The sequence below is a fragment of the Dyella lutea genome (assembly GCF_024158035.1).
Classification (GTDB): domain Bacteria; phylum Pseudomonadota; class Gammaproteobacteria; order Xanthomonadales; family Rhodanobacteraceae; genus Dyella_A; species Dyella_A lutea.
In genome coordinates this window covers 787,964-899,930 of sequence record NZ_JAMZEK010000003.1, presented here as the reverse complement: position 1 = coordinate 899,930, position 111,967 = coordinate 787,964, and the positions used below count along the sequence as shown (strand labels likewise).

At 68.1% G+C, this 111,967-nt stretch carries 107 protein-coding genes, 1 tRNA gene and 1 riboswitch (2 of these 109 cut by a window edge); of the genes, 56 read left to right on the top strand and 52 right to left on the bottom strand.

Annotation, left to right across the window (positions count from 1 at the left end; all coding sequences use genetic code 11):
* Positions 1-339 carry the end of a PA4780 family RIO1-like protein kinase gene (locus tag NC595_RS16475; protein WP_253568267.1) on the top strand. The gene continues 516 nt to the left of window position 1, outside the view, so the window shows 339 of its 855 coding nt (coding positions 517-855); its start codon lies beyond the left edge, outside the window; its stop codon occupies positions 337-339.
* 468 nt (positions 340-807) lie between these two features.
* Here the strand turns inward: NC595_RS16475 and NC595_RS16470 are convergent, their stop codons facing one another.
* From NC595_RS16470 to NC595_RS16460, 3 genes are all read right to left on the bottom strand, one after another.
* The gene (locus NC595_RS16470) at positions 808-2,793 is read right to left on the bottom strand and encodes a CocE/NonD family hydrolase (protein WP_253568264.1); all 1,986 of its coding nucleotides are present in this window, start codon (positions 2,791-2,793) and stop codon (positions 808-810) included.
* Positions 2,794-2,878: 85 nt separating this feature from the next.
* Positions 2,879-5,338, bottom strand: coding sequence for a sensor domain-containing protein (locus NC595_RS16465; RefSeq protein WP_256489455.1), 2,460 nt, complete (start codon positions 5,336-5,338; stop codon positions 2,879-2,881).
* Positions 5,339-5,541: 203 nt separating this feature from the next.
* Entirely contained in the window at positions 5,542-6,087 is a 546-nt protein-coding gene (locus tag NC595_RS16460; RefSeq protein WP_253568260.1) for a YaeQ family protein, read from the bottom strand.
* Positions 6,088-6,220: 133 nt separating this feature from the next.
* Between NC595_RS16460 and NC595_RS16455 the strand changes: the two genes are divergently transcribed.
* The 12 genes from NC595_RS16455 (at position 6,221) to NC595_RS16400 (ending at position 15,923) form a co-directional block, all read left to right on the top strand.
* The gene (locus tag NC595_RS16455) at positions 6,221-7,087 is read left to right on the top strand and encodes a pseudouridine synthase (protein WP_253568259.1); all 867 of its coding nucleotides are present in this window, start codon (positions 6,221-6,223) and stop codon (positions 7,085-7,087) included.
* 31 nt (positions 7,088-7,118) lie between these two features.
* Positions 7,119-8,093 (top strand): alpha/beta hydrolase, encoded by a 975-nt coding sequence (locus NC595_RS16450; RefSeq protein WP_253568258.1) that lies wholly within the window; start codon positions 7,119-7,121, stop codon positions 8,091-8,093.
* Between the two features lie 87 nt (positions 8,094-8,180).
* The gene (locus tag NC595_RS16445; RefSeq protein WP_253568256.1) at positions 8,181-10,187 is read left to right on the top strand and encodes an OPT family oligopeptide transporter; all 2,007 of its coding nucleotides are present in this window, start codon (positions 8,181-8,183) and stop codon (positions 10,185-10,187) included.
* Positions 10,188-10,381: 194 nt separating this feature from the next.
* Positions 10,382-10,747, top strand: a complete 366-nt coding sequence (locus NC595_RS16440; RefSeq protein ID WP_253568254.1) for a YajD family HNH nuclease — start codon at positions 10,382-10,384, stop codon at positions 10,745-10,747.
* Positions 10,748-11,015: 268 nt separating this feature from the next.
* The gene (locus NC595_RS16435; protein WP_253568252.1) at positions 11,016-12,080 is read left to right on the top strand and encodes a methyltransferase; all 1,065 of its coding nucleotides are present in this window, start codon (positions 11,016-11,018) and stop codon (positions 12,078-12,080) included.
* On the top strand, positions 12,077-12,775 hold the full coding sequence (locus NC595_RS16430; protein WP_253568250.1) for a pseudouridine synthase: 699 nt from the start codon (positions 12,077-12,079) through the stop codon (positions 12,773-12,775). Before NC595_RS16435 ends, NC595_RS16430 begins: the two co-directional genes overlap by 4 nt.
* 205 nt (positions 12,776-12,980) lie before the next feature.
* A complete protein-coding gene (locus NC595_RS16425) occupies positions 12,981-13,631 on the top strand; it encodes a hypothetical protein (RefSeq protein WP_253568248.1) in 651 nt (216 codons plus the stop codon).
* Between the two features lie 68 nt (positions 13,632-13,699).
* Entirely contained in the window at positions 13,700-13,921 is a 222-nt protein-coding gene (locus NC595_RS16420) for a hypothetical protein (RefSeq protein ID WP_253568246.1), read from the top strand.
* Between the two features lie 67 nt (positions 13,922-13,988).
* Positions 13,989-14,204 carry a glycine zipper domain-containing protein gene (locus NC595_RS16415; RefSeq protein WP_253568244.1) on the top strand — a complete coding sequence of 72 codons (216 nt, stop codon included), beginning with the start codon at positions 13,989-13,991 and terminating at the stop codon, positions 14,202-14,204.
* Between the two features lie 55 nt (positions 14,205-14,259).
* Positions 14,260-14,691 carry a hypothetical protein gene (locus NC595_RS16410; RefSeq protein WP_253568242.1) on the top strand — a complete coding sequence of 144 codons (432 nt, stop codon included), beginning with the start codon at positions 14,260-14,262 and terminating at the stop codon, positions 14,689-14,691.
* 486 nt (positions 14,692-15,177) lie between these two features.
* Positions 15,178-15,444, top strand: coding sequence for a hypothetical protein (locus tag NC595_RS16405; RefSeq protein WP_253568240.1), 267 nt, complete (start codon positions 15,178-15,180; stop codon positions 15,442-15,444).
* 143 nt (positions 15,445-15,587) lie between these two features.
* The gene (locus NC595_RS16400) at positions 15,588-15,923 is read left to right on the top strand and encodes a DUF7684 family protein (RefSeq protein ID WP_425493167.1); all 336 of its coding nucleotides are present in this window, start codon (positions 15,588-15,590) and stop codon (positions 15,921-15,923) included.
* Positions 15,924-16,012: 89 nt separating this feature from the next.
* On the opposite strand, the gene NC595_RS16395 is transcribed toward NC595_RS16400, so the two are convergent.
* Entirely contained in the window at positions 16,013-16,825 is an 813-nt protein-coding gene (locus NC595_RS16395) for an SDR family NAD(P)-dependent oxidoreductase (RefSeq protein WP_253568236.1), read from the bottom strand.
* A gap of 118 nt (positions 16,826-16,943) precedes the next feature.
* Between NC595_RS16395 and NC595_RS16390 the strand changes: the two genes are divergently transcribed.
* Complete coding sequence (locus tag NC595_RS16390) at positions 16,944-17,891, top strand: GlxA family transcriptional regulator (protein ID WP_253568234.1); 948 nt, start codon at positions 16,944-16,946, stop codon at positions 17,889-17,891.
* Positions 17,892-18,021: 130 nt separating this feature from the next.
* Here the strand turns inward: NC595_RS16390 and NC595_RS16385 are convergent, their stop codons facing one another.
* The 3 genes from NC595_RS16385 to NC595_RS16375 all read right to left on the bottom strand — a co-directional run bounded on the left by NC595_RS16385 (position 18,022) and on the right by NC595_RS16375 (position 19,594).
* Positions 18,022-18,609 carry a DUF1415 domain-containing protein gene (locus tag NC595_RS16385; RefSeq protein ID WP_253568232.1) on the bottom strand — a complete coding sequence of 196 codons (588 nt, stop codon included), beginning with the start codon at positions 18,607-18,609 and terminating at the stop codon, positions 18,022-18,024.
* A gap of 98 nt (positions 18,610-18,707) precedes the next feature.
* Entirely contained in the window at positions 18,708-19,109 is a 402-nt protein-coding gene (locus tag NC595_RS16380) for an OsmC family protein (protein ID WP_253568231.1), read from the bottom strand.
* A 104-nt stretch (positions 19,110-19,213) separates the two neighbouring features.
* A complete protein-coding gene (locus NC595_RS16375) occupies positions 19,214-19,594 on the bottom strand; it encodes a VOC family protein (RefSeq protein ID WP_253568229.1) in 381 nt (126 codons plus the stop codon).
* Positions 19,595-19,703: 109 nt separating this feature from the next.
* On the opposite strand from NC595_RS16375, the gene NC595_RS16370 reads away from it, so the two are divergent.
* The 3 genes from NC595_RS16370 to NC595_RS16360 all read left to right on the top strand — a co-directional run bounded on the left by NC595_RS16370 (position 19,704) and on the right by NC595_RS16360 (position 26,035).
* The gene (locus NC595_RS16370; RefSeq protein ID WP_253568227.1) at positions 19,704-21,266 is read left to right on the top strand and encodes a protein adenylyltransferase SelO; all 1,563 of its coding nucleotides are present in this window, start codon (positions 19,704-19,706) and stop codon (positions 21,264-21,266) included.
* 655 nt (positions 21,267-21,921) lie between these two features.
* A complete protein-coding gene (locus NC595_RS16365) occupies positions 21,922-22,905 on the top strand; it encodes an efflux RND transporter periplasmic adaptor subunit (RefSeq protein WP_253568225.1) in 984 nt (327 codons plus the stop codon).
* On the top strand, positions 22,898-26,035 hold the full coding sequence (locus NC595_RS16360; protein WP_253568223.1) for an efflux RND transporter permease subunit: 3,138 nt from the start codon (positions 22,898-22,900) through the stop codon (positions 26,033-26,035). The genes NC595_RS16365 and NC595_RS16360 overlap by 8 nt, the downstream gene beginning before the upstream one ends.
* 6 nt (positions 26,036-26,041) lie before the next feature.
* On the opposite strand, the gene trxC is transcribed toward NC595_RS16360, so the two are convergent.
* From trxC to NC595_RS16315, 9 genes are all read right to left on the bottom strand, one after another.
* Positions 26,042-26,479, bottom strand: a complete 438-nt coding sequence (trxC, locus tag NC595_RS16355; protein ID WP_253568221.1) for a thioredoxin TrxC — start codon at positions 26,477-26,479, stop codon at positions 26,042-26,044.
* Positions 26,480-26,567: 88 nt separating this feature from the next.
* The gene (locus NC595_RS16350) at positions 26,568-27,068 is read right to left on the bottom strand and encodes a thioredoxin family protein (protein WP_253568219.1); all 501 of its coding nucleotides are present in this window, start codon (positions 27,066-27,068) and stop codon (positions 26,568-26,570) included.
* A gap of 79 nt (positions 27,069-27,147) precedes the next feature.
* Entirely contained in the window at positions 27,148-28,722 is a 1,575-nt protein-coding gene (locus tag NC595_RS16345; protein ID WP_253568217.1) for an FMN-binding glutamate synthase family protein, read from the bottom strand.
* 202 nt (positions 28,723-28,924) lie between these two features.
* Positions 28,925-30,451 carry a S10 family peptidase gene (locus tag NC595_RS16340; protein WP_253568215.1) on the bottom strand — a complete coding sequence of 509 codons (1,527 nt, stop codon included), beginning with the start codon at positions 30,449-30,451 and terminating at the stop codon, positions 28,925-28,927.
* Positions 30,452-30,530: 79 nt separating this feature from the next.
* Positions 30,531-30,953, bottom strand: a complete 423-nt coding sequence (locus tag NC595_RS16335; protein ID WP_253568213.1) for an FKBP-type peptidyl-prolyl cis-trans isomerase — start codon at positions 30,951-30,953, stop codon at positions 30,531-30,533.
* A 65-nt stretch (positions 30,954-31,018) separates the two neighbouring features.
* Positions 31,019-32,431 carry a tetratricopeptide repeat protein gene (locus NC595_RS16330; protein WP_253568211.1) on the bottom strand — a complete coding sequence of 471 codons (1,413 nt, stop codon included), beginning with the start codon at positions 32,429-32,431 and terminating at the stop codon, positions 31,019-31,021.
* Positions 32,428-33,831, bottom strand: a complete 1,404-nt coding sequence (locus NC595_RS16325; protein WP_253568209.1) for a glycosyltransferase family 2 protein — start codon at positions 33,829-33,831, stop codon at positions 32,428-32,430. The genes NC595_RS16330 and NC595_RS16325 overlap by 4 nt, the downstream gene beginning before the upstream one ends.
* 396 nt (positions 33,832-34,227) lie before the next feature.
* Entirely contained in the window at positions 34,228-34,704 is a 477-nt protein-coding gene (gene msrB / locus NC595_RS16320) for a peptide-methionine (R)-S-oxide reductase MsrB (RefSeq protein ID WP_253568207.1), read from the bottom strand.
* Positions 34,705-34,912: 208 nt separating this feature from the next.
* Positions 34,913-36,796 (bottom strand): 3'-5' exonuclease, encoded by a 1,884-nt coding sequence (locus tag NC595_RS16315; RefSeq protein WP_253568206.1) that lies wholly within the window; start codon positions 36,794-36,796, stop codon positions 34,913-34,915.
* 167 nt (positions 36,797-36,963) lie between these two features.
* Here NC595_RS16315 and NC595_RS16310 point away from each other — a divergent pair, with 167 nt between their 5' ends.
* Positions 36,964-38,136 (top strand): GGDEF domain-containing protein, encoded by a 1,173-nt coding sequence (locus NC595_RS16310; protein WP_253568205.1) that lies wholly within the window; start codon positions 36,964-36,966, stop codon positions 38,134-38,136.
* Positions 38,137-38,154: 18 nt separating this feature from the next.
* Here the strand turns inward: NC595_RS16310 and NC595_RS16305 are convergent, their stop codons facing one another.
* On the bottom strand, positions 38,155-39,075 hold the full coding sequence (locus NC595_RS16305) for an oxygenase MpaB family protein (protein WP_253568203.1): 921 nt from the start codon (positions 39,073-39,075) through the stop codon (positions 38,155-38,157).
* 313 nt (positions 39,076-39,388) lie between these two features.
* On the opposite strand from NC595_RS16305, the gene NC595_RS16300 reads away from it, so the two are divergent.
* From NC595_RS16300 to NC595_RS16285, 4 genes are all read left to right on the top strand, one after another.
* The gene (locus NC595_RS16300; protein ID WP_253568202.1) at positions 39,389-40,459 is read left to right on the top strand and encodes a 3-deoxy-7-phosphoheptulonate synthase; all 1,071 of its coding nucleotides are present in this window, start codon (positions 39,389-39,391) and stop codon (positions 40,457-40,459) included.
* Positions 40,460-40,599: 140 nt separating this feature from the next.
* On the top strand, positions 40,600-40,893 hold the full coding sequence (locus NC595_RS16295; RefSeq protein ID WP_253568201.1) for a GNAT family N-acetyltransferase: 294 nt from the start codon (positions 40,600-40,602) through the stop codon (positions 40,891-40,893).
* 129 nt (positions 40,894-41,022) lie between these two features.
* Positions 41,023-41,601: a DUF1345 domain-containing protein gene (locus tag NC595_RS16290; protein ID WP_343214918.1), complete on the top strand. Its 579-nt coding sequence runs from the start codon at positions 41,023-41,025 to the stop codon at positions 41,599-41,601.
* 10 nt (positions 41,602-41,611) lie between these two features.
* On the top strand, positions 41,612-42,124 hold the full coding sequence (locus tag NC595_RS16285; RefSeq protein WP_253568199.1) for a hypothetical protein: 513 nt from the start codon (positions 41,612-41,614) through the stop codon (positions 42,122-42,124).
* An 8-nt stretch (positions 42,125-42,132) separates the two neighbouring features.
* On the opposite strand, the gene NC595_RS16280 is transcribed toward NC595_RS16285, so the two are convergent.
* On the bottom strand, positions 42,133-42,615 hold the full coding sequence (locus tag NC595_RS16280; RefSeq protein WP_253568198.1) for a YajQ family cyclic di-GMP-binding protein: 483 nt from the start codon (positions 42,613-42,615) through the stop codon (positions 42,133-42,135).
* 174 nt (positions 42,616-42,789) lie between these two features.
* Between NC595_RS16280 and NC595_RS16275 the strand changes: the two genes are divergently transcribed.
* Positions 42,790-43,971: a BaiN/RdsA family NAD(P)/FAD-dependent oxidoreductase gene (locus NC595_RS16275; RefSeq protein WP_253568197.1), complete on the top strand. Its 1,182-nt coding sequence runs from the start codon at positions 42,790-42,792 to the stop codon at positions 43,969-43,971.
* A 94-nt stretch (positions 43,972-44,065) separates the two neighbouring features.
* Positions 44,066-44,956, top strand: coding sequence for an NAD(P)-dependent oxidoreductase (locus NC595_RS16270; protein WP_253568195.1), 891 nt, complete (start codon positions 44,066-44,068; stop codon positions 44,954-44,956).
* 96 nt (positions 44,957-45,052) lie between these two features.
* Here NC595_RS16270 and NC595_RS16265 read toward each other — a convergent pair whose 3' ends face one another.
* Both NC595_RS16265 and NC595_RS16260 read right to left on the bottom strand, forming a co-directional pair.
* Positions 45,053-45,517 carry a YaiI/YqxD family protein gene (locus NC595_RS16265; protein WP_253568193.1) on the bottom strand — a complete coding sequence of 155 codons (465 nt, stop codon included), beginning with the start codon at positions 45,515-45,517 and terminating at the stop codon, positions 45,053-45,055.
* Positions 45,514-46,401 (bottom strand): PhzF family phenazine biosynthesis protein, encoded by an 888-nt coding sequence (locus tag NC595_RS16260; RefSeq protein ID WP_253568191.1) that lies wholly within the window; start codon positions 46,399-46,401, stop codon positions 45,514-45,516. Before NC595_RS16260 ends, NC595_RS16265 begins: the two co-directional genes overlap by 4 nt.
* 106 nt (positions 46,402-46,507) lie before the next feature.
* Here NC595_RS16260 and NC595_RS16255 point away from each other — a divergent pair, with 106 nt between their 5' ends.
* The 5 genes from NC595_RS16255 to NC595_RS16235 all read left to right on the top strand — a co-directional run bounded on the left by NC595_RS16255 (position 46,508) and on the right by NC595_RS16235 (position 51,068).
* Complete coding sequence (locus NC595_RS16255; RefSeq protein WP_253568189.1) at positions 46,508-47,116, top strand: rhomboid family intramembrane serine protease; 609 nt, start codon at positions 46,508-46,510, stop codon at positions 47,114-47,116.
* Between the two features lie 104 nt (positions 47,117-47,220).
* Entirely contained in the window at positions 47,221-47,682 is a 462-nt protein-coding gene (locus NC595_RS16250) for a hypothetical protein (protein WP_253568188.1), read from the top strand.
* Positions 47,683-47,715: 33 nt separating this feature from the next.
* Positions 47,716-48,819 carry an aminopeptidase gene (locus tag NC595_RS16245; protein WP_425493157.1) on the top strand — a complete coding sequence of 368 codons (1,104 nt, stop codon included), beginning with the start codon at positions 47,716-47,718 and terminating at the stop codon, positions 48,817-48,819.
* A gap of 324 nt (positions 48,820-49,143) precedes the next feature.
* Entirely contained in the window at positions 49,144-50,331 is a 1,188-nt protein-coding gene (gene pncB / locus NC595_RS16240) for a nicotinate phosphoribosyltransferase (protein WP_253568187.1), read from the top strand.
* Between the two features lie 254 nt (positions 50,332-50,585).
* Positions 50,586-51,068: a glutathione peroxidase gene (locus NC595_RS16235; protein ID WP_253568186.1), complete on the top strand. Its 483-nt coding sequence runs from the start codon at positions 50,586-50,588 to the stop codon at positions 51,066-51,068.
* A gap of 4 nt (positions 51,069-51,072) precedes the next feature.
* Here NC595_RS16235 and dacB read toward each other — a convergent pair whose 3' ends face one another.
* A complete protein-coding gene (dacB, locus tag NC595_RS16230) occupies positions 51,073-52,608 on the bottom strand; it encodes a D-alanyl-D-alanine carboxypeptidase/D-alanyl-D-alanine endopeptidase (protein WP_253568184.1) in 1,536 nt (511 codons plus the stop codon).
* 117 nt (positions 52,609-52,725) lie between these two features.
* Here dacB and NC595_RS16225 point away from each other — a divergent pair, with 117 nt between their 5' ends.
* Positions 52,726-53,208 carry an FKBP-type peptidyl-prolyl cis-trans isomerase gene (locus NC595_RS16225; protein WP_253568182.1) on the top strand — a complete coding sequence of 161 codons (483 nt, stop codon included), beginning with the start codon at positions 52,726-52,728 and terminating at the stop codon, positions 53,206-53,208.
* Positions 53,209-53,279: 71 nt separating this feature from the next.
* On the opposite strand, the gene NC595_RS16220 is transcribed toward NC595_RS16225, so the two are convergent.
* Positions 53,280-54,323: a phospholipase A gene (locus NC595_RS16220; RefSeq protein ID WP_253568358.1), complete on the bottom strand. Its 1,044-nt coding sequence runs from the start codon at positions 54,321-54,323 to the stop codon at positions 53,280-53,282.
* Between the two features lie 133 nt (positions 54,324-54,456).
* Positions 54,457-54,819: a hypothetical protein gene (locus tag NC595_RS16215; RefSeq protein ID WP_253568180.1), complete on the bottom strand. Its 363-nt coding sequence runs from the start codon at positions 54,817-54,819 to the stop codon at positions 54,457-54,459.
* A 195-nt stretch (positions 54,820-55,014) separates the two neighbouring features.
* On the opposite strand from NC595_RS16215, the gene NC595_RS16210 reads away from it, so the two are divergent.
* The gene (locus NC595_RS16210; RefSeq protein WP_253568177.1) at positions 55,015-56,205 is read left to right on the top strand and encodes a winged helix-turn-helix domain-containing protein; all 1,191 of its coding nucleotides are present in this window, start codon (positions 55,015-55,017) and stop codon (positions 56,203-56,205) included.
* On the opposite strand, the gene NC595_RS16205 is transcribed toward NC595_RS16210, so the two are convergent.
* Positions 56,206-56,628, bottom strand: a complete 423-nt coding sequence (locus NC595_RS16205) for a hypothetical protein (RefSeq protein WP_253568175.1) — start codon at positions 56,626-56,628, stop codon at positions 56,206-56,208.
* Positions 56,629-56,932: 304 nt separating this feature from the next.
* Between NC595_RS16205 and NC595_RS16200 the strand changes: the two genes are divergently transcribed.
* The 6 genes from NC595_RS16200 to NC595_RS16175 all read left to right on the top strand — a co-directional run bounded on the left by NC595_RS16200 (position 56,933) and on the right by NC595_RS16175 (position 61,054).
* Positions 56,933-57,142, top strand: coding sequence for a cold-shock protein (locus tag NC595_RS16200; protein WP_017460964.1), 210 nt, complete (start codon positions 56,933-56,935; stop codon positions 57,140-57,142).
* Positions 57,143-57,399: 257 nt separating this feature from the next.
* A complete protein-coding gene (locus NC595_RS16195; protein ID WP_017460963.1) occupies positions 57,400-57,609 on the top strand; it encodes a cold-shock protein in 210 nt (69 codons plus the stop codon).
* A gap of 133 nt (positions 57,610-57,742) precedes the next feature.
* Entirely contained in the window at positions 57,743-58,612 is an 870-nt protein-coding gene (locus NC595_RS16190) for an alpha/beta hydrolase family protein (RefSeq protein WP_253568173.1), read from the top strand.
* A 97-nt stretch (positions 58,613-58,709) separates the two neighbouring features.
* Positions 58,710-59,768, top strand: a complete 1,059-nt coding sequence (locus tag NC595_RS16185) for an NADH:flavin oxidoreductase/NADH oxidase (protein ID WP_253568171.1) — start codon at positions 58,710-58,712, stop codon at positions 59,766-59,768.
* 35 nt (positions 59,769-59,803) lie between these two features.
* Positions 59,804-60,679 carry a pirin family protein gene (locus NC595_RS16180; protein ID WP_253568170.1) on the top strand — a complete coding sequence of 292 codons (876 nt, stop codon included), beginning with the start codon at positions 59,804-59,806 and terminating at the stop codon, positions 60,677-60,679.
* Between the two features lie 72 nt (positions 60,680-60,751).
* Entirely contained in the window at positions 60,752-61,054 is a 303-nt protein-coding gene (locus tag NC595_RS16175; protein WP_253568167.1) for an Mpo1-like protein, read from the top strand.
* A gap of 79 nt (positions 61,055-61,133) precedes the next feature.
* Here NC595_RS16175 and NC595_RS16170 read toward each other — a convergent pair whose 3' ends face one another.
* The 4 genes from NC595_RS16170 to NC595_RS16155 form a co-directional block, all read right to left on the bottom strand.
* Entirely contained in the window at positions 61,134-62,795 is a 1,662-nt protein-coding gene (locus tag NC595_RS16170; protein WP_253568165.1) for a M28 family metallopeptidase, read from the bottom strand.
* Between the two features lie 76 nt (positions 62,796-62,871).
* Complete coding sequence (locus NC595_RS16165; protein ID WP_253568163.1) at positions 62,872-63,891, bottom strand: response regulator; 1,020 nt, start codon at positions 63,889-63,891, stop codon at positions 62,872-62,874.
* The gene (locus NC595_RS16160; protein WP_253568161.1) at positions 63,888-65,225 is read right to left on the bottom strand and encodes a sensor histidine kinase; all 1,338 of its coding nucleotides are present in this window, start codon (positions 65,223-65,225) and stop codon (positions 63,888-63,890) included. Before NC595_RS16160 ends, NC595_RS16165 begins: the two co-directional genes overlap by 4 nt.
* 18 nt (positions 65,226-65,243) lie before the next feature.
* On the bottom strand, positions 65,244-65,633 hold the full coding sequence (locus NC595_RS16155) for a cytochrome c (protein ID WP_253568159.1): 390 nt from the start codon (positions 65,631-65,633) through the stop codon (positions 65,244-65,246).
* Positions 65,634-65,794: 161 nt separating this feature from the next.
* Here NC595_RS16155 and NC595_RS16150 point away from each other — a divergent pair, with 161 nt between their 5' ends.
* The gene (locus tag NC595_RS16150; RefSeq protein WP_253568157.1) at positions 65,795-66,592 is read left to right on the top strand and encodes a tRNA threonylcarbamoyladenosine dehydratase; all 798 of its coding nucleotides are present in this window, start codon (positions 65,795-65,797) and stop codon (positions 66,590-66,592) included.
* Positions 66,593-66,776: 184 nt separating this feature from the next.
* Here the strand turns inward: NC595_RS16150 and phbB are convergent, their stop codons facing one another.
* Positions 66,777-67,517, bottom strand: a complete 741-nt coding sequence (gene phbB, locus NC595_RS16145; RefSeq protein ID WP_253568155.1) for an acetoacetyl-CoA reductase — start codon at positions 67,515-67,517, stop codon at positions 66,777-66,779.
* A gap of 68 nt (positions 67,518-67,585) precedes the next feature.
* The gene (gluQRS, locus tag NC595_RS16140) at positions 67,586-68,452 is read right to left on the bottom strand and encodes a tRNA glutamyl-Q(34) synthetase GluQRS (RefSeq protein ID WP_253568153.1); all 867 of its coding nucleotides are present in this window, start codon (positions 68,450-68,452) and stop codon (positions 67,586-67,588) included.
* Positions 68,453-68,563: 111 nt separating this feature from the next.
* Between gluQRS and htpX the strand changes: the two genes are divergently transcribed.
* Together htpX and htpG are read left to right on the top strand one after the other, a co-directional pair.
* Positions 68,564-69,463, top strand: a complete 900-nt coding sequence (htpX, locus tag NC595_RS16135; protein WP_253568151.1) for a protease HtpX — start codon at positions 68,564-68,566, stop codon at positions 69,461-69,463.
* Between the two features lie 197 nt (positions 69,464-69,660).
* Positions 69,661-71,529, top strand: coding sequence for a molecular chaperone HtpG (gene htpG / locus NC595_RS16130; protein ID WP_253568149.1), 1,869 nt, complete (start codon positions 69,661-69,663; stop codon positions 71,527-71,529).
* A 60-nt stretch (positions 71,530-71,589) separates the two neighbouring features.
* On the opposite strand, the gene gloA2 is transcribed toward htpG, so the two are convergent.
* The 3 genes from gloA2 to NC595_RS16115 are packed head-to-tail and all read right to left on the bottom strand — an operon-like array spanning position 71,590 to position 72,991.
* On the bottom strand, positions 71,590-72,009 hold the full coding sequence (gloA2, locus tag NC595_RS16125) for an SMU1112c/YaeR family gloxylase I-like metalloprotein (RefSeq protein WP_253568147.1): 420 nt from the start codon (positions 72,007-72,009) through the stop codon (positions 71,590-71,592).
* Positions 72,006-72,308, bottom strand: coding sequence for a putative quinol monooxygenase (locus NC595_RS16120; RefSeq protein WP_253568145.1), 303 nt, complete (start codon positions 72,306-72,308; stop codon positions 72,006-72,008). The genes gloA2 and NC595_RS16120 overlap by 4 nt, the downstream gene beginning before the upstream one ends.
* Complete coding sequence (locus NC595_RS16115; protein WP_253568143.1) at positions 72,305-72,991, bottom strand: MOSC domain-containing protein; 687 nt, start codon at positions 72,989-72,991, stop codon at positions 72,305-72,307. The genes NC595_RS16120 and NC595_RS16115 overlap by 4 nt, the downstream gene beginning before the upstream one ends.
* Positions 72,992-73,199: 208 nt before the next feature.
* Here NC595_RS16115 and NC595_RS16110 point away from each other — a divergent pair, with 208 nt between their 5' ends.
* The 3 genes from NC595_RS16110 (at position 73,200) to NC595_RS16100 (ending at position 77,435) form a co-directional block, all read left to right on the top strand.
* Complete coding sequence (locus NC595_RS16110) at positions 73,200-75,074, top strand: potassium transporter Kup (RefSeq protein ID WP_253568141.1); 1,875 nt, start codon at positions 73,200-73,202, stop codon at positions 75,072-75,074.
* A gap of 115 nt (positions 75,075-75,189) precedes the next feature.
* Positions 75,190-76,728, top strand: a complete 1,539-nt coding sequence (locus NC595_RS16105) for an ATP-binding protein (protein ID WP_253568139.1) — start codon at positions 75,190-75,192, stop codon at positions 76,726-76,728.
* Positions 76,725-77,435 carry a response regulator gene (locus tag NC595_RS16100; protein WP_253568137.1) on the top strand — a complete coding sequence of 237 codons (711 nt, stop codon included), beginning with the start codon at positions 76,725-76,727 and terminating at the stop codon, positions 77,433-77,435. Before NC595_RS16105 ends, NC595_RS16100 begins: the two co-directional genes overlap by 4 nt.
* Here the strand turns inward: NC595_RS16100 and NC595_RS16095 are convergent.
* From NC595_RS16095 to NC595_RS16080, 4 genes are all read right to left on the bottom strand, one after another.
* Entirely contained in the window at positions 77,432-77,788 is a 357-nt protein-coding gene (locus tag NC595_RS16095) for a 2-hydroxyacyl-CoA dehydratase (protein ID WP_253568135.1), read from the bottom strand. The two genes, NC595_RS16100 and NC595_RS16095, sit on opposite strands and share 4 nt — an antisense overlap.
* A 65-nt stretch (positions 77,789-77,853) precedes the next feature.
* A complete protein-coding gene (pnuC, locus tag NC595_RS16090; RefSeq protein WP_253568133.1) occupies positions 77,854-78,429 on the bottom strand; it encodes a nicotinamide riboside transporter PnuC in 576 nt (191 codons plus the stop codon).
* Positions 78,430-78,431: 2 nt separating this feature from the next.
* Positions 78,432-80,630: a TonB-dependent siderophore receptor gene (locus tag NC595_RS16085; RefSeq protein ID WP_253568131.1), complete on the bottom strand. Its 2,199-nt coding sequence runs from the start codon at positions 80,628-80,630 to the stop codon at positions 78,432-78,434.
* A gap of 63 nt (positions 80,631-80,693) precedes the next feature.
* Positions 80,694-80,791, bottom strand: a riboswitch (TPP riboswitch).
* Positions 80,792-80,847: 56 nt separating this feature from the next.
* A complete protein-coding gene (locus NC595_RS16080) occupies positions 80,848-81,984 on the bottom strand; it encodes a phosphotransferase enzyme family protein (RefSeq protein ID WP_253568129.1) in 1,137 nt (378 codons plus the stop codon).
* Positions 81,985-82,115: 131 nt separating this feature from the next.
* On the opposite strand from NC595_RS16080, the gene NC595_RS16075 reads away from it, so the two are divergent.
* Positions 82,116-83,018 (top strand): AEC family transporter, encoded by a 903-nt coding sequence (locus NC595_RS16075; RefSeq protein ID WP_253568127.1) that lies wholly within the window; start codon positions 82,116-82,118, stop codon positions 83,016-83,018.
* A 4-nt stretch (positions 83,019-83,022) separates the two neighbouring features.
* Here NC595_RS16075 and NC595_RS16070 read toward each other — a convergent pair whose 3' ends face one another.
* On the bottom strand, positions 83,023-83,232 hold the full coding sequence (locus tag NC595_RS16070; RefSeq protein ID WP_253568125.1) for a hypothetical protein: 210 nt from the start codon (positions 83,230-83,232) through the stop codon (positions 83,023-83,025).
* On the opposite strand from NC595_RS16070, the gene NC595_RS16065 reads away from it, so the two are divergent.
* On the top strand, positions 83,231-83,641 hold the full coding sequence (locus tag NC595_RS16065) for an RNA-binding S4 domain-containing protein (RefSeq protein WP_253568123.1): 411 nt from the start codon (positions 83,231-83,233) through the stop codon (positions 83,639-83,641). The genes NC595_RS16070 and NC595_RS16065 overlap by 2 nt on opposite strands.
* Before the next feature lie 91 nt (positions 83,642-83,732).
* Positions 83,733-84,380, top strand: a complete 648-nt coding sequence (locus NC595_RS16060; RefSeq protein WP_253568356.1) for a response regulator — start codon at positions 83,733-83,735, stop codon at positions 84,378-84,380.
* A 59-nt stretch (positions 84,381-84,439) separates the two neighbouring features.
* Here NC595_RS16060 and katG read toward each other — a convergent pair whose 3' ends face one another.
* The gene (katG, locus tag NC595_RS16055; RefSeq protein ID WP_253568121.1) at positions 84,440-86,602 is read right to left on the bottom strand and encodes a catalase/peroxidase HPI; all 2,163 of its coding nucleotides are present in this window, start codon (positions 86,600-86,602) and stop codon (positions 84,440-84,442) included.
* 439 nt (positions 86,603-87,041) lie between these two features.
* A complete protein-coding gene (gene mutS, locus NC595_RS16050) occupies positions 87,042-89,615 on the bottom strand; it encodes a DNA mismatch repair protein MutS (protein ID WP_253568119.1) in 2,574 nt (857 codons plus the stop codon).
* 94 nt (positions 89,616-89,709) lie between these two features.
* Here mutS and NC595_RS16045 point away from each other — a divergent pair, with 94 nt between their 5' ends.
* Positions 89,710-90,219: a CinA family protein gene (locus NC595_RS16045; RefSeq protein ID WP_253568118.1), complete on the top strand. Its 510-nt coding sequence runs from the start codon at positions 89,710-89,712 to the stop codon at positions 90,217-90,219.
* Positions 90,220-90,283: 64 nt separating this feature from the next.
* On the opposite strand, the gene NC595_RS16040 is transcribed toward NC595_RS16045, so the two are convergent.
* On the bottom strand, positions 90,284-91,099 hold the full coding sequence (locus NC595_RS16040) for a class I SAM-dependent methyltransferase (RefSeq protein WP_253568116.1): 816 nt from the start codon (positions 91,097-91,099) through the stop codon (positions 90,284-90,286).
* Between the two features lie 455 nt (positions 91,100-91,554).
* On the opposite strand from NC595_RS16040, the gene recA reads away from it, so the two are divergent.
* From recA to NC595_RS16010, 6 genes are all read left to right on the top strand, one after another.
* Positions 91,555-92,595, top strand: coding sequence for a recombinase RecA (gene recA, locus NC595_RS16035; RefSeq protein ID WP_253568114.1), 1,041 nt, complete (start codon positions 91,555-91,557; stop codon positions 92,593-92,595).
* 4 nt (positions 92,596-92,599) lie between these two features.
* Positions 92,600-93,154 (top strand): beta-lactamase hydrolase domain-containing protein, encoded by a 555-nt coding sequence (locus NC595_RS16030; protein WP_253568112.1) that lies wholly within the window; start codon positions 92,600-92,602, stop codon positions 93,152-93,154.
* A 10-nt stretch (positions 93,155-93,164) separates the two neighbouring features.
* On the top strand, positions 93,165-93,650 hold the full coding sequence (locus NC595_RS16025; protein WP_253568111.1) for a regulatory protein RecX: 486 nt from the start codon (positions 93,165-93,167) through the stop codon (positions 93,648-93,650).
* Positions 93,651-93,736: 86 nt separating this feature from the next.
* Positions 93,737-96,373: an alanine--tRNA ligase gene (gene alaS, locus NC595_RS16020; protein ID WP_253568109.1), complete on the top strand. Its 2,637-nt coding sequence runs from the start codon at positions 93,737-93,739 to the stop codon at positions 96,371-96,373.
* A 258-nt stretch (positions 96,374-96,631) separates the two neighbouring features.
* Positions 96,632-96,838 (top strand): carbon storage regulator CsrA, encoded by a 207-nt coding sequence (gene csrA, locus NC595_RS16015; protein ID WP_063671314.1) that lies wholly within the window; start codon positions 96,632-96,634, stop codon positions 96,836-96,838.
* A 69-nt stretch (positions 96,839-96,907) separates the two neighbouring features.
* Positions 96,908-97,000, top strand: a tRNA-Ser gene (locus NC595_RS16010).
* A 373-nt stretch (positions 97,001-97,373) separates the two neighbouring features.
* Here the strand turns inward: NC595_RS16010 and NC595_RS16005 are convergent.
* From NC595_RS16005 to NC595_RS15975, 7 genes are all read right to left on the bottom strand, one after another.
* Positions 97,374-98,102 carry a UDP-2,3-diacylglucosamine diphosphatase gene (locus NC595_RS16005; protein WP_253568107.1) on the bottom strand — a complete coding sequence of 243 codons (729 nt, stop codon included), beginning with the start codon at positions 98,100-98,102 and terminating at the stop codon, positions 97,374-97,376.
* Positions 98,103-98,107: 5 nt separating this feature from the next.
* Positions 98,108-98,842: a peptidylprolyl isomerase gene (locus NC595_RS16000; protein ID WP_253568105.1), complete on the bottom strand. Its 735-nt coding sequence runs from the start codon at positions 98,840-98,842 to the stop codon at positions 98,108-98,110.
* Positions 98,843-98,934: 92 nt separating this feature from the next.
* Entirely contained in the window at positions 98,935-100,452 is a 1,518-nt protein-coding gene (locus NC595_RS15995) for a Ppx/GppA phosphatase family protein (protein ID WP_253568103.1), read from the bottom strand.
* 64 nt (positions 100,453-100,516) lie between these two features.
* Complete coding sequence (gene ppk1 / locus NC595_RS15990; protein ID WP_253568102.1) at positions 100,517-102,625, bottom strand: polyphosphate kinase 1; 2,109 nt, start codon at positions 102,623-102,625, stop codon at positions 100,517-100,519.
* 75 nt (positions 102,626-102,700) lie between these two features.
* Positions 102,701-103,945 (bottom strand): phosphate regulon sensor histidine kinase PhoR, encoded by a 1,245-nt coding sequence (phoR, locus tag NC595_RS15985; protein WP_425493166.1) that lies wholly within the window; start codon positions 103,943-103,945, stop codon positions 102,701-102,703.
* A gap of 102 nt (positions 103,946-104,047) precedes the next feature.
* Complete coding sequence (gene phoB, locus NC595_RS15980; protein WP_026107161.1) at positions 104,048-104,737, bottom strand: phosphate regulon transcriptional regulator PhoB; 690 nt, start codon at positions 104,735-104,737, stop codon at positions 104,048-104,050.
* A gap of 92 nt (positions 104,738-104,829) precedes the next feature.
* Complete coding sequence (locus NC595_RS15975) at positions 104,830-106,452, bottom strand: M48 family metalloprotease (protein ID WP_253568100.1); 1,623 nt, start codon at positions 106,450-106,452, stop codon at positions 104,830-104,832.
* 147 nt (positions 106,453-106,599) lie between these two features.
* Between NC595_RS15975 and grxC the strand changes: the two genes are divergently transcribed.
* From grxC to NC595_RS15960, 3 genes are all read left to right on the top strand, one after another.
* Positions 106,600-106,863, top strand: coding sequence for a glutaredoxin 3 (gene grxC, locus NC595_RS15970; protein WP_253568098.1), 264 nt, complete (start codon positions 106,600-106,602; stop codon positions 106,861-106,863).
* A complete protein-coding gene (locus NC595_RS15965; protein WP_253568096.1) occupies positions 106,860-107,246 on the top strand; it encodes a carboxymuconolactone decarboxylase family protein in 387 nt (128 codons plus the stop codon). Before grxC ends, NC595_RS15965 begins: the two co-directional genes overlap by 4 nt.
* A gap of 167 nt (positions 107,247-107,413) precedes the next feature.
* Positions 107,414-108,427 (top strand): isocitrate dehydrogenase, encoded by a 1,014-nt coding sequence (locus NC595_RS15960; RefSeq protein ID WP_253568094.1) that lies wholly within the window; start codon positions 107,414-107,416, stop codon positions 108,425-108,427.
* Positions 108,428-108,501: 74 nt separating this feature from the next.
* On the opposite strand, the gene NC595_RS15955 is transcribed toward NC595_RS15960, so the two are convergent.
* The 4 genes from NC595_RS15955 to NC595_RS15940 all read right to left on the bottom strand — a co-directional run.
* Positions 108,502-108,960: a carboxymuconolactone decarboxylase family protein gene (locus tag NC595_RS15955; protein ID WP_253568092.1), complete on the bottom strand. Its 459-nt coding sequence runs from the start codon at positions 108,958-108,960 to the stop codon at positions 108,502-108,504.
* Between the two features lie 40 nt (positions 108,961-109,000).
* The gene (gene sigJ, locus NC595_RS15950) at positions 109,001-109,906 is read right to left on the bottom strand and encodes an RNA polymerase sigma factor SigJ (RefSeq protein WP_253568090.1); all 906 of its coding nucleotides are present in this window, start codon (positions 109,904-109,906) and stop codon (positions 109,001-109,003) included.
* A gap of 112 nt (positions 109,907-110,018) precedes the next feature.
* The gene (locus NC595_RS15945) at positions 110,019-110,942 is read right to left on the bottom strand and encodes an aspartyl/asparaginyl beta-hydroxylase domain-containing protein (protein WP_343214917.1); all 924 of its coding nucleotides are present in this window, start codon (positions 110,940-110,942) and stop codon (positions 110,019-110,021) included.
* A gap of 126 nt (positions 110,943-111,068) precedes the next feature.
* Positions 111,069-111,967 carry the 3' portion of a PhoH family protein gene (locus tag NC595_RS15940; protein ID WP_253568086.1) on the bottom strand. The gene runs 481 nt beyond the window's last position, so only the last 899 of its 1,380 coding nucleotides appear in the window; the start codon falls outside the window, past its right edge; the stop codon is at positions 111,069-111,071.

The window sequence follows — 111,967 nt, the reverse complement described above, 5'->3', positions numbered from 1 at the left end:
AACGTGCTGGTGGGGCCAGACGGCCCGGTGATCATCGACCTGCCGCAGGCGGTGAGCGCCGCTGGCAACAACAATGCGCGCTTCATGCTGCGCCGTGACGTGAGCAACCTCACCATCACCCTGGCGCGCTTCGCGCCGGAGCTGCTGGACACGCACTACGCCGAGGAGATGTGGGCGCTGTTCGAGCAGAGCGAGTTGCATCCGGACACCGAACTCACCGGCCACTTCACCTTCGACGAGCGCGCCGCCGACGTGGACAGCGTGATGCAGTCGATCATCGATGCGCGCGAAGAGGCGATCATCCGCCAGCAGGGACGCGAGGCTGCGCGGGAGGATTGAGGTTTCGCTGTGCGCAGGCGGAATCGATGTCGTTGCGGGGGCGAAGAGCGTCGCGGCTGAAGCCGCTCCCACGGGGCGATCGGGCTTCCACTGGCTGTGTGGAAGGGCTTCAGCCCCGTGCTCCGGCAGAGCGACCGGACTTCCAGGGACCTGTGGGAGGGGCTTCAGCCCCGACTGCACAGTCTTTTGGGCCTCGTCGAACCAGCACTTCGCCATGAAAAAGGGCCGCATCGCGGCCCTTTTCGTTCAGTGCCCGGGGAAGCTGTTTCCCTTGGCCGCCTTCTTGGCCGCCTTCTCGGCCTTCTTTTCCTTGGGCGTCTTCAAGGCTTTCTTCTTGTCGCCTTTCTGCTGGTTCAGACCTTTCATGGCGCGCTCCTGCGGGGTGATCCCCGCGCGCGGCCATGATGACAGCTTTCGCGCGCCGCCGCCGCGTTTCGCCCGACGACGCGCGAAAGGCGCGGGCCCCGCTCATGAGCCCTTCGCTGCCACCACCGGCAGTTCCACGTAGCTGGTGTGGAACACTTCCTGCGTGGCCTTGCGATAGTCCTCCGGCCTGGCCAGGAAGATGTTCGGCACGAAAGTCTGCGGGTTGCGGTCGTACAGCGGGAACCAGCTGGACTGCACCTGCACCATGATGCGGTGGCCGGGCAGGAAGACGTGGTTGGTGGTCGGCAGGGCGAAGGTGTACGGCAGCGGGGTGTTCGGCGTGATCGGCTCGGGCTTGTCGAAGCCCTGGCGGTAGCGTCCGCGCAGGATGTCCATCGCCACGGCGAGCTGGTAGCCGCCCATCTCCGGTTGCGCGGCGACCTCGTCCGGATACACGTCGATCAGCTTCACCACCCAGTCGCTGTCGGTGCCAGTGGTCGAGGCGGTCAGATGCACCTGCGGCTCGCCGGCGATGGTCACTGGGGCGGTCAGCACGTCGGAGGTGTAGCTCAGCACGTCGGTGCGGCCGGAAGCCTCGCGCTGGTCGTCCACCAGCCACTGCGCCCAGGTGTCGTGCTCGCCGTAGGCGACCGGCTGGATCGGCCGGGCACGGAACGGCACCGGATGCGCCGGGTCGGAGACGTAGCTGTCGCCATCGTCGTCCGCCGGCCTGCCGAACGTGGCCTTCATGCCGTCGCCCAGGTACAGCGGCGTGGGCTTGATGGTGCAGCCGCTGTTGCAGCCGGCGGGCCAGCGTTTGAGGCTCTCCCAGCGGTTGGTGCCGGTCTGGAAGGCGGTGACCGGGGCCACGTCGGCCTTCGGTGCGTCGTTCTTCAGGTACTGTGCCAGGTAGGGGCGCAACACGTGCTCGCGGAAATACTTGCCGGTGTCGCTGCCGAACCGGATCGCCCCAAGCGAGCTGCCATCGCCGATTTCCTGGCCGTGGTGCCACGGGCCCATTACCAGCTTGACCATGGTGCCGCTGGTGTCCTTGGGCTTGATCGCCTTGTACACCGCGATGGCGCCGTAGATGTCCTCCTGGTCCCACAGGCTGTGCACCAGCATCACCGGCACCTTCAGCGGCTCCTTCGCGAGGAGCCTGTCCACCGCCTGGTCCTGCCAGAAGCTGTCGTAGGCCGGGTGGGCCAGCACCTTTTGCCAGAACGGCAACTGCTCCATGCCGTGCTCGCGGGCCAGCTCCCCGGCCGAGCCGGCGCGCAGGTACAGGTCGTAGTCGTCATGCACGTTCGACCACCACTTGTAGCTGTTGTCGCGGCTGGCGGTCTGCTCGTAGATGTAGGGCAGGTTCTGCTGGCGGAAGGCGCCGTGGTGGAACCAGTCGTCGCCCATCCAGCCGTCGACCATCGGGTTCATCGGCACCGACACCTTCAGGGCAGGATGCGGGTGGATCAGCGCCATCAGCGGCTCGAAGCCGTCGTAGGAGATGCCCAGCGTGCCGACCTTGCCATTGCTCTCCGGCACGTGCTTCACCAGCCAGTCGATGGTGTCCCAGGTATCGGTGGCGTCGTCGACCGGGGTCGGGTTGATCGGCCCGTGCGGCGGGCGGTTCATCACGTAGTCGCCCTCGGAGTGGTACTTGCCGCGCACGTCCTGCACCACGCGGATGTAGCCATCCTCGACGATCACGTCGACCGCGTTGTCGTAGCCCTCGAGATTCGACTCGAGGTGGCCGCTCTGCGCCAGGGTGGTCATGCCGTCGGCGTCATAGGGTGTGCGGGTGAGCAGGATGCCGGCCTTCTTCGCATGGTCGCCGTTGAGGTTCTTCGGGATCAGGATCACCGTGTGCAGCTTCACCCCGTCGCGCATCGGGATCATCACCACGCGGCGCTCGAAATCGGCGTCGGCGTTGACCGGCGTGAACTTCGCCGGGGTCTCGCTCGGGTAGTTGGGGTATTGCGGAGCGGCATCCTGCCGGGCAGCGACGCCGGCCGAGACGGCCAGCAGGGCGGTGGCGAGCACGGGCAGCAGGCCCGCACGCACCGAGGCGGCAAGAGCTTTTCGCGACATCTTCGGTTGTCCCCTGGGGTGGAGCGTAAACGTTATCAGCGCGCGGGCCGTGCCGGCCACTCGCCGATGGTCTCAGACGACGGGCTCAGCGCAGCTGGGCCTCGAATGCCTCCAGCGGCATGGCCTTGCCGAACAGGTAGCCCTGGTAGTGGTGGCAGCCCTGGCGATACAGGAAGTCGCGCTGCTCGGTGGTTTCCACGCCTTCGGCGACGGTCTTGATCCCCAGGTTGCCGGCCAGCGAGATGATCATCCGGGTAATCGTCGCGCCGTGCTCGTCGTGGCGGGTGTCCTGCACGAAGGAGCGGTCGATCTTGATCTCGTCCAGCGGCATGCGCTGCAGGTAACTGAGTGAGGAGTAGCCAGTGCCGAAGTCGTCCAGCGCGAAGCGCACGCCGCGTTCCCGCAGGCGCGCCATCCGCTCGATCATCTGCTCCATGTTCTCGGCAAACAGACTCTCGGTGACCTCGAGCACCAGCCGCGACGGGTCGGCACCGGTGCGTTCGAGGACCTCGATCACGCCCTGGACGAAGCCCGGGTCGTGGAACTGCCGCACGCTGGCATTCACCGACAGGCTCAACCCGGCGGTAGGTGGATGCAGCGCCCAGGCGGCGAGCTGGCGGCAGGCCGCTTCCAGCACCCACTCGCCCAGCGGCAGGATCAGCCCGGTCGCTTCGGCCAGCGGGATGAACTGCGCGGGTGGCACGTCGCCGCGCACCGGGTGGTTCCAGCGCAGCAGCACCTCGGCGCTGACCGTGCGGCCCTCGCTGTCCACCTGCGGCTGGAAGTGCAGACGCAACCGGCGCGCCTGCAGGTCGTTGCGCAGGTCGTGCTCCAGCGCCAGCCGCTCCTGCATGGCCACCTGCATGGCCTGGTCGTACACACGCAGCGTGTTCTTGCCGGCCGACTTGGCGTGGTACATCGCCAGGTCCGCGTGCTTCAGGGTGTTCTCCGCTCCGCGCTCGCCCTGCTCGAACAGGGCGATGCCCACGCTCACCGTGCAGCGGTAGTCGATGCCGTCCAGCGTGTAGGGCAGGGCGAGCACGTCGCGGATCTTGTGCGCCACACCCTCGGCCCGTTGCAGCGCGGTGTTGGGGTCGCGGCCGAGGTCGTCGAGCAGGGCCACGAACTCGTCGCCGCCGAGCCGGCCGAGCACGTCCTGCCCCCGCACGCACGCGTGCAGCCGGCGGGTCACCTGCTTGAGCAGCAGGTCGCCGACATCGTGGCCCATCGTGTCGTTGAGCAGCTTGAAGTTGTCCAGGTCGACGAACAGCATCGCGCCGAGCTGCCGCTCCGGCGCCGGCCGAGCCAGGATCCGGCCGAGGCGCTCCATCAGCTGGCGGCGGTTCGGCAGGCCGGTGAGCATGTCGAAATAAGCCAGTCGATGGATCTGCTGCTCGGTGCGCTTGCGCTCGGTGAGATCGGTGTTGGTGCCCGAGACGCGGGTGGGGCGGCCATCGGCATCGCGCAGGATGAACCCGCGCGAGAGCACCGGCACGTAGTGGCCATCGCGATGCTGCAGGCTGAACTCCAGCTGGTAGCTCTCGGTGTCGCCGCCCAGGAACTCCTCGAACGCGGCCAGCACGCGATCCACGTCGTCCGGGTGCATGCGCCGCTTCCACAGCTGCGAGTCTACCGGCAGCGCGCCGGGTTCGAGGCCGAGCATGTGCCACCAGCGCGGCGAGTAGTACAGCTCGTCGGCGGCCAGGTCCCAGTCCCAGGCGGCATCGTTGGCGCCGCGCAGCATCAGGCTGAGGCGCTCCTCGGACTGCTTCAGCGCCTGCTCGGCCTGCTTCAGCCCGGTGACTTCGGTGAAGCTCACCACCACCTCGGTGGGTTCGCCGTTCCCGTCGAGGTTGGGGATGGCATTGCACATGACCCAGACAAGCCGGTGGTCGCTGCAGCGGCGCAGGCCGAGAACGTAGTTGCCCACCGCCGCCCGGTACGCCAGCGCCCGCGCCACGGGAAACTCCTCCGGGGGCATCGGCGAGCCGTCCTCGCGGATGAAATCGAATCGCTCGTCGGTGTAGAACGCGCCCAGCAGCACGTCGTAGCTCATGCCCAGCAGCTGCAGCGCGGTCTGGTTGGCGTAGATGATCTCGGTGTCGGCCTTGTGCAGCACGATGCCCGCCTGCACGTGCTCGAACAGGAACCGGTACAGCCGCTCGCGCGACGCCTGGACTTCCAGCGCCTGCTTGCGCGCCGAGCTGTCGCGGGTGATGCCGAGGAAGCCCGACAGCACCCCCTGCTCGAACACGGGGGTGATCGTGAGTTCGTTCCAGAACGTCTCGCCGGCCTTGGTGTAGTTGAGGATCTCACCGCAGAACGATTCGCCGGCATCCAACGCGGCGCGCATCGCGCGCACGGTGTCTGGGTTGGTCTGTGGACCCTGCAGCACGCTGCAGGTGCGGCCCACCAGGTCGTCGCTGGCGTAGCCGGTGAGGTCGATGAACGACTGGTTGACGTAGGTGACGCGGCGTTCGCGGTCGGTCATGACGACGCCGTCCGAGACCGTCGAAAGTATCGGTGTGATGCTCCCGAGATCCATCGCACTGCCCATGACGCACCGCCTCGATCCTGGTCTGTGCCGATTCCGGGGGGGGGGGCGTCCGCTGCCCGTGTCGCTGCCCGTGCCTGCGGGTGCGCTGACGTTACACCGCCCCCGCACGGCTTTCCACGCCGGGTCGATGGCGCCTTCCGTACCGGCCGTCGGCCGGCGTCGGTGGTGCCCGTCGGCGGCCTGGCGATCGGTCAGTCCGACCCCATGCGCCGGCGGGCGTGCACGCTGACGCTGCGGCTGCCGTCCATCAGCTGCAGCTCGCCGTCCTGGACCAGTACCTGCAGGCGCATGCTGCGCTCGAGCAGTTCCGCCAGTTGCCGCACGGTGGCCTCGGGGATGTCCAGCACGGTGAGGTTGCGGTGTCGTGCGAGGCTGGTGGCGATCTTGTCCCACCACACGTCGGCCGCGTGGCCGCCGTAGTTGACCACCACCACCTGCCGGGCGCGGGCGCAGGCCTTGCGGATGCGCGACTCGTCCGGCTGGCCCAGCTCGATCAGCAGCTCGATCTCGCCGGCGTAGTTCCTGTGCCAGAGGTCGGGCTCCTCCTCGTTGCTCAGGCCCTTGCCGAACTCCAGCCGCTCGTCGGCGTACAGGGCGAAGGCGAGCAGCCGCACCATCAACCGCTCGGCGGTTTCCGAGGGATGGCAGGCCAGGGTGAGCGTATGGGCGGCGTAGTAGTGCCGGTCCATGTTGCTGACCTGCAGTTCGGCCTTGTAGATGGTGGCGTTGGGGGCCATGCGATACATTCCCGGGAGTCAGCCGCGCAGTCTACCGGCAGCAGGCGGGAGCGCGGCGCCGGTCGGACTCAGCCATGGTCGGGCGCGTGGCGGCCGGGTTACGCTGGCCGACGTTTCCCGCCGATCGCCCGCCGTGTCTTCGATTCCCCCCAGTACTCTGCATCTGCCGCCCGGCCCCTGGTCCACGGTGCTGGATTGCCTGTGCGATCACTTTGCCGCGATCCCCCGAGAGCGCTGGCTCGACCGCATCGCCCGCGGCCGCGTGCTCGACGCCGACGGTGCGCCGATCACGGCACAGACGCGCTACCGCACGGGCATGCCGGTGCGCTATTTCCGCGAGGTGGCCGATGAGCCGGCGATTCCCGGCGACGTGCACGTGGTTCATGCGGACCCGCACCTGGTGGTGGCCGACAAGCCGCCGGGCCTGCCGGTAACGCCGGTCGGCTCCTACGTGACGCAGACCCTGCTGGCCCGCCTGGTGGCGCTGACCGGCAATCCCGACCTGGTGCCGCTGCACCGGCTCGACCGGCTGACCTCGGGCCTGGTGCTGTTCTCCGCGCGGCCGGACAACCGCGACGACTACCTGCGCCTGTTCCGCGAGCGGCGAATCGGCAAGCTCTATGAAGCACTGGCGCCGCCGCTGCCGACGCTGGATTTTCCTCTCGTGCGGCGCTCGCGCATCGAGCGTGGCGAGCCGTTCTTCCGCATGCGCGAGGTGCCCGGCGAGCCGAACAGCGAAACGCGCATCGAGGTGATCGGGCGCGACGCGGCGCTGTGGCGTTACCGGCTTCGCCCGGTCACCGGTCGCAAACATCAGTTGCGCCTGCACATGGCCGGGCTCGGCGCGCCGATCGCGAACGACCCGCTGTACCCGCAGCTTGCCGCTCCGGCGCCGGACGATCCGGCGCGTCCGCTGCAGTTGCTGGCCCGCGCCCTGGATTTCGTCGATCCGCTGACCGGCGAGCCGCGGCATTTCGAGAGCAGCCGGGTGCTGCGCTAGGGTGGCGGCTGTTCGCTGCCGGGGAGCTGGTATGGGGTTCGTTCGTGGTTGTCTCGCGCTGTTCTGGCTGGCCGCCCTGGGCACGGGGGCGGCGCGGGCGGCAGGCCCATCGCCGATCCTCGACACGCAGCAGCTCACGCTCCCCGGAGGCGCGCTAGCCCCGGGCGGTTTCCACGTGCGCGTGTTCCTGCCGCCGGGTTACGCCCTGGGCACGGCGCGCTACCCGGTGCTGTACGCCAACGACGGCCAGGACATGGACGCGCTGGCGATGCGCGCCACGCTGGCCCGGCTGGAAGGCGCGCATGCCATCGCGCCGGTGATCGTGGTCGCTGTCGATGCGCTGCCGGACCGGCTTGCGCAATACGGCCTGTTCGACCGCGGTCGCCACCGTCCGATCGTCGGCAGCTCGCCGGTCGGACCCATCGGTACGAACGCAGCGGCCTACGCGCAATGGTTCATCGGCACGCTGCTGCCTTACGTCGACGTCCATTACCGCGCCGAACCCACGCCGCGCGGGCGCGCCGTGCTGGGCTGGTCGCTCGGCGGCCTGAGTGCCTTCGGCCTGGGCTGGAACGCGCCGGACCGGTTCGGCACGATCGGCGCTTTCTCGCCTTCGTTCTGGGTGGCGGCCGACCGCAGCAGCGCCGGGGCCGCACAGCGCTCGCGGCTGGCGCTGCACATGGTGAACCGGGGCCCGGCACGGCCGGAACTGCGGTTGTGGCTGTCGGTGGGCACCGGCGAGGAAACCGCCGACCGCGACCACGACGGCGTGATCGACGCGGTGGACGACGTACAGGACCTGGTGAACGGCTGGCGTGCGCCCGACGGCCACGCACTGCGTGGCCTACGCCAGCTCGGCTACGGCGTGGTCGAGGGCAGTCCCGCCGATCCGCCGCGCGCCGGCCGGGTGGCACTGGAACTTGTGCCTGACGCACAGCACAGGCAGGCAGCCTGGGCGGCCGTATTGCCGGACTTCCTGCGTTGGGCCTTCCCGCCGGACGGCTGACCCAGCGGCCCATGCGGCGGTGCGCGCTGCCATGCGAGGGCGTTCCACGCTATCGTTCGGGCCTTGTCCATCCGGGGAGTCCTGCACGTGAGCCAACCCAAAGCGCCGGGCCTGGAGCCGCGCACCGAACTGACCGTACGCGGCCTGATCATCGGCGTGGTGATCACCGTCGTGTTCACTGCCGCCAATGTGTTCTTCGGCCTGAAGGCCGGCCTCACGTTCTCCACCTCGATTCCCGCGGCGGTGATCTCGATGGCCCTGCTCAAGGGCTTCAAGGATTCCACCATCCAGGAAAACAACGTCGTGCAGACGATCGCCTCGGCGGCGGGCACGCTGTCGTCGATCATCTTCGTGCTGCCCGGCATGATCATCATCGGCTGGTGGACCGGGTTCCCGTTCTGGCTGTCGTTCGCCATCTGCGCGCTGGGCGGCGTGCTCGGCGTGATGTACTCGATCCCGCTGCGCCGCGCGCTGGTCACCGGCTCGGACCTGCCGTACCCGGAAGGCGTTGCCTGCGCCGAGGTGCTGAAGGTCGGCGCCGGTGACGACAGCACCGACACGCCCACCGAGGACAGCCGCTCGGGTCTGCTCGCCGTGCTGTGGGGTTCGATCGTCTCGGCGGTGTTCGCGGTGGTGGTGGCCACGCAGATCTTCGCCTCCGATGTGGTCAAGTACTTCAAGGTCAACGACCGCGGCGGCGTCACCGGCTTCGACTTCGGGCTGTCGTTCGCGCTGTTCGCGATCGGCCACCTGGTAGGCATCTCGGTCGGCATCGCGATGCTGGTCGGTGCGCTGATCGGCTGGGGCTGGGGCGTGCCGCACTACGCCGCATTGGCCGGCGGCACCGGTGCCCTGGCGGATATCGCCCAGGCGACCTGGAGCCACAAGGTGCGTTATGTCGGCGCCGGCGCCATCGCGGTCTCGGCGATCTGGACCCTGGCCAAGCTGGTCAAGCCGGTGGCCAGCGGTCTGGCCGGCGCGATGGCGGCCAACCGCGTACGCAAGGCCGGCCAGGCCGACACGTTGCCGCGCACCGAGCGCGACATGCCGATCGGCCTCGTCGGCCTGGTCACGCTGGCCTGCTTCGTCCCGATCGCCTGGCTGCTCGGCCATTTCGCCAATGTCAGCGGCCTGGGCAACGAAGTGGCGATGCTGGCGATCGGCGGCGTGGCGTTCGTGGTGCTGATGGGCTTCTTCGTCTCCACCGTGTGCGGCTACATGGCCGGCCTGATCGGCTCCTCCAACAGCCCGCTGTCGGGTGTGGGCATCCTGGTGGTGATCTGCTCCTCGCTGCTGCTGGCGGCGTTCGTGCAGCCGCACCTTGCGCCCGATACCGGCAAGGCGCTGGTGGCGTTCTCGCTGTTCGTCACCGCGGTGGTGTTCACCGTGGCGGCCATCGCCAACAACAACCTGCAGGACCTCAAGACCGGCCAGCTGGTCGACGCCACGCCGTGGAAGCAGCAGGCGGCGCTCGTTGTCGGCGTGATCGCCGGCGCGGCGGTGATCCCGCCGGTGCTGGACCTGGTGAACCAGGCCTACGGCTTCCTTGGCGCGCCGGGAGTGAACCCGGCCAACGCGCTGCCGGCGCCGCAGGCGGGCCTGATCTCCGCGCTGGCGCAGGGCGTGATCCAGGGCAACATCGACTGGAGCCTGATCTGGACGGGCGCGGGCATCGGCGCGGCGATCATCCTGATCGACGAGGTACTGGCCCGGGTCAGCCGCTTCCGCCTGCCGCCGCTGGCGGTGGGCCTGGGCATCTACCTGCCGACCGTCTCCACCCTGATGGTGGTGGTCGGTTCGGTGGTGGGCTGGGTCTACGACCGCCAGGCCGACAAGGGACCGCGTGCCGAGCCGGTGAAGCAGCTCGGAGTGCTGCTGGCTTCGGGCCTGATCGTCGGCGAGAGCATCATCGGCGTGGTGATTGCCGCGATCAAGGCTTTCGCCGAAAAGCTCGGGCTCAACAAGGACGCCCCGCTGGCCCTGGTCGGCTCAGGCTTTGCCGACTACGCCGTGTGGCTGGGCGGCGGCGCGTTCGCCATCGTGGTATTCGTGTTGTACCGCTGGGTGGCGCGGATGGGCCGGGCCGGTGCGTAACCACATCGGCGTGGCATCAGCGGCGAAGCTTCGACACCGCTGATGCCATCTGGAGTTGTGACATCGAGGGGTGGCTGATCCCAGGTTGCGGCGGCCCTCCTTGTCGTCATCCCAGCACAGGCTGGGATCCAGTGCCTTTCTAGGTCCCCGGTCGGAGCCACCGGCACATCACCTCATCAACCCGACCCGCCACCATGCCCGCCAACGACTCCAGCAAGCTCGACCGCATCGTCGCCGAAGCCCGCCGCGCCGCCGAGCAGCGCGGCCATGGCTACCGCGACCGCGCGCTGAAGATGTACCCGTGGATCTGCGGCCGCTGCGCGCGCGAATTCGACCGCAGCAACGTGCAGCAGCTCACCGTGCACCACCGCAACCACAACCACGACGACAACCCGGCCGATGGCAGCAACTGGGAGCTGCTGTGCCTGTACTGCCACGACAACGAGCACCAGCGTTACCTCGACCATGACGCCGGCACGCTCGACACCGGTGGCGCCCAAGCCCCGGCCACCGGCAACCCCTTCGCCGACCTCAAGGCGATGCTGGAGCGAAAGAAGTAGCCGCTCTCCGCGCCGCCTGTCGGGACTGAAGCCCCTCCCACGGAACACCCAGGAGCCCGGCCGGCCTGTGGGAGCGACTTCAGTCGCGACGCTCTCCCGCGCCGCCTGTCGGGGCTGAAGCCCCTCCTGCGGAACACCCAGGAGCCCGGCCGGCCTGTGGGAGCGACTTCAGTCGCGACGCGCTTGGTGCCGCCGACCGGTCGGCCCCAGCCCGCCGATACCCCCCCCGCGTACAATCACGGCCCGCCAGCCGTGTGAAGCCGCACCGATGTCCCCTGTAGCCGCCGCCCCCGTCGACGAGGTGCTCGATGCCCTGTTCCTGCCGCTGGAAGAGGGTGCCCTGCGCCTGCCGGCGAACGCCCGCGTGCTGTTCCTGCGTGCCCGCGACGGCTTCCGCCTGCGCGAGATGGCCAGGCCCGGCTGGCGCTGCGAGCAGAGCTTCAAGCCGTTCGCCGAGGCGCTGGCGCGCAGCCGCCTGAGCGTGGACGCGCAGATCGACGACGAGCGATTCGACCTGGTGCTGGTATTGCCGCCGCGCCATCGCGAGGAGGCCCGCGCCACCTTCGCCCGCGCCGTGCAGCTGGCCGCACCTGGCGGCGTGGTGCTGGCCTGCGTGCCGAACGCCGAGGGGGCGAAATCGGCGCAGACGGATCTCGCCGCGCTGGGCAAGTCGGGCGGCCACCTCTCCAAGCACAAATGCCGCGTGTTCTGGACCGCGCTGCTGGACGGCACGCACGACGCCGAGCGGCTGGCGCAATGGCTGGAGCTGGACACGCCGCGCCGCAACGCCGCCGGCTACTGGAGCCGGGCCGGCCTGTTCGCCTGGGACCGGGTGGATGCGGCTTCGGCGCTGCTGGCGGCGCACCTGCCGCCGGATCTGGCCGGCCACGTCGCCGACCTCGGCATGGGTTACGGCTACCTCGCCAGCGAGGTGATCGCGCGTTGCCCCGGTGTCACCGCGCTGGACGGCTTCGAGGCCGAGCAGCGCGCCCTGGTCTGCGCGCACCAGAACCTCGCCGAAGCACAGGCCCGGGCAGGGCACCCGGTGGCGGTCTCGCTGCACTGGCACGACGTCACTGCGGGTCTGCCGGGTCGCTACGACGCCGTCGTCAGCAATCCGCCGTTCCACCAGGGGCGTGCCGGCCAGCCAGAACTCGGTCGCGCCTTCATCACCGCGGCGGCCCATGCATTGAAACCTGACGGCCAGCTCTGGCTGGTCGCCAACCGTCACCTGCCGTACGAGGCCACGCTCGCCGCCCACTTCGCCGAGGTGCGCACGGTGGCCGACGAAGGCGGCTTCAAGGTCATCGTCGCCCGCGGAGTGCGCGCATGAAACTGGTCAAGCTCATCGCCAACCTGGGCTACGGCAGCCGCAAGGACGTCCAGTGGATGTTCCGCGAAGGCCGCATCACCGACGCCGACGGCGAGGTGCTCTACGCCGACGACAAGGTGGAGTACGCCAACATCCGCCTCGACAGCGAACCGCTGGACCCGCCCACCGGCATGGTGCTGATGATGCACAAGCCGCTCGGCGTCACCTGCTCGCGCAAGGATGGCGGTCGCGTGGTCTACGACCTGCTGCCGCCGCGCTACCGCGTGCGCGATCCCGCGCTCTCCACCGTCGGCCGCCTCGACCGCGACACCAGCGGCCTGCTGCTGCTCACCGACGACGGCGCCCTGCTGCACCGGATCATCTCGCCCAGGTCACACGTGCCCAAGGTCTACGAGGCCACCCTCGCCAACGACCTGCGCGGCGATGAAGCGGCCACCTTCGCCAGCGGCACCCTGATGCTGGAGTCGGAAGACACCCCGCTGCTGCCCTCCGAACTGGACGTGATCGAGCCTCGCAAGGCCCGCCTCACCCTGCACGAAGGCCGCTACCACCAGGTGCGCCGCATGTTCGCCGCTGTGGGCAACCACGTGGAGGCGTTGCACCGGGTGTCGGTGGGCGGCTTGGGGCTGGGCGAGCTGTCGGCGGGGAAATGGCGGATGTTAGGGGAGGGGGAGGTGGCGTCGATTTTCGGATGAGGTCGGTTCACCGTGTCCGACCGCCCAGGGTCAGCCCTGCCAGGATCACATACGGGCTGCAGGATTAGATGGTTGGATTAGGCGGCGGTACCGGTGGTAAGTTGCTGTTTCATAGGAAGGTGGATGTAATCTTCTGCGTAACAAACCGGTGTCAGGTCGCAGGATTAGACTGCGTTTTGCAATCTACATAGCGTTAGGGCGCTAAATGCGGCTTTACAAGTACATATCTAAACAGTTCGCCGATGCATTCGCGCGCCGCGGAGCCATAAAGATTGGGACGCTCTACGAGTACCGTAATACTGAAAAGTACAACTCTGCTGTAGCTGACAAGGACGAGGGCTCCTTCCAAACTGAGTTCGAGCTGTTGGGAGGCGGCGAGGTTGATTTGGGTGGCACGACCCCAGAAGCGGATTTCTTCCGTAAGCACGTGCTTCGACCCGGCCAGCAGGCGAGCAATGTCAAGATCGTAATGGAAGACGGTGCTCGTATCATTTCGCGCTCTAACTCCGAAGATCTCTACGTGTTGTGTTGCTCTACCCAGTTTTCTCGCGACGTCATGGTCGAGTTTGGCTGTGATGCGTGCGTTGAGATCAGCGATGCCCAAGCATTTGTAAATGCTGTAAGCCATACCATTCGTCACCAGGCGCGGTTGGTTGGATTCGGCCAGGTTCACTACCTACAAAAAACAAAGCCCTACACGGAGCCGCACCAGTTGCACCCGGCCGTCATGAAAGATCCCAAGTATGCTTACCAATGCGAATGGCGGTCTCTTTGGGCACCCATTAAGCCCATCAAAGGACCGCTCTTCATTCATGCATCCAAGGCGGCGTCGTACTGTAGCTGGTACGCGCCCTAACCAATCGTTCGAGGCGGACGGCTGCGCCGCCGCTCAACTCCAGCGTTAGGCATCACAAGGGAAGGTGTATGAACCTGAAAGCTGTTGGCACCGCCATCGCTATCATCGGTGTGATCGTTGCGTCCTTCGCCGGCAACGCCATCGCGCGGCAATCCGGCTTCGGGGACGAAGGCTGGCTTATGGCGGCATTCGCCTTTGGCATCCTGTTGCTCAGCCAAGGCCCCGTTCTGCAGCTTCGGCAAGAGGTTCGCGAGCTGAGGGCGCATTTGGCCGACCGCGGTGAAGCCTAACCATTTATTCGATGCGGACGGCGCCGCCGCCGCTCAACTCAGCGTTAGACGCCACAGGATTCGAGGCATGTCAAAACAACAGACGGAGCAGCAGCGCTACCTAAGCTTTGGTATTGGCATCGGCGTCGCCATCGGGTGTGGCCTTGGAATAATCTTTGGTAACCTCGCTCTGGGTATAGGGCCCGGCATTGCGATCGGTGTCGTGTATGGGATTGCGTTGGGCAAAAAGCGCGCGGCAAAATCTGGCAACAATGGCAGCAAAAATGATGCCGGTGGCGTCTAACATTTCATTCGAGGCGGACGGCTACGCCGCCGCTCAATTCCAGCGTTAGGCACCCATGTCGGATTTCCTCAATCGGATGTTTAGTGCGATCAACATGTCATTCGGTTGGCCAGTGTCGATGTGGCCGATCAGCACTCCTCTTTTCGCAGTCACCTTATGGGCCATACTTTCGCTTGTTAGGCGTGAGCGACTAGTTTCAAAGCCTGTCATGCTTGCGACTGGCATTTCCCTCATATTTCTTATCGGTGTCGCTGCCTTTGCGGCGGCGTTCTGGGCAGAGCCGGCATATCCAGCTCGCCCACCGCAGTTGCTGCGTGCAGCAGTTCTCGGCTATATCTGGTGGGCTTACTTTCTGGCCATGGCGCTCTTAGTTGGCTTTGCCCGTGGTATCCGGATGCCGATGGCCGCATTGGCTTTCGCCATGGCCTGGATCAATTTCGGTATCTATTTCGTTGGGGTCATGGCGGTCTCCGGGAATTGGCTGTAGCGTTTCCGCCTAACCATTCGTTCAAGGCGGACGCGCGTACCGCGCGCCGCTTAACTCAAGCGTTAGAGCGCATGAAACCTCTTCTCTCGATAATCGGCACCGCTGCCGTTCTCCTGTGCGGAGGTTGCGCTACGACTGCGGGTCCCGCCGTGAGCAAGGTGTACAGCGGCACCTACTTCTACAACTTCGAGTCTTCGTCTTTCACGCCCGACGGCACCGACGAAACTTGGTGCCTCAGCGGCAACATGGAGCAAGCGGAGCTTCCAGCCAAAGGCGCTAGCGGCCCTTGGGGCACTGCGCGCGTTGTTGTGCGTGGCACACTCAGCCCGCCAGGCCACTACTGCAACTTGGGCGTATCCAGGTACGTCCTTACCGTCAGCCAAGTCCTCAAGGTCAGCGACAAGCGCGCTCGGGAGCCGTAAGGTGTGCTCTAACCAGTCGTTCAAGGCGGACGGCTTCGCCGCCGCTCAACTCAAGCGTTAGGTCATGAAACAAAAGTCAGCATTTCTAGCGCTCGTTGCCGTCAATGTGGTCGCCCTTTTTGCCGGCGCCCAGCGCTTCTTTGTCACCTTCGCCCAACTCCCGATCGCCGGGCCTTGTAACCCCAAAGCCTTGGGTGCCGTACAGGCCGCCGGCGTCGAGTCGATGCGGAACTACCTATTTCCCTCGCTCATGTGGCTTGCTGGCATCTCGTTGGTCAACCTCGCCTTTGCTGGCATAGTCGTTCTTCGCAGGCGCACCGCGGGTGCCTAACCACCCGTTCAAGGCGGACGGGCACCGCGCGCCGCTTAACTCCAGCGTTGGGCTTTATGAGCGAATCTTCGGTCTACCTTCACATCTCGCCTGAGGGCGCGTTGCCAGATATCGCCCATCTCTCGCCGTTTTGAGTCGTCGTAATCATTGATGCAGATGTAACCCGGAAGTGGCAGGTCAAGGTAAGCAATTGGTTGGTGCAATCAGGCTGCTTGTACATGATGGCGTGGGGCCAGGACTGCACAACGTGGGACGATTCCGTGGATTTCGCCAATTTGCATCAATTCAACTACGGCGACATTCCAGGCGATCAAGACGTGCTCACAACATGGCATGCCAATGAATCTCTCAATCAGGTGTTCCATTTCTGCAAGAACCATGCAGTGCACTCAGTCATTGATCTTCAACGCACGGTCTTGCTACACATCGCCTCGTGCAGGGATTCTTCTCACATTGTCCAAGGCTTCGTTGCTGCCTGACATTTCGCTCAAGGCGGACGGGTAGTTTCTACGGTTTGGGTGACACCCTGATCTAACTCTTCAGGAGCGCTCGACGCCCAAGTCAGGTGCTAGAAGCTCTTGGCGAGATAGCGCTCGGCAACGGTGTTGCTGGACAGGTGTCCGGCCATCGCCTGGCGCGCGGACTCGAAGGCGTCCCATTTCTCGATCGGGTGCAGCGAGGGGATGCTGATCAGTTCGCCGCGGTCGAGGCCTACCAGCGCCGCGTCGACCAGATCCTCGGCACGCATGACGATGCGCGCGTCCAGCTGTTCCAGCGGCAGGCCGCCGGTGGCCCAGAATTCGGTCGCGGTGGCGCCGGGCAGCACCGCCTGGACGCGCACGCCGGTGCCGGCCAGTTCCTTGTGCAGCGACTGGCTGAAGGCGGTGACGAACGCCTTGCTGCCGCCGTACACGCCATTGAGCACTTCGGGCGCGAGGCTGACGATCGAGGAGATGTTGATCAGGGTGCCGCGACCGCGCGCCACCATCCGCGGTACCACCGCATACGCCAGGCGCATCGGCGCGGTGACATTGAGCTCGATCATGCGGGTCATGCGCTCGACGTCGCTCTGCAGCAGCGGGGTATGCGTGCCGATGCCGGCGTTGTTGACCAGCAGCGTGATGTCTTCGTCCTCGCGCAGCCGTTGCTCGACGACGGCCAGCGAGTCGCGTTCGGTGAGGTCGGCCTCGAGCACTTCGACCGAACGCTGGGTGAGGCTCGTGATCCGGTCGGCCAGTGCGTTCAGGCGCTGCCGGTCGCGGGCCACCAGGATCAGGTCGTGGCCGCGGCGGGCCAGGCGCTCGGCATAGATCGCACCGATGCCGGACGAGGCGCCGGTTACCAGGGCCGTGCCGGCGTGGGATGAAGTCTGTGTGGACATGTTCATTTCTCCGGGATGGGCAGCGGGGGCCGCGGGGTGTGGAGTCATGTTCGGGCAACTGGACGATGGCTTAAATGACGGATATGGTTATTTTTCAGGACATGGCGGGAGCCATCGCATGCATCGGGTCGGATATGTGTTGGGGCACGGCTTCCAGGTGATGGCACTGGCCTCGCAGGCGGTGTTCGAGTTCGCCAACCTGGCCGCTGGCGAACCTTTCTACGTGGTCGACAACGGCTCGCTGGAAGGAGGCGAGGTCTGCGCCTCGATAGGCATGCGGGTGACGACACGGCCGCTGGTGACGCGCAGCCGTGCGGACACGTGGATGGTGGCCGGCGTGATCGATCCGCTGGCCAGTCCGGTATCGCAGGAACTGCTGGCGTTCCTGCGCCGGGTCGCGCCCAAAGCGCGGCGGATCGCCGGCATCTGCACGGGCGGTTTCGTGCTGGCCGAAGCGGGGTTGCTGGACCGACGCCGCGCCACCACCCACTGGGCCTATGCCGAGCAGATGCAGCAGCGGCATCCGGACATCCAGGTTGAGGCCGACCGCATCTTCATCCTCGACGGTCCGTTCTGGACGTCGGCCGGCATGACGGCGGCGATCGACATGGCCCTGGGCATGGTGGAGAAGGATCTGGGGGCGGATATCGCGCGCTCGGTCGCGCACCGGCTCGTGATGCATCACCGCCGCGCGGGCGGGCAGTCGCAGCATTCGGAAATGTTGGAGCTGGCTCCGCGGAGCGATCGCATCCAGCAGGCGCTCGACTATGCGCGGCGCAATCTGGCGACCCGGCTGGGGGTGGAGCAACTGGCCGAGCAGGCCAACCTGAGCCCGCGCCAGTTCAGCCGCGTGTTCACGGCGGAGACCGGACAGTCACCGGCCAGGGCGATCGAGGCCCTGCGGCTGGAAGCTGCACGGGTCATGGTCGAACATGGGCGTCTCCCGCTGGAGGTGATCGCCCGCGAGACTGGGTTCCGCGATCGGCGGCACCTGCGCGAGGTGTTCCAGCGCGGTTTCGGTGTGGCTCCGCAGTCGATGCGGCGGCAGTCGCGCGTGGCGGAGTGAGCGGGGAGCCACACCGGGACGCACGGTTGGATCGCGAAGGGAAGACGCATCTCGCAGGGACAGTGAGACGCTCGCTCGCGCCCCGCTGCTGCGCCTGGATAGCGTGTAGCTGCTGCTGGCCGGATCCAGCTCAGTCCGCGCTGCCTACATCCAGCTTCTCCCACCCCTCGCGCCCCAGCTTGCGCAGGGTGTCGATGTTGCGGCGGTAGATCTCGTCCGGGTCGCTCATGGCCTCGGCGGCGCGTTCCACGCTGGCTTCGCGCAGCAGGTGCAGAGTGGGGAACGGCGAGCGGTTGCTGGCGTTCTCCACGTCGTCGGGGGCGGTGTCGGCAAACTGGTAGTGCGGGTGGAAGCTGGCGACCTGCAGCACGCCGTCGAGCTTGAGCGTTTCCACCGCGGTATCGGCCACATCGAGGAAGTCGTTGTAGTCGAGGAAGTCGCCCAGCACGTGCGGGTGGATCAGCAAGGTGGTCTCGCACTCGGCGACGTCGGCCGCGGCCAGGCTCTGCAGTTCGCCGCAGAGGTCGTCGAGCAGGGTGTCGGTGTCGCGTGCATGGCTCACCGCGTAGCGGATGCGGCCCTGGATGAAGGGCGCCCGCGCGAACGGACACAGGTTCAGTCCGACCACCGCCCGTTCCACCCAGTGCCGCGTCGCCTCGATATAGGGCGCGTCCTCCGGCGTCAGGCCGGCGGTGATGAAGGAGGATGCATCGGACATGGCGGGGACTCCAGTGGCGAGGGCGCGACTATAGCGGGGTGATGCCGTCGGGTTGCGGCGGATGTCCTGCTGCGGCACGTGGCGCGCCCACTGCGCAGCTAGGATTTCTCCAGCGTAACTGGTGCGCCGGCGCGCACCGTGTTCTGGACTTCCGCCACCGCGTCGGTCTGCCGGATCAGCTCGCCAATCTGCTCCGGCGACGCCGGGGACTCCACCTCGGCGCGATAGCGGATGTCGCGGGCGGCCAGTCCGACGCCGGCGAACTCGGCATGGGCCTCCACCGTCACCCGGGTCAGCGCGAGGCCCATGCGCCCGGCCTCGCGATACAGGTCGTTGCAGTAGCAGGTGGCCAGCGCCAGCATCAGGAACTCGCCACCGTTGACCGCCGAGCCGTGGCCGTCCGGCTTCGCGGGAACGGTCAGCTCCCGCATGGATCCACTGGTCGAGACGCGTGCTTCGTGGGTGCCGCCGCCGCTTTTGACGAATGCCGAAATCTGCATGACTTCTCCCGGGTTTGGTCAGTCTGGAACGCGCTTTGGCTCGAGCTGCGGTCAGCGGCTTGCCGAGGCGTGGAACCTGGTCCGAAATGTTCGTGGCGCGTGGCTCATTGCGCACTGACCATGACGCGATATCCATCCGGATCACTCAGTGCGAATTCGGGGGTGCCGGTGTTCGGATTGATGGCTGGTTCTTCGTCCAGCGCCGTTACCAGGGTGCGGGCGCGTCCCAGCGCGTCGTCAAAATCGTCGACCCGGAAGAACAGCAGCAGGCCGTTGCCCGGACGGGCTTCGGCCGGGCTGTGCAGCGAGGGATGGTCATGCGCACCCCAGGCGTGCAGGCAGAGCAGGACGGTGCCGTCGTCGTCGAGGATCTGGCCGAAGTAGTCGTGCGCCGGGGGCGACGCGGGAAGGCCGAGCAAGGTCTGGTACCAGCGGAAGCTGCGGGCAACATCGTCGACCCCGATGATGGTCCACAGACGTTTCATGGCGGGTTCCTCGGCGGCGTGACGGGGCGGAGAGAAAGTACACCGATCGTCGTCGATGGGGCGGCGGACACGGCTTGCGTCTGGCCCGCTTCGCCTCAACCATGCCTGCATGACCCCACTTCGTTTCGACAACGCCTTCCTGCGCGAACTGCCCGGCGACCCCGAGACCGGACCTCGGCAGCGGCAGGTGGAGGGCGCGCTGTATTCGCGCGTCGATCCCACGCCTGTAGCTGCTCCGCGGCTGCTGGCGCACTCGCCGGAGATGGCGCAGGCGCTGGGTTTCGGCGAGGCAGACGTGGCTGCGCCCTGGTTCGCCGAGGTGTTCGGCGGCAACCGGTTGCTGGAGGGCATGCAGCCCTGGGCCAGCAACTACGGCGGACACCAGTTCGGCCACTGGGCGGGACAGCTGGGCGATGGCCGGGCGATCTCGCTGGGCGAGGTGGTGACGGCCGGCGACGAGCGCTGGGAGTTGCAGCTCAAGGGCGCCGGGCTCACGCCGTACTCGCGCACCGCGGACGGCCGGGCGGTGCTGCGCTCGTCGATCCGCGAGTTCCTGTGCAGCGAGGCGATGCACCATCTCGGTGTGCCGACCACGCGCGCGCTGAGCCTGGTCGGCACCGGCGAATCGGTGCTGCGCGACATGTTCTACGACGGGCATCCCGAGTTCGAGCCGGGTGCGGTGGTGTGCCGGGTGGCGCCGTCGTTCATCCGGTTCGGCCACTTCGAGCTGCCGTATGCGCGGGGTGACCACACGCTGCTGCGGCAGCTGGTGGAGTTCACCATCCGTCGCGATTTCCCGCACCTGGAGGGATCGGGCGAGGCGTTGTACGCGGCGTGGTTCGGCGAGGTGTGCGAACGCACCGCGCAGACCGTCGCGCATTGGATGCGGGTGGGCTTCGTGCACGGTGTGATGAACACCGACAACCTGTCCATCCTCGGCCTGACCATCGACTACGGCCCCTACGGCTGGATCGACAACTACGACCCGGACTGGACGCCCAACACCACCGACGCCGGTCGCCGCCGCTACCGTTTCGGCCAGCAGATGCAGGTGGCATGGTGGAACCTCTCGCGGCTGGCCTCGGCGCTGTCGCCGCTGTTCGCCGGCACCGAACCGCTGCAGGCCGGGCTGGACTGGTACGCCAGCACCTATGCCACCGCCGAGCGGCGGATGCAGGCCGACAAGCTGGGCCTGGCCGAGCCGCGTGCCGAGGACGATGTGCTGCACAGCCAGTTGCACACGCTGATGGCGCAGGTGCAGATCGACATGACGCTGTTCTACCGCGCCTTGCTCGATTTCGACCCGGCCCGGCCGCAGCCGACGGCGGCAATGGAGGGGGCGTTCTACGACGCGCACCTGCGCGAGCGCTTCGACGGCGAGCTGCGCGACTGGCTGGCGCGCTACGCGAAGCGGCTGGGCGAGGATGCGCAGCCTGCGCTGCAGCGACGCGAGCGCATGCGCCTGGCCAACCCGCGCTATGTGCTGCGCAATTACCTGGCGCAGGAGGCGATCGACCTGGCCACGCAGGGCGACCTGTCCGGCGTGCACACCCTGCTGGAGGTGATGCGTCGTCCCTACGACGACCAGCCGGATCGCGCGCATTACGCGGGCAGGCGACCGGACTGGGCGAAGGAAAAGGCGGGCTGCTCGATGCTGTCGTGCAGTTCGTGAGGGGCATCCCCACCGGGCTGAGGGCGTGGCCGTTGGCGCTTATCCAGCTTGGGAGGACGACCCGCCGGATGCCGGCTTCCGCCGGCACGACGAGCTCAGCAGGCTGAAACAGCTGGAGTGGCCCGGGTCCTTGCCGGGTAACTGCCGTGTTTCCACAGTCCCTCCGGCGCTGGCCGGAAGCTGGCCTGCGCGGCGTGCGGTGCTCCCGGGATCAGTGGCCGCCGCGATCGTCGCGTTTGCGGTCGCTCGGTTTGCCGCGGCCGTGGTCGTTCGCGTTGCCGTGCCTCCTGCCCTGTGACGGCGCAGGCCGGGCCGCCGGCATCGGCCGTTGCTGTGGTCTCGCAGCGGGTGGCGGGCACAGTGCCGGTTGCGTGGTGGGCTGTGACCGGGGGTGCGGCATCGGGCGCTGGTCACTGCCGGCCGGCAGGCGGACCCCGGGGCGCGGCGGCGGACGATGCCAGGGGCGATGCGGCTGGGTCGGCGCCGCCGATCGCGGCATGTCCCTAAGCGCGGATCCGTGGGGAGGGTTCCGCAAGATGACGCGTGCGACACGCAACAAGCTTCGGTGCAAGCTGGTTACCATCGCTACTTCGCTGACCGGCCAGCGGTGCACGCAGCCACGGAAGCCTGGCCACCCACTGGATGGATTCGCCTGATGCAGAAGCTTCGTTCCCGTCGTTCGTGCGGGATGCTCGTCGCTCTTTTCTGGTTGCCGCTGGCGGCCCATGCCGCGGTGCAGGCAACGGTGGAGCTTCCTGCGGCCGCGCAGGCCCGGGAAGGTGTGGTGACCGCCCCTCTCGCGCGAGCCGGCGCGCTGGACCTGCCGGATGCCGTGGCGACGGTGCGTGACCCCTCGGCGCTGCTGTCCGCGGCGGCAGACCTGGACAGCGCACGGGCACAGGTGAAGGCCGACGCCGCGGCGGCGCGGGCCGCGGAGGCAGAGGCGCGGCGGCTGCGCGCGCTGGTGCCGCGCGGCTACGTATCGCGACGCGACGTGCAATCGGCCGATGCGGCGGCGGCGGCGGCGCGTGCCACGCAGACCGCCGGCACGGCGCGACTGGCGGCCTTGCAGGCCGATGCGCGCGCCCGTTGGGGGGGCGCATTGGCGGCATTGGCCGGGCAGGGGCCGCAGGCACTGGCGCCGTTTGCCCGCGGCGATGCCGCCCTGGTGGAGCTGGCGTGGCCGGAAGCCGGCATCGCCCAGCCGCCGGCGCGGGTGGTGCTGCAGCAGCCGCCCGCAGCGCCCGTGCCGGCGCAACTGCTGGGCGCGGCACCGACCACCGACGCGGTGGTGCAGGGCGCGAGCTTTTTCTATCGCGCCGACGACGCGCATCTGCGCAGCGGCCAGCGTCTGGCCGTGAGCGTGGCGGACCACGCCGCCGGCGACGCCGTGGCGGTGCCGCTGGATGCGGTGGTCTGGTATGCCGGCCAGTCCTGGGTCTACGTCGAATCTGCCCCGGGCACGTTCCGGCGGACCGCGGTGACCGGCAGCCAGCGCAGCGGCGCGGCGTGGGTGGTGCGTCACGGCCTGCTTCCCGGCCAGCCGGTGGTGGTGCTGGGCGCCGAACTGCTGCTGACCCAGGAGCTGAAGCCGCCACCGGGCGCCACCCCGGCCAGCGAGGACGATGACGATGACTGAGCCGCGCGGGCGCGCGGCGCGTGGGCTCATCCATGCGGTGCTGGCGGCGAGCGTGCGGCATCGGGGGGCGATCGTCGCGTTGGCGGTGATCCTGGTCGGCTTCGGCGTGCTGGCATTGACGCGGGCGCGGCTGGATGTGTTTCCCGAGTTCGCGCCGCCGGAAGCGGCGGTGCAGACCGAGGCGCCGGGCATGACGCCGGAGCAGGTCGAGTCGCTGGTGACCCAGCCACTGGAAGATGCGCTGGCCGGTGCCGGCGGCGTGGTGCAGATGCGCTCGAAGTCGTTGCAGGGACTGTCGGTGATAACGCTGACCTTCGATGCCGGCGCCGACCTTACGCGCCTGCGCCAGAGCGTGTCCGAACGACTGGGCCGGGCCGCCGCCGACCTGCCCTCCGGCGTGCAGGCGCCGACGCTATTGCCGCTGTCGTCGTCGGCGATGGTGGTGCTGAGCGTGGGCATCCGCTCGGACACACGCAGCCTGATGGGCCTGCGCACGCTGGCCGACTGGAGCCTGCGCCCGCAATTGCTGGCGGTGCCCGGGGTATCCGACGTGAACGTATTCGGCGGCGACGTGCGGCAGGTGCAGGTGCAGGTGCGACCCGATGCCCTGGCGCGCTACGGCCTGACCTTCGACGAGGTGGCGGCTGCGGCGCGGCGGGCGACTTCCACGGTGGGTTCGGGCTTCGTGGAGAACCGCGAGCAGCGGGTGGTGCTGGCCGTGCACAACCCCGCCACCACGGCGACCGTGGTGGGCGCGACGGTGCTGCGCGCCCATGGGGGACAGATGCTGCGCCTGTCCGACGTGGCCACGGTGACCAACGGTGCGGCACCGGCGGTCGGCATTGCCTCGGTGATGGGCAAGCCCGGCGTGCTGCTGGTGGTGAACGAGCAGTACGGCGCCGACACGGTGCGCGTCACCCACGCGCTGGATGCGCGGCTGGCGCAGCTCGCGCCGCAGCTGAAGGAGCAGGGTGTGGCGTTGTACCCGGCGATCTTCCGCCCGGCCAACTTCATCCGCGCCTCGCTCGACCATCTGCGCATGGCCTTGCTGATCGGTGCGGCGCTGGTGCTGGTGGTGTTGCTACTGGTGTTGCACGACATGCGTGCGGCGCTGATCTCGGCGCTGGCGATCCCGCTCTCGCTGCTCGCTGCAGTGGCGATGCTGGAACGCTTCGGCGTCGGCCTGAACACGATGACCCTGGGCGGTCTGGCGATCGCCATCGGCGAGGTGGTGGACGACGCCATCATCGACGTGGAGAACATCCTGCGCCGGCTACGCGAGAACCGCGCCAGCGACGATCCGCGACCGGTGCCTGCGGTGGTGCTGGCCGCCTCCACCGAGGTGCGCGGCGCGGTGGTCTACGCCACGCTGATCGTCGCCTTGGTGTTCGTGCCGGTACTGACCCTTTCCGGCGTGGCGCAGCGCCTGTTCGCCCCCCTTGGCCTGGCCTACATCGCCGCGATCCTCGCCTCGCTGGGGGTGGCGATGACGGTGACGCCGGCGCTCGGCTGCCTGCTGCTGGCGCGCGAGGCGCAGCGTGCGGAGCCGCGCTTCCATGCGCGCTGGCGCGAACTCTACGACCGGCTCCTGCAGCGGATGGAGCGTCATCCGCGGTGGCTGCTGGCCGGCGTGGTAGTGCTGTGCCTGGCCGGCCTGGGCACGCTGCCGCTGCTGCGTCCCGGGTTCCTGCCAACCCTGCGCGAGGGGCACTACATCGTGCACATGCGGCTGCAGCCCGGTGCCTCGCTGGACGCATCCGAGCGGCTGGGCGAGCGGGTGAGCAAGGCACTGCTGCGCGTTCCCGGCGTACGCTACGTCGGCCAGCGTACCGGGCGCGCGGAGCGGGTGGGCGATCCGAATCCGCTGTTCTCCACCGAGATCGAGGTCGACCTCGAGCCGCTGTCCGGCCCCGGCCAGCGCCGGGTGCTGCAGGCGATCGACAACGCACTGGCGCGCTTCCAGGGCGCGCAGTTCAGCGTCAACACCTTCCTGACCGAGCGGATCAACGAGACGCTGTCCGGCTACACCTCGCCAGTGACAGTGAGCATCTACGGCAACGACCTGGACCGCCTCGACCAGCTGGCCAACGCCACCGCGCGAGCGCTGGCCACCCTGCCGGGAGCGCGCAACGTGCAGGTGCGCGCTCCGCAGGGCGCGCCGCAGCTGTCGATCCGCCTGCGCCCGCAGGCGCTGGCGCGCTGGGGGCTGTCGCCGGCCGATGTGCAGGAGACACTGCAGGCCGCCTATGCGGGCCGTGTGGTGGGTCATGTGGTCGATGGCAGCCGGCAGTTCGACGTGGCGGTGATCCTGCCGCCGGCGTTGCGTCGCGATCCCGCGGCGGTCGGCCGCTTGCCGCTGAACGCGCCGGACGGGCGCGAGGTACCGCTGTCGGCGGTGGCCGACATTACCATGGGCAGCGGGCGCTTCATGATCCTGCACGACCACGGGCAGCGCGTGCAGACGGTGACGGTGGACCTTGGCGGTGGCGAGCGCGCCGCAGACTTCGTGGCCCGGGCGCGCGTCGCACTGGCGCGCCAGGTCGCCTGGCCTCGAGGCGTGTTCCCGGTGTTCGGCGGCAACGCCGAGGCGGGGGCACGCGCGACGCGCGAGCTGCTGGCCCATGCGGCGCTGGCCGGTGCCGGCGTGCTGGTGCTGCTCGGGCTCGCGTTGCGTCGACGCCGCGCCGTGCTGCTGGTGCTGCTGAACCTGCCGTTTGCCCTGGTTGGCGGCGTGGCGGTAGCCCTGTTGGGCGACGCGAGCCTGAGCCTGGGTGGCCTGGTCGGTTTCGTCACCCTGTTCGGCATCAGCGTGCGCAACGCACTGATGCTGCTGGCGCACTACCGCGAGCTGGTGCAGGTCGAAGGCTGTACGTGGAACGACGCCACCGCGCGTCGTGGCGCCGCCGAGCGCCTGCTGCCGATCCTGCTGACCGCGCTGATCACCGCGCTCGGCCTACTGCCCCTGGCAATGACCGCCGGTGCCCCCGGCAACGAGATCGAGGGCGCGATGGCCGCGGTTATCCTCGGAGGCCTGGTCACCTCCACCGTGCTCAATCTGCTGGTGCTGCCGCCGCTGGCCGCGCGCTTCCTGCGGCCGCAGGACCTCGCGGCCGAGCCTGCGCTGGACTGAGCCGGCTCAGCGCAGCGACTGTGCCACGAACTGGCGCAGCTGCTGGGCGTTCAGCGCACCGGACTGGCGGGCGATCTCGCGACTCTCACGCAGCAGGATCAGGGTGGGGATGGAGCGTATGCCGAAGCGCTGCGCCAGCGGCTGCTGGGCGTCGGTATCCACCTTGGCCAGCCGCACGCGCGGCTCGAACTCGCGGGCCGCCGCCGTGAAGATCGGCGCGAAGCCGATGCACGGGCCACACCAGGTGGCCCAGAAATCGACCAGCACCGGCAGGTCGCCGCGGCCGGCCACGGCGTCGAAGTTGGCGGTGGTCAGCTCCAGCGGGTGGCCGCCGAACAGGGGCTGGTGGCAGCGGCCGCAGTTCGGCTGCTGGTCGAGCCGCTCGGCGGGCACGCGGTTGAGCGCGCTGCAGTGTGGGCAGGGAACGGCGAGCGGTGAGGTCATGGCAGGTCCGGATTCGGGTGACTGGTCCGCAACATGATGGCCGCGGCGGCAGGCTCAAGTCCCCGCCAAGATTTCCGCCTGCGGCAGTTCAGCGCGCTGCCAGCGCCTGCCGCACCGCCTGTTCGATCGCTGCGTAACCGCCTTCGCCGATATGGGTGTAGACCACGCGGCCCTGGCGGTCGATCACGTACTGCGCGGGCCAGTACTGGTTGTGCCAGGCGTTCCAGGTGGCGTAGTCGTTGTCCTGCGCCACCGGGTAGGTGATGTCCAGGCGCTTCACCGCGGCGAGCAGGTTGCCGGTGTCGCGCTCGGCGTCCAGCTCCGGCGTGTGCACGCCCACGACGACCAGTCCCTCGCTGCGATACTTGGCATCGAGTGCCTTTACCTGCGGAAGCGCATGCAGGCAGTTGATGCATTCGAAGGTCCAGAAGTCGACCAGCACCACCTTGCCGCGCAGGCCTTCGATGCTCAGCGGCGGCGAGTTGATCCAGCGGGTCACACCGGTAAACGCCGGCGCGCGAGTCGGCGTGTCTGCCAGCGCCGTGGCAGAGGTGGCGAGAAGCAGCAGGGCAAGCAGGATGCGTCGCATGGGCGTTCCGGGGCTGGGCGGCATGGGCCGCGGTCCCTCCCCAATCGCTGCAACGGTCGGTCAGGTTACATGCGCGGAGTCAGAAGCGATCGGCCGACGCCTCCGCCCAGTGCTGCGCGAACGGCTCCGGTACGGTCCCGGACAGCAGCGCCCCCGGCGCGGGGTAGCAGTGCAGCTGGCCGTAGTCGCGCGCCTGCTGGTCGGGCATGCGGTGCAGGATGTGCTGCGGGGTGAGCTGGTCGGGGTGGGCCACGCCCATCGCGCCGGTGATCTCGATGAAGCTGTCGACGGTGGCACGGTGGTAGCGGCGCACGTGTTCGGCGCGTTCGTCGATCTTCAGCGCGCGGGCGCGGCGCTGGTCCTGGGTGGCGACGCCGGTGGGGCAGGTGTTGGTGTGGCAACGCAGGGCCTGGATGCAGCCGACGGCGAACATCATCGGCCGCGCGACGTTGCAGATGTCCGCGCCGATGGCGATCTTGTGCACCATGTCGAAGCCGGTGACCACCTTGCCGCTGGCGATCACCCGGATCCTGTTACGCAGGCCGCAGCCGACCAGCGCGCCGTGCACGAACGGCAGCGCCTCGTCGATGGTCAGGCCCAGCCGGTCGGACAGCTCCACCGGCGCCGCACCGGTGCCGCCCTCGGCGCCATCCACGGTGATGAAGTCCGGCAGCGTGCCGGTGTCCAGCATCGCCTTGCAGATGCCGAGGAACTCGCTGCGCCGGCCGATGCACAGCTTGAAACCCACCGGCTTGCCGCCACACAGCGCGCGCAGGCGGGCGACGAAGGCGAGCAGTCCGCGCGGCGTGTCGAACTCCGGATGGGCGGCCGGGGACAGGCAGTCCTTTCCTTCAGGCACTTCGCGCATGCGCGCGATCTCGGCGTTCACCTTGGCGCCGGGCAGCATGCCGCCGTGGCTGGGCTTGGCGCCCTGGGAGAGCTTGATCTCGATCATCTTCACGTGCGGATCGGTGGCTTTGCGGCGGAAGTCCTCGTCGTCGAAGCGCCCGTCCCTGGTGCGGCAGCCAAAGTAGCCCGAGCCGATCTCCCAGATTACGTCGGCACCGTGCTCCAGGTGGTAGGGCGTGAGACCGCCCTCGCCGGTGTCCTGCGCGAAGCCGCCCATCGCCGCACCCTTGTTCATCGCGAGCACGGCGTGGCTGGACAGTGCACCGAAGCTCATCGCCGAGATGTTCAGGCGCGAGCTGTCGTAGGGCTGGCGGCATTGCGGTCCACCGACGGTGATGCGCTCGGCGGTCTTCGGCACCTGCTTGACGGCGATCGAGTGCACGGCGAAGTCGAAGCCGGAGGCGAACACGTCGTACTCGGTGCCGAACGGGTGCGTACCGCTGCTGCCGGCTCCGCGCGACTTGACCAGGTCGCGCTGCTGGCGGTTGAACGGGCGGCCGCTCTTGTCGTCCTCCAGGAAGTACTGGCGAATCTCCGGGCTGATGAACTCCATCAGGTAGCGCAGGTGCCCGATGACCGGGTAGTTGCCCAGCACGTTTCGCGGCGAGGCGATGTCGTACAGGCCCAGCGCGACCAGTGGCAGGATCACCGCGAAGGCCCAGGCGGCCTCGGGATGGAACGGAACGAGGGCGGCAACGGCGAGGATCGCCAGGACGGACAGCGCATAGAAGAGTTGGCGCCACATGCGACGGGCTCCGGCGGGCGGCACGTCGCGCGGAGAGGTCGACACGCCGCGTGGATGGCCGTCCGGCATCGCGGTCCGCAGAAGCGGGGCGCCGGGACGGAGCGGGCGAGGCGGCAAGCGCCGCGTCTGCCCACCAGCGTGCCTTGGGTGGCGTCGATGCGACATGAAGCGCCGCGCCGGCGGACCGGCGCGGCGCCGCGGATCACTTCACGCCGTAGAGCTTCTCGACGTCGTTGCGCAGTGCGCGCTGGCTGTCCGGGCGGGCATAGAACATGTGGCCGCCGGGATATTCCTTCACCTGCACGCGGGTCGGGTCGCCCATCGCCGGCATCTGGTCGACCACCAGTACCGAGGCCATGAACGGGCAGGACAGGTCGTCCCAGCCGTGCGCAATCAGCACGCGCAGGCCCGGATCATTGGCGACCGACTCGCGCAGTTCGTTGACCGAGCCGCGGTTGGCGTCCTTGTCCTGGTGCCACAGGCGGTTCACCTGGTAGCTGAGCGCGTTGTAGCGGGCATCGATCTTCCAGCCCACCGTCTTGGTGACGAAGTTGACCATCGCGGTGGTGGTCGGTGCGATGATGCCGTTGAGGATCGGATCGCCGGTTTCCTGCTGCGGCGCGGTCGGGAACGGATCCCAGGCGGTGACGTTGGAGTCGTAGCGGCTGCCCAGCTTGCCTTCGGCGCGATAGATCTCGCGCAGGTAGGCCTGGGTCTCGATGCGGCCGCCGGAGCGCTGGACGAACAGGGGATCCAGTCCGGTCAGTTCAGTGACCTTCTTGATCATCGCGTCGGTGGCGGCCGGATTGCTGCGACCCTGCATCAGCGTGGTGGCATAGGTGGTGCGGGTGTAGTCGACGATCGGCGCCATCGCCTCGGCAGTGAGCTTGTGCTCGCGCTCGAGGTTGGCCGCGGCGATCGAGGGCAGGGTGAGCATCCACGGCAGCGGCGAGACGTTCTCGTCGTCCGAGGCGGCCGGGTCGAGGTAGGGCGACACCAGCACCAGGCCGTTCATCGCCACACCGAGCTGGGTCTGCAGGTAGTCGGTCATGCGCGGGCCGCGGAAGCCGCCGTAGCTCTCGCCCACCAGGTACTTCTTCGAGTCCATGCGGCCGTTCTTCACCAGCCAGTCGTAGACGATGCGCGAGAGGTACTTGATGTCGTTGTCGGTGCTGTAGAACAGCTCGGTGGCCTTCTTGTCATCGACCAGCGCGCGACTGAAGCCGGTGCCGATGGGGTCGATGAAGACCAGGTCGGTGAAGCCCAGCCAGGTACCGGGGTTGTCGTGCAGAGTGGCCGGATCGGACGGGTTGGCACCCTTGACACCGAAATTGACCCGCTTCGGACCGATCGCGCCGAAGTTGAGGTAGACCGAGGACGCGCCCGGGCCGCCGTTGACCGCGAAGGTCACCGGGCGATCCTTGCCGGGCATGGTGTAGGCGGTGAACACCACTTCGCCGGTGATCTTGCCCTGCTCGTCGCGCACCGGCAGGTGGCCGACGGTGACGGTGTACTTCAGCGTGCGGCCATCGACCTGCACGGTCTGCGCAACGTGGGCGTCGGCCGGCAGCGGCGGCAGGTGGAAGGCCTTGTCGGCAGGTGCGGTGGTGTCGGGCTTGGCCGGCTGGTCGGCGGAGAAGGCGAGGGCGGGAGTGCCGGCAGCGAGCGCGGCAAGCAGGGCGCAGGAAAGTACGTGGCGCACGGTGGGGTCCTTGCGGGGAAAGGCCATGACCGTAGCGGCCCGGCCTTCACGGCAACCGTGCAGGAAGTCATGGCCCCGGCCGATGACCTGGCCGAGGCCCGCGCGATCACTTGATGCTGACCAGCTCCACGTCGAACACCAGCGCGGCGTTCGGCGGGATCGCGCCACCGGCACCGCGGCTGCCGTAGCCCATCGACGAGGGAATCAGCAGCGTGCGCTTGCCGCCCACGTGCATGCCGGCGACGCCCTGGTCCCAGCCCTTGATCACCTGGCCGGCGCCGAGCGGGAAGGTGAAGGTGCCGCCGTGGTCCTGCGAGGCGTCGAACTTCTTGCCGTGGTGGTCGGGCGCCTTCGGGTCGTACAGCCAGCCGGTGTAGTTCACCTCCACCGTGTCGCCGGGCTTGGCCACCGGGCCGGTGCCGATTACGGTATCGATGCTCTGCATCGCGGGGATGTCGGCGGCGGGGGCGGCATGCTGCGACGAGCAGGCGGCGAGCAGGAGCGGAAGCAGGCAGAGCAGTCGGCGCATGGTCACTCTCGGAAAAAGGAGACGGGCCGGCATTGTAGCCGGCCCGTCATGCGCCCCCGCGCAGGTCAAAAGGGATAGCTCACCGAGACGGCGAGCGAGTTGTTCCAGTAGCCGGAGCCGCCGCCGCTGACCGAGGCGGCCGAGCTCCGCATCACGTGCACCTGCACGCGGCCGTTGTGCGGCAGGCGGCCTTCCAGCGACACGTCCAGCGTGTAGATGCCGACGCTGTTGCCGTCGGTGGTCTGCCGGCCGCCGTCGGCGGTCGCGCGCAGCCGCCATTTCGGCGACAGGCTCATCACGCCGATCAGCCCGGCGGTGACGGCCCGGTAGTGCTGCGGGTTGAAGTAGATGCCTCCGCCCGGCTGGCTGCTGCGGAACACCCGCACGCCGAACTGGCCACCCAGCGCGGCCGGTGTGCCCGTGATGTCGAACGGGCTGAGCACCAGCCGGGCGGCCGCGCCGTCGCGACGGTTGCCATCGGTGAACTGCTGCCGGAACACCGTCGGCAGCAGGTACAGGTGATCGCCCGGACGAAGCGTGGCACCGACGCTGTAGGTGGCGTAGGCGATGCGATGGGCGATCGCCGCATCGGTGAGCAGGGGCGCACGCTCGGCCCCGGCGGAAAGGGCGAAGTCGTCGCTTGGCTGCACGGTCCAGTGACCGGCGCCCTGCAGGTATTGCCAGCCGCCGGCCTGGCCGAGGCCCAGGCGCAGGTCGGCGCTCTGCATGTCGCCGATGCGCCACTGGCCGACGCCGGAGACGCCCTGCAGGCGGCGGGAGTTGCCCGGATTGCTGACCCGCACGGTGTCGACGGCCACGCCGTAGCGCTGGGCGAGGGCGTCGTCGCCATGCAGCGGCGAGAACGCACTGGCGCCGACACTCCACACGTCCAGGCCTTCGCTGTCGTGGCTGTAGCTGGTGTCTCCCTCGATCTGGGGCGCGGTGGCATAGCGCATGTCGTCGGCGAGCAGATCGAACCGGGTGCCGAGGTAGCCGGTATCCGCCGGTGCGCGCGTGGCTGCCAGCGCCGGCAGGGTGCGGTCCTGCCAGCCGAGCGCCTGGGCCGCACGCATCAGCTCGAGCGTGCTGCGCGGGTCGTGGCTGGCGTCGTCGCGCAGCAGCTTCCAGGCCTCGCGCGGGCGGTCTTCGGCATTCAGCGCCTGGGCCAGACCGGTACGCGCCGCGTGGCGTTCGTCCGGGTTCGAGGCGAGGGTGAACGCACGGCGGAACGTCGCCTCGGCATCCGGCACTTGGCCGAGCCAGAGCTCGGCGCGTCCGAGCCCGATGGCAGCGGCGTAGGCATTGCCGGGCTGCTCCGACTGCGCCAGTGCCCGGGCGAACAGGCTGCGGGCACGGGCCGGATCGTTCGACTCCAGCGCGTGGCGGCCATCGCGGATCGCCTGCGCGACGTCGGTGGCTTGGGCGTGTATCGCCGGTGCGAGAGCCAGCGCGACCAGCGCGGGAAGCACCGGCCTCACTTGGTGCCCCAGTGCTTGCGCAGGTTGAGCATTTCCGCGAGGTAGCCAAGCACGCAGCCGGGCTGCAGCACGATGCCGTAGAACAGCGCGTAGACGATGAACCCCAGCGGGTTGCGGCGCACGTGCAGGCCCTGGGCGCGGAACATGTGCGACTGGATGTAGTACATCAGGTAGTTCACGGCGCCGGCCATCGGCAGCACCAGCAGGGTCATCGGTCCGGCGATCCAGTAGATCCCGAACAGCGCCAGCAGGATGCCGGGGATGAAGAACAGGGTGTAGGCCACGTCCATGTAGGGGAACAGCAGGTTCCACCACACGAAGACCGTACTCATGCGCGGCTTGAGCAGCAGCTTGCCGTGCACCTTGAACGCCTCGATCAGGCCGCGCGACCAGCGCTGGCGCTGGCGGATGAATTGGCGGAACGAGGTCGGCGCATTGGTGAAGGTGATCGCGTCCTCGCAGTAGCCCACGCGGTGTCCGGCGTTGAGGATGGCCCAGGTCAGCACGATGTCCTCGCCCACGCACTCCGGCCACCCGCCCACCTCGCGCAGCACGTCGGTGCGGTAGAGCGAGAACGCGCCCTGTGCCACCAACGTGCCCTGGAACAGGCTCTGCAGGCGCTTGATTGCCGCGATGCCGTGGAAGTAGTCCCACTCCTGGATGCGGGTGACCAGGTTGAGGCGGGAGTTACGCACCAGCACCGAGCCGGCCACGGCCGCGGTGTTCGGCGGGTCGCTGAGAAAGCGGCCGACCAGGTTGCGCAGCGCGTCGCCGTAAAGGTAGGAGTCGCCGTCGAGCGTGATGGTGAGCGGATGGGCGGCAACCTTAAGGCCCTGGTTGAGCGCGGCAGCCTTGCCGCCGTTCTTCACCAGGTCCAGTACGGTAAGCCACGGGTAGTTCACCGAGGCCAGCTTGATCATGGTGCCGTCGGTCGAACCGTCGTTGATCACCACGACCTGCATCGGGCCGGGATAGTTCTGCCGGGCCAGCGACTGGACGGTGGCGAGGATCGAAGCTTCCTCGTTGTACGCAGCCACCAGCACGGTGACCCCGGGGAATGCCCCTTGCCATGCGCGGGGCGGACGGCGATCCAGCATCAGCCCGATGACCAGGAAGGCGTTCATGAAGCCGGGAAGGATGGCCACGCCCCAGATCACCAGGTGGGCCGCCACCGGACCGATGAGCCGGCCGAGGTCGTGGATCCACGGGAGCGCCAAGTGCAGGGAAAATCCGGCCCAGGCGAACGCGGCCGTCAGTGTCAGCGCGAATTTCAGGCGGACTGGCAGGTAAGCACGGCCTTCCGGACGCCGGGCGATGGAGACTACCCGCGGCGGGTTGCTCAGCGAGAGGGGGATCTCGTGCTGGGCGTCTTCCGTGGCGATGGGGGCGAGCGGCGTCATGGTGCAGGACTTCTCTTGGGGCATGGCTTCGCCCGGCACGGTCATCCGGTGGATGACCGCGGGAGCGCGTTCCTGGGTTTGGGGTGGGGGAGTGCGGTGTTCCTGGGGTAGCGGAAGCAGGGAATGTGCCAGCTGTCACATGCCGGTCATTGGCGTTCCGCTGCGTTCAACAAGCGGCATGTGGCCGATGGTCGCCGGCAACGCTTGAGGCGAGGTATTGCAACCGTTTGCATGCGGGTCGTTCGGCCCGGCGGCGCGGTCGGACCGCTGATTCCTGAATGACGCGACTGCCCGTCACCGGCTTCAGGCGCGCTAGCCCAGCCGGGCAATCCGCAAGTTTGTGACGCTGGCGAGCAGTCCGGCGACGAAAAGTGACCGAAGCCGTGCGGAGGACGTTCAGTCCGCGGCGGGCTCGGGCTGTCCTTCGGGAACGCCGCGCCCGAGGAGGTCGGGCAACGATTCGCCCTGCTCGACGAAGCCAAGCGCCACCGAATTCAGGCAGTGACGGTGACCGGTCGGGGGCGGGCCGTCGGGGAACACGTGGCCGAGGTGGCTGCCGCAGCGGGCGCAGACTTCCTCGGTGCGCACCATGCCGTAGCTGGTGTCGCGGATATAGCGCAGGTGGGTGTCGTCGTAGGTGGCAAAGAAACTTGGCCAGCCGGTGCCGGAGTCGAACTTGGCGCTGGAGCGGAACAGCGGCAGCCCGCAGAAGCGGCAGGTGTAGACGCCGTCCTTCTTGTTGTCCAGGAATACGCCGCAGAACGCCGCCTCGGTGCCGTGCTGGAGCAGCACCCGGCGTTCGTCCGGGGTGAGGCCGGCGGTGATGGCCTGGCGCTGGGCGTCGGTAGGCGGGGTGAGATCGAAGCGGGACATGGTGGCTCCAGCGGGTGACGATATCGACAAGATGGGGTGTTGGCGGGGGTTGTCCAAGCAGGCTGAGGCATGGTGAGTCGCTGGGTTCCAGCTTTCGCTGGAACGACGATGAAGATGCGTGTCGCGAGTGGTTCGACGCGGGGACTTTCGACAGCCGCAGGGTTGGTCATCCAGCGCCTCCCCCGGAGCCGCGAGGAGCCACTCCCGCTCACGCCAGCGCCTGCAACTGCCCCTGCACGTCGTTGATCGCGTTGCGGATGCGCTGGCTGAACACCGAGTCCTCGTGGTGGATCAGCACCAGTCGCTCGGTGGCGCGGGTCATCGCGACATAGAGCAGGCGGGCTTCCTCGGCCTCGTCCTTGCCGGGCTTGGGCAGTGAGCCGAGGCCGGGGATGAACACCACCGGGAATTCCAGGCCCTTGCTCGAGTGCATGGTGACCAGCCGCACTGCGTCCTCGACCAGGAACAGCGCGCGCTTGCCATCGCCTTCGGCCAGGCGGCTGGCGATGCCCTCGCGCTTGAGTGCCTCGTGCAGCTTCTCGCCCTCCCACTGGTTGCGGAAGATCACCGCCATGTCCGACAGCGGCCGGCCGTGGGCGGCCTCGTCGCGCAGGCACTGGATCAGAGTCGTGAGCTGCTCGCCGACGGTGTCGGTGCGGATCAGTTCGGGTACCGGACCGCGGCGGCCGGCGCTTTGCGGCGCGATCAGCGGCACGCCGTCGTCCTCGCCGATCCGTTCGATCAGCAGGTCGCTGGCAAAGCCGCGCGCGACCGACAGGATCTCCAGCGTGTTGCGGTAGTTGAGCTTGAGGATGGTGGTGCGGCCCTGCGCCTGCACGCCCAGTTCCTTCCAGGTGAACTTGCGCCGGTCGTCGCGGCCGTAGATGTTCTGCGCGTCGTCGTACAGCACCAGCAGCGAGTTGGTGCTTGGGTCGACCATCTGCACGATCAGCTTGTACCAGTCCGGCTCGAAGTCGTGGCCCTCGTCCACCAGCACGGCGCCGTACTGGAAGCGCGGGATCTGCCCGCGGTCGACCCCGGCGATCACCCGTTCGACCATCTCGGCGAAGAAATCGTCGGTGCTCTTGCCTTCCTTCGTGGGCAGGTCCACGTGGTAGGCGGTGAGCATCTGCCGGCACCAGCGGTGGAAGTTGTAGACCTGCACCTTGTCCGACAGGCCGCGCTCGCCGACCAGCTGGTCCAGCCGCCCGGCGAGGGTCTTGTTGTAGCAGAGCACCAGGATCGGCTTGGCCATGGTCCGCGCCAGCTGCAGGGCGCGGAAACCCAGGATCATTGTCTTGCCCGAGCCGGCCACGCCGTGGATCAGGCGATGGCCGTCGCCCAGCGAACGCGCCAACTGCTCCTGCTGCGCATCCATCACCTTGACCAGTTCGGGGATCTCGATTGCCTTGCCCGGCTCGTCCTCCCGGGCGGGGAACAGGCCGAACTGGCCCGAGCCCGGGTCGACCCGGAGCTCCGGAAACAGGTGCCAGCGCACGCGGTCGAGCTGGGGCAGGGTGAGCGCCACCGGGAACACCTGCGGGAACATCGCCCACAGCCGCTCCTGGAAGGCCTCGGCTTCCACCGATTCGTAGATCTCGTCGCGGCAGATCACCAGGTGCGCCGGCAGCACGGCGTCCAGCCCGCCCTCGTCGAACTGCTTGCGGCTGATGTTGGCCAGCACCACGCCCCAGCCCCACGGCATCACCAGCTTGCCGGCGTGGCGGTGGCCGGGCGGGAAGTGCAGGGCCGGGTCCTTCTGCAACGCCACGCCGATCTCCAGCGCATAGGCGCGTGCCTGCAGCAGCGGGTTGTTCTCCTTCACCGTGCCGCGGTCGGTGAGCAGGGTGACCTGGGTGTTGTCGACCTGCTGCAGGGTCTCGGCCTTCCAGTCCTTCACCTCCAGTACCAGCAGGCCGCGGCGCGGGTGGACGATGACGAAATCCGGATGGCGCTGCTTGGGGCCGACCGGGACGTCGTACCAGATCAGGTAATCGTCCTCGAGTTTCTGCTCCAGGCGTTCGGAGACGCGTTTCTCGCCGCCGGTCATGCGCGGCAGGCAGCTGTTGCGGGAAGGAATGAGCGTGGCCATCCGGGGTCCGGTGAGTGTCTCCGCGGCGAAAGTAGCCAATCCCCGCGGGCTGGCAAAGCCCCGGGGTTCCCCGGGGAAGCCTCCGCCATGCACGGAGGCCGGCCCGGCAGGTACTATCGCGCCGTGCAATTCGGCGGCACATGTGGCCGGCCGGGCGGGGAGAGGGGATGCCGGTTCAAGTCGAAACACTGTCTCTGCTCAATGCGGTGCAGGCCCTGGCGCTGGGTCTCATGCTCTGGGTGGGGACCCACAGCGGCAACGGCCGCGCGCTGGCGGCCATACGGCTGCGCGCGCTTGCGTTGGCTGTGGAGGCTTCCGGATACGGACTGCTGGCGTTGCAGGCGTTCATTTCCCCCTCTGCGCTGGTCATCGGAGGCAACGCCCTCAACCTGCTCGCCCAAGGCATGGTGGTGGTGGCCATCCGCCAACTGCTCGGCGAGCCGCTGCGGCTGAAGACAGCGGCGACGATCGGTTTCCTCGGCTGGGCCGGCGTTTCCTGGCTGGGTGCGGTCTATCCCGACTACCGGTTGCGCGTGCTGTGGGGCTCGTGCGCGATCCTGGGCAACGTGTTGCTCAACGTCGAGGCCTTGCGCGGCGGTTGCCGGGAACGCGACACGCGTGCCCGATGCGTGCTGTTGTGGGTCTACCTGCTGGAACTGGCCCTGCTGCTGTGGCGCAACGGGTCGCTGTGGCTGGGCTCCCACCCGCCGGATCAGGTGGCCACGCCGACTCCGGTGAACGTGTTCTACGTGCTGCTCTCGGGCATGCAGCCGCTATTCGCCAGCATCGGTTTCCTGCTGCTTTACAACGAGATCCTGCGACGCGAACTGCACGACCTGGCGCGGATCGATCCACTGACCGGCGTCGCCAACCGGAGGGCCATGGGCGAGGCCTCCGACCGGATGCTCGCCGAGGCCAGGGGGTGGCGCGGCTCGGTCGGCGTGCTGCTGCTCGACGCGGACCACTTCAAGTACATCAACGACCGCTTCGGCCATGACGGCGGCGACAAGGTCCTGCAAGCCCTCGTCGGCCACATCCAGAGCATGCTTCGCAGCGGCGATATCGTCGGCCGGGTCGGTGGCGAGGAGTTTCTCGTGCTGTCGCCGGGGGTCGACGAGGCGGGCCTGCTGGCGCTGGCCGAGCGTATCCGCGCCACGGTCGAGAACTCCCCGATGGTGATCAACGGCGAGCCGGTCCGCCTGACGGTGTCGATCGGTACCGCCGTGGCCGGGCCCGGTGGCTGGGACATGACCGTGCTGCGCCGTCGTGCCGATGCCGCGCTCTATGCGGCCAAGCGGGCCGGGCGCAATCGCGTGATGTCGTCGGAGGCGACCGCCTGAGTCCGGGCGGGTAGCCGGTTACCAGTGGTGCAGTTCGCGTGGGTCGCGTCCGACCCGGCGGCATGCATGCGCCGCGATGCCTTCGGTCAGGGCCAGCCGGAATACCGGTGCCATCGACCACAGCGCATGCGCCGCCATCCGTGCCCTGGCCCGCTGGGCAGGCGTCCTCCGCAGCATCCGGATCGCCCATTCGGGCAACAGCGCGGCCCCGGCGTGCAGGAATACGTCGCGCGACAGCGAGGCGACCGGCACCGGCAACCGCACCTGGGCGAGGATGTCCAGCACGGTGCGGGTGCGCCCGGTGTAGGCGAGCGTGGGGCGCACGCTGCGGAAGTAGGCGTCGACCTCGCTCTCGCTGCGCGGCACGTCCCGTGCCCCCAGTGCTTCGGCGACCCGGCGGCATTCGTCGAAGTAACGGTCGGCCGCACCGCCCGGCAGGTCGATGTGACTGTATCGGCGGTAGCCCTGCAGGAAGCTGTAGGCTTCGGTCACGTGGACCCAGGTGAGCAGGGCCGGATCGTTGGCGTCGTAGGGGCGGCCGTCCTCGGTGGTGCCGCGGACCCGGTCATGGATATGGCGCACGCGCTCGATCAATGCCTCTGCCGACGCGCGTGGCGCGTAGGTGGTGCCGCCGACGAAGGTGGTAGTTCGGCGAAGCCGACCGAGCAGATCCTCGCGGAAGTTGGAGTGGTCCCACACCCCTGCCAGCGCCAGCGGATGCAGCGTCTGCAGCATCAGCGCGGCCAGGCCGCCGGCGAGCATGCCGGGAAAATCGGCATGGATGCGCCAGGTCGCGCCCTCCGGATCGAACAGGCCGGGATCGCCCACCGGGGTGTCGTAGTCGACCGTACCCCCACCGTTGCGCGGGAACGCGCCCGCCACCCAGCGGCGGATCGCTGCCTGGGCCGGTCGCGTGACGAGATGCAGGGCGGTGGGCATGCCTCGCATCTTAGCGGTGCCGGCAGGTGCCGGCGGGCGCTTGCGGCAACGCGCGCCTGCCTTCCGGCCGCTGGTCGTCGGCGCTTATGCCATTTCCGACGTTTGCATCGGTCCTTGGATGTGGTATCCCTAGCTTCATGACGATCCGCACTGCCCGCTGGTTTGCTTGGTTTTATGGCTATCCGAAGCCACAGGCGGAGCCAGGGGCGCGATCGTAAGCAAAACACCGATCCCACCGAATCCTGAAAGCCGCCAGCCCAACCCTGGCGGCTTTTTTCATGGTCGCCCGGACCCCGACACGAGGAACCGCCCCATGAGCACTGCCACCGACGACCTGCGCATCCGCGAGCTGAAGCGCTTGTCCACCCCCGCCGAAGTGATCGGCGACTGCGCCGATCCGGAAGTCGCGCATCGCACGGTCGCCAAGGCCCGCGAACGGCTGCACGCGATACTGCAGGGGCGCGACGATCGACTCGCCGTGGTGATCGGTCCTTGCTCGATCCACGACCCCCGGGCCGCGATCGAATACGCCCAGCGCCTCGCGGTCGAGCGCGAGAAGCATGCCGATGCGCTGGAAATCGTGATGCGCGTGTACTTCGAGAAGCCGCGCACCACGGTGGGCTGGAAGGGCCTGATCAACGATCCGGACCTGGACGGCAGTTTCCGCATCGATCGCGGGCTTCGGCTGGCGCGCGGCCTGCTGATCGGCATCAACGAGCTCGGCGTGCCTGCCGGCAGCGAGTTCCTGGACATGATCACCCCGCAGTACACCGCCGATCTGGTGAGCTGGGGCGCGATCGGCGCGCGCACCACCGAGAGCCAGGTGCACCGCGAGCTGGCCTCGGGCCTGTCGTGCCCAGTCGGTTTCAAGAACGGTACCGACGGCAACGTGAAGATCGCCGTCGACGCGGTGCAGGCGGCCTCGCAGCCGCATCATTTCCTGGCCGTGACCAAGGACGGCCGTACCGCCATCGCCACCACCGCGGGCAACGGCGATTGCCATGTGATCCTGCGCGGCGGAAGTGTGCCCAACTATGACGCCGCCAGCGTCGAGGCCGCCTGCGCCGCGATCGGCAAGGCCGGCCTTGCACCGCGGCTGATGATCGATGCCAGCCACGCCAACAGCAGCAAGAAGCCGGAGAACCAACCGCAGGTGGTGGCCGATATCGCCGGCCAGATCGCGCACGGCGAAACGCGCATCATCGGCGTGATGGTGGAAAGCCACCTGTTCGGTGGCCGCCAGGATCTCCTTCCCGGCCAGCCGCTGGTCTACGGCCAGAGCATCACCGACGGCTGCATCGACTGGAACGCGTCGGTGGCGGTGCTGGACCGGCTGGCGGACGCCGTGCGTGCACGCCGGCAGGCCGCGCGCCAGGTGGCGTAGCTCGACCTGGCGGCGGCGCGATGCCGATCGCCGCACCGGCACGCTGCCGCGCGGCGAAACTTGTTGCGTATGGCGCGTCGGCGGGCATCCGCCGCCGGCTTCGGTCGTATGCTGTGCGGCAGCCGCCCCCCGGAGCCCGCATGTCGACCGACTTCGCCATCCATCACGATGAAGATGCCCGTGTATTCGAAACGCGCCAGGATGGCCATCGCGGCATCCTGACCTACCTGCTGCAGTCCGGGGACGGCGGGGCGGTGATGACCATCGATCACACCGGCGTGCCGCCGGCGGCACGCGGCAAGGGCATGGCCGCCGCGCTGGTCGCTGCGGCCTTCGCCGAGGCGCGTCGACGCGGCTGGCGAGTGCGCCCGAGCTGTTCCTATGCTGCAGTGTGGGCCGGGCGCCATCCCGATGTCGGCGATCTGCTTGTCTGATCTTTCGAGGCCGAATCGTCCTGCATGAACACGACACCCGAGCATTCCGCCCCGTCCGGTCGTCGCCGTTGGCGACCCTTGCATTCGTTGTGGGTCCGTCCGCGACTGAGTACGGCTTTCTTGGTCTTCGTGCTCGCGTCCGGCGTGCTGCACGGCGCCGGCATGTCGCTGGCACCGGCGCTGCTGCTTGGCTTCGACCTGGGCGCGCTGGTGTTCCTCGGCGGCATGCTGCTGATGTTCAACCGCGCCTCGATCAAGAGCATGCGGCACCAGGCGCGACTGCAGGATGCCGGTCGCTGGGGCGTCCTTTGGAGCGCGATCGCGGTGACCGGGATGGTGATGGTGGCCCTGGGCACCGAACTGCATGCGGCCCGCAATGGCGGCTGGCCGGCGCTCGCGGTGGCCGGAAGCTGCATCGTGCTGGCTTGGCTGTTCATCAACGTGATGTTCGCACTGCACTACGCGCACGGCTTCTACGGCGATTACGGCAGCCCGCACCAGGGGCTGGAGTTTCCCGGCAAGGATGAGCCGGACTATTGGGATTTCGCTTATTTCTCGATCGTGATCGGCATGACGTTCCAGGTTTCCGACGTGCAGATCACCAGTCGCGAGTTGCGCCGCATGGTCCTGCTGCACAGCGTGATCGCGTTCTTCTTCAACGTCTTCATCATCGCCGTCACCGTGAACATCGTGGCCGGGCAGGCCTGAGGGCGGCGGCATGATCGGCATCGAGGGAAGCAACGGAGAACAGGGCTACCGCTGGTTGCCGCCCAAGCCGTCCGAGATCCGGGACGGACGGGTGCGGGTGATTCCCTATCCTGCCGCGGGGACCACGCGTGGCAGCGTCATGCTCAGCGTGCTGGCGATGGTCGCGGCCCTGGCCCTGCGCCATGCCGGCGCCGATGCGCGGCTGGCCGCAGTCGCCTATCCGGTGTTGCTCGCGATGCTGATGGCAGCGGTGTTCCTGCGCGGGGCCGGCTGGTTCCGGCGTCGTTCCCTCCAGGTCGGCGGGGGGCTGCGTTTCGTTCCGCTTCGGCCGCCATACTGGATCGATCTGGTGTTTTCGTTCTCGGCCGTCTCGAGGGTGCTGGATGGCTGGATCCGGCACGACCATCCGCAGCCGCAGGGACCCTGGGACGCGCTGCTGTGGATCGTCACGCTGGCCTGCCTGGGGTTCGCCCTCGCGCCGTGGCTCAGCCGCCATGTGCTGCGGCGGCGTGGCCTGGGCTGAGCCGGGGCTCAGTCGCGGAAGTTGTCGAACTGCAGCGGCACGCCGACATCGGTCTGCCGCAGCAGGGCGATGGCGGCCTGCAGGTCGTCGCGTTTCTTGCCGGTGACGCGCAGCTTCTCGCCGTTGATCTGCGCCTCGACCTTGATTTTGGCCGCCTTGATCGCGGCGATCAGCTTCTTGGCGGACGCCTGCTCGATGCCCTGTTTCACGGTGATCTTCTGCCGCGAACCGGCCAGATTGGTCTCCGGGTCGGCGGTTTCCAGCGCGCGCAGGTCGATCTTGCGCGTGGCCAGACGAGTAGTGAGGATGTCGCGCATCTGCCTGAGCTGGAACTCGCTGGCACCGGTGGCGGTGATCACGAAATCCTCCAGCTCGAACTTCGCGTTCGTGCCCTTGAAGTCGAAGCGCGTGGTGAGTTCGCGGTTGGCCTGGTCCACGGCGTTGGTGAGTTCGTGCTTGTCGACTTCGGAGACCACGTCGAAGGAGGGCATGGCGACATCTCGGGCGGCGGGAAAGGGGCAAGTGTAAGCCAGCCGCGCCGTGGGATAATCCGCCACCGTCTCCCTCCCTCCGTCATTCCGGCGCAAGCCGGAATCCAGTGACTGCATGCCTATCACCCTGTTGCCGCCGTTCGCCTCGCTGTCGTCGCCTCCGGACCTTCGCGCATGAAGGTCGACGTGCTGGTGATCGGTGCCGGTGCCGCGGGCCTGATGTGTGCCATCACCGCGGGCCAGCGCGGCAAGCGCGTGCGGGTGGTCGACCACGCCAACAAGGCGGGCAAGAAGATCCTGATGTCCGGTGGCGGGCGCTGCAATTTCACCAACCTGGGCACGACGCCGGCCAACTTTCTCTCGGCCAACCCGCATTTCGCCAAGTCCGCGCTGGCGCGTTATACGCCGTGGGATTTCATCGCGCTGGTGGAAAAGCGCGGCATCCGCTACCACGAGAAGGAACTCGGCCAGCTGTTCTGCGACGAGTCGTCCAAGCTGATCGTGCGCATGCTGCTGGACGAGTGCGCGGCTGCCGGCGTGGAGGTGCGCACCAGTTGCGCAGTGACCCAGGTGGCGAAGTCGGAAGAGGGTTTTCTCATCGAGACGGCCGACGGGCCGATACAGGCGACCTCGCTGGTGATCGCCACCGGCGGCCTGTCGATCCCCAGCCTGGGTGCGACCGGTTTCGGCTACGAGCTGGCGCGACAGTTCGGTCATCGGGTGCTGCCGACCCGGGCCGGCCTGGTGCCGCTCACGCTCAGCGGAAAGCACCAGGAGCGCTACCAGGACCTGGCCGGTCTGGCCTTGCCGGTGAGCGAGGCGCGGGTGGGCAAGCACAGCTTTCGCGCTGGCCTGCTGTTCACCCACCGCGGGGTGAGCGGGCCGGCGATCCTGCAGATCTCCAGCTACTGGCAGGCGGGCGACGACTTGCGGCTGGACCTGTCGCCAGAGGCCGACATCGGCGACTGGCTGGTGGCGCAGCGCGGCGAGCGTCCGGCGGCGGAGTTGAAGAACGTGCTGGGCGACCTGCTACCCAAGCGGCTGGCGCAGCGGCTGTGCGAGGTGTGGTTCCCGAGCAAACCGATGCGGCAGTTCCGCGAGGCGGAACTGGTCGACATCGGCCGCCAGCTGCACGACTGGCCGATCGTCGCCAGCGGCACCGAAGGCTACCGCACCGCCGAGGTCACCCTGGGCGGGGTCGACACGAACGAGCTCTCGTCCTCGACGATGGAGTCGAAGCGGGTGCCCGGGCTGTATTTCATCGGCGAGGTGGTCGACGTCACCGGCTGGCTCGGCGGCTACAACTTCCAGTGGGCCTGGGCATCCGGCCATGCGGCCGGTGAGGTGGCCGGCTAGGAAACGCTGCGTTCCCCGGTCCGCGGCTTCGCGTCCACTGAACGCCGGCGGTGGTCTCATCCACCTTATACGCATTCGTAGTGGAGCGCATCGCATGAAAGTCGGATTCATCGGACTGGGGTCCATGGGCAGCGCCATGGCCAGCAACCTTGTGGCAGCCGGTCATGCCGTCACGGTCTGGAATCGCTCGGAGGCGGCGGCCGAGCCGCTGCTGGCGCTGGGCGCGAAGCTGGCCAGGACCCCCGACCGTGCCGTGCTGGGCGACGCCGTCTGCTCGATGCTCGCCAATGACCAGGCGGTACGTGCGGTGTTCCTCGACAGTGGCCTGCTCGACGCGATGGATCCGGGCACGGTGCACGTCAACCACGCGACCATCTCGGTGGCATTGGCCCGGGAACTGGCCGACGCGCACACGGCGCGGGGGATCGACTACGTTTCCGCACCGGTGTTCGGTCGCCCGGATGCCGCCGCTGCGGCCAAGCTCAATATCGTCGCCGCCGGCAAGTCCACCGCCATCGACAAGGTACGCCCGCTGCTCGAGGCGATGGGTACGAAGGTCTGGCCGATGGGCGAGGATCCGGTGCGGGCCAGCGTGGTGAAGATCGCCGGCAACTTCATGCTTGCCTCGGCGATCGAGACGATGGCCGAGGCCTCCACGCTCACCCGCGCCTACGGCGTGGACGCGGCGGATTTCCTCGAGGTGATGACCTCCACGTTGTTTGCTGCGCCGGCGTACCAGGGTTACGGCAGGTTGATTGCCGAGCAACGTTTCAGCCCGGCCGGCTTCGCCATGGCGCTGGGCCTCAAGGATGTCGGCCTGGCGTTGAGCGCTGGGGAGGGCCGGCGGGTGCCGCTGCCGTTCGCCGGCGTGCTGCGCGACGGCTTCCTCGACGCGCTGGCCCACGGGGGCGAGGATCTGGACTGGTCCGCCCTGGCGCTGGTCGCCGCGCGTCGCGCGGGCCTCGACGGGCGCGAGGACGCCTGAGCGAATCTTTCGCGTAAGGAGCCCGCTCGCGGGCGTTGTTTCTCTCTGTTTGCCTCGTTGTGGATCAGGAGCAGGAGCATCGCCCGCGAGCGGGCTCTACCCGGGCCGGGGCCGCCGGTTGAGCCAGATATCGAGCTGGTTGGCGAACGCCTGGCGGTCGCGCGGGTGGAAGGTGGACGGTCCGCCGGTGTCCACGCCGGCACCGCGCAGCTCCTCCATGAAGTTACGCATCGACAGCTGCTGGGCGATGCTGTCGGGGGTGAAGGGTACTCCGCGCGTATTCACCGCCTGCGCGCCCTTTTCGAGCACCTGCGCGGCGAGCGGGATGTCCTGCGTGACCACCAGGTCGCCGGCGGCGACCCGCGCCACGATCTCGTTGTCCGCCACATCGAAGCCGCCCGCCACCTGCAGGCTGCGCACGAAGCGCGAGGGCGGAGTACGCAGGGACTGGTTGGCGACCAGGGTGACCTGTACCTGCGCGCGCTCGGCAGCACGGAAAAGGATCTCCTTCACCGGTACCGGGCAGGCGTCGGCGTCCACCCAGATCTGTGGCGCGCTCATGCGTTCGCGTCCCACTGCAGGCGGCCGTCGATGACTGTGTTGGTACGGCCGCCGACCCACACCGCGCCATCGTCGTCGATGCGCACGAGCAGCCGCGCGTCGTAGCCGATCTCGCGCCCCTGGCTGACCGCATAACCGCGGGCCAGCGGGCCGTGCGGTTCGGCCTGGGCCAGATAGGCGGCGAGCAGGCCGTTGGCGGCGCCGGAGGCGGGGTCCTCGGCAATGCCGGCACCCGAGGCCAGCGCGCGTACCACGAGCTGGTGGTCGGACGCTTCGCTGCGGGCGAAGGCGCAGATGCCCATGCTGGCGGTGGCCTTGCCCAGCGCACCGACCGCAGCGTGGTCCGGCTGCCAGCGCCGCAACGCAGCCTCGTCCGCGCATTCGACCACCCACCAGCGGCGTCCACCGTCGACGAGGGCGGGGGCGAGTCGGCCGCTGGCCACACCGGACAGGGCGCGGCGCAGCAGCGGATGCGCATCGGTGCCGGATTCGCGCACCGCGGCCGCCGGCGAACGCAGCAGCAACTGACGGTGCCCATGGTCCTCTGCCACCCGGATCGGCAGCACGCCGGCGCGGCACTCCTGCCACAGCAGGCCGTCGTGCGGTTCGATCAGTCCGCAGGTCAGCGCCGCGTGCGCACTGCCCACGCTCGGGTGGCCGGCAAAGTCGATTTCCTTGTGCGGGGTAAACATGCGGACGCGGTAGCTGGCCCGAGGATCGGCCGGCGGCAGCAGGAAGGTGGTCTCCACCAGGTTGGTCCAGCGGGCGAAGGCCTGCATGGCGGAGTCGGTCCAGCCGCTGGCGTCGATCACCACGCCGAGATGATTGCCGCCGCCGCGGCGGGCGGCGAATACGTCCAGGTGCAGATAGCGGAATGCGGTCATCGTCGGCGGCGCAAGAAAGGGCGGTAGCCCTTCATCATAGCGGGCGGTCGACAGCTGCCGCGGCTCCGGCCAAGATGGCGAGTCGCTTCATCCACAGACAGAACCCATGACGATCACCCTCATCATCCTCGCCGTGACCTGCGTGGTCTCCTTCATGGCGCTCAACAACGGCAAGCTGATGGACGACCTGCTGCTGTGGCCGCCGGCGATCCAGCGCAGCCGCGAGTACTACCGGCTGGTCACCTATGGGCTGGTGCATGCCGACTTCGGCCATCTGCTGTTCAACATGATGACGCTGTTCTTCTTCGGACGGCTGATGGAGCCGTTCTATGCGGCGCGGCTGGGATCGCTGGGGTTCCTGCTGTTCTACATGGGCGGTCTGGTGGTCTCGATCCTGCCGACCTACCTGAAGAACCGGAGCAACGCGCGCTACCGCAGCCTGGGTGCGTCGGGAGCGGTGTCTGCGGTGCTGTTCGCCTTCATCCTGCTGGCGCCGTGGGCCCGCATCTACGTGTTCGTGATTCCGATGCCGGCGATCATCTACGGGGTGCTGTACACCGCCTATTCGATCTACATGGACCGGCGCGGCCAGGACAATGTCAACCACAGCGCGCATCTGTGGGGAGCGGCGTACGGTGTGGCTTTCACCCTGATCATCGAGCCGCGCGTGCTATCGCATTTCATCGGGGCGCTGCTCCGGCCCGGTGGCCTGTGAGTCCCTCGACCCGGGCCGGCCAGGCTGGATCAGGAGGCATTCATCGCCACGGACTAGCGTGGTGTTCCCGCGCAGTCGGCGCGGTGTGTCCGCGGAGGCATGTCATGAGGAAGATGCTGCTGGGATTCGTGCTGGTCGGGGCGACCTCGCTGCTGGCGGGTTGCTACGTGGCCCCCGACTACAGCTATGTCCGGGCTCCGGACGGAGGCGGCGCCTACTACGGCCACACCGCCAGGGTGTACGACGACGGCTATTACGCGCCCTACGGGTACGGCTATTACGACTACCCCTATGGCTACTACCCGGGCGGTGTGACGGTGGGTATCGGCACCACCTGGTACGGCGGCTCTCGGTACCGGCGGTACGACCACGACGACCACCGCTTGCACGGTGACGACCACCAGTGGCGCGGTGAGGACCATCGCGGGCACTGGGACCACGATGGCGACCGTCTTCACGGTGGGCCACGTCCGGGCGGCGGTCACGCCTATCGGCCACCGCAGCGAAGCCACGATTCGGGCGCGCAGCATGAGCAGCGGCGGAGCCGGGATGAGCGGCGACGCTGAGGCACCATCAGCGCGTCTGGTGCCGGCGCCCTGATGCGGCGCGGGTGGACGGCGGTCTGCCGCTGCCTGGCCGGCATGGGGCTGGCGGTGCTGCTGGGCGGCTGCGCTACCGTCCGCTACTACGGTCATGTGGCGCACGGCGAGGCGGCGCTGCTGCTCGCACGCCGGTCGATTCCGGAGGTGATGGAGGATCCGCGCACACCGCCTGCACTGGCGCGGCGCCTGGATGTGGCCGAGCAGACGCGCCGCTTCGCTTCGGAGCATCTGGACCTGCCGGACAACCGCAGTTACACCAGCTACGTGGCGCTGGAGCGACCCTATGTGGCCTGGAACGTTTTCGCCGCACCACGCTTCTCGGTGGAAGCTGTGCCGCAGTGTTTCCCCATCGCCGGGTGCGTGGCCTACCGCGGCTACTTCCGCGAGGCGCTGGCGCAACAGCGCGCGGCGATGCTGAGGAAGCAAGGACTGGACGTGTGGCTGTCGCCGGTGCCGGCCTATTCGACCCTGGGCTGGTTCGCCGATCCCATCCTCAGCTCGATGATGCGCTGGGACGATGACGAACTGGCCGGCACGCTGTTCCACGAATTGGCGCACCAGCAGGTCTACGCGAAGGGGGACACGGCGTTCAACGAGTCGTTCGCCACCTTCGTCGAAAACGAGGGGCTGCGCCAGTGGCGTGCGTTCCGCAGCCTGCCGCCGCCGGATGGTCGCGAGCAGGCGATGGAGCATGGCTTTACCGTGCTGGTGCTGGGCCTGCGCGAGCGACTGCGGCAGGACTATGCGCGGCCGGGCGATGCCGAGGCGATGGAGCGGCGCAAGCAGGCCGACATCGCGGCGTTCCGGCGGGACTATGCTGTGTGGCGCGATCGCGACTTCCCAGGCGACCATCGCTACGACGCCTGGGTGGCCGCGCCGATCAACAACGCCCGGCTGCTGCCGTTCGGCCTCTACGACCGGTGGACTGGCGCCTTCGCGGTGCTGTTCGCCCGGATGGGTCGCCAGTGGCCGGCGTTCTACCGGGCGGTCGCCGCGATGGGGCGCCTGGCACCGGCGCAGCGTCAGGCCAGACTCAAGGCGCTGCTTCCAGAAGCCGCCCCGAAGGCCGGAGAGGCGGTGAGCGCCGGGTTGTCTCGATGACCCAATGGATTGATCTTCAAGGGCTTTCGTGACATCGGTCGGAGGAAGCTGAACGAATGCCTTTTTCTGGCTGCGGCTGCCTTGAACTTCAAAAGGGGCAGCCACACTAATGGGTCGTATCGCCGAGACGGCGACAAGAGGCGGTTCAGAACAACGGACCGTTGAGGGGTCGGCCCCTTCCTCCCCCGGATCGCCGACCTGACAAACCCCGGCCCGCCCCTCCCCTGGCGCTCCGGGGTTTTTTTATGCCCGTCTTCATGGCCAGGTTCGCGGTGCGCCTTCGTTCGCACCGATAATGTCTGCACCCCACCCACGGACCTGGCGATGATCATCCGCTCGCTGCTCGACACTGACCTGTACAAGTTCTCGATGATGCAGGTGGTGCTGCACCAGTACCCGGGCGCGCACGCGGAGTACCGCTTCAGGTGCCGCACGCCGGGCGTGGATCTGGTGCCGTACCTGGACGAGATCCGCAGCGAACTGGAGGCGTTGTGCCGGCTCGGCTTCGACGAGGACGAGCTCCAGTACCTGCGTGGCCTGCGCTACATCAAGAGCGACTTCGTCGACTTCCTCGGGCTGTTCCGGCTCAACACCAAGTACGTCGAGCTCGGGCCTTCGCCCGACGTGCCGGGGGAGATCGAGATCCACATCCGCGGCCCGTGGCTGCACACCATCCTGTTTGAAGTGCCGCTGCTGGCGATCATCAACGAGGTGTACTTCCGCAACACGCAGCCGGGCATCGATCTGTCGACCGGCCGCGAGCGGCTGGCCGCCAAGATCACGCTGTTGCACGACACCCCGGGCTATGCCGATTGCCGCATCGCGGACTACGGCACGCGCCGCCGCTTCTCGCGGGACTGGCACCGGGAGGTGGTGACTGCGCTGCGCGACCGGCTGGGGACACAGCTGGCCGGCACCAGCAACGTGGCGTTGGCGCGCGAGCTTGGACTGATCCCGCTCGGCACTCTGGCGCATGAGTACCTGCAGGCCCACCAGGCACTGGGCCCCCGCCTGCGCGATTCGCAGGTCGCGGCGCTTGAGGCGTGGGCGCGCGAATATCGGGGCGATCTCGGCATTGCGCTGTCGGACGTCTACGGGCTCAATGCCTTCCTGCGCGACTTCGACATGTACTTCTGCAAGCTGTTCGACGGCACCCGCCACGATTCCGGCGATCCGTTCGCCTGGGGTGAGCGGGTGCTGGCGCACTATCGCGCCAACCGCGTCGATCCGCGCGGAAAGATCCTGGTATTCAGCGACGGCCTAGATATCCCGCAGGTGATGAAGCTTTACGCGCACTTCCAGGGGCGCTGCCAGCTCGCGTTCGGCGTTGGCACCAACCTGACCAACGACGTCGGCCCGACGCCTCTGCAGATCGTGATCAAGATGGTCCGCTGCAATGGCCAGCCGGTCGCCAAGCTGAGCGACAGTCCCGGCAAGAACATGTGCGACGACCCCGCCTACGTCACCTACCTGCGGCAGGTATTCGAGATTCCCGCCGAATCAGCGTGCTGAGTCGGTGCTGCGTGCGCGCCCGACGCCACCTTCGGACCGCTTCAGGCCGGGCCAGGCGAGCAGCAGCAGCGTGCCCAGCGCCATCAGGCTGGAGAACAGCAGGGACATCGGGCACCGCCTCGGAGGAAGACGTGGCCACGATAGCCCGTGCCGCCGGGCCGGGAATCTGGCAATTTCTCATATCCATATGCCGACGCTTGCGTGCAGGCGGCGCGGCAGCGCACCCTTATGCCTTATCCGACGCCGGATCCGACATGACCACGATCTACGACTTCAGCGCCCGCGACATCGATGGCAACGAACGCATGCTCGGCGAGTTCCGCGGCAAGACGCTCCTGGTGGTGAACGTCGCCTCGCGTTGCGGATTCACGCCGCAATACCAGGGGCTGGAGACGATCTGGCGCCGGCTGCGCGAGCGCGGGCTGGTGGTGCTGGGATTTCCCTGCGACCAGTTCGGCCATCAGGAGCCGGGCGACGAGGCGGAAATCCGCCAGTTCTGCAGTACCCGCTACGAGGTCAGCTTTCCGATGTTTGCGAAGATCGAGGTGAATGGCGAAGGCGCCGATCCCCTCTACAAGTGGCTGAAGCAGGAAGGCAAGGGCATCCTCGGCAGCGAGGCGATCAAGTGGAACTTCACCAAGTTCCTGGTCGATGCCGAGGGGCAGGTGGTTCGCCGCTATGCGCCGACCGACACGCCGGAGAAGATCGCTAAAGAGATCGAGTCGCGGCTGGGCTGATCGCTCAGGGGCGGCCGCGGTAGGTCGCCAGCAGTTCGGCGATGGCATCCAGCGTGCGGCTGGGTGACGTCGCGCCTTCTGGTGGCACGTCGTGGTTGACGATTGCCGCGAACGCCAGGTGCTCGCCGCCCGCGCTGGTCACATAGCCCGCCAGTGCGCTCACTCCGGTCATCGAACCGGTCTTGGCGTGCACGTCGCCTTCGGCCGGCGTGCCGCGCATGCGCGCAATCAGCGAGCCATCGACGCCGGCCACCGGCAGGTCGTTGCGCAGGGTGGCTGCATAGGGTCGGGTCGCCATGTATTGAAGCAGCCGCACCAAGGCCGAGGCGGTGACCAGGTTCTGTCGCGAGAGTCCGCTGCCTTCGGTGAGCCGCACCTGCGTGGGAGCGATGCCGATCTCCTCCAGCAGGGCGCCAAGTGCGCGCAGCCCCCAGGCACTGGAACCGAGGAAGCCGTCGGGCGCGGTGCCGTCGGCGATGGCCTGGGCCCGGGCCTGTACGCCGGCCAGCTGCAGCAGGTTCTGCAGGTAGAGGTTCTGCGAGCGCTTGAGCCCACGCTCGAGGATCGTGCCATACGCCGGCGAGTCCACCTTGCCCAGCTCGACGGCACCGGCGAGGTAGGCGGCGTCCTCCTGCGGCCAGTGCATTACCTGCACACGGCCATGCAGGACAACGCCATGGCGCGCCATGGCCTCGCGCAGCAGTTCCCCGGCCACGCGTGCCGGATCGGTCATCGCCAAGTGGTAGCGCATCGTCGCGGTGCCGGTCGGCACGGAGCCGAACGCGTAGAGTGTGTCGCTGCCCGGCGCGCGGTAGAGGTTGATGTCGGGCGCGCTGCCCGCGGCCGTGGTGAGCACGCGGCTGCTCATGTCGGGAATGGCGAAGGGCGGGTCCAGCACCACTTCGGCCGCATCGCCGGCGGCGGTGCCGGGCGTGATGGCAAGCCAGGCAGCGTTCTCCTGCACGCTGAGCGCGGCGGCAGGTACGGCGAAGGCACCGAGCAGATCGCCCACCTCCCAGCCGGCTCCGATCGGCGGTCCCTGGAAATAGGTGTCGTCGGCGATCAGGTCGCCATCGACCCGGTGGATGCCGTGATTGGCCAGCTGCGTGGCCAGTCGATCGGCCCAGTCGGTGCTGTCTCCCGTGTCCAGCGTAGGGTCGCCCATGCCGTAGAGCACCAGCGGACCGCGCAGGCGGCTGCGGACAATGGGACCGCGGGCGAGCAGGCGCGTGCTCGTGTGTCCGTTTGCCCCGAGCTTCTCCAGCACCAGTGCGGCAGTGAACAGCTTGGCGGTGGATGCCGGTTCCAGCAGCCGCTCGGGCTGGTGTGCGTACAGCGTATGGCCGCTGTCCAGCGAGACGATTTCCATACCCCAGTCTGCGCCCTCGAAGCGCGGCGCGTCGATCAGCGTTTCGATGCGCCTTGCAAGCTCCGCCTGCGTCGCGGCAGGCGTCTCCTGGGACGGGGTGGCGGCCAGCGCGGGGGCCAGGCCGAGGGTCAGGCAGAGCAGGGCGGCGATCGGCCATGAGTATCGATGCATGCCCGTCAGTATGGGCATCCGGCCGGCGCTGTACAGGCCGGATCTGGCCGATCTGTTAGTCTGCGTGTTTCGCGCCATCGTTCTGGCGGCGCTTTTCCACTTCAATGCGAGAGCCTCATGCAGATTGCCGACCAAACCGTCGTCTCCTTCCATTACACGCTGACCGATGACCAGGGCACGGTGATCGACAGCTCGGCGGGTCGCGAGCCGCTCACCTATCTGCATGGCGTCGGCCAGATCGTCCCTGGGCTGGAGAAAGAAATGGTCGGTCGTGCCGTCGGCGACCAGTTCAAGGTCGACGTGGCGCCGGAAGAGGGCTATGGCGTGCGTCACGCCGAGCTCGAGCAGCAGGTGCCACGCGAGGCTTTCCAGGGCGTGGAAGACATCCAGCCCGGCATGCAGTTCCAGGGGCGCGGCCCGCAAGGTGTGATCAACGTCACCGTGACCAGGATCGAGGACGGCGTGGTGCACATCGACGGCAACCATCCGCTGGCCGGCCAGACCCTGCATTTCGACGTGCAGGTGACCGATGTGCGCGAGGCGACCGCCGAGGAACAGCAGCACGGTCACGTGCATGGTCCCGGCGGCCATCACCACTGAGCCGTTGCGGTCCCGGTGAAGTAAAAACGCCGCCCATCGGGCGGCGTTTTCTTTTGCGCTCGACGCAATGTTCAATACCAGTCGAGCAACGACACGCCCAGGCCGAGATAGGTGGCGTTGTGGTTGTAGTCGATCATGCTCTCGCCGTATCCCTTGAACAGTTCCATGTAGCCGCGCAGGTTGCCGGCGACCGGAAAGCTCCAGGTGAACTTGCCCGCGCCGTGGCTACGGCTGCCGCCGCGCAGCGAGTGTCGCAGCAGCAGGCCGAACTCCTGCCCGCGCCACTCGTGCACGATCTGCGCCTCGGCGCGTCCCATGTAGTCGCTGATGTCGGGGTTGTTGTCGTCCGGAGCGCTCTCCGGGATCCGCCACCACGGGCGGATCATCACGGTCCAGCCGGGGCGCTCGAAGCCGACATCGGCGATCACCCGGTTCCAGCTGCGCGACAGCGGGTTGGAACGGCCGTTGGACTGGTGGTCGAAGCCGATGCCGAGCAGCCGGCCCTGCCAGCCGAGCACGTCGTAGTGCGTGTCGAACACCAGCATCGCTTCCGGTTCATAGTTGGTCTCGCGGAACGGTCGGGAGAGTTTGCCGTTGTAGACCTGCCAGTGCGAGGACTGGGTGTAGCCGATCCAGACGTCACCGCCCGCATCGCCAAAGACGTCCTGCGCGACCTTGGTCTTGAGGCTGAGCTGGAACTTCATTTCGGCGTTCTGCAGGGCGATCGGCGCCGATACCGTGTTCGCCGGGTTCGGACTGGTCGGGCGGTCGTTCTGGTTGCTGGTGGCGAAGATCGGCATGACGTACACCGGCTTGTAGCCCCGGATGTTGAAGGTGCCCAGCTTGGCTTCCGGTGCCAGTTCCCAGCGCGAGTCGAGCAGCGACAGGGGGGCGGCCACGGAGTTGCCGTCATCGGGCCTCCTGCCTGCATCCCGGGCGAATAGCGCGACGTCGTCGGGGTTCCCGTGCTTCTGCGCGATGGGCAGGTTTTCCCGGCCGGTGGCACGGTCGTAGCACGCCAGCCGCTGGGAGTCGCTTTCGATCGCCGTGCAGGCGCGGATGTCCATCGGATCCGGATTCTGCGCGCGGGCCGCGGCGGCAGCCAGCACGAGCATGCCGGCGAATGGAACGAAAAGTATCCGGTGCAGGGGTGTCGTCATGACGGAGGATCTCATTGTCGGTGGCGGGCACGGGCACGAAAAGGCCGGCCGCAGGTTACTGCGGCCGGCCAGTCCGGGCGACAGCGGTCTACTTGCCCTTGGTCCAGCGCGCGTACTCGGCCTCGCTGATCCTGCCGTTCTTGTTGCTGTCGGCGTAATCGAAGTCGTTCGCCAGCGGCGGGTAGGCGGCCGCCTGTTCGGGCGTGATGAATCTACCCTTGCCCGCGAGCTGGGCGAACGGTGGCGGCGCGCTGTCGGTGGGCGCAGGGGGCAGGGTGCTGCGGATGGTGACCTGTCCCTGCGGGGTCTGGAACACCGCACTATCGGCCGTGGCGACGGTGCTCGCCGGTGACGGGGGGGACATGCTGTCGGTCTGCGCCGCCATCGCCAGACCGGCGGCGAACAGCGAGGCGACAGCGACGAACGGAATCCGGGATCTGCGGAATGTCATGTTCGGTACTCCATGCCAGAATCGATGGGTGGGCGCATCGGCGGCTGGACCACGAGGGTTCGGTCGCCAGGGGAGCGCCCGGTCACGCTAGCAACGGACGTGTCAATGCCATCTCAATCTGCAGCAGCCGGATGGCCGCGCACCGTCACGCCAGCGCTCCGCTTGGACCAGGCCCGGCGTCTTCAGTTGCATGCCATGGGTCTTCTTTCCCGGCCACGCCGTCGCGCCCGGCCGCAGGATCTTGTGGATGCGGTGCAGCGCATGCGGCTGCTGCAGATCGACACGATCCACGTCGTCGCGCGCAGCCCTTACCTAGTGCTCTTTTCCCGACTCGGCGGGTATCCGCCGGAGTGGCTGGAGCAGGCGCTGGCCGACGGCTGCCTGGCGGAATGCTGGGCGCATGAGGCGTGTTTTGTCCCTGCCGCCGATTTCCCGTTGCACGACGCCTGGCGGCATCGGCGTGGCCATCACTGGTCGTATCGTCACGCCGAACGCATGCAGCGCGAATATCCCGCGGAGATGCGCGCACTGCTGGATCGTATCAGCCAGACCGGGCCGGTACGTTCGGCCGATTTCGCCCGTGAGGATCGTGGTGCCGGCGGCTGGTGGTCGTGGAAACCGGAAAAGCGCTGGCTGGAAGCCTGGTTCGCACTGGGCGAGCTGATGGTGTTGCGCCGGGATAGATTCCAGCGAGTCTACGACCTGGCCGCGCGCGTGCGCGAGCGACTCGATCCCCCGGATCCGGGCGTGGCCACCGGCCTGGACGAAGCGGGGCTGCGTCGGCACTTCATCGCCGACACCGTGCGTGCCCTCGGTGTCGTGCCGGCGCGCTGGATCGCCGACTACTACCGTTTGCGGCCACAGGTGACCGACCGGGAAATGCGGCCTCTGCTGGTCGACGGCGAAGTCCTGCCGGTGGATGTGGCCGGCTGGGATGCGCCGGGGTACGTCCACGCCGATCACGCCGGGGCGCTGGCCAAGGCACTCGGTGGTCGGCTGCGCGCCACGCATACGGCAGTGCTGTCGCCCTTCGACCCGCTGGTGTGGGACCGGCAGCGGCTGCAGGGCATGTTCGGCTTCGACTATGCACTGGAGTGTTACGTACCGGCGCCGAAGCGGCAGTACGGCTATTTCGTGTTGCCGATCCTCCGCCGCGGTGCGTTGGTCGGTCGGCTGGACGCCAAGGCACACCGTTCGAAAGGCGAGTTCGAGATCAAGGCGTTGTACCTGGAGCCCGGTGTCGACGACGACACGCGGCTGGCCGATGCGTTGGCCGATGCGCTGGAGCGATTGGCCGACTGGCACGGCACGTCCACGGTGAGGCTGACCCGGACGCGACCGGTCGGCTTCGCGCGGCTGCTCAGGGCCGCATTGGCCAACCGCTGATCAGGACTGGCCGCCGTTGCTGTCGCGCCGTGGAGCGGTCACCTGGCTGGCGTCAGTTCCACAGGACTTGCCGTCGAGTGCTTCGCGCAGGGTTCGTGTCAGCACTTCGCAGCGGGTGACCAGTTGGGGGCGGATGCGCGGATCGAGCGAGTCGCGCAGCAGGCTGCTGCGCATTTCGCGGTAATGGAGCTCGATCTGATCGGGCGGGAAGATCCCTGCCGCCCGGTGGCAGGCCCGGTAACTGTCCAAGTAACGGTCGCAGGCCGAGATCCCGGTGTCCAGGGGCGGTTCCGCTCCCCCGAGATACCCGCTGCTCCCGGCCGGCCCGGTGCGTGCCGATGAACCGTGATGGGGCTCGCCCGCACACGCGGCGAGCATCAATGGCAGCAGCAGGGCGTGCACGGCGAGGCGTCGGGATGTCATGGGGGCTCCTTGGAAAACGCTGACCGGTGCCAGATTACGCGCCTTGTCAGGAGAACCTGAACGCCAGGCGCCTGCCATGTCGGAAGGGTTGCCATGCCTCGGAAAAACGCCATCGCGGAGTTTTTCCGGCTGTGGTTATAATCGCGTTACTGTGTTTGCCGGGGTCACCAGAGTCTCGTGACCCGATGCCGCTGATTCCTATCCGCTTCATCGCTTCACCCCCGAGGATTTCCGCGCAATCCAGTGTTCCCGCCGGCTTTTGCTGGTCGGGTTCCGATTCCAGAAACCTACGGAGTGAAAATCCATGTCCGATCGTCAGACCGGTACCGTCAAGTGGTTCAACGATGCCAAGGGCTTCGGCTTCATCAGCCGTGACAATGGCCCGGACGTGTTCGTGCATTTCCGCGCGATCACCGGCAACGGCTTCAAGAGCCTGCAGGAAGGCCAGCAGGTCACCTTCAAGGTGGTGCAGGGCCAGAAGGGTCTGCAGGCCGAGGAAGTGACCCCGGCCTGATCGCCAGGGAAGCCTCCTGTCGTACCGAAAAGCCGGGCAGCGATGTCCGGCTTTTCTCGTTTCGGGGCACCACCGCCGGCGAGGGGGCTTGCGCGACGCGAAAATCCGTTATGCTTTTTTCACTGTGTCAGCTCAGGCCCGGGGTGGGCCCGCGCCGGCGTGAGACCCGCGCGAGTCCCCCGCATTGCGCATGACCCAGTCGACTGCCGCCCGGGCGGGTGGACAGCCGGTCACGAGGGGCGTAATCGGAGTGAGTCATGTCGGATCGAGAGAGTGGCACCGTCAAGTGGTTTAACGACGCCAAGGGTTTCGGCTTCATCAGCCGAGAGAGCGGCCCGGACGTGTTCGTGCATTTCCGCGCGATCACCGGCTCCGGCTTCAAGAGCCTGAAAGAAGGCCAGAAAGTGACCTTCAAGGTGGTCCAGGGGCAGAAGGGTCTGCAGGCCGAGGAAGTGTCACCGGCCTGATTCGCCGGGTGGCTTTCCGTATGGTTCAGGAGGTCGGCGCTCGCCGTCCTCCTGCGCGTATCCTGATGTTGCGACCGTCCCGCTGCCGCATCGCCGGCAGCGTCGGTAGCTTCGTGCGCTCGAAAGGGCAGAAATGAGCGACGCGCTCTCCGCCTCGGCAACCCTGTGCGTGTCGTCTGTCGAATCCGCCGACGGAGCTCGCGCCGAACTGATGCTGGTGTCGCCCGCCGACGAACGCGCGCTGCGGGCGGCGGTGTTGTGGCTGCCCGCGATGGGCGTGCCCGCCCGCCACTATCTGGCGCTGGCCGATGGCCTGGCAAGCCAGGGTGTGGCCACGGCGATCCACGAGTGGCGCGGTATCGGATCGAGCGATCGGCGGGCTGGCCGGCGCAGCGATTGGGGTTATCGTGAGCTGCTGTCCCAGGATCTGGCGGCCACGCTGTCCGCCGTACGCCAGCCATGGCCGCAGATGCCTCTGGTCATCGGCGGCCACAGCCTGGGCGGGCAACTGGCGGCACTGTTCGCGGCGATGCATCCTTCGTCGTTTACCGGGCTGGTGCTGGTCGCCAGCGGTTCGCCATTCTGGCGGACGTTTCCGCGCGGTCCGCCGATCCGCATCGCCTATGGCGCAGCGCCGCTGCTGGCCACGCTGCGCGGCTACCTGCCTGGGCGGTGGCTGGGTTTCGCCGGTAACGAGGCGCGCGGCGTGACGGTCGATTGGGCGCGCAGCGGGTGGACTGGCCGCTATGCCGCGCGCGGGCTCGACACCGACCTGGAGCAGGGGTTGGCACAACTGGATCTGCCCGTGCTGGGCATCCGTTTCGAAGACGACTGGCTGGTGCCGCCTGGCTCGCTGGAGTGGCTGCTCGCAAAGTTGCCGCGCGCAACGGCAACCCGGCTGGTGTTTGGCGCAGAACTGCTGGAGGGGCGGCCGCCGGACCACTTTGCGTGGATGAAGGCTCCGGCCGCGGTGGCCGGGCGGATCGCCGGCTGGTTGCGCTGAGGAAACGCGGCGTTCGCCGTATCGTTCCTCCCGGAGCCTTGAATCCGGTCCCACGCGCCAGCAGCTCAGCGGTTTGCCCAGATCCGGAAGCTCGTCGATGTCCCTGTTCGAACCGCTGCAGCAGCGTTCGCTCACCTTGCGCAACCGCCTCGTGGTCGCGCCGATGTGCCAGTACAGTGCCTCCGATGGCCTGCCCGATACCTGGCACCTGGTGCATCTTGGCAGTCGCGCGGTCGGTGGTGCGTCGCTGGTGATCAGCGAAGCCACGGCGGTTTCCGCCGAGGGGCGGATTTCCCCCGGAGACGTCGGCCTGTGGAACGAAGCGCAACAGCAGGCCTGGGTGCCGATCACCGCGTTCATCCGCGCCCAGGGCGCCCTCGCTGGCGTGCAATTGGCGCACGCTGGACGCAAGGCCAGCGCGCAGCGTCCCTGGGAGGGCGGCGGCCCGCTCGGCATCGACGAGGGAGCCTGGCCGACCTTGGCCCCCTCGGCCCTGCCATTCGATACGGGTTGGCACGTTCCGGCAGCGCTGGATGAGGCGGGCATCGCCAAGGTGATCGAGGATTTCCGGGCCGCCGCGCGCCGTGCGCTGGACGCGGGCTTCCAGCTGGTCGAGGTGCACGCGGCCCACGGTTACCTGCTGCATCAGTTCCTGTCGCCGCTCAGCAACCGTCGCAGCGACGGTTACGGTGGCAGCTTCGGGAACCGCACGCGGCTGGTACGCGAAGTGGTCGCCGCCGTGCGCGAGGTGTGGCCGGACGGGTTGCCGGTATGGCTGCGCATTTCGGCCACCGACTGGGCCGAGGGCGGCTGGGATATCGAGCAGAGCGTGGCGCTGGCGCGGCAGGTCCGCGAGCTGGGCGTCGACCTGATCGACGTGTCCAGCGGTGGCCTGGTGCCTGGCGTGCGCATCCCGGTCGAGCCGGGCTACCAGGTGCCGTTCGCGCGCCGCATCCGCGCCGAGGCCGGCATCGCCACCGGCGCCGTCGGCCTGGTGACCGAACCGGCGCAGGCCGCGGCGATCGTCATCGACGGCGATGCGGACGTGGTGCTGCAGGCGCGCGAGAGCCTGCGCGATCCCTACTTTCCGCGTCGCGCGGCGAAGGCGCTCGGCGCATCGATCGACGTGCCGTTGCAATACCAGCGCGCCTGGTGATGTAGTCGACGACCCGAGCCGAGGAGACCCGAGCGATGGATGCCAACCCGCTGCTGATCGACGGCCGTGTGCACGACCTGGGCGACGGCTTCCGTGTGCGCCGCCTGCTGCCGGTGCTGCAGGCCCGTCACGTCGGTCCGTTTGTGTTCTTCGACCACATGGGTCCGGTCACCCTGCCGGCGGGGCGCGGCATGGACGTGCGCCCGCATCCACACATCGGCCTGGCCACCGTGACCTGGCTGTTCGAGGGTGCGATCCGCCATCGCGACAGTCTGGGAAGCCTCGCCGACATTCGCCCCGGCGCAGTGAACTGGATGACTGCCGGCCGGGGCATCGTGCATTCCGAACGCACCCCGCCGGCCGAGCGCGAGGCCGGCCACGCCCTGCACGGCGTGCAGGTGTGGGTGGCGCTGCCGCATGCGGACGAGGAGGTCGCGCCGGAGTTCCATCATCATGAGGCCGACGAGCTGCCGCGGATCGAGCGCGACGGGGCCTCGCTGACCCTGATCGCCGGTTCCGCGTGGGGCGAGCGGTCGCCGGTGAAGGTGTTCGCGCCGATGTTTTTCATCGAGGCCCGGCTTGAGGCCGGCGCATCGCTGGACTGGCCACCCGAGCATGCCGAGCGCGGCGTGCACCTCATCGAGGGAGACGTGCGTTGGGGGGATGTGACCGTGCCACCCGGACAGATGGCGGTACAGGCCGGGGAATCGGCGCCGCCACTGCAGGCGATGTCGACGAGCCGCGTGATGCTGTTCGGTGGCGCGCCGCTGGATGGCGAACGCCACCTGTGGTGGAACTTCGTCTCTACCCGGCGCGAGCGGATCGAGCAGGCCAAGGCGGACTGGCGCGACAGACGCTTCGACACCGTGCCCGGCGACGAGGTCGAACGCATCCCCCTGCCGGAGCGCTGAGCCTCCGCGTGCACCCGCGTCATGCATTCGCCCCGGCGCGCGCGTAGGCTGGTGCCGTCAGCAGGAGCGCACATGACCGGTTTCTCCAGTTTCCGCGAGTTCTATCCGTTTTATCTGGGCGAGCACCGCCACCCGGTGTGCCGACGCCTGCATTTCGCGGGCAGCCTCTGCGTGCTGGCGATCATCGTCGTAGTCATCGCCAGCGGCCGGCTCGCCTGGCTGTGGCTGGCGCCGGTGGCCGGCTACGGCTTTGCCTGGATCGGTCACTTTGTGTTCGAGAAGAATCGTCCGGCCACGTTCAAGCATCCCTTCTACAGCCTGGCCGGCGATTGGGTGATGTTCTTCGACGTATTGCGCGGCAAGGTTCGCTTGTAGCGGTCGATTCCAGCGGAACCCTGAAACCGACGGGGCGGCCATGTGGCCGCCCCGTTGGTTTCAGGCATGGACGCAGCGCTTACCTGCGCTGGTCGTCGGTGGCGTCGCGCGCGGCGCGAAACTCGGAGTCCTTGCTCCAGTCCGGCCACTGACGCGAGTCCGCCAGGTTGCGGCCCAGCGTGTAGAGCATGCCCATGTCCTGGGCCATGCCCTTGAACGACCAGTCGGCCTGCCACTCGTCCGAGGGCTGGTGGTAGTGGTCGCGGGTGTAGGCCTTGTCTGCCGCCTCGCCGGCCGCGACGCCGCCATCCACCCAGTCGTCGCCTGAGCCGAACGAGATCGCCGGCACGCCGCGCTTGGCGAACGAGAAGTGATCGGAGCGAAAGAAATAGCCGGCCTCCGGGTGCGGGTCCGGCGAGTAGGTTTCGCCGAACTGCCTGGCCACCTTGACCAGGTCGTCGAGCAAGCCGAGCTTGGCCGTGCCGGAGATGGTGAAGTTGCGGGTCAATCCGTGCGGGTCGAGCGCGTCCATGTTGATCACGCCCACCGTCTTGGCCAGCGGGAACACCGGGTGGCTGGCGTAGTACTCGGAGCCGAGCAGGCCTTTTTCCTCGGCGGTGACGTTGAGGAACACCACTGAGCGCTCCGGCTTCGGCGCGTGGGCGAAGGCGCGGCCGAGGGCGAGCAGGGCCGCGGTGCCGGTGCCATTGTCCACCGCGCCGTTGTAGATGCGGTCACCCTTCGCGTCGGGCGCGCCGACGCCGAGGTGGTCCCAGTGGGCGCTGTAGATCACCGTCTCGTCGGGATGCTTGCTGCCCTTGACCATGCCCAGGATGTTCTGCGAGGTGATCACCTTGGCGTCGACGTCGAACTTCGCCGAGAACGTCTCGCCCTTGAGCGTCACCGGCTTGAACTCGCGCGTCTGCGCCAGCTTTTTCATCGTGTCGAAGTCGAGCCCGGCGTCCTTGAACATCGTTACCGCAAGGTCGCGCTGGATCCAGCCCTCGACCTTGGAGTGCACCTCGGCCGGGTGCTCGCGCACGATGTCGAACTGGGCGTTGGTGTTGGAGTTCTTCACCGTCGGCCAGCCGTAGGAGGCCGGGGCGGTCTCGTGGATGATCAGCAGGCCCAGCGCGCCCTGGCGGGCGATCTCCTCGTATTTGTAGGTCCAGCGGCCGTAGTAGGTCATCGCCTTGCCGCCGAAGTCGCCGTGGCCGGTCTCGTAGTCCGGGTCGTTGACCAGCGCCACGGCGATCTTGCCGTGCAGGTCCACGCCCTTGAAGTCGTCCCAGTTCCGCTCCGGCGCCTTCACGCCATAGCCGACGAAGACCAGCGGAGCGTTGTGGATGTCCACATGGGTGGAGCCGTCCATTGCCGCGCGCACGGCAATCTGGTCGCCCTGCACCAGCGGCAGGGCCTTGCCGTCGAGCATGAGGTTGAACGCCGGCGCGCCGGTGATCTCGAAGCGGCCCAGCGGCACCGGCTGGGTCCAGCTGCGCTTGCCGTCCTTCATCACACCGGCCGGTTGCAGGCCGGCGGCCTTCATCTGGCTGATCACGTAGGCGACGGTGCGCTTTTCGCCCTCGGTCGCCGGGCCGCGGCCCTCGAAAGCGTCGGAAGCCAGCATCTTGACCTGGCGGGAAAGGTAGTGCGGATCGAAGGTGGGGGTCTTCGGCGCGTTGGCGGCCGACGCGGCGCAGGCGAACGCGGCGGCGATGGAACAGGCAAGCAGTCGTTTCACTATCGGGAGCCCTGGGCTGTGGAGAGCCGCTTCATCCTAGCGGCAAGCCAGCCTCATGGGCACTGCTCCGAAGGTATCAACCACGAAGTGCGTCGTCCTGGTCCCTGAGCCAGCGACGGTAACTGACGATCCGATCCAACTCGAAGCGCTGCACCACGTCCTCCACCACAGCGTAGTGGTACCAGTGCTCGCCGCGTACGGTGGTGGCCGGGATCATCTGCACCGGGGCCACCGTCGGATCGTCGCTGTAGTAGCCGTCACGGCTGGCGAACCAGGGCAGGGCGGTGGCGTCGCGCAGGGCGGACAGCACATCGATCGGAGCGCCCAGATCGCTGGCGATCTCGTAGTGCGTCCGCAGGTCGTCGTCGGTCTGCACCAGCAGGAAGCGCCCCTCGCCGTCGGCATCGATCAACAGCAACCCGGTGGGGTTCACGTGGAGGTAGCACTCCACCGCGGGGAACCCGGCCAGTACGTCGCGCAGCACCGGGAGGAACACCGGGTCGCGCAGGAAGTGCACGTCGCCGAGCGCCATCGCCTCGGAGACGAAGCGGCTGGCACGCTCGAAGTAGCGCTCCTGCAGGGCGGCGATCGCCTGTTGCAGCTTCTCCATCGCGCGTGGATCGTTCTTGCGGATGAAGCGGTCGATCAGGCCCGAGTTGAAGGCCTCGATCGCCGTGGCGTCGTCCGCCCGACCGGTCAGCAGCACCTTGCCGACGTACGGGTTGTCGATGCGGCTGCAGAACTCCAGCCCGTCCATTTCCGGCATGGCCTGGTCCACCACCACCACCGAGACTTCGGCGAAGCGCATCGGGTCGAACATCGTGCGCACGATCGCGTCCATGTCCAGCGCCATCAGCTCGCGGTTGGGTGAGGGGTGCTCGTGCCAGCGGTACAGCCAGCCGCCGCCCGGCACGGCGCGGGTGTCGGCCCGGTGCAGGTCGGCCAGCGCCTGCCGCGGCGAGCTGTAGCTGCGGATCCGTTGCATCGGATCGAGCATCAGCGGCACCACGCCGAGATAGGTCTCGTGGTCGTCCACCATCAGCGTCGTGGTGGGAAACCGGAATGGCGTCAGGCCGTGGTCGAAGGTCAAGGTCATGCGCGGGCGGTGGGATCGCGGGCCGGTAGGGAAATCAGGAATTCGGTGTATTCGCGCCAGCGGGAGCGGCAGGTGATGGTACCGCCCATGCGCTCGACCGCCTCGCGGCAGAACGCCAGGCCGATGCCCAGCCCGGCGACGCCGCCGCGGTCCTCGCTGTAGGAGTAGAAGCGGTTGAAGATGCGCGGCAGCACGTCGGGTGGGATGCCCGGTCCGGTGTCGCGGACGCGGATGCGTCCCCAGCGGCCCTCGCACTCCACCCCGATCGAGATCTCCCCCTTGCCGGCGCGCCCGGTGTGGTACAGCCCGTTACGCAGCAGGTTGAAGATCACGTGGGTCAGCAGCGGCTCGCTGCCCATCAGCACGAAGTCGTCGCCTTCCAGCAGGTGCACCCGCTCCTGCTCCACCCGCGCGGCATAGGGATATCGGGCAACCGCCTCTTCAAGCAGTCGGCGGATCCGCAGTGGCGCCAGCTGCTGCTGGTCGAGCGGGCGCGCGGCCATCAGCAGCATGTCGATCACGGTGTGTGCGTGCGCCACCTCGTGCTCGATGGTGTCCATGCCCCGTTCCAGCGCCTCCAGGTGCGCCTGGCGCAGCTCCGCCACCGGCAGGCCGGCTTCCTTGGCCATCCGGTGGCTCACCAGCAGGTCGGGCAGGTAGCGCCGGAACGCCTGTCCGGCGATGTGCAGCGCCCCGAGGGGGGTGCGCAGCTCGTGGGCGATGTTGTTGGAGGCCCGGGTCAGTGCCTGGATGCGGGTCTTGTCGGCATGCTTCTGCGACAGGCTGGCCAGTGGGCCGAGCGCCAGCGCCATCGCCAGCAGCGGCAGGTAAAGCTGCAGCCGCAGTAGCGGCATCGGGTCGTGCGGACCGAGCACCCAGGCCAGCCACGCCAGCAGGCTGCCGACGACGAAGATCGCGCCGAAGGCGACCACGTCGAACATCATCATGGTCAGGTACATCGACGCCAGGTGGATCAGCAGCCACGGCGTGCTGCCACCGTTGCGCAGCAGCATGTAGCCGGCGAAGAACGGCAGCACGAAGGTGACCGCCAGATGCCAGTATGCCGGCAGCAGGGCGCGCAGGCGGCGTGGCCACCAGCGCTGCATCGCCAGCGGCAGCAGCACGATGCAGCCGGCGATGCGCAGCGGCAGGTTCTCGTAGGGCTGCGGCAGTGCGTACTTCCATACCGGGTAGTACGCCAGCATGCACAGCGCCCCGATCAGGCCCATCGCCGCCAGGCTGGGCTGGCTGGGGCGGGTATGTTCGAACAGCGTGTCGTCGAGCCGTGTCAGCCCATTGCGCAGGCGGATCCACAGGCGGGGCAGGCTCGACATGGCGCAGAGTCCGGGGTGTCAGCGGAACCGCTTGTGGCAGTCGTCGCAGGCGTTGTCGACCGGCTGCAGTGCGGTGGCCAGCACCGCGCAGGTGCCCGGCGCCGCGGCGACCGCGTCGCGCAGCGCACCCTGCAGCTTGTCGGACGATTTCATGAAGGGATCCTCGGCGCCCTTGAAGGCGCCCGGGATGTCCAGCGCCGCGGACTGCAGCCGCTCCAGGTTCGCGCGGGTCGCGGTCGCATCGCATTGCTGCGTCTTGACCGAGTGTTCGAGCTGGCTCATGTGATAAGCCATCACCGTCATGACGGCCTTGGGCAGCGGGGTGCGCTGGTGCAGCGCGCTGATCGCGAACGCGGTACCGAGGATGCCGATGGTCAGGCCGAGCGCGATGAGTAGGGCAGACCGCATGTGTCCGGAATCCTGTCGGTTTGGGGTGCGGGGAGCATAGCCGAGGCGGGCGCACCTGCCATCAGCGTTGCGGCCTGTCGCCGCTACAATGCACCGGTTGTCCTGTCGGAGTTGTCCTGCATGCGGTCTTTCCATGGCCCGGTCCGGGCGGATTTCGCGCCATGAGCAGCGCGGCCGAAACGGCGCTGCGCGAGCGGTTCGCGGGTGTCGAGCGTCTGTATGGAGTGGGCAGCCTGTCGCGGCTGGCCGGCAAGCATGTCGCCGTGGTCGGTATCGGCGGCGTTGGCTCCTGGGCCGCCGAGGCGCTGGTCCGCAGCGCGGTGGGGCGGCTGACCCTGATCGACGCCGACGAAGTCTGTGTCTCCAATACCAATCGCCAGTTGCACGCGCTGGAAGGGGAGTACGGTCGTCCCAAGGTCGGCGTGATGGCCAATCGGCTCCATGCGATCAATCCGGCCCTGCGGCTGGAGGCGATCGAGCGCTTCCTCACGCCATCGACCCTGGATGACCTGCTCGATCGCGGCTACGACGTGGTGCTCGATGCCTGCGACGCGTTCCGGGTGAAGCTCGAGGCAATTGCCTGGTGTCGTCGGCGCAAGCTGCCGATGGTGACGGTCGGCTCGGCCGGCGGGCGCACCGATCCCACCCAGATCCGCGTGCGCGACCTTTCGCGCACCGAGCATGACGCGATGTTCAGCCTGATCCGGAAGAAGCTCCGCCAGGACTTCGGCTTTCCGCGCAATCCGGACCGCTACTTCGGCATCTCGGCGGTCTACTCCCTGCAGAATGTGCAGTACCCGCAGCCGGACGGCACGGTCTGCGGAACCCGGCCGCCGGGCGGCGACACCCTGAACCTGGCCTGCGGTGGCGGACTGGGCGCGGCCACCCACGTGACGGGGGCGTTCGCCTTTGCGGCGGTGGGTAAGGTGATGGAGAAACTGCTGAAGGGCGAGGAGTGAAAGAACAGGAGTGAGGGAAGAGGAGTGAGAGGTGAGAGAAGGCAGGGTGCGGTGCGTCCTGACTTCTGGACCGTTCCTCATCCGGCGGGCGGTTGGCAATCACAGGCGAGGCTGGCGCAGCGCACGTTTGCGCTTTTGCTCTTCTCTCACCTCTCACTCCTCCCCACTCACTCCTCACTCCCGATCACCAGCCCATGTAGTGGCCGCCGTTGATCGCCAGGTTGGCGCCGGTGATCCAGCTGGCCTGGTCGGTGGTGAAGAAGGCTACCGCGTGGGCGATCTCCTCGGGCTTGCCGAGGCGTCCGACCGGGATCTGCGCCACGATCTTCTCGCGTACTTCCTCAGGCACGGCCATCACCATGTCGGTGCCCACGTAGCCGGGCGAGACGGTATTGACGGTGATCCCGAACTTGGCGTTTTCCTGCGCCAGCGAAATGGTGAAGCCGTGCATGCCGGCCTTGGCGGCGGCGTAGTTGGCCTGGCCGTACTGGCCTTTCTGGCCGTTGATCGAGCTGATCTGCACGATGCGGCCCCACTTGCGCGCACGCATGCCCTCGATCACCGGCCGGGTGACGTTGAAGCAGGCATTGAGGTTGGTGTTGATCACGTCCGTCCACTGCTCGTAGCTCATTTTGTGGAAGGTGGTGTCGCGGGTGATGCCGGCGTTGTTGACCAGGATGTCCACCGGACCGGCCTGCGCTTCGATCGCCTTCACCATCGCCTGGCACGAGGCCGGGTCGGACACGTCGCCGGGCACCATCAGCACATCGATGCCATCGTCGGCCATCGCCTTGCGCCAGCGCTCGGCCTTGTCCGCGTCGCGGTAGTTGGACGCCACGCGATGCCCCTGTCCGGCCAGGTAGCGGATGATGGCGGTGCCGATACCGCCGGTGCCGCCGGTGACGAGAGCAGTGCGCTGGGTCATGTGCTTGGATCTCCTTGAGGGTATGTGGGTCTGAACGACGCGGAGCAGAACGCTGTCTTTATAACGGTTCAGCCGTCCGGATGGCTGCTGCGACGCGGCAAGTCGTTTCGATTGAAACATCCTGATGTTGCAGCCAGAAGCTCGTGGCATGTCGCGGCCGGTGCATCGTGCCGGACGCCGAGAAAGGCCAGAACACGACGCAGCGTCGGGATCGGGTCTGTCGGGTCGACCGCTCCCGCACCCGCGGATTTGGAGAGCTTGCGACCCTCCGGGTCCAGCACCAATGGCAGGTGCAGGTAGCGCGGCGTCGGCAGCCCGAGCAGCCGTTGCAGGTAGATCTGCCGGGGCGTGGAATCGAGCAGGTCGGCGCCACGCACCACCTCGGTGATGCCCTGGAACGCGTCGTCGACCACGCAGGCGAGCTGGTAGGCGTAGTGGCCCTCGACCCGGCGGATCACGAAGTCGCCGGCGGCCTCCCGCAGGTTCTGCCGCTGGGGGCCCTGCAGGGCATCGTGGAAGCCGACCTCGGCATCGGGCACCCGCAGCCGCCACGCCGGTGGGCGGTCGTCGGCCGGTGGCGCGACGCAGTGTCCGTCGCGATGGATCCCGCCACTGGCGGCCAGGTCGCTGCGGCTGCACCAGCAGGGAAACACCGCACCGGCCGTGCGCAGCCGCTCGAAGGCCACGTCGTAGGCGGCGCGGCGGGTGGACTGGAACAACACCGGCCCATTCGCGATCAGGCCGAAAGCGGGCAGGGTGGACAGGATGTCGCGGGCCGCACCGGGAACCTCGCGCGGCGGATCGATGTCCTCCATCCGCACCAGCCACTCGCCGCCGGCCTGGCGGGCACACAGCCAGCTGCCGACCGCGGCCACTAGCGACCCGAAATGCAGTGGTCCGGTGGGCGAGGGGGCGAAGCGTCCGCGGTAGGTCATCGCGGCATTCTATGTGGGGCCGCGTGTCTTGAAACCCGTCGGTCTCGCCCCGAATAGCGGAAGGCGGCCCAGGCCGCATCCCTCTTTTTCATGACTGCCAGAGAGACAGCCATGCGTCGCATCTTCCTCTTCCTCGCCACCAACATCGCGGTCCTGTTCCTGCTCAGCATCGTCTGTCACCTGCTGGGGGTCGACCAGTGGGCGGCCGCCCGCGGTTACGGCGGCATGACCGGGCTGCTGATGTTCGCCGCCGTGTTCGGCATGGGCGGTGCCATCATCTCGCTGCTGATGTCCAAGTGGATGGCGAAGATGTCCACCGGCGCGCGGGTGATCGAGCAGCCGGCCAACGAGGCCGAGCGCTGGCTGGTCGACACCGTCCGCCAGCACGCCCAGCGGGCGGGTATCGGCATGCCGGAGGTGGCGATCTACGACGCCCCGGAAATGAACGCCTTCGCCACCGGCGCCAGCAAGAACAACGCCTTGGTGGCGGTCAGTACCGGCCTGCTGCAGCAGATGGACCGCGACCAGATCCGCGCCGTGCTCGGCCACGAGATCGGCCACGTCGCCAACGGTGACATGGTGACCCTGACCCTGATCCAGGGCGTGCTCAACACGCTGGTGATAGTCGCCTCGCGCATCGTCGGCCGCGTCGTCGACAGCTGGCTTTCCGGTGGGCGCGACAGCCGCGACAGTGGCACCGGCATCGGCTACTTCATCTCGGTGATGGTGCTGCAGGTGGTGTTCGGCCTGTTCGCCTCGATGATCGTGGCGGCGTTCTCGCGCTGGCGCGAGTTCCGCGCAGACGCGGCGGGCGCCGGCCTGGCCGGCCGCGGTGCGATGATCTCGGCGCTGCAGCGGTTGAAGGTCAACCACGGCGAGAACACGCTGCCCAAGACCATCGCCGCCTTCGGCATCTCCAGCCCGCTGGGCGCCGGCTTCGCCCGCCTGTTCATGAGCCACCCGCCGCTGGATGAGCGCATCGCGGCGCTGCAGAACGCGGCCGGCCGCTGATCGTCGAATTCTCCTGTCCGGGAAGGGGCAGGCAGGCGAGCCGGCCTGCCTAGGCCTCGCGCCGTCATCCCAGCGGAGGCTGGGATCCAGTGCCCTCGGGCGGGAGATTCCAGACGCTGGATCCCGGCGTTCGCCGGGATGACGGCAAGAAGAACGAAGCCCAATCCAAGCAACCGCACCACATGGAACCACCACGCATGAACGCACCTGCCGAAACTCGCAAGTTCGAAGCCGAAGTCGCCCAGGTCCTGCACCTGGTCACGCACTCGCTCTACTCGCACAAGGAGATCTTCCTGCGCGAGCTGATCTCCAACGCCTCCGATGCCTGCGACAAGCTGCGCTTCGAGTCGATCGCCCACCCCGAGCTGCTGACCGGCGACGGCGAGCTGCACATCGACGTGAGCTGGGACGAGGTCGCGCGCACCGTCACCGTGCGCGACAACGGCATCGGCATGAGCCGCGACGAGGTGGTCGCCAACATCGGCACCATCGCCAGCTCCGGCACCAGGCGCTTCCTGGAAGCGATGAGCGGCGAGCAGAAGGCCGACGCGCGTCTGATCGGCCAGTTCGGCGTGGGCTTCTATTCCGCCTTCGTGGTGGCCGACAAGGTCACCGTGGTCACCCGCCGGGCCGACCTGCCGGAGGGCGAGGGCGTGAAGTGGGAAAGCGACGGCAAGGGCGAATATTCGCTGGAGCCGGTCGATGCACCGCAGCGCGGTACGTCGGTGACCCTGCACCTGAAGGCCGACGAGGACGAGTTCCTCAAGGGCTGGCAGCTGAAGTCGCTGATCCGCAAGTATTCCGACCACGTCGCCTTTCCGATCCGCACGCCGGTGGAGAAGGACGGCCAGCCGACCGACGAGTTCGAGAGCACCAACGCCGCCTCGGCGCTGTGGACCAAGCCCAAGAACGAGATCTCCGACGAGGACTACATCGGCTTCTACAAGTCGCTGGGCCACGACTTCAACGATCCGCTCGCCTGGACCCACAACCGCGTCGAGGGCAGCCAGAGTTTCACCACCCTGCTGTACCTGCCGTCGCAGCCGCCGTTCGACCTGATGATGGGCGGGCGCGATGAGCGCAAGGGACTGAAGCTCTACATCAAGCGCGTCTTCATCATGGACGCGGCCGAGGAGCTGCTGCCGAACTACCTGCGCTTCGTCCGCGGCGTGGTCGATGCCGACGACCTGCCGCTCAACGTCAGCCGCGAAATCCTGCAGCAGAACCGCAACCTGGAGAGGATCAAGTCGGCCTGCGTGAAGCGCGTGCTCGATCTGATCGAGAAGTTGGCGCGCGACGAACCGGAGAAGTTCGCCACCTTCTACAAGGCCTTCGGCAACACCCTGAAGGAGGGTGTCGCCGAGGACGGCGCCAACCGCGGGCGCATCGCCAAGCTGCTGCGTTTTGCCAGCACCGGGGGCCAAGGCAGCGCGCAGACGGTGTCGCTGGACGACTACATCGGCCGCATGGCGGTGGGCCAGGACACCATCTGGTACATCACCGCCGACAGCTACGCTGCCGCCGCCGGCAGTCCGCAGCTGGAAGCGTTCAAGGCCAAGGGCATCGAAGTGCTGCTGATGTCCGACCGCATCGACGAGTGGATGATCGGCTCCCTAAGCGAGTACGAAGGCAAGAAGCTCAAGAGCGTGGCCAAGGGCGAGGTGCCGCTGGACGAAGCCGACAAGCAAAAGCAGGAAGAGGCGACCAAGGCCGCCGAGCCGCTGCTGACGAAGCTCAAGGAGTTGCTCGGCGACCGCGTGGGCGAGGTGAAGGTGTCCGCGCGCCTCACCGACAGCCCGTCCTGCCTGGCGCTGTCCGACTACGAGATGGCGCCGCACCTGGCGCGCCTGCTGCGCGAGGCCGGCCACGACCTGCCGGACGCCAAACCGACGCTGGAGGTGAATCCGGCACACGCGCTGGTGCAGCGGGTGACTGCCGAGGGCGACGAAGCCAAGGCGAAGGACCTGTCCCTGCTGCTGCTGGAGCAGGCCGAGATCGCCGCCGGCGCCCAGCTGCCGGATCCGGCCGCCTTCGTGCAGCGGATGAACCGCTTGCTGCTCGGCTGAGCGGTCGCTTCGTGCTGGAACGGAAAGCCCGCCGCATGGCGGGCTTCCTGCTGGTGCGGATCAGATGGTGCCAGTCTCGTACAGCTCCAGCGGCAGGCCGTCCGGATCGGCGAAGAACAGGAAGCGCCGGCCGGTGTACTCGTCCAGGCGGATCGCCTCGGTGGCGACCCCGGCGGCGGTGAGGTAGGCCTGCCAGGCCGCCACGTCGTCCACCGCGAAGGCCAGGTGGCGCAGGCCGCAGGCTTCCGGCCGGCTCGGCCGTGGTGGTGGGTCGGGAAAGGAGAACAGCTCCAGCCGGGTGCCGTCGGGCAGGGCCAGATCCAGCTTCCAGCTGTCGCGCGCGTCGCGGTAGTGCTCGTCCAGCACGGTGCAGCCGAGCAGTCCGGTATAGAAGCGCTTCGAGCGCGCGTAGTCCGAGCCGATCAGCGCGACGTGGTGGGTGCCGCGAAGGGCCGGCCTCGCAGGCGTGCTATCGCTCATGCGCCGGCCACGTCGAGCGGCCCGAGCACGTGGACCTCGGGCGGCGCCGCCAGCCAGTCCGCGATGGTTGCGCGGTAGGTGCGGTAGTGCGCGCTGTCGCGGTGCGCCTGCAGGGCGGCTTCGTCGTCGTAGGCCTCCACGATGTGGAACACCGGCGAGCCATCGGTCGCAGCGAACAGGTCGTACTGCCGGTTGCCCGGCTCGACACGGCTGCCGGCGACCAGTGGGCCGAGGGCGTGGGCGACGTCGTCGCGATGTTCGGGGCGGGCGGTCAGGCGCGCGATCACATGGATGCTCACGGAGTATCTCCCTTGCCAGGGGAAAAGCCGTCGGTATCGCGACGCGCCAGCCGCCGGTCAATCGAGGTACGCCACTCGGCGGACAGTTCCGGCACGGTCAGCGCACGGGCCAGCAGCGCCTGCGCCGCCGGTCCGTTCGGGTGCAGGTAGGCGTGGAACAGCGGCCGAATGGCTATCTGGCCGTGACCGCGGGCCACGCGCTGCACCGGGTTGCCGGCTTCGAGGATGCCCGGCTCCAGCACGCGCAGGTAGGCCCCGCAACGCAGCGAATCGGCGAAGCGCTTCGGCAGACTGGCATCGCCGAAGCGCAGACCGAGCTTGAAGCAAGGGACGCGCGGTTGGGTCACCACGAAGCGGGCCGAGCCGATGGCGAGCTGGTCACCGATGCAAAGCTCGTTTTCGTCGAGTCCGGCGATGGTGAGGTTTTCGCCGAAGTGTCCGGGGACGAGATCGTCGCGACCGAGTTCCTGCTGCCACCAGTCGTAGTGTTCGGCCGCGTACGCGTACACCGCCTTGTCCGGTCCGCCGTGGTGGATCCGATCGGCTTGGCCATCGCCCTCCAGTTGTTCGGTCAGCACACGCACCGGGCCGTGCACCGCCGTCTTGAAGATGCCCGTGGAGACCGTGCGGTCACCGTGGGACACGTCGCGGGGAAGGGCAACGCTGATGGTGGTCAACTGCATGGGGTGCTTCTGGCAAAGGGTCTGGTATGCGGCGTCAGGATGCCGCAATGCGGCAAATTTTACGCAGATTTTATGCCGACGCTCGAATCCGCCATCCTCTCGTTATGCCCGCCTGACGATAATACGCGGTGCGCCACGCAAGACGATGCCGGGCGGTGTCGTCGTGGTTTTAGGGTGCCGGTCTGGCCGCCCCCCGGGAGCTTTTGCAATGCAAGCTGTTTCGTCGCGCCGCATGGCCGCGCTGGCCCTCGGCGCCGTGGGCGTGGTTTACGGCGACATCGGCACCAGCCCGCTGTACACGCTGAAGGAAGTGTTCGGTCCACACGGCGTGCCGGCCTCGCACGACAACGTGCTCGGCGCCCTGAGCCTGGTGTTCTGGGCGCTGATCATCGTGGTGTCGGTGAAGTACCTGCTGTTCATCATGCGTGCCGACAACAAGGGCGAGGGCGGCATCATGGCGCTGATGGCGCTGGCCCAGCGCTGCACCCGGGATCGTCCGCAGCTGCGCTGGGGCCTGGTGCTGCTGGGCTTGTTCGGCGCCGCGCTGTTCTACGGCGACGGCGTGATCACGCCGGCCATCTCGGTGCTGTCGGCGGTGGAAGGCTTGAAGGTCGCCACGCCGGAGCTGGCCCATTACGTGGTGCCGATCACCGTGGGCGTGATCCTCGGCCTGGGCTGGTTGCAGCGGCACGGCACGGCGCGCATCGGCGCGGTGTTCGGTCCGGTCTGCGCGGTGTGGTTCGTGGCCATTGCGGCGCTGGGTGTGATGGGTATCGCCCGCCATCCGACCGTGCTCTACGCGTTGCTGCCGACCTATGCCATAGAGTTCTTCACCCACAACCATGCCGAGGCGTTCTTCGCCCTGGGGGCGGTGGTGCTGGCGGTGACCGGTACCGAGGCGCTCTATGCGGACATGGGACATTTCGGCAGGGGACCGATCCGGGTCGCCTGGTTCAGCTTCGTGTTGCCGGCGCTGCTGCTGAACTACTTCGGCCAGGGGGCGCTGGTGCTGATGGACCCGGCCACGGTGGCCAACCCGTTCTACCACCTGGTGCCGCGGACGCTGCTGTACCCGATGATCGGGTTGGCCACGGCGGCCACGGTGATCGCCTCGCAGGCGGTGATTTCCGGCGCGTTCTCGATGACCCGCGAGGCGATGCAGCTCGGCTATGTGCCGCGCATGCAGGTGGTGCACACCTCGCAGGAAATGTCCGGCCAGGTCTACGTGCCGTGGATCAACCGCGCGCTGGTGGTGCTGATCGTGCTGGCCGTGGTCGGTTTCCGCTCCTCGGACAACCTGGGTTCGGCCTACGGCATCGCGGTGACCGGCACGATGGTGATCACCACGCTGCTGGCTCTCACCGTGGCGCGCATCCAGTGGCGCTGGAGCTGGGCGGCGGTGGTCGCCACCGGCACCGGCCTGCTGGTGGTGGACCTGGGCTTCTTCAGCGCCAACATCATCAAGATCGAATCCGGCGGCTGGTTCCCGCTGGCACTGGGGCTGGTGGTATTCCTGCTGATGACCACCTGGCGTCGCGGCCGTGAACTGGTGGTGCGCGAGATCCAGCAGGGCGGCCTGGCGCTGGCGCCGTTCATCGTGAACATGAGCGAGCATCCGCCGGTGCGCGTGGCCGGCACCGCGGTGTTCCTCACCGGCAACGGCAATGCCGTGCCGCATGCGCTGCTGCACAACCTCAAGCACAACAAGGTGCTGCACGAACGCAACGTGATGCTGACGGTGGAGACGCTGGACGAGCCGGTGGCCGACGAGGACCAGCACATCGAGTGGACGCCGCTGGAAGGCGGCTTCGCGCGGCTGCGCCTGCGCTTCGGCTTCGCCGAGGATCCGGACGTACCGGCACGGCTGGCCGAGTGCGCTCGCACCGGCATCCACTTCGACATGATGGACACCACGTTCTTTGTCTCGCGCGAGAGCATCGTTGCCGGCAGTCGGCGGCCGGGGATGGCGCTGTGGCGGGAAAAGCTGTTCGTGCTGCTGGCGCGCAACGCGATGCCGGCGACGGCGTTCTTCCGCATCCCCGGCAACCGCCTGATCGAGCTCGGGGCGCAGGTGGAGATCTAGTCGCTTGGCCACGGATTCCGCCGGCGGCCGCGCGGTGGCGGGCGGTCCGGCGCGGCCCCTCGCCGACGGGCTGGGCGATGCACTAACGTGGGCCGGCAGCCTCGGATCGGACCGCATGAACGACGTTTCCCGCCCGCAGCCGTCGCCGGCCTCGCGCCGGCTTGGCGACTACCTGTTCGCCACCGCGGTCGCGGTGCTGGGCTTTGCGCTGGCCTTCGTCGCGCAGCGCTATCTCTCGGTGGCGAACCTGGCCCTGGTGTTCCTCACCGCGGTGCTGGTGGTAGCGGTGCGCACGCGCATGACCGTGGCGGTCTACACCGCGCTGCTGTGCTTCGTCGGCTATAACTTCTTCTTCACCGAACCGCGCTACACGCTGGCGATCGAGCGACCGGACGACCTGCTGGCGGTGGGGTTGTTCCTAGCGGTCGCGCTGGTCTGCAGCCGGCTGGCGACGCGGCTGTCGACCCAGGTGGAAGGCCTGCGCGAGGCGCAGTGGCGCGCGCGTGCGCTGCTCGACCTCGGTAAGCGACTGGCCGGTTGCGGCGGGCTGCAGGCGGTGCGCGACACCGCGGTGGTGGCCCTTGCACGCACGCTCTCCGGCGGCGTCGTGCTGTTCGCGCCGGATCCGCGGGGGGCGCTGGCGGTGGTCGCTGCCTCGTCCGATGCGCCGGAACTCGGGCCGGAGGAGCTGGCTGCCGCCAGCTGGGTCGCTGCCCATGCGCGCGCTGCCGGTCGCTACGAGGCGAACTTCGCCGGGATCGGCTGCTGGCTGCTGCCGGTCGATCCGCTGGCGCCGGCCGCGGGACTGGTGGTGCTGTCGCTGGCGGACGAGGACGTGGGGCCGGACCTGCCGCGCCGCGAGCTGGCACTGGCGATGTTGGCCGACATCGCGCGCGTGCTCGAGCGCGCGCGTCTGGCCGAAGCGCTGGAGCAGGCCCGTGTGCAGGGCGAGACCGAGCGCCTGCGCAACGCGCTGCTGTCTTCCGTGTCGCACGACCTGCGTTCGCCGCTGGCGGCGATGATCGGCGCGGCCGGCACACTGGCCAGTTACGACGACCAACTGGCGCCGCACGAGCGTGGCGAACTGCTGCAGTCGATCCTCGACGAAGGCCAGCGGCTGGACCGCTACATCCAGAATCTGCTCGACATGACCCGGCTCGGTCACGGCACGCTGAAGCTGCAGCGCGACTGGGTCGATGCCGCCGAGATCGCGCGGGCGGCGATCGGGCGGCTGCGCCGCTATTACCCGGAGCAGGCGGTCGAGACCCATTTGCCGGAGGCGACAGTATTGCTCTACGTGCATCCGGCGCTGATCGAGCAGGCGTTGTTCAACGTGCTGGAGAATGCCGCGCACTTCTCGCCGCCCGGTGCGCCGGTGACGGTGGACCTTGCCGTGGATGGCGAGCGGCTGGTGATCCGCGTGGCCGACCGCGGGCCCGGCATTCCCGAGGCCGAGCGTGCGCGCATCTTCGACATGTTTTATTCCGTCTCGCGCGGCGACCGTGGCCACAAGGGCACTGGCCTGGGCCTGTCGATCTGCCGTGGCATGATCGGCGCACACGGCGGCTCGATTGAGGCGCTGCCCGGCGAGGGTGGCGGCACCGTGATCCGTATCGTCCTGCCGTTGCCGCCCGCACCGGAGCCTGGCCCATGACAGCATCCGCACCGCGCGTGCTCGTGATCGACGACGAAGCGCAGATCCGCCGCTTCCTCGACATCGGCCTGCGCGCCGAGGGCTATCAAGTGCTGCAGGCGGCCACGGCCGAGGAAGGCCTGGCACTGGCCGCTACCCAATCGCCGGATCTGGTGATCCTCGACATCGGCCTGCCGGACCGCGAGGGCCACGAGGTGCTGGCCGAGCTGCGCCAGTGGAGCCAGGTACCCGTGCTGATGCTGTCGGTGCGCGACAGCGAGGCACAGAAGGTGCGCGCGCTGGACAACGGCGCCAACGACTATGTGACCAAGCCGTTCGGTATCCAGGAGCTGATGGCGCGGCTGCGCGTGCTGTTGCGCAGCCGGGTGGCCGCGACGACAGCGCCGGACGCCGCACCGCGCTACGACGACGGCCGTCTGGTGGTGGATCAGCTGAGGCGTGAGGTGACACTGGACGGTGAGCCGGTCGCGCTGACCCGCAAGGAATACGCCGTGCTGGCCCTGCTGCTGCGTCACGCCGGCCGGGTGGTCAGCCAGCAGCAGCTGCTGCGCGAGGTGTGGGGCGCCACCCACGTGCAGGACACCCACTACCTGCGCATCGTGATCGGCCGCCTGCGCCAGAAGCTGGGCGATGATCCGGCCGAGCCGCGTTGGCTCAAGACCGAGCCGGGCGTGGGTTATCGCTTCCTGGGAGAGGAAGCGGGCTAATTGTCGACCGGGCCGTCGGTCCGTTTGCGCCGGCGGCGCGGCTGCGGCTGGGCGAGCAGGGCCTGCAGGTAGGCGATGCCTTCCTCTTCCGGGAAGAACGCCACCACGTCGCCGACGCCCAGCTGGTATTTCGTGCGCAGGGCGTGGAATTCCTCGCGGGCCCGGGCCATCCGCTCGGCCTCGGCGGCCTTGGTGCTGGGGCGGCCGCGACCGCGCTTGGCCGGAGCCGGTGCCGGGGCCGGGGCCGGGGCCGGGATGGCCGGTGCCGGTTCGGGTGTCGCCTTTTCCTTGGCCTGGTCCAGCGCGGCCAGTTCGGCCTGGAACTGTCGGAAGTCGTAGTTGCTCGAAGCCATGTCCAACGGAAAAGGAGTGGGGGCGGGTAGCACCATCTTCGCATGCCGGGCGCGCGGGCGCCGCTTCAAGCTGCGACGGCCGGCACCTCACCACGCGCCTGCTGCCACTCGCGCAATCCCATGATGGCCAGTACCACGAAGCCGGCGTAAAGCACCGAGGTGATCAGCAGGTCCTTGTAGACGTATTCACCCACGTAGATTACGTCGACCAGGATCCACAGCCACCAGGCCGCCAGGTGCCGCCGTCCCTGCCACCACTGCGCGACCAGGCTGAAGCTGGTCAGTGCAGCGTCCAGCCAGGGCAGGGCGGCGTCGGTCCAGCGATGCATGGCATAGCCCAGCGCCAGCGCGCCGATCACGCCGAGGGCGGTGTGCCCCACCGCCTCGCCGAACGGCAGCGGCGCCACCTGCACCCGGCCGTCGTCGTCGAGGTTGCGCCGCCAGCGCTGCCAGCCGTAGACGATCAGGCCGGCGAACGCCACCTGCAGCAGGGCATCGGAGTACAGCTTGGCATCGACGAAGATGCCGCCGTAGACCAGCACCGAGGCCAGGCCGACCGGCCAGCACAGCGGCCGCCGGCGCGCGGTCAGCCACACCGCCCAGGCGCTGATCACCGCTCCGGTCAGCTCGACCCAGGACACGATCAGAACCCGACCGTGACCGACAGTCGCGCCAAACGCGGCGCGCCCGGGAACAGGTAGCTGTCGCCGCCGGTGCTGCCGGTGTCGCGCCAGTAGAAGCGGTTGAACAGATTGTCCACGCTCAGGTGCCAGGTCATCGGGTGATCGCTCCAGATCGTGGTGTAGCGCAGGCCGGCGTCGAACACGTTGTACGCAGGCACGCGGACATGGCCGTCGGGCGTGGCCGGATTGGCGCTCGCGTAGCGCCAGCCGGCCAGCAGGCCGAGCGCGTGCGCGAACGGCAGCCGGTAGTCCATGTACACCGAGGTGCGCAGGCGCGGCACGTTGATGATCTGGTGGCCTTCATAGGCCGGCGTGCCGCTGTGGCTGGCGCGGGCCTGGATCAGGTTCGCGCTGGCGGTGAGGCGCAGGTCGTCGCTGATCCGGCCGTCGGCGCCCAGCTCCAGGCCGGTGTGCGCTTCCTGGCCGCGCTGCACGAAGGTGAAGCCGGCCGCCGAGTGGTCCGGCTGCGCGAACTGGTAGGGCTGGCGGATGCGGTACAGCGCCGCACGCAGGCTCAGCGCGTCGCTCCAGTCGTACTTTACGCCAGCCTCGATCTGCCGCGAGTGCAGCGGGGCCAGCATCTGGCCGCCGTTGCTGGTCCAGTACGGCGCCTCGGCGCCCAGCGCGAGGTTCTCGCTGTAGCTGGCATAGACGGTCAGCGGCGCGCGTGGCTGCCACATCACCGCCGCCTGCGGCAGGGTCTTGCTCAGGCGGGTGTCGCGTAGGAGCACCCGGCCGCTGTCGTCCCACGCGCGCTCGTGCAGGCGCACGAAGCGGGCGCCGGCCAGCACCTGCCACTGCTCGCCGAGGTGGATGCGGTCCATGCCGAACAGTGCGCGCTGCCAGCTGCTGAACGTGCGCGCCGACGGACCGGGCTGGTTCGGCGAAGGCGCGAAATACGGCGGGATCACCTGGTCGATGTTGCCGGTGCCGACGTAGTCGTAGACATAAGGCCGCTGGTCCAGCGTGCGGCGGAAGGCGCTGGCGCCGAGGCTGACTTCCTGGCTGATGCTGCCGGTGTCGAAGCCGCCCTTGAGCACGGCACGCACCTCGTCGTTCTGGCGGGTGTCGCCCGGGCTGCGGAAATCGTAGATGTCGTAGTCGCCGTTGGGTGCGAAGAAATTGCCCGGGTAGGCGCCGGTGGCGCACTGTGGGGCGTAGAAGCAACCGTAGGCGAACGCGACGTTGTCGTTGATCACGGTGTGGCTGTGGCCGGCCGAGAGCCGGGCGCTCCAGCGGTCGCTGAAGCGGTAGTTGAAGCGCGCGGTGGTGTTGCTGGAGTGGATGCCGACCGGCTGCTGCCACGGCTCGTAGCCGAGCAGGCGGGTGTTGCTCGGATGCGTCGGGATCGTCGTGCCGCCGAGCAACTGGTAGCCGGACACCGAGCGCTGGCCGCTGGTCTGGTAGTCGGTGTCCAGTTGCAGCGTGGCGCGGTCGCTGATCTTCCAGTCGGCGGCGAGCGAGAGGAAGCTGCGCCGGCCCGGCGTGTGCTCGACGTAGGAGTGCATGGCCTCGTGCGCCGCGTTCACGCGCAGGCCGAAGCTCGGTGTGAGCCAGCCGCCGACGTCGACCGCGGCGTAGCGCGAGCCGTGCGAGTCGGTGCCCAACGTGGCCGTGCGCACGTCGGCCGGGCGTTTGGTCACGTAGTTGACGATGCCGCCCGGCGCGATGATGCCGGCCTCCAGGCCACCCAGGCCCTTGAGGATCTCCACCCGCTGCTTGTCCTCCAGCGGCGTGAGTTGCTCGCCGTTGATGGTCATGTCGTTCATGCGGTAGGCGGTGGCCAGGTCGAGCACGAAGCCGCGGATTGCCAGGTCCTGGTAGTAGCCCACCGGCGCGTAGTTGTCGCCGACCGACGCGTCGGTGCGCACCAGCTCGCTGAGCGTGCGCGGCTGGCGGTCGTCGATCAGGTCGCGGGTGATCACGGTGACCGAGGCCGGCGTGTCGTGCAGCGGCGCGTTGCCGAAGCTGCCGAAGGTGTCTACCTGCGAGCTGTCGGCGTGGTAGCCCTTGTCGGCGTTGGCGGTGACCTGCACCGTCCCGAGTTTCTTCGCCTGCGCCGGGTCGTGGCCGGCGTCGTCGACAGCGTGGGCGCACAGCGGCGCGACCGCCAGGGCGGCGAGCAGGGCGGTGGCGAGGGGCGTGCGGGGCAGGGTCATGGTCGTCGTCGTCTCGAATGGGCAGGACGAAGCGACGGCGCGCGCACGACGCACGGACGTGCGCCATGGTTGCTGCAAGCTCCCTACGCCGGTGCGAACCGGATCAGGTTCCAAGGGACTCTCTCAGCCCGGCTCATCGCCAGGCACCCCCGCTTCAAGACCGCTATTGAACCATGAAAGCCTGCGCGATGGGGAGCCGGGTCGGCGGCTACACGGCTCAGTCCGCGTCGCGGATCGCCGCCAGCAGGCGCTGTCCTGGGGCACCCTCGAACCACGCGGCGTGGCCGAGCAGGAAGGTGTCGTAGGCCACGTCGGCCGCGTGCGCCGAGCGGGTGATGCCGTGGAAGTACTCCACTTCCGACAGCGCGAAATCCACGTGCACCACCGGCAGCAGGTCGGCGAGCAGGTGCAGCTCGTCGATGCCGAGTGGCCGCTCCTCGCGATAGCCGGCGATGAGCGCCCGCGCGATGTCGGGGCGGGCGGCGACGTCACCCGCGTCGAGCGCCAGCCAGGCGATCGCGTTGCGCTCGATGGCGGTGGCCAGGTCGAACAGCGCGAAGTTGCTGGCGGCCAGTCCGAAGTCGAGCACGCAGGTCACCTCGGCGGCGTCGCCGGCGCCGCTCCAGCACAGGTTGGAGACGTGCCAGTCGCCGTGCGTCCACAGCCGCGGCTGCCGCGCCAGCGCTGGCTGCGCAGACCCCCAGGGCGCGAACAGCCGCTCGAGGTCGCGTGGCCAGTCGCGGCGCGCGAGGTAGCCGGCCAGCGCGGGGCGCTGCCGGAGCTGCGAGCGCAGCGTGGCCACCGGATCGGCGGCCGTCGCCAGTTCGCTGCGCGCGACCAGGATGTGCGTCCCGCGCTGGGCGGCGGAATAGCTGGCGGAGGCCGCGTGCAGCCGTGCCAGCATGCGGCCGGCGGTGCGCGCATGGACGAGCCGGTCGGGCGGTTGCCACGAGATCGTGTCGCGATAGAGGTCCTCGCCGCGGGCAATGGTGTGGACCTCGTAGGTCCAGTCGCCGTGCGCGAGGGCGGTCTGGCCGTCGCGGTCGGCGAGCACTTCGACCACCGGCAATCCATGGCGGTGCAGGTGCGCGAGCAGGGCATGTTCCTCGGCCAGCGTGGCGGCCGTGCGCACGCTCATGTGGTGCCGCTTGACGAAGACCGTGCCGCCGCGCACGGTCTCGACCAGGCCGGCCGCGGACAGCGGGCGCGGACTGTGCCAGAGGACGCGCCCCAGGCCGCCGGCCGCGGGAACCGTGGCCAGCACGCCGGACAGCTCCGTCTCGGAGAGAGCGGGCCAGTCCGGGGCGATCTCGTCGCCGGCCAGGCCGTGCACGCGGTGGGTGGGGTGGGTCATCTCGGGGCGCGGATCCGGGGCGGCGGGGCGCCGATTATCGCCGATGCGCCGGCGCGACCTTGGTCCGGCTTCCCTGACTCATGTTGCATCGCGTCTAATGGCGCTTTGCGTTGCGCAGGCCGTCGCCGTCGATGAGTGCGTTGCTGTTGCTGTTCGTGTGTCTGGTGCTGGGCGCCCTGGTGGCGCGCTTCGCCCGTCCGCCGGCCGGGACCGTGGCCGGGCTGAACTGGTGGGTGCTGAACATCGCGCTGCCGGCGCTAGTGCTGGCGATGATTCCGCGCGTGCACTTCGACCGGCACCTGTGGTTTCCGGTGGCGACGATGTGGGTGACCTTCTTCGGCGCCTGGCTGCTGTTCGCGGTGCTGGGGCGCCTGTTCGGCTGGTCGCGCTCGCGCGTCGGCGCGCTGACCCTGGTGTGCGGCCTGGGCAATACCTCGTTCATGGGCTACCCGATGGTGCAGGCGATGCATGGGCAGCCCGGGCTGGCGCTGGCGGTGGTGTCCGACCAGCTCGGCTGTTTTCCGCTGCTGGCCGCCGGCGGCATCGTGGTGGCTTCGCTGTACTCCGGACGCCAGCCCAGCGTGGCGCTGGTCGTGCGCCGGATCGCCACTTTCCCGGCGTTCATCGCGTTGCTGGTCGGCATCGTTGCCGGCATTGCCGGCGGCTGGCCGGACGCGCTGGACCACCTGTTCCTGCAACTGGGCCAGACGCTGACGCCGCTGGCGCTGTTCTCGGTCGGCCTGCAGTTCAAGCTGCACCTGCATCGCGACCAGCTCGGCGCGTTGTCCAGCGGCCTGGCGTGGAAGCTGGCGCTGGCGCCACTGGTCGGCTGGGGACTGGGCATGCTTGCCGGAGTCACCGGCCTGACCCTGGTGGTCGGCGTGCTGCAGGCGGCGATGGCGCCGATGATCTCGGCGGCGATCCTGGCCGACCAGTACCAGCTGGAACCGCGCCTGGCCAACACCGTTCTCGGCGCCGGCATCGTGCTGTCGCTGGCGACGGTGCCGCTGGCGAACCTGCTGATGGGGGGCTAGCGGTTCAACGGCGCATGCCCAGCTCGCGTGCCCGTTGCTCGACCGCTTCCTTTGCCTGCTTCAGGCCGCAACCGGTGTCGTCTCGGTACTGCCTGATCGCCTCGATGATCCTGTTCGCGCGGATCGCAGCGTCGACGGCCTCGTCGTCGATGCGCGGCGGTGCGGGCCGGCTGGTCGGTTTCGCTTGCCGGTAGATCGACCATAATGCCGCCATGAGCGAAGCGAAATGCACTCCGGCCGACGACCTGCGCATTGACGTGTGGCTGTGGGCGGCGCGGTTCTTCAAGACCCGCAGCCTGGCCAAACAGGCAGTCGGCAGCGGCAAGGTCGAGCTCAACGGTGGACCGTGCAAGGCGGCGCGGCCGGTGCGCGTGGGTGATCGCATGATCGTCCGTCGCGGGGAGGAGACGATGGAAGTCGAGGTGCTGGGTCTGTCGGAACAGCGCGGTCCGGCACCGGCGGCGCAGGCGCTGTATCGCGAGAGCGAGGCCAGTCGCGTTGCACGAGAGGCCGCACGCGCGAACCGTCGTCTGATGCTTGCACCACGGCCGGTCGGCCGACCCGACAAGCACGATCGCGCCGATCTGCGTCGCCTGAAAGAGGGTGGATCCAACCAGGACTGAACTGCGGATGCAGGCCGCCGCCTGCACGCGGCAATTGCTTCCCGGGCGGCAGGCGCCGAGACTAGGCGCGAGTAAAGAGGGGAGCGCCGCCATGTCCGGCTTCGATCTGTTCAAGCGCCTGCTGGGCACCGAGCGCCGCCAGCACATGCCCCGCACGCAGGCCGTGCGGGGCACGCGCATGCTGGTGGTGGACGATTCGCCGACCATCCGCGCGGTGCTGGGCAAGATGCTCACCCAGGACGGCTATCTGGTGTCCAAGGCCGGCGACGGCGAGACCGCGCTGCGCCTGGCGCGCGAGGAAAAGCCAGAGCTGATCTTCCTCGACATCGTGATGCCGGGCATGAACGGCTTCGCCGTGCTGCGCGCGTTGCGCCGCGAGCCGGGCACCCACGGCATTCCGATCGTGATGATCAGCGGCAACCTGCAGGCCACCGAGCAGTTTTACGTGCAGCGCTTCGGGGCGGACGATTTCATGAAGAAGCCATTCGGCCGGGCCGAGGTATTCGGGCGCATCCAACACTTGGTGGAGGCGGGCCGTTTGTCTGCGCGCGACCCGGTGCTCGATCCGCCGCAGGATTTGCCGGTGGAGTCGGCCACCGACGGCAGCATTCCGGACGTCGGCCTGCCCGATGCCGACGATCCGCACATGGTCACGCCCGCGTTCACCGGCGCGCTGGATCCGCAGGCGGAAGAACCCGCGACGTCGGTGCCGGCCGGCACGACTCCCACGCGTGAGTGAGCCTGCCAGGGAGAACGGGGCGCGGAGGCTGTCCTCCGGCCCCGTTCTCTGGTGCCGGATCAGCCCTGCAGGTCGAACCGGTCCAGGTTCATCACCTTGACCCAGGCTGCGACGAAGTCCGTCACGAACTTCTCCCGGCCGTCGGCCTGGGCGTAGACCTCGGCCAGGGCGCGCAGCACCGAGTTCGAGCCGAACACCAGGTCGACGCGCGTGCCGGTGTACTTCACCGCAGCGGTCTTGTGGTCGCGCCCCTCGAAGCGTTCGCCTGCCGGTTTCCACTCGGTGGCCATGTCCAGCAGATTGACAAAGAAGTCGTTGCTAAGCACGCCAGGCTTGTCGGTAAGCACGCCGTCCTTGCTGCCATCGTAGTTGGCGCCGAGCACGCGCAGGCCGCCGACCAGCGCGGTCATCTCCGGCGCGGTGAGGGTGAGCAGCTGTGCCTTGTCGACCAGCAGGTGTTCGGCAGGCACCGACGATTTGCCTTTGAGGTAATTGCGGAAGCCGTCGGCAAACGGCTCAAGGTAGCTGAAGGATTCGACATCGGTCTGCTCGGCATCGGCGTCGACGCGACCCGGCGAGAACGGCACCTCGACGCTGAGACCCGCGGCCTTCGCCGCCATCTCGATGCCCACGCCACCGGCCAGCACGATCACGTCCGCGAGCGAGGCCTTGCCGGATGCCTTCTGGATCTCTTCCAGCTTCGGCAGCGCCTTCACTGCCGTGGCGTTGACCGCCCAGTCCCTCTGCGGGGCGAGGCGGATGCGTGCGCCGTTGGCACCGCCACGCTTGTCGCCGCCGCGGAAGGTCGACGCCGAGGCCCAGGCGATCGACACCAGCTGCGACACGCTCAACCCCGAGGCGGCGATCTTTGCCTTGAGGTCGGCTATGTCGGCGGCCGTCGGGTGATGCGTGGCCTTGGGCAGCGGGTCCTGCCACAGCAGGTCTTCCTTCGGGATCTCCGGCCCCAGGTAACGGGACTTCGGACCGAGGTCGCGATGGGTCAGCTTGAACCAGGCGCGGGCATAGGCTTCGGCGAAGGCCTGCGGATCGTCGCGGAACTTGCGCGAGACCTTTTCGTAGGCCGGGTCGAAGCGCAGCGAGAGGTCGGTGGTGAGCATGGTCGGACGACGCTTGGGCGAATCCGCCGAAGGGCCGGGGATGATCGCTTCGGAACCCTTGGCTACCCACTGCTGCGCGCCGGCCGGGCTCTTCTCCAGCTCCCATTCGAAGTCGAAAAGGAACTTGAAGAAGTCGTTGCTCCACTGTACCGGGGTGCGGGTCCAGGTGACTTCCAGGCCGGAGGTGATCGCGTCCTTGCCCACCCCGCTGGCAAACTTGTTGGCCCAGCCGAAGCCCTGGGCTTCGAGCGGGGCGGCTTCCGGATCGGCGCCGACGTTGCTGGCCGGGGCCGCGCCGTGGGTCTTGCCGAGGGTGTGGCCGCCGGCGATCAGCGCGACGGTCTCCTCGTCGTTCATCGCCATGCGGGCGAAGGTTTCGCGGATGTCGTGCGCCGCGGCGAGCGGGTCGGCGTTGCCGTCCGGACCCTCCGGATTCACGTAGATCAGGCCCATCTGCACGGCAGCCAGCGGGTTGTCCAGGTTGCGCTCGCCGGGCTTGCCGTGGGAGTAGCGGCTGTCCGGCGTGTTGCTCAGCGCCAGCCACTCGGTCTCGCTACCCCAGGACACGTCCTGGTCGGGTTCCCATACGTCCTCGCGGCCGCCGGCGAAGCCGAAGGTGCGGAAACCGGTCGATTCCAGTGCGACATTGCCTGCCAGGATCATCAGGTCGCCCCAGGAGATCTTCTGGCCGTACTTCTGCTTGATCGGCCACAGCAGGCGGCGCGCCTTGTCCAGGCTCACATTGTCCGGCCAGGAGTTCAGCGGGGCGAAGCGTTGCTGGCCGCGTCCGGCGCCACCGCGCCCGTCACCGACGCGGTAGGTGCCGGCGGCATGCCAGGCCATGCGGATCATCAGGCCCGCGTAGCTGCCGAAGTCGGCCGGCCACCAGTCCTTGGAGTCGGTCATCATCGCCAGCAGATCCTTCTTGAGGGCCGCATAGTCGAGCTTGGCGAATTCCTTGCGATAGTCGAACGAGCGACCCAGCGGGTCGGACTTTTCCGAGTGCTGGCTGAGCAGTTCGAGTCGAAGCTGGTTGGGCCACCAGTCGCGGTTGGTGGTGCCGGTGGCAGCAGGATGGAACGGGCATTTCGCTTCGCTGGACATGATCTTTCTCCCTCTGGCCTGGTGATGCGGCTTTCCGGTCAGTTCCTGCGCCGGGATGCCTGACTTTGGTGGGGTTCCCGTCCGGTGCGATCGCCGCGCGCCCGACCGACGCGCGAGCTTGCGCGGTGCCAAGTGCTGGGCATGTGGGCAAGTCCGCACGCGGCATGTGTCGATGCGCCGGGGACGCGCTTCGCGATGAGCTGTCCTGGAGTCACGCTCGCCTCCACTGCGTCGGGGGAACCGCGTGCGACCGGACCGGCAGCGGCCGGTTCGCGATCGCGACCGGTTCACGTTAGTCCTGTCATGGCCATGCGTGAATTCGTTTGTTCCGATGCAATCGATAGCCTGAGACTATGCTGCATACGCACCATCGACTAGCACGATGGTGCGCGGTTCCGGGGGACGGCGGCCGGCGCACAGCCTGCGCCGGCCTCGCGGATCAGGACAGCGCCTTGAGCCGGTAGAGCTCGGCCAGTGCATCGCGCGGCGAGAGCGCGTCGGGATCGACCTCGGCCAGCCGTTTCTCCACCGCGGAGGGCTCGGGCGGCGCGAACAGGCCGAGCTGCGGCGAGGCCTCTTCCCGGCGCGTGGCGGCTCCGCCCGGATGCGCACCCTTTTCCAGCGCGGCCAGGGTGCGCCGCGCGTCGGCGATCACCGCCTTGGGCAGGCCGGCCAGCGCCGCCACCTGCAGGCCGAAGCTGCGGTTGGCCGGGCCTTCCTTGACCGCGTGCATGAAGACCAGCTGGTCGCCGTACTCCACCGCGTCCAGATGCACGTTGGCGATGCCGGGGTATTCGCCGGCCAGTTCGGTCAGCTCGAAGTAGTGGGTGGCAAACAAGGTGTAGGCGCGGCTGGCTGCCGCCAGGTGCACCGCGCAGGCGCGGGCCAGCGCGAGGCCGTCGTAGGTGCTGGTGCCGCGGCCGACCTCGTCCATCAGCACCAGACTGTGCTCGGTGGCGTTGTGCAGGATGTTGGCCGTCTCGCTCATCTCCACCATGAAGGTGGACTGGCCGCGCGAGAGGTCGTCGCCGGCGCCGATGCGGGTGAAGATGCGGTCGATCGGGCCGATCGTGGCCGCGCCCGCCGGCACGTAGCTGCCGATGTGGGCGAGCAGCACGATCAGTGCGTTCTGCCGCATGTAGGTGCTCTTGCCGCCCATGTTGGGGCCGGTGATCACCAGCATGCGGCGGGCGTCGTCGAGCATCAGATCATTCGGCTCGAACGGCTCGTCGCGTACCTTCTCCACCACCGGGTGACGGCCGCGCTCGATGGCGATGCCGGCCTCGTCGGTGAGCACCGGTTCGGCCCAGTCGAGCGTCTCGGCGCGTTCGGCCAGGGTGGCCAGCACGTCCAGCTCGGCGATGGCCGAGGCGGCAACCTTGAGCGGCTCCAATTGTTCGATCAACTGGTCGAGCACCGCTTCGTACAGGGCACGTTCGCGCATCAGCGAGCGTTCCTTCGCCGATAGCACCTTGTCCTCGAACTGCTTGAGTTCCTCGGTGATGTAGCGCTCGGCGTTCTTGGTGGTCTGGCGGCGCGTGTAGTGCGTCGGCGCCTTGTCCGATTGCGCCTTGCTGATCTCGATGTAATAGCCGTGCACGCGGTTGTAGCCGACCTTGAGCGTGGCGATGCCGCTGGCGGCCTTCTCGCGCTCCTCCAGCTCGACCAGGTACTGGTCGGCGTGGGTCGACAGGCGACGCAGCTCGTCCAGCTCGGCGTCGTAGCCGTCGGCGATCACCCCGCCGTCGCGCTGCAGGACCGGCGGCTGGGCCACGATGGCCTTGGCTAGCCAGTCGGCGAGGTCGGCGTGGTCGCCGATGCGATCGACCAGCGCATGCAGCAGCGGGCTCTCCAGCGCCACGATCTGGCCGCCCAGCTCCGGTGCGGCGGCGAGGCCGTCGCGCAGGGTGGACAGGTCGCGCGGGCGCGCCGAGCGCAGCGCGACTCGGGCGAGGATGCGTTCCAGGTCGCCGATGCCGCGCAGGGTGTCGCGCAGGCCCTGGTAGCGCCGGTTGTCGATCAGCGCGGCGATGGCGCCGTGGCGGCCGCGCAGCAGCTCGCGCGAGCGCAGCGGACGGTTCAGCCAACGGCGCAGGAGGCGGGCGCCCATCGGTGTCACCGTCTCGTCCAGCACGCCGAGCAGGGTGTGCTCGGTACGGCCGGTGGGGTGGGTGTCCAGCTCCAGGTTGCGGCGCGTGGCGGCGTCCAGCGCGATCGTCTCGCTGGCGCTTTCCACCGCCATGCCGGACAGGTGTGGCAGCGCGCTCTTCTGGGTTTCCTCGACGTAGCCGAGCAGGCAACCGGCGGCGGCGATCGCCAGCGGCAGCTTGTCCACGCCGAAGCCGCCCAGGTCTCGGGTGCCGAAGAAGCGGTTGAGCTCGCGCCGCGCGGCATCGGCATCGAAATGCCACGGCGGCCGCTTGCGCAGGCCGGGCAGGGCGCTGACCAGCTTCGGCCAGGCCACCGATTCGTCCACCAGCGTCTCGGCCGGCTGCAGCCGGGCCAGTTCGGCGGCGAGGGTTTCCGCGGTCGGCACTTCGCTAAGCAGGAACCGTCCGCTGGCCAGGTCCACCCAGGCCAGGCCGTAGCTGCCGCCCGGGCCGGCGGCGATCGCCAGCAGCAGGTTGTCGCGGCGTTCTTCCAGCAGCGCGGCGTCGGTCACCGTGCCCGGGGTGACGATGCGCACCACCTTGCGCTCGACGATGCCCTTGGCCAGTGCCGGGTCGCCGATCTGTTCGCAGATCGCCACCGACTCGCCGAGGCGCACCAGCCGCGCCAGGTAGTTCTCCACCGCGTGGTAGGGCACCCCGGCCATCGGGATCGGCGCGCCGGCCGACTGCCCGCGCTGGGTCAGGGTGATGTCCAGCAGCCGCGCCGCCTTGCGCGCGTCCTCGTAGAACAGCTCGTAGAAATCGCCCATGCGGAAGAACAGCAGCACGTCCGGATGCGCGGCCTTGGCCGAGAGGTACTGCCGCATCAGCGGGGTGTGCTGGGAAAGATCGTCTTGGTTCATGCTCGGGGCGGGTCTTGGCTCGATCGGGCGGAACAGGTAGAACGGAACGCTTCGCGCCGTGCGTGGCGCCCGTTCCGAAGCCGAGGAGTCTCGCATGGAGTCCGCATCCGTTCCTACCGACGAGGCGCTGCGCCAGTCGGCCGGGGAAGTCGCCCGCCTGCTGCTGGAGCGCAAGCTGATGCTGGTGACCGCCGAGTCGTGCACCGGCGGCTTCATCGCCAAGGTGCTGACCGACCTGCCGGGCAGCTCGGCGTGGTTCGATGCCGGCGTGGTGACCTACAGCTACGAGGCCAAGGAGGCGCTGCTCGGGGTCAACCCGCGCACGCTGGAACGCACCGGCGCAGTGAGCGAGGAGACCGTGCTGGAGATGGTCTCCGGCGCGCTGGCCCGCTTCGGCGCCGGGGCGGCGGTCGCCGTCACCGGTATTGCAGGACCGGGCGGTGGAACCGAAGGCAAGCCGGTCGGCACGGTCTGGATCGGCTGGAAGCGCCGCGGCGGCTACGCCCATGCCCGGGTGTTTCATTTCGACGGCGATCGCGACGCGATCCGGCGGCAGACGGTGGCGGCGGCGCTCGAAGGCGTGCAGAAAGCGTTGGCGCAGTGAATGTCTCGACCGGGTCCTTGGATTTGCCCCGGATGGCCTGGCGAGATGCCGTAAAAATGTTTGGTTATTTGTGACAGGTGGCCACGAAATAGCCGTGGGACAGCTCGCGCAGGCCTGGCAACCGGTTCATGAGGCGCGCGAGTGCTCTCACCGCCCCGTTATGACCGAGAGGGAACAGATGGAGGTGGGTCTTGGAGAACTTGCTGTAGCGAAGCAGCTTGCGGACTTCGTTGATCGTAATCTTGTTGAGGTGTTCTCCGGGGCGGTCCTTGAGGTCGTATAACCACTCCCATCGAGCAACCGGAGGGTTGCTGTCGTGTCGCGAAGGTTGGTACCAAGGCTGCTGAAGCATCCAGCGCATGGCGTTTAGTATCGACAAATCGCTGAAAAAGACATTGACAAAGGGAAACAGTCCGGTGTGCGAACCATAGGCGCTAAACCATCCGATGCTGCTGAAATACATGACCCCACCCGGTCGTAGACACTCGTACGCCCTGCGCACGACCGACACCGGGGACACGACATGCTCGATGGCGTCGATCAGGATGACCACGTCATAGCTTTCCCTGCCCCACGAGTCGTCCTCGCCCACGGCTCGGAAACTCAGCTTTCCGTGAAGTTCGGGGAATTCCTCGCGGCATATCCTTTGCGCATTTTCGATTTCATCGCGATTAATATCGACGCCCTCTACGCTGCTGGCGCCCAGACTCGCGATATAGGCCGCTCTTCCGCCGAGTCCGCACCCGAGTTCGAGCACGTTCTTCCCGGAGACATTGAAACCGGGATACATCGCAAGAATGCGCTGGGTGGTTTTGTACTGGTGTTGAATGTAGTCCTCTGCGGTTTCCTTCGGGGGCGAGGTGCCATTGTGCTTCTGCAATCCGAGTGAACTTGCACGCTTCCGCAAATACGCCCTCAATACGACTTCGCCGAGCCTTCCCACAACACCACCTCCCTAGTAGCCACGCATGAGGACCGCAGTCAGAGTTCCGCGCTGGCTTAACCAAGCCTCAGGTCGGCCAGCTAAAGCGCGGACATAGTAGTGCACAACCGACGGGCCGCGAGTGCCGCGTGTGTATTCTCGACGGCCCGTGGGGTGACATTGCGTGCAGCCCGCTTCGTGAACCCGAGCGGATGCCGCAACCGTTGCAGCGTGCGGGTAGTGCCAGCCTCCAAGAGCGGGCGGGGAATCCCGACCTGCAGCGATGGGGTTCGCCTCCGCGTGCTTCGCGACGGGTGTGGGATACTCGTGCGGTCAGCGTGTGCGTGATGTGTCTCAGTCCCTGAGAACCGGCTCGCGCATCCTTCAACCCCAAGGTCAACTAGGTATCAACGATGGATGACAACAAGCGCAAGGCGCTCGCTTCGGCCCTCGGCCAGATCGAGAAGCAGTTCGGCAAGGGCGCGGTGATGCGTCTCGGCGACCGGGTGAACGAGGCCATCGAGACCGTTTCCACCGGCTCGCTCGGCCTGGATATCGCCCTGGGCATCGGCGGCCTGCCGCGCGGCCGCATCATCGAGATCTACGGCCCGGAGTCCTCCGGCAAGACCACGCTCACCCTGCAGGTGATCGCCAACTGTCAGAAGAACGGCGGTACCGCGGCCTTCGTCGACGCCGAGCACGCGCTCGACCCGTCCTACGCCGAGAAGCTGGGCGTGAACCTCGACGACCTGCTGATCTCCCAGCCGGACACCGGCGAGCAGGCGCTGGAGATCGCCGACATGCTGGTGCGCTCCAACGCTGTGGACGTGGTGGTGGTCGACTCGGTCGCCGCGCTCACCCCGAAGGCGGAAATCGAGGGCGAGATGGGCGACTCCCACGTCGGCCTGCATGCTCGCCTGATGAGCCAGGCGCTGCGCAAGCTCACCGCCAACATCAAGAAGTCCGGCACCCTGGTGATCTTCATCAACCAGATCCGCATGAAGATCGGGGTGATGTTCGGCAGTCCCGAGACCACCACCGGCGGCAACGCGCTGAAGTTCTACGCCTCGGTGCGCCTGGACATCCGCCGCACTGGCGCGGTGAAGAAGGGCGACGAGGTGATCGGTTCGGAAACCCGCGTGAAGGTGGTCAAGAACAAGGTGGCGCCGCCGTTCCGCCAGGCCGAGTTCGAGATCCTCTACGGCGAGGGCACCTCGCGCGAGGGTGAGATCATCGAACTGGGCGTGCGCGAGAACCTGATCGACAAGTCCGGCGCCTGGTACAGCTACAACGGCGACCGCATCGGCCAGGGCAAGGAGAACGTGCGCCAGTTCCTGCGCGACAACCCGGCCATCGCCAACGAGATCGACCAGCAGCTGCGCGCCCGGCTCCTGGTCGGCGGCAATGGCAAGGCCGCTGCGGCCACCGAGGAGGAGGTCGAGTCGGAGGCCTGATCCATTGAAGTCGCGCCGTCCCGTTTCGCTGGTGGCTGGCCTCGCGCTCGCGCTTGGGGTGGCCGGCCCGGCCGCGGCTCGCGCACCCGCCGAAAGAGCGGCCGCCGTGGCGCCTGCACCGGTGGTCCAGGAGCTGCCCGGCGGCGCCTGGCGGGCCGGCCAGGTCGCTCCGGCGCAGTTCCAGGGGCTGCAGGCTCGCGGTCCGGCCGCCGTTGTGGCCGTGCCCGACGGCGAGGCTCCGGACCAGTCGTCCGCCGCCGACATGGCCCGCGCAGCCCGGGCACTGGGCATGGCGTTTGACTATGCTCCTGTCGCGCCCGGCACGATGCCGGCCGACGCGGTTGCGGCGGTCGGTCGGGCGCTCGCGGCGCCGGCCCGTCAGGTGCTGGTCTATTGCCGCAGCGGTCATTGGGCGGGGCACATCTGGGCTCTGGCCGAGATCGGCGGCCTCAAGGCCGCGGCGATCAAGGCTGCCGACCGTTCGGCCGGCCAGTCGGTGGGCGATCTCGACTATGAGCTGCGGTCGTGGATCGCAGCGCGGCCCGTCCCGGCGCGCTGACGGCCCGGTCATGGCGTTCGGCCGCAAGCCGCCACCGGACAAGCTATCGGCCTATGCGGCCGCGCTGGGCATGCTGGCTCGGCGGGAGCAGTCGCGCCGCGAACTCCGGCGCAAGCTCGACCGCAAGGGCTTCGAGGGGGATGAGGCCGAGCAGGCGCTGGATCGCCTGGGCGATCAGCGCTACCAGGACGACGAACGCTTCGCCGGCATGCTGGCGCGCAACCGGGCCGGGCAGGGGTACGGACCGGCCCGTATCCGCATGGAGCTGAAGAGCCACGGGCTGGATGATGCGGCGATCTGCCAGTGCCTGGACGAACTGGAGCAGGACTGGCGCGCCAGCGCCGCCTTGCAGTTGCGCAAGCGCTATGGCGGCATGGCACCGGCGGACCACGCCGAGCGGTCGAAACGGGCTCAATTCCTCTTGCGTCGCGGCTTTTCCGCCGCCACAGTACGAAGTCTTACCCACGCCGACGTGGATGACGCCGACGACGATTGATCCCCCGATCGCAGCGGCGCAGCTCGGGCGTGGTCTCGTTTCTGCCGCCCGAGCCCATGGCGGCCCCATCGCCAGAAGCCTGCTGCATGAAGACCGCCGAGATCCGTTCCGCCTTCCTCGAATTCTTCCGCGCCAAGGGCCACACCATCGTGCCCTCGGCCTCGCTGGTGCCGTCCAGCGACCCGACCCTGCTGTTCACCAATTCGGGCATGGTGCCGTTCAAGAACGTGTTCCTGGGCAGCGAGAAGCTGCCGTACGTGCGCGCCGCCGACGTGCAGCGCTGCCTGCGTGCCGGCGGCAAGCACAACGACCTGGACTCGGTCGGCTACACCGCGCGCCACCACACCTTCTTCGAGATGCTGGGCAACTGGTCGTTCGGCGACTACTTCAAGCGCGAGGCGATCGCCTGGGCGTGGGAGTTGCTGACCGGAGTGTTCAAGTTGCCGGCCGACAAGCTGTGGGTCACCGTCTACCACACCGACGACGAGGCCTTCGAGCTCTGGAACAAGACCATCGGCGTACCGGCCGAGCGCATCGTGCGCATCGGCGACAACAAGGGCGCGCCGTACGCGTCGGACAACTTCTGGCAGATGGCCGACACCGGTCCCTGTGGTCCGTGCACCGAGATCTTCTACGATCACGGTCCGGACGTGGCTGGCGGCCCGCCCGGCTCGCCGGACGAGGACGGCGACCGCTACATCGAGATATGGAACCTGGTTTTCATGCAGTTCGACCGCTCGCCGGATGGCACGCTCTCGCCGCTGCCGGCGCCATGTGTGGACACCGGCATGGGTCTGGAGCGGCTGGCCGCGGTGCTGCAGCACGTGCATTCGAACTACGAGATCGACCTGTTCCAGCGCCTGATCGCCAAGGCCGGCGAGTTCACCGAAACGGCGGACCTCGGCAACAAGTCACTGCGCGTGATCGCCGACCACATCCGCGCCTGCTCGTTCCTGATCGTCGACGGCGTGCTGCCGTCCAACGAGGGCCGTGGCTATGTGCTGCGCCGGATCATCCGTCGCGCCCTGCGCCACGGCTGGATGCTCGGCGTGCGCGGTGACTTCTTCTGGAAGATGGTCGCGCCGCTGGTCGTCGAGATGGGCGAGCCGTATCCGGAGCTGGCCACCAAGCAGGCCTTCATCGAGGACGCGCTGCGCACCGAGGAGCAGCGCTTCGGCGAGACGCTCGAGCACGGCATGCGCGTGTTCGACGAAGTCGCCGGCAAGGCCGGCAAGACCATTCCCGGCGTCGACGCGTTCCGCCTGTACGACACCTATGGCTTTCCGGTCGACCTGACCGCCGACATCGCCCGCGAACGCGGCATGGACGTAGACATGGCTGGCTTCGAGCAGGCCATGAACGAGCAGCGCGAGCGCGCTCGCGCCGCTGGCAGGTTCGAGGCCAAGGGCGTGATGCCCGCCGAGCTGGCCAGTCAGCTCAAGCCCACCGAATTCCTCGGCTACGAGGCGTTGGCGGCCGACGGCGCCAAGGTCGTCGGGATCGTCCGCGCCGGCCGCCAGGTCGACCACCTGGCCGCGGGCGAGGACGGTTTCGTCATCCTCGACCGCACGCCGTTCTACGCCGAGTCCGGCGGCCAGGTCGGCGACACCGGCACACTGTCCGGGGCCGGCGGCACGTTCGCCGTGGCCGACACGCTGAAGATGGGTGGCGTGTTCTTGGGCCACGCCGGCCGCTGGCAGGGCGCCCAGTCGCTGCGCCAGGGCGACGTTGTCCAGGCGGCCGTCGACGGCGCACGTCGCCAGGCGATCGTGCTCAACCACTCGGCCACCCACCTGCTGCACGCGGCGCTGCGCAAGGTGCTGGGCGACCACGTGACCCAGAAGGGCTCGCTGGTCGCGCCGGATCGCCTGCGCTTCGACTTCGCCCACCACAAACCGGTCAGCCGGGCGGAGTTGGCCGAGATCGAGGCGATGGTCAATGCCGAGGTCCGTCGCAATGCCGAGGCGGAAGTGCGCCACATGGCCTACGACGACGCCATCGCGTTCGGCGCGATGGCGCTGTTCGGCGAGAAGTACGGCGACGAAGTCCGCGTGCTGAAGATGGGCGGCTTCTCGACCGAACTGTGCGGCGGCACGCACGTCGGCCGCACCGGCGACATCGGCCTGTTCAAGATCGTCAGCGAAGCAGGCGTGGCCTCCGGCGTGCGCCGCATCGAAGCCGTCACCGGCGCCGGTGCGCTGGCCTACGTGGCCGACGAGGAACGGCGTCTCGGCGAGCTGGCCCACCTGCTGTCCGGCAACGGCGACGAGGTGGTGGAGAAGCTGCGCCAGCTGTTCGAGAAGCAGAAGAAGCTCGAGCGCGAGCTGGAATCGCTGCGCGCCAAGGCGGCCGGCACGGCGACCGCGGACCTCGCGGCCTCGGCGGCCGACATTGGCGGGATCAAAGTCGTCGCGGCGCGTCTGGAAGGGCTGGATGCCAAGGCGTTGCGCGACAGCGTCGACCAGCTGAAGCAGCAGCTGGGCGATTGCGTGGTGCTGCTGGCCGGTGCGGCCGATGGCCGCGCTTCGCTGGTCGCCGGTGTGCATGGCGCGGCGCTGGGGCGGATCAAGGCTGGCGAGGTGGTAGCTCACATCGCCGGCCAGATTGGTGGCAAGGGCGGTGGACGACCGGACATGGCGCAGGGCGGTGGTGACGATGTCCCGCAGTTGCCGACGCTGCTCGGCGACCTGCCAGGCTGGATCGGGGCGCGCCTCGGAGCCTGATGGAAGGCATGGGAAAGGTGGGGCGGTTCCACTAGACGCTGATTGCGCGCCCTGTCTGGGCTCGGCTAGTATCAATAGATTGTCGGTATCACGAATTGCGGTGATATCGCCTGCCAAGACAGTTAATTCGCCTTGGCGGATGCCGGGGAAGGCGGAAAGGCCTTCGACGGAAACTGTCGTCGAACTGCTGGTGGACTCAGGGGTGAGGTCTCACCGACAGAAGGCCTGTAACCACACCAAATGATGGAGTAGCAAGCCATGTTGATTCTGACCCGCCGGGTCGGTGAAACCCTGATGATCGGTGACGAGGTGACCGTCACCGTTCTCGGCGTCAAGGGCAATCAGGTGCGCATCGGCATCAATGCCCCGAAGAACGTCGCGGTCCACCGCGAAGAGATCTACCAGCGTATCAAGGGCGAGAACGAGTCCGGTGGTGCCGCGCACCCGGAAGACGCCGCGGAATAATCACGAAGGCTTTACCTCGAGCGCGTCGGTCAGTATCCTTGCCGGCTCCGCAGCAATGCGGCAAAACACGGAGAGATGCCCGAGAGGCCGAAGGGGCTCCCCTGCTAAGGGAGTATAGGGTCAAAAGCCTTATCGAGGGTTCGAATCCCTCTCTCTCCGCCAGATACGCAAAACGCCCCGCGAGGGGCGTTTTGCGTATCTGGTCCGGGGCCGTAGGTCGACTGATCTTCCGGTGACCGGTCGCTCCCGCCTCATCTCGAGTGTCATCGGCTGCGCCGATATCCATTCCGTGGCCGGTCCTCGCAAGCCCCTCATTTTCGTCTGCAGAAAATTCGGACAGCCGGAAAAGCGGGGGCTCCTGCGCAACGCGGACGGGTTGGTTCCACGGACAGGATCAACCCTCCCTCGCAACGCACTGGACATGCACACCCCTTTCGGGGCGCTGCGCGTATGCGGTGGAGTAGAGAGGGGCGGCGCGTTGTGCTGCGCATTCCCATGCCGTGCCACGCGCGAGGTGGCAGCGGTCGCGGTCGGATCAGTCCGTCGGCAGGCCGCGCAGTTCGACATGGCCGGGAGTGACCCGGAGTACCGAGCCCTGCTCGTACCAGTCGCCCAGCACGATGCGCTCGGCAGGCTGCCCGTCGAGGTCGAAACGATGCACCGCCGGGCGATGGGTATGGCCGTGGATGAGCCGGGTGACGCCGGCTTTGCGCATCGCCTGCGCGACCGCTCCTCCATTCACGTCCATGATGGTCTCCATGGTCGAGCCGGTGTGGGCGCGGCTGTCCTCGCGTGCTTTCGCGGCGAACGCGCGTCGGGCATCCAGCGGCATGGCCAGTACCTGTGCGGCCCACGCCGGCTGGCGTACCTGCCGGCGGACCGCCTGGTAGGCGACGTCGTCGGTGCAGAGCACGTCACCGTGCATCAGCAGGGTGGGCTGGCCCTGGATGGCGTGGACGGTGCCGTCTTCGAGCAGGATCAGTCCGGCGCGCCGGGCGAAGGACTCACCCAGCAGGAAGTCGCGGTTCCCGGCCATGAAGTGCACTGGTACGCCGGCGTCCGCAACGGCGCGCGTGGCCACCGCGATTCGGGCGGGAAGCTCCGCGTCGTCGTCATCCCCGATCCAGGCTTCCACCAGATCGCCGAGGATGTACAGGGCATCGGCCGAGCGCACCTCGTCGCTGGCCATCCAGCGCTCGAACAGGTCGGTGATGCCGGGACGTGCGACGTCCAGGTGCAGGTCGGAAATGAGCAGCGTGTGCACGTCGATCAGCCGTGCCGTTTGGTCGGTGCGGCGCCTTTCTTCGGCTTGCTCGTGGCGGCCTTGGCCGCGGGTGCTGCGCTGCCGTCGGTCGCTGGCTGAGTGTCTTCGCTCTTGGCGGCCTCGCCGACGATATCCGCGCCGGTGATCACCACCAGCGGGTTGGGCACGTCGCCCGCGAACGGCCCCTGCGCGCGGGTAGGCAGGGAGGCGATCTTGTCGACCACGTCCATGCCCTTGATGATCTTGCCGAACACGGCGTAGCCCCAGGTCAGCCCGCTCTGGCTGCCGACGAAGTCCAGGCGGCGGTTGTCGACCAGGTTGAAGAAGAACTGCGAGGTGCCGGAGTTGGGGTCGGCACCGCGGGCGACCGCAATGGTGCCGCGCACGTTGGACAGGCCGTTGTCTGCCTCGCTGGCGATCGCCGGGCGGGTGCGGCGCGGTTGCAGATCGCGGGTGTACAGCCCGCCCTGGACCAGATAGCCGGGGATCACGCGATGAAAGACGGTACCCGCGTAGAAGCCGTCGCGGACATATTGCAGGAAGTTGGCCACGCTCTTGGGTGACTTGTCCGGGTAAAGCTCCAGCGTGATGTCGCCGAGCGAGGTATGCATCACCACTTCCGGCCGGGGCGCCTCCTGAGTGGCGGGCTGCGGCGGCGCGGTGCCGGCGTCCTTGGGTGCCTTCTGCGCCAGCAGGGCGGTCGGAGCAATGAGCAGCAGGGAGAGCAGGAAAGCTTTCAACGTGGATCTCGCGCGTGCCTGGAATCGCCCAATGATACGCGGCCGCGCCAGCCTGGGGCTGGCCGTGGCTGAATCGCAGTGCGCTGCCACTGTCAGATCGCGCTGAGGGCCAGGGTGAAACCGAGATCGGACATCGGGGAGCGCTCCTGCTCCAGGTCGGCCTCGGTGAGCGGATGCTGCTCCAGCCATGCGGCCGGCAGCGCCAGGCGCAGACGTTGCCGGGTGGCGGCCAGCCGCAGCGCCGGCAGCGATTCGGCCCGACGCGCCCGGCGGAACAGTACCGCCAGCCGAAGCAGGGCCGTGATCTGCCGGGCGATCAGCCGATAGCGCTGGGGCAGGGCCGATATCAACGCCTTGTCCGGCTTGCGCCGGTGCAGTTCGACGATGGCCGCGAGCAGTTGTTGCTCCTGCCGGGAGAATCCGGCGAGATCGGCGTTGCGCAGGATATAGGCGCCGTGGCGATGGTGCTGGCTGTGGGCGATCGCCAGCCCGATTTCATGCACGCGGGCCGACCAGGATAGCCACTCGCGCGCCTCGGCATCGAGCTTCCATTGCGGCGCGATCTGGTCGAACAGCACCAGTGCGGTCGACTCTACGCGTCGTGCCTGTGCCCGGTCCACCCCGTAGCGGGTGGCCAGCGCATCGATGCTCGCTGTGCGGGGATCGCTGCCGCCGGCGCGGCCAAGCATGTCCCACAGCAGGCCCTCGCGCATCGAGCTTTCGCACACGCGCATGCGCTCGATGCCAAGCGCCTGGAAGGCCGCCTCGAAAATCACCACGCCGCCGGCGATCACCGGCGCGCGGTCGTCGGCTAGTCCCGGGAGCTTGAGCGAGCCGATCTGTCCCTGGTCGAGCAGGGCGTCGCGCAATGAGGCCAGCGACGACTGGGTGATGCCGTCGTCCGAGAGCTTCATCGCCTGAACCACGGAGCCGATCGCCTTGGCGGTACCGGACGAGCCGAATGCCTCCTGCCAGCCCGCCTCGCGGTAGTCTTCTTCGAACTGCTGCAGCAGCAGGCCGATCTCGCCACGGGCCTTCTGCCAACGCTTGCGGTTGAGCTTGCCGCCGGCGAAGAAGCGCAGCGTGGAGGCGATGCAGCCGACCTGGACACTCTCGGTATGCAGCGGCGCGACACCGCGGCCAATGATGAATTCGGTGCTGCCGCCGCCGACGTCGATCACCAGCCGTGGCTCGCGCGAGGCGGGCAGGTCGTGGGCCACGCCAAGGAAGATCAGGCGACCTTCCTCACGGCCGGAGACCACTTCCACCGGGTGGCCCAGCGCGGTTTCCGCGGCGGTGAGGAAGGCCTGCGGCGAGGCGAGGCGGCGCACCGTGTTGGTGGCCACCGCGCGCACGTGCAGCGAGGGCAGGCCAGCGAGGCGCTGGCCGAAGCGGGCCAGGCAGTTCAGGGCCCGCGCGCGATGCTCGGCATCGAGGGTGCCGTCGCTGCGCAGGCCGGCGGCCATGCGCACGGTGTCGCGCAGGCGATCGATCACGCGAGGCTCGCCGTGTTCGACCCGCGCGACGACCATGTGGAAACTGTTCGATCCCATGTCCACTGCGGCCACCAGTTCGCCGTCGCGGATCGGCACGTTGTCGCCCAGCGTCATGCGAGACATTCCATGTGGCTGGGCGGACGCGGCGTGGAGGCGGGGTGGGGCATGCTTGGATCCCTTACGGTCTGGTCGGCCCGCAGAGCTTGTCGAGCAGCGACTGCTGGGCGTTGTAGGGCGGCTGTTCGCCGGGCGTGGCGCGCGTGTAGCGACCGTTGCTGCCCAGCAGCCATGCCTGCGTGTTGTCGGCGAGCGTATTGGCCAGTGTCTCGTCGAACACGCGCTGGGCGAGCACGGGATCGAGGATCGGGAAGGCCACCTCGATGCGCCGCATCAGGTTGCGCTCCATCCAGTCGGCGCTGGCGCAGTACAGCTCCGGCTGGCCGTCGTTGGCGAACCAGTACACCCGGCTGTGCTCGAGGAAGCGGCCGACGATGGAGCGCACGTGGATCCGCTCGGAGACCCCGGGCAGGCCCGGCCGCAGCGTGCAGGCGCCGCGCACCACCAGGTCGATCTCGACGCCGGCCTGGGACGCCCGGTAGAGCGCCTCGATCACGTGCGATTCGTTCAGCGCGTTGAGCTTGGCGACGATCCGCGCCGGTTTGCCGGCACGGGCGTTGTCGGTCTCGCGCTCGATCTTGGCCACCACGCTCTTGTAGAGGGTGAATGGCGAGTGCAGGAGGCGCTTGAGGCTGATGGTCGGTCCCAGCCCGGAGAGCTGCTGGAAGATCTTGTGCAGGTCCTCGCCGATTTCCTCGTTCGCCGTCATCAGGCCGATGTCGGTGTACAGGCGGCTGTTGGCCTGGTGGTAGTTGCCGGTGGACAGGTGCGCGTAGCGGCGCAGCCGGTCGCCCTCGCGGCGCACGATCAGCATCATCTTCGCGTGGGTCTTGAACCCGACCACGCCGTAGACCACCTGTACGCCGGCTTCCTGCAGGCGCGTGGCGAGGCGGATGTTGGCCTCCTCGTCGAAACGCGCGCGCAGTTCGATCACCACGGTGACGTCCTTGCCGTTGCGCGCCGCCTCGATCAGCAGGTCGACCAGCGGGGTGTCCTCGCCGGCGCGGTACAGCGTCTGCTTGATCGCCAGCACCTGCGTGTCCTGCGCGGCCTGGCGCAGCAGGTCGACCACGGCCGAGAAGCTCTCGTAGGGATGGTGCAGCAGCACGTCGCGCTGGGCGATCACGTCGAACTTGTTGCGGCTGGCCTCGATGGCGGCCGGCACCCGCGGGGTGAAGCGCGGGAACTTCAGGTCGGGCCGGTCGACCCAGTCGTAGATCAGCCCCGCGCGGATGATGTTGACTGGTCCGTCGCAGCGGTAGACGTCGGCCTCCTCCAGGTCGAAGTTCTCCACCAGCATGCGGGTGATCGACTTGGGGCAGTCGGTGCCGATCTGCAGGCGCACCGGCCGGGCATAGCCGCGACCGAGCAGCTCTTCGGACAGCGCCCGGGCCAGGTTGTCGACCTCGGCCTCCTCAACCATGAGCTCGCTGTTCCGGGTCACCCGGAACTGGTGCGAGCCGAGCACCTTGAAGCCTGGAAAGGCGAGGTCGACGAAGGCATGCAGCAGTTCGGCCAGGAACACGAAATGCTCGCCAGGACCGCTGACCTCGGCCGGGACGCGGATGATCCGCGGCAGCGAACGCGGCGCCCGCACCAGCGCCATGTGCCCTTCGTGGCCGAACGCGTCGCGGCCCTTCAGCACCACCGCGAGGTTGAGCGTCTTGTTGAGGATGCGCGGGAACGGGTGCACCGGGTCCAGCCCCAACGGCGACAGGACCGGCAGAACCTCTTTCTCGAAGTAGCCACGCAGCCACTGGTGCTGGCGCTTGCTCCAGCGCTGGCGCGGCAGGATGCAGATGCCCTCGGCCTCCAGCCGGGGGCTGAGGTCTTCCTGCCAGGTGGCATATTGCTCGGCGACGAGGTCCAGCGCGCGGGCGCGGATGCGGGCCAGCAGCTCGCCGGACGGGATGCCGTCCGGGCCGGGCGAGGCCGAGCCGAAATGGTGATGGTGCTTGAGCATCGCCACGCGCACCTCGAAGAACTCGTCGAGGTTGTTGGCCACGATGCTCAGGTAGCGCAGGCGCTCGAGCAGGGGCACGTTCGGGTCGCGAGCCATCGCCAGCACGCGGAAGTTGAACTCCAGTGCGGCCAGTTCACGGCTGAGGAACAGCTCGGGGGCCCGGAGCTCGGCCGATTCGGTAGACGGGGACGAAGGTGCACGACGCATGACGTCATTCTGTCGCAACTGTCGTCGGCGCACATCCCATGCGCCGGCAGGGGCATCGGCCCGACCGTCGCCGGTTCAGCCCTCGTCGCCGGATGACGGGCCAAGTAGGCGCTCGCGGCCGAAGTGACAGGAGAAGGTCGAGCCCTGGCCGGGCGTGCTCTCGATCTGCAGGCGGGCCTGGTGCAGGTTCAGCACGTGCTTGACGATGGACAGGCCCAGGCCGGTGCCGCCGGTGTCGCGCGAGCGGCTCGACGAGACCCGGTAGAACCGTTCGGTCAGCCGCGACAAGTGGTTGGCCGGAATGCCGAAACCGGTATCGCTCACCGAGTACACCGCGCCGTCGCCCTGCCGCTGCCAGCGGATGGTGATGGTGCCGCCGGCCGGGGTGTATCGCACCGCATTGCTGACCAGGTTGGAAAAGGCGCTGTGCAGATCCTTGGGTGAGCCCAGCAGGTCGGTCTCGGCGGTGGACTCGAGCACCACGCGATGGCGGCCCTGACTCAGCGCCTCCGCTTCCTTGCGCAGGGTGGCAAGCAGCGGAGCCATGGCCACCCGTTCGTCGGCGACGTGTTCCTGCGTTTCCAGCCGGGACAGGGTCAGCAGGTCTTCGACGATCTGTCCCATCCGCTTGGACTGGGCGCGCATCTCGCCGAGTACCGGGGCCAGTTCGGGCACATCCTCCGGATCGAGTAGTTCGAGGTAGCCGTGGATCACCGTCAACGGTGTGCGCAACTCGTGCGACACGTTTGCGACAAAGTCGCGGCGTATCTGCTCCAGTCGGGTGAGGTCACTGATGTCGCGGGCCAGCAGCAGGCGCTGGCGGCGGCCGAACGGCAGCAGGGTGACGTTGAGGTGACGGTCCGGTCGCCCCGGTGCGGGAATGTCGTTGAGCGGCTCGCGCGCGCCGTCTTCGAGCCAGTCGGCGAGGTCGGAGTGGCGCAGCCGCTCGTGCAGGTCGGAGCCGCGATCCTGCGGCCGGCGCAGCCCCAGCAGATCCTCCGCTGCATGGTTGAACCAGCGCACGTGCTGTTCGTTGTCCAGCAGCACCACGGCATCGGGGAGGTTGCCGGCGGCGCTGCGCAGGTCGCGCAGGCTGGAGGCGATACGGCGGGTACGTGTCATGAAACGGTCATGCGTGGGCGGGGAGGAGGAGGGTGATGCGATCATCGCGCGGCGCAGATGACGGATCGAAGACAGCAGCAATACGATTTCCGCCAGCGCTGCGACGGCCACGCCCGCAGGTGCGTGGCCAGCGGCCAAGTGGCCGGCCAGGCCACCGCCAAGGAGACCGAGGGCCAGCCAGAGAACCAGGGCCGGCATTGCGGGGGGGCGAACGTTGCTCAAGGCGAAGGAATCCCGCGGGAGGGGGCAGTCGGCAGGATCGGGAAAACCTTGTTGCCGCGCAAGCCGCGCCCGTGGCGGTCACACGCTGGCGGAGAAGCGATAACCCGAACCGCGCACGGTCTGCACCATGTCGTCCAGCTTGAACGGCTCGAGCGTCTTGCGCAGGCGCCGGATGTGCACGTCCACCGTGCGCTCTTCCACGTAGACGCTCCCACCCCACACATGGTCGAGAAGCTGGGCGCGTGAGTACACCCGTTCCGGGTGGGTCATGAAGAAGTACAGCAGGCGGTATTCGGTCGGCCCGATCGACACCGGCTCGTCGCCTGCGAACACGCGATGGGCCGGGCCATCGATGCGCAGGGCGCCCAGCTCCACGATGCCGGAGCCGTCGTCGCCGTGGCTGCGGCGCAGCACAGCCTTGATGCGGGCGATCAGCTCGCGGGTCGAGAACGGCTTGATGACGTAATCATCGACGCCGGCCTCCAGGCCGTTGACGCGATCCATCTCCTCGCCCCGGGCGGTGAGCATGATGATCGGGATCTCCCGGCTCAGCTCCTCCTTGCGCAGGCGCCTGGCCAGCTCGAGACCGCTGGTGCCGGGAAGCATCCAGTCGAGCAGGATCAGGTCGGGCACCTGCTCGGCGATGGCTAGCTGCGCGGCACGGGCGTCGGCCGCCTGGGTCGCCTCCATGCCGGCCTTGCGCAGGGCAAAGGCGACCATGTCGCGGATCGAGGCTTCGTCTTCAACGATCAGAATGCGCTTGTGCACGCTTGCTTACGCCCATGTCTGTGACGGTGGGATTGCAGCGTCATTATGTTACGTCGCGATGACAGGTGTGCCGCGGCGGGATGTCACCCGGGTTACTGCTGGGTGCGGTCCGGGTTGTCTTCGGTCTGCACCTTGCGCTTGCGCAGTTCGAGCACCAACGGGGTCAGCTCGGCAATCCGCGCCTGGATACGGGCCCGGGCGTAGTAGTCCAGGTCGTTCCGCTTGAGCACTCGCTTGAGCTGCTCGAGCGCGTCGAACGGGCGGCCCGAGAGGTAGCTGGCATCGGCATAGGCTTCGCCTGCGCGGGCGTCATATCCGGCCAGTTCATTTGCCCGTGCATAGGTGCGGAAGATATCCGGATCCTCGCTGGTAGCCGTGGCAGGACGCAGCAGGGCGGCAGCCTGCGCGGCCTGGTCTTTGCTGGGTTTGTCGATGATCAGCGCCTTGGCGTAGGCCAGGGTGATCGCCGCATTGCGGGGCGACTCGTCATTGAGGGCAGCGTAGGCGCTCAGGGCGCGGCTGCGCTGGCCGTCCTGCAGTTCGGCGTCGGCCAGGGCCAGTCGCAGCACCTGGTTGTCGGGGTGCGATGCCAGCAATGGCTGGAGGACACTGATCGCCTTCGCCCCGCTGCCGCTGCGGGTCAGCGCAAGCGCATACCCGTAGCGGTTGGCCAGCGTATCGAAGCCATGGTGCGGCAGGTTGGCCGAGTAATAGGTGGTCAGCCTCAGGGGGTCACCTGCCAGCACGCGGACCCGCTCGCGCATCAAAGCGTATGTGTCGACGTTGCCCGCTGCGGACGTGGCGGGCAGCAGGTCGGTCGGGTTGCGCACGTAGGCGATCGGCGCGGTGCTTTGCGCCCACTGCGCCGGGTCGATCGTGTTGCCGCTCGGGCGCTCCTTCTGCATCGCGATCAGCGCGCCGGCGCGCTCTTTCGCGTCGCTGATGCGTTCGGTGGTGACCGGATGGTCCTGCAAAAGCGCGGGCACGCCGTCACCTCCGGAACCCGTACGCAGCGTGTCCTCCATCCGCTCGAAGAACGCAGCCATGGCGTTGGGATCGAAACCGGCGCGGGCCAGGGTCTGGATGCCCACCCGATCCGCCTCGATCTCGTCCTTGCGGGTGAAGTTGATCTGTTTCTGCATCAACGCCCCCTGGCCACCCATCAGGATCGCGCCGGCGGCGTCGCCGGAATGGGCGCTGGAGCCGGCGGCGATCGCGCCGAGCAGAACCAGTGCCATCAGGGGGGCATCCTTCTTGGAGGCCTCGAAGGCTCGCTGCAGGTGGTTCTGCGTGATGTGGCCGATCTCGTGGGCGATCACGCCGGCCAGTTCGCTCTCGCTGCGGGTGATCTGGATCAGGCCGGAGTTGACCGCGATGTACCCACCCGGGGCGGCAAAGGCATTGATCTCCGGATCCTTGACGATCAGGAAGCGGAAATGGTCCTTGGGCTTGTCGCTGGCCGCGACCAGGCGGTAGCCGAGATGGTTGATGTAGTCGTCCAGCAGGGGGTCGTCGACCACCATGTCCAGCGCGCGCATCTGGCGCAGCATCGCGGCACCGTAATCGTTCGCCTCCTGGTCGGAAATCAGCGCGTTCGCCGAGCTGCCCAGATCGGGCAGGCGCACATTGTCCTGCGCGCCGGCGGCGAGGCTCAGGCCGGCGCTGACCAGCGCAACGAGCAGGCGGGAAAGGAGACGTCGTGGTGCCATGGTCATAGGTCGGCGACAATACCACTGCGACCGCAACGGCCGCGCCTCGGTTCCGGTCGGCCGGCGCATCCCCGTTCACCCGTCAGCCGCCTTGCACGGCGGCACCGGCGGCCCCACCTGAGCCCACTAGAAGGTTTTCCCTGGAGTCCGGCAATGCCCAAGATCGAGGTCTATTCCACCGCCGTCTGCCCCTACTGCGTGGCGGCGAAAAACCTGTTGAAGTCCAAGGGCCTGGAATGGACCGAGGTACGTATCGACATGGACATGTCCCAGCGCGACACCATGCTGGCCCGCAGCGGCGGCCGGCGCACCGTGCCGCAGATCTTCATCAATGACCAGCACGTGGGCGGCTTCGACGATCTGGTCGCCGCCGACCGCAGCGGCAAACTGGCCGAGTTGCTGGGAGCGGGCGCATGAGCGCGGAGAAGGATCGGCTGGCCGAGTTCACCGCGTTCCGCCAGCGCATGAACGAGCGCATCCTGGCCGAGGACAACCAGGTCGTGCGCCGTTTCTTCGCGCTGGACACGCAGACCTACAAGGCCGGCGCGCTGGACGTGAAGACCAAGGAACTGCTTGGCCTGGTCGCCTCGATGGTGCTGCGCTGCGATGACTGCATCAGCTATCACGTGGCCCAGTGCAAGGAGGCGGGCGTGACGCGCGAGGAGTTCTTCGAGACCTTCAGCGTCGGCCTGGTGGTGGGCGGCTCGATCGTGATCCCGCACCTGCGCCGCGCGGTGGATTTCCTCGACCAGCTCGAGGGTGGTGCCGGCCAGACGGTGGAGTGCGCCGACCACGCCTGAGCGCGTGCAGCTTTTTGGGACGCTGCGTACCAGCATTTGCATCGCCTGCGGCCGCCGATCCGGTGGCCGCGATGGCGGGCATAAGCGATAATTCGGCGGTTATAAGGCCCCGATCTCCCCCTCGGGCGCCTTCCCCCCCCCGGAAACGCATCCCAAGGAGCATCCCCATGAGCAAGACCATTGCCGTGATTCCCGGCGACGGCATCGGCCCCGAGATCATGACCGCCACGCTGCGCGTGCTCGACGCACTGGATTGCGGTCTTGAGTACGACTTCGCCGAGGCCGGCATGATCGCGCTGGACAAGCATGGCGACCTGCTGCCGAAGGACACTCTGGACAAGATCGCCCGGCACAAGGTCGCGCTCAAGGGCCCGCTGACCACGCCGATCGGCGGTGGCTTCACCTCGATCAACGTCACCTTGCGCCGGCACTTCGACCTGTACGCCAACGTGCGTCCGGCGATCAGCTTCCCGGGCACCAAGTCGCGCTTCGAGAACATCGACATCATCACCGTGCGCGAGAACACCGAGGGCGCCTACCTGGCCGAGGGCCAGACGTTGTCGGAGGACGGCGAGGTGGCGCAGTCGATCATCCGCAACACCCGCAAGGGCAGCACCCGCATCGTGCGCTACGCCTTCGACATGGCGGTGAAGAAGGGTCGCAAGAAGGTGACCGCGGTGCACAAGGCCAATATCATGAAGACCAGCTCCGGGCTGTTCCTCAACGTGGCCCGCGAGATCGCCAAGGAATACCCGCAGATCGAGTTCAACGAGATGATCGTGGACAACACCTGCATGCAGCTGGTGATGCGCCCCGAGCAGTTCGACGTGATCGTCACCACCAACCTGTTCGGCGACATTCTCTCCGATCTGTGCGCCGGCCTGGTCGGCGGTCTTGGCCTGGCTCCGGGCGACAACATCGGCGAGCACGCGGCGATCTTCGAGGCGGTGCACGGCTCGGCGCCGGATATCGCCGGCAAGGGCATCGCCAACCCCTGCGCGCTGCTGCTGGCCGCGGCCGACATGCTCGATCACCTCGGCATGGTGGAGAAGGGCACCAGGCTGCGCCAGGCGATCCGCGACACCATGACGAACGACCGCGACAGCGTGACGCCGGATCTCGGCGGCAAGGGTTCGACCGAGAGCTTCGGCGAGGCGATTGCGCGCCGTGTGAAGGGCTGATTAGGTTCGATCCTGTTCACGCGAAGACGGCCACGGCACCCACCGTGGCCGTCTTCGTTTCTGCCTGCCGAAGCTCAGTGCGAGGCCGGCCGGTAGCTGCCGCCGATCGTGCGCGCGGCGACGTTGATCCGATTCCAGCTGTTGATGGCGACCACCAGCAGCGTCAGGTCGACCAGTGCCTCCTCGTCGAAGTGCTGGCGGGCCTGCTCGTGGAGCGCGTCGGATACCGCCTCTGGCGAGGCCAGCTCGGTCAGCTCCTCGGCCCAGGCCAGCGCGACGCGTTCGCGTTCGCTGTACAGCCGGGTTTCGCGCCAGGCCGGCAGCAGGTGGAGGCGCTGCTCGGTTTCTCCGGCGGATCGGGCGTCCTTGCTGTGCATGTCCAGGCAGAAGGCACAGCCGTTGATCTGCGACACGCGCATCTGCACCAGTTCGATCAGGGCCGGCTCCAGCCGGCCGGCGTCGCGAATGTTCTGGCCCAGGGTGATCAGCGGCTGCATCGAGGCATAGTGGCGTTGGATCGCAAAACGGGTCATGGGAGGCTCCTTGTTGGATGAGTGCGGCCGGAGTGGCCGCTCAGGACAAGGACGCCCGGGTCTCCCGTTTCGTGACTGCCTGCAGCCGGGCCAGCTTGTCCGGATGGCGCAGCGCGTGGACCGCGGCGATCCTCTCGCCATTCGCGTCGGCCTCGATCCACATGGCGGTGCCCAGCCGGTCGCCGTCGTGGATGAGCAGGGCCGGTGCGCCGTTGAGCGTGCACAGTTCGAAGCGGATCGCCTGCCCCACCATCTGGCTGGCGACCTGCAGGTACAGTCGGGCCAGCCGCTCGGCGCCGTACAGCGGCCGCAGCGCCGCGCGCACCACGCCGCCGCCGTCGCTGACGTGAACGGCATCCTCAACGAACAGGGCGCGCAGCGTTTCGAGATCAGGTCGCTGCATCGCAGCCACCAGGCGTTGCAGCAGGCGCTGCTGGGTGGTGGCATCGACGCGGAACCGCGGCCGCCCTTCACGCAGCCGCGCGCGGGCGCGATGCACGCGCTGCCGGCAGGCGTCCTCGGCGATGCCGAGGATCGCCGAGGCCTCACCGTGACGGTAGTCGAACACCTCGGTGAGCAGGAAGGCGGCCCGTTCCTCTGGACTCAGTCGTTCGAGCAGCAGCAGGAACGACAGGCTGAGCGACTCGCTGCGTTCCGCTTCGGCCTCGGGCGGCCCGGCGTCGGTTGGCATCGGCTCGGGCAGCCACGGGCCGGTGTAGTGTTCGCGTTCGGTCCTGGCCCGGCGTAGTCGGTCCAGGGCGAGCCGGGTGGTTACCGTCACCAACCACGCTTCCGGATCGTCGAGCTGGATGCCCTCCTGCGCGTGCCAGCGAAGCCACGCATCGTGCAGGACATCCTCGGCGTCGGCGGGGCTGCCGAGCATGCGGTAGGCCAGTCCGAACAGACGCGGACGGTGTTGCTGGAACAGGGCAGTGCGTGGATCCATGGCGTGAACTCCGAACTCCGGCGACGTGCCACGAGGACGCACGGCGCCCCTCAAACGTGACCGCATCTCCGGCCCCCGGCGGACCATGCGGGAGGCGCGACGCGCACGGCGTTCAGCGGACCAGTGGCCAGGGCGCCAGGAAGACCAGCCAGATGAACACCAACATCGCGGTGTATTTCAGCGCCCGGAACAGCTTCGGATGCTTCCTCTTGAACGCCCGGCTGCGCTCGCGCCCGCGCTGGTTCAGGGCGAACGCGCGGTTGACGAAGCCGACTTTTTCCGCGGCGGTGTCGCTGTTGGGCGAGGCGGTGATCGAACCCATGAACGCGCCGACGCGGTGGTTGATTGCACTCATCCAGCGCGTGCGCAGCGGCCGTTCGACGTCGGCGAACAGGATCACCCGGGTCTGGTCGGTCCTGTTCTCCGCCCAGTGCACGTAGGTCTCGTCGAACACCACGTCCTTGCCGTCGCCCCAGGCGTGCATCTGGCCGTCGACGAAGATGCGGCAGTCGTCCGAATTGGGCGTGATCAGGCCCAGGTGGTAGCGCAGCGAGCCGGCGAAGGGATCGCGGTGCGGATTGAGCTTCGAACCCGGGGGCAGCAGGGCGAACATTGCCGCCTTGACGCTGGGGATGCTGTTGAGCAGGCGCACCGTCTGCGGGCACAGCGCCTCGGCCGAGGCCAGCGGTTCGCCATACCACTTGAGGTAGAAGCGCTTCCAGCCCTGCTTGAAGAAACTGTTGAAGCTGGCGTCGTTGTGTTTTTCCGCCGCGCGGATGTGGCCCTCGTCGAACAATGACAGCGCCTCGGCCCGGATCGCCTGCCAGTTGGCCTGCAGCAGGTCCAGTTGGGGGAAGCCGCGACGGTCGAGGATCGGCGTCGCCGGCACGGCCGAGAAGGCATACATCAACAGGTTGTACGGGGCGAACACCGCCGAGTGGTCGACCAGCTGGCGATCGAAGCGGAGTTTCACGCGCCCGCGCAGGTGCACCAGCAGCACGCAGAGGACGAAGGCGAGCAGCAGGTAGAGGACGATCAGGCGAGGGGTGAACAGGTGCATGGAAGCGGAGATCCGGACGGCAGGCAACAAGGATAGCGCCGCGGCCCGGTCCCGGCGCATGCCGCCACGCCCGGATGCCGCGGCGCCCGGGCGTGGCCTGTGTCAGAGCGCCTCGGAGGCGAAGTCGGCCAGTCGCGAACGCTCGCCCCGGCGCAGGGTGATGTGCGCCGAATGCGCCCAGTCCTTGAACCGGTCCACCGCGTAGGTCAGGCCCGAGGTGGTCTCGGTCAGGTAGGGTGTATCGATCTGCTCCACGTTGCCCAGGCAGACGATCTTGGTGCCGGGACCGGCGCGGGTGATCAGGGTCTTCATCTGCTTGGGAGTGAGGTTCTGCGCCTCGTCGATGATCAGGTAGCGGGACAGGAAGGTGCGCCCGCGCATGAAGTTGAGCGAGCGGATCTTGATGCGCGAGGCGAGCAGGTCGTTGGTGGCCTGGCGGCCCCAGCTGCCTCCTTCTTCCGGGTGCGCCAGCACCTCGAGGTTGTCGGTCAGCGCGCCCATCCAGGGGGTCATCTTTTCCTCCTCCGTGCCCGGCAGGAAGCCGATGTCCTCGCCCACCGAGACGGTGGCGCGGGTCATGATGATCTCGCGGTAGCGCTGCTGGTCCATCACCTGGGCCAGCCCGGCGGCCAGCGCCAGCAGGGTCTTGCCGGTGCCGGCGGTACCGAGCAGGGTGACGAAATCGACGTCCGGGTCCATCAGCACGTTGAGCGCGAAGTTCTGCTCGCGGTTGCGCGCGGCAATGCCCCAGACGCTGTGGTTCGGGTGGCTGTGGTCGTCCAGCAGCACCAGCGTGGCCTGCTCCTCGTCCACCGCCATGACGCGCAGCTCGACACTTTCCTCGCCGGGCAGGAACAGGCACTGGTTGACGTACCAGTCCTCGCCCTCGGCGCGGTCCAGCCGGTAGAAGGTGCGGCCCCGTTCGCTCCAGGATTCGACCTCGGGGTGCTGGTCCCAGAAGTTCTCCGGCAGTTCGGCCGCGCCGGTGTAGAGCAGGGCGA

Coding starts and splice junctions, on each gene's coding strand:
- NC595_RS16470 (WP_253568264.1), bottom strand. CDS start 2,793: ATGTCGCGAAAAGCTCTTGCCGCCTCGGTGCGTGCGGGCCTGCTGCCC.
- NC595_RS16465 (WP_256489455.1), bottom strand. CDS start 5,338: ATGGATCTCGGGAGCATCACACCGATACTTTCGACGGTCTCGGACGGC.
- NC595_RS16460 (WP_253568260.1), bottom strand. CDS start 6,087: ATGGCCCCCAACGCCACCATCTACAAGGCCGAACTGCAGGTCAGCAAC.
- NC595_RS16450 (WP_253568258.1), top strand. CDS start 7,119: ATGGGGTTCGTTCGTGGTTGTCTCGCGCTGTTCTGGCTGGCCGCCCTG.
- NC595_RS16440 (WP_253568254.1), top strand. CDS start 10,382: ATGCCCGCCAACGACTCCAGCAAGCTCGACCGCATCGTCGCCGAAGCC.
- NC595_RS16435 (WP_253568252.1), top strand. CDS start 11,016: ATGTCCCCTGTAGCCGCCGCCCCCGTCGACGAGGTGCTCGATGCCCTG.
- NC595_RS16430 (WP_253568250.1), top strand. CDS start 12,077: ATGAAACTGGTCAAGCTCATCGCCAACCTGGGCTACGGCAGCCGCAAG.
- NC595_RS16425 (WP_253568248.1), top strand. CDS start 12,981: ATGCGGCTTTACAAGTACATATCTAAACAGTTCGCCGATGCATTCGCG.
- NC595_RS16420 (WP_253568246.1), top strand. CDS start 13,700: ATGAACCTGAAAGCTGTTGGCACCGCCATCGCTATCATCGGTGTGATC.
- NC595_RS16415 (WP_253568244.1), top strand. CDS start 13,989: ATGTCAAAACAACAGACGGAGCAGCAGCGCTACCTAAGCTTTGGTATT.
- NC595_RS16410 (WP_253568242.1), top strand. CDS start 14,260: ATGTCGGATTTCCTCAATCGGATGTTTAGTGCGATCAACATGTCATTC.
- NC595_RS16405 (WP_253568240.1), top strand. CDS start 15,178: ATGAAACAAAAGTCAGCATTTCTAGCGCTCGTTGCCGTCAATGTGGTC.
- NC595_RS16395 (WP_253568236.1), bottom strand. CDS start 16,825: ATGTCCACACAGACTTCATCCCACGCCGGCACGGCCCTGGTAACCGGC.
- NC595_RS16390 (WP_253568234.1), top strand. CDS start 16,944: ATGCATCGGGTCGGATATGTGTTGGGGCACGGCTTCCAGGTGATGGCA.
- NC595_RS16385 (WP_253568232.1), bottom strand. CDS start 18,609: ATGTCCGATGCATCCTCCTTCATCACCGCCGGCCTGACGCCGGAGGAC.
- NC595_RS16380 (WP_253568231.1), bottom strand. CDS start 19,109: ATGCAGATTTCGGCATTCGTCAAAAGCGGCGGCGGCACCCACGAAGCA.
- NC595_RS16375 (WP_253568229.1), bottom strand. CDS start 19,594: ATGAAACGTCTGTGGACCATCATCGGGGTCGACGATGTTGCCCGCAGC.
- NC595_RS16370 (WP_253568227.1), top strand. CDS start 19,704: ATGACCCCACTTCGTTTCGACAACGCCTTCCTGCGCGAACTGCCCGGC.
- NC595_RS16365 (WP_253568225.1), top strand. CDS start 21,922: ATGCAGAAGCTTCGTTCCCGTCGTTCGTGCGGGATGCTCGTCGCTCTT.
- NC595_RS16360 (WP_253568223.1), top strand. CDS start 22,898: ATGACTGAGCCGCGCGGGCGCGCGGCGCGTGGGCTCATCCATGCGGTG.
- trxC (WP_253568221.1), bottom strand. CDS start 26,479: ATGACCTCACCGCTCGCCGTTCCCTGCCCACACTGCAGCGCGCTCAAC.
- NC595_RS16350 (WP_253568219.1), bottom strand. CDS start 27,068: ATGCGACGCATCCTGCTTGCCCTGCTGCTTCTCGCCACCTCTGCCACG.
- NC595_RS16345 (WP_253568217.1), bottom strand. CDS start 28,722: ATGTGGCGCCAACTCTTCTATGCGCTGTCCGTCCTGGCGATCCTCGCC.
- NC595_RS16340 (WP_253568215.1), bottom strand. CDS start 30,451: ATGGCCTTTCCCCGCAAGGACCCCACCGTGCGCCACGTACTTTCCTGC.
- NC595_RS16335 (WP_253568213.1), bottom strand. CDS start 30,953: ATGCGCCGACTGCTCTGCCTGCTTCCGCTCCTGCTCGCCGCCTGCTCG.
- NC595_RS16325 (WP_253568209.1), bottom strand. CDS start 33,831: ATGACGCCGCTCGCCCCCATCGCCACGGAAGACGCCCAGCACGAGATC.
- msrB (WP_253568207.1), bottom strand. CDS start 34,704: ATGTCCCGCTTCGATCTCACCCCGCCTACCGACGCCCAGCGCCAGGCC.
- NC595_RS16315 (WP_253568206.1), bottom strand. CDS start 36,796: ATGGCCACGCTCATTCCTTCCCGCAACAGCTGCCTGCCGCGCATGACC.
- NC595_RS16310 (WP_253568205.1), top strand. CDS start 36,964: ATGCCGGTTCAAGTCGAAACACTGTCTCTGCTCAATGCGGTGCAGGCC.
- NC595_RS16305 (WP_253568203.1), bottom strand. CDS start 39,075: ATGCCCACCGCCCTGCATCTCGTCACGCGACCGGCCCAGGCAGCGATC.
- NC595_RS16300 (WP_253568202.1), top strand. CDS start 39,389: ATGAGCACTGCCACCGACGACCTGCGCATCCGCGAGCTGAAGCGCTTG.
- NC595_RS16295 (WP_253568201.1), top strand. CDS start 40,600: ATGTCGACCGACTTCGCCATCCATCACGATGAAGATGCCCGTGTATTC.
- NC595_RS16285 (WP_253568199.1), top strand. CDS start 41,612: ATGATCGGCATCGAGGGAAGCAACGGAGAACAGGGCTACCGCTGGTTG.
- NC595_RS16280 (WP_253568198.1), bottom strand. CDS start 42,615: ATGCCCTCCTTCGACGTGGTCTCCGAAGTCGACAAGCACGAACTCACC.
- NC595_RS16275 (WP_253568197.1), top strand. CDS start 42,790: ATGAAGGTCGACGTGCTGGTGATCGGTGCCGGTGCCGCGGGCCTGATG.
- NC595_RS16270 (WP_253568195.1), top strand. CDS start 44,066: ATGAAAGTCGGATTCATCGGACTGGGGTCCATGGGCAGCGCCATGGCC.
- NC595_RS16265 (WP_253568193.1), bottom strand. CDS start 45,517: ATGAGCGCGCCACAGATCTGGGTGGACGCCGACGCCTGCCCGGTACCG.
- NC595_RS16260 (WP_253568191.1), bottom strand. CDS start 46,401: ATGACCGCATTCCGCTATCTGCACCTGGACGTATTCGCCGCCCGCCGC.
- NC595_RS16255 (WP_253568189.1), top strand. CDS start 46,508: ATGACGATCACCCTCATCATCCTCGCCGTGACCTGCGTGGTCTCCTTC.
- NC595_RS16250 (WP_253568188.1), top strand. CDS start 47,221: ATGAGGAAGATGCTGCTGGGATTCGTGCTGGTCGGGGCGACCTCGCTG.
- NC595_RS16245 (WP_425493157.1), top strand. CDS start 47,716: ATGCGGCGCGGGTGGACGGCGGTCTGCCGCTGCCTGGCCGGCATGGGG.
- pncB (WP_253568187.1), top strand. CDS start 49,144: ATGATCATCCGCTCGCTGCTCGACACTGACCTGTACAAGTTCTCGATG.
- NC595_RS16235 (WP_253568186.1), top strand. CDS start 50,586: ATGACCACGATCTACGACTTCAGCGCCCGCGACATCGATGGCAACGAA.
- dacB (WP_253568184.1), bottom strand. CDS start 52,608: ATGCATCGATACTCATGGCCGATCGCCGCCCTGCTCTGCCTGACCCTC.
- NC595_RS16225 (WP_253568182.1), top strand. CDS start 52,726: ATGCAGATTGCCGACCAAACCGTCGTCTCCTTCCATTACACGCTGACC.
- NC595_RS16220 (WP_253568358.1), bottom strand. CDS start 54,323: ATGCTCGTGCTGGCTGCCGCCGCGGCCCGCGCGCAGAATCCGGATCCG.
- NC595_RS16215 (WP_253568180.1), bottom strand. CDS start 54,819: ATGACATTCCGCAGATCCCGGATTCCGTTCGTCGCTGTCGCCTCGCTG.
- NC595_RS16210 (WP_253568177.1), top strand. CDS start 55,015: ATGGGTCTTCTTTCCCGGCCACGCCGTCGCGCCCGGCCGCAGGATCTT.
- NC595_RS16205 (WP_253568175.1), bottom strand. CDS start 56,628: ATGACATCCCGACGCCTCGCCGTGCACGCCCTGCTGCTGCCATTGATG.
- NC595_RS16200 (WP_017460964.1), top strand. CDS start 56,933: ATGTCCGATCGTCAGACCGGTACCGTCAAGTGGTTCAACGATGCCAAG.
- NC595_RS16195 (WP_017460963.1), top strand. CDS start 57,400: ATGTCGGATCGAGAGAGTGGCACCGTCAAGTGGTTTAACGACGCCAAG.
- NC595_RS16190 (WP_253568173.1), top strand. CDS start 57,743: ATGAGCGACGCGCTCTCCGCCTCGGCAACCCTGTGCGTGTCGTCTGTC.
- NC595_RS16185 (WP_253568171.1), top strand. CDS start 58,710: ATGTCCCTGTTCGAACCGCTGCAGCAGCGTTCGCTCACCTTGCGCAAC.
- NC595_RS16180 (WP_253568170.1), top strand. CDS start 59,804: ATGGATGCCAACCCGCTGCTGATCGACGGCCGTGTGCACGACCTGGGC.
- NC595_RS16175 (WP_253568167.1), top strand. CDS start 60,752: ATGACCGGTTTCTCCAGTTTCCGCGAGTTCTATCCGTTTTATCTGGGC.
- NC595_RS16165 (WP_253568163.1), bottom strand. CDS start 63,891: ATGACCTTGACCTTCGACCACGGCCTGACGCCATTCCGGTTTCCCACC.
- NC595_RS16160 (WP_253568161.1), bottom strand. CDS start 65,225: ATGTCGAGCCTGCCCCGCCTGTGGATCCGCCTGCGCAATGGGCTGACA.
- NC595_RS16155 (WP_253568159.1), bottom strand. CDS start 65,633: ATGCGGTCTGCCCTACTCATCGCGCTCGGCCTGACCATCGGCATCCTC.
- NC595_RS16150 (WP_253568157.1), top strand. CDS start 65,795: ATGAGCAGCGCGGCCGAAACGGCGCTGCGCGAGCGGTTCGCGGGTGTC.
- phbB (WP_253568155.1), bottom strand. CDS start 67,517: ATGACCCAGCGCACTGCTCTCGTCACCGGCGGCACCGGCGGTATCGGC.
- gluQRS (WP_253568153.1), bottom strand. CDS start 68,452: ATGACCTACCGCGGACGCTTCGCCCCCTCGCCCACCGGACCACTGCAT.
- htpX (WP_253568151.1), top strand. CDS start 68,564: ATGCGTCGCATCTTCCTCTTCCTCGCCACCAACATCGCGGTCCTGTTC.
- htpG (WP_253568149.1), top strand. CDS start 69,661: ATGAACGCACCTGCCGAAACTCGCAAGTTCGAAGCCGAAGTCGCCCAG.
- gloA2 (WP_253568147.1), bottom strand. CDS start 72,009: ATGAGCGATAGCACGCCTGCGAGGCCGGCCCTTCGCGGCACCCACCAC.
- NC595_RS16115 (WP_253568143.1), bottom strand. CDS start 72,991: ATGCAGTTGACCACCATCAGCGTTGCCCTTCCCCGCGACGTGTCCCAC.
- NC595_RS16110 (WP_253568141.1), top strand. CDS start 73,200: ATGCAAGCTGTTTCGTCGCGCCGCATGGCCGCGCTGGCCCTCGGCGCC.
- NC595_RS16105 (WP_253568139.1), top strand. CDS start 75,190: ATGAACGACGTTTCCCGCCCGCAGCCGTCGCCGGCCTCGCGCCGGCTT.
- NC595_RS16100 (WP_253568137.1), top strand. CDS start 76,725: ATGACAGCATCCGCACCGCGCGTGCTCGTGATCGACGACGAAGCGCAG.
- NC595_RS16095 (WP_253568135.1), bottom strand. CDS start 77,788: ATGGCTTCGAGCAACTACGACTTCCGACAGTTCCAGGCCGAACTGGCC.
- NC595_RS16085 (WP_253568131.1), bottom strand. CDS start 80,630: ATGACCCTGCCCCGCACGCCCCTCGCCACCGCCCTGCTCGCCGCCCTG.
- NC595_RS16080 (WP_253568129.1), bottom strand. CDS start 81,984: ATGACCCACCCCACCCACCGCGTGCACGGCCTGGCCGGCGACGAGATC.
- NC595_RS16075 (WP_253568127.1), top strand. CDS start 82,116: ATGAGTGCGTTGCTGTTGCTGTTCGTGTGTCTGGTGCTGGGCGCCCTG.
- NC595_RS16065 (WP_253568123.1), top strand. CDS start 83,231: ATGAGCGAAGCGAAATGCACTCCGGCCGACGACCTGCGCATTGACGTG.
- NC595_RS16070 (WP_253568125.1), bottom strand. CDS start 83,232: ATGGCGGCATTATGGTCGATCTACCGGCAAGCGAAACCGACCAGCCGG.
- NC595_RS16060 (WP_253568356.1), top strand. CDS start 83,733: ATGTCCGGCTTCGATCTGTTCAAGCGCCTGCTGGGCACCGAGCGCCGC.
- katG (WP_253568121.1), bottom strand. CDS start 86,602: ATGTCCAGCGAAGCGAAATGCCCGTTCCATCCTGCTGCCACCGGCACC.
- mutS (WP_253568119.1), bottom strand. CDS start 89,615: ATGAACCAAGACGATCTTTCCCAGCACACCCCGCTGATGCGGCAGTAC.
- NC595_RS16045 (WP_253568118.1), top strand. CDS start 89,710: ATGGAGTCCGCATCCGTTCCTACCGACGAGGCGCTGCGCCAGTCGGCC.
- recA (WP_253568114.1), top strand. CDS start 91,555: ATGGATGACAACAAGCGCAAGGCGCTCGCTTCGGCCCTCGGCCAGATC.
- NC595_RS16025 (WP_253568111.1), top strand. CDS start 93,165: ATGGCGTTCGGCCGCAAGCCGCCACCGGACAAGCTATCGGCCTATGCG.
- alaS (WP_253568109.1), top strand. CDS start 93,737: ATGAAGACCGCCGAGATCCGTTCCGCCTTCCTCGAATTCTTCCGCGCC.
- csrA (WP_063671314.1), top strand. CDS start 96,632: ATGTTGATTCTGACCCGCCGGGTCGGTGAAACCCTGATGATCGGTGAC.
- NC595_RS15995 (WP_253568103.1), bottom strand. CDS start 100,452: ATGACGCTGGGCGACAACGTGCCGATCCGCGACGGCGAACTGGTGGCC.
- ppk1 (WP_253568102.1), bottom strand. CDS start 102,625: ATGCGTCGTGCACCTTCGTCCCCGTCTACCGAATCGGCCGAGCTCCGG.
- phoR (WP_425493166.1), bottom strand. CDS start 103,945: ATGCCGGCCCTGGTTCTCTGGCTGGCCCTCGGTCTCCTTGGCGGTGGC.
- NC595_RS15975 (WP_253568100.1), bottom strand. CDS start 106,452: ATGACCATGGCACCACGACGTCTCCTTTCCCGCCTGCTCGTTGCGCTG.
- grxC (WP_253568098.1), top strand. CDS start 106,600: ATGCCCAAGATCGAGGTCTATTCCACCGCCGTCTGCCCCTACTGCGTG.
- NC595_RS15965 (WP_253568096.1), top strand. CDS start 106,860: ATGAGCGCGGAGAAGGATCGGCTGGCCGAGTTCACCGCGTTCCGCCAG.
- NC595_RS15960 (WP_253568094.1), top strand. CDS start 107,414: ATGAGCAAGACCATTGCCGTGATTCCCGGCGACGGCATCGGCCCCGAG.
- NC595_RS15955 (WP_253568092.1), bottom strand. CDS start 108,960: ATGACCCGTTTTGCGATCCAACGCCACTATGCCTCGATGCAGCCGCTG.
- sigJ (WP_253568090.1), bottom strand. CDS start 109,906: ATGGATCCACGCACTGCCCTGTTCCAGCAACACCGTCCGCGTCTGTTC.